This is a genomic window from Streptococcus parasanguinis, from assembly GCF_001073155.1.
Lineage (GTDB): Bacteria > Bacillota > Bacilli > Lactobacillales > Streptococcaceae > Streptococcus > Streptococcus parasanguinis_D.
This window is the reverse complement of the sequence record NZ_JVEE01000025.1, coordinates 1-113,226: the sequence shown is the minus strand read 5'-3', so window position 1 is coordinate 113,226 and position 113,226 is coordinate 1. Positions and strand designations below refer to the sequence as shown.

At 42.8% G+C, this 113,226-nt stretch carries 90 protein-coding genes, 2 tRNA genes, 3 pseudogenes and 1 riboswitch; of the genes and pseudogenes, 29 read left to right on the top strand and 66 right to left on the bottom strand.

The genetic code is table 11. The features are described 5' to 3' along the window. Positions 1-109: 109 nt before the first annotated feature. From ADH92_RS03625 to ADH92_RS03605, 5 genes are all read right to left on the bottom strand, one after another. Positions 110-1,441 (bottom strand): alanine/glycine:cation symporter family protein, encoded by a 1,332-nt coding sequence (locus tag ADH92_RS03625; protein WP_049497167.1) that lies wholly within the window; start codon positions 1,439-1,441, stop codon positions 110-112. A gap of 102 nt (positions 1,442-1,543) precedes the next feature. Beyond that, a riboswitch (glycine riboswitch) is annotated at positions 1,544-1,638 on the bottom strand. Positions 1,639-1,767: 129 nt separating this feature from the next. Continuing rightward, a complete protein-coding gene (locus ADH92_RS03620) occupies positions 1,768-3,186 on the bottom strand; it encodes a C69 family dipeptidase (protein ID WP_049497166.1) in 1,419 nt (472 codons plus the stop codon). Positions 3,187-3,345: 159 nt separating this feature from the next. Next, positions 3,346-5,685: an endonuclease MutS2 gene (locus tag ADH92_RS03615; protein WP_049497164.1), complete on the bottom strand. Its 2,340-nt coding sequence runs from the start codon at positions 5,683-5,685 to the stop codon at positions 3,346-3,348. A gap of 73 nt (positions 5,686-5,758) precedes the next feature. Beyond that, the gene (locus ADH92_RS03610) at positions 5,759-6,313 is read right to left on the bottom strand and encodes a CvpA family protein (RefSeq protein ID WP_021153876.1); all 555 of its coding nucleotides are present in this window, start codon (positions 6,311-6,313) and stop codon (positions 5,759-5,761) included. A gap of 10 nt (positions 6,314-6,323) precedes the next feature. Next, on the bottom strand, positions 6,324-6,614 hold the full coding sequence (locus tag ADH92_RS03605) for a hypothetical protein (protein WP_003005477.1): 291 nt from the start codon (positions 6,612-6,614) through the stop codon (positions 6,324-6,326). Positions 6,615-6,750: 136 nt separating this feature from the next. Between ADH92_RS03605 and rnhC the strand changes: the two genes are divergently transcribed. From rnhC to recD2, 3 genes are all read left to right on the top strand, one after another. Next, a complete protein-coding gene (rnhC, locus tag ADH92_RS03600) occupies positions 6,751-7,650 on the top strand; it encodes a ribonuclease HIII (RefSeq protein ID WP_021153878.1) in 900 nt (299 codons plus the stop codon). A gap of 3 nt (positions 7,651-7,653) precedes the next feature. Further along, positions 7,654-8,304, top strand: a complete 651-nt coding sequence (gene lepB / locus ADH92_RS03595) for a signal peptidase I (protein WP_021153879.1) — start codon at positions 7,654-7,656, stop codon at positions 8,302-8,304. 67 nt (positions 8,305-8,371) lie between these two features. Continuing rightward, positions 8,372-10,804: an SF1B family DNA helicase RecD2 gene (recD2, locus tag ADH92_RS03590; RefSeq protein WP_021153880.1), complete on the top strand. Its 2,433-nt coding sequence runs from the start codon at positions 8,372-8,374 to the stop codon at positions 10,802-10,804. A gap of 231 nt (positions 10,805-11,035) precedes the next feature. Here recD2 and dinB read toward each other — a convergent pair whose 3' ends face one another. Further along, on the bottom strand, positions 11,036-12,142 hold the full coding sequence (gene dinB / locus ADH92_RS03585; protein WP_049497160.1) for a DNA polymerase IV: 1,107 nt from the start codon (positions 12,140-12,142) through the stop codon (positions 11,036-11,038). Between the two features lie 260 nt (positions 12,143-12,402). On the opposite strand from dinB, the gene pflB reads away from it, so the two are divergent. The 4 genes from pflB (at position 12,403) to ADH92_RS11365 (ending at position 17,362) form a co-directional block, all read left to right on the top strand. Beyond that, entirely contained in the window at positions 12,403-14,718 is a 2,316-nt protein-coding gene (gene pflB / locus ADH92_RS03580) for a formate C-acetyltransferase (protein WP_049497157.1), read from the top strand. A 420-nt stretch (positions 14,719-15,138) separates the two neighbouring features. Continuing rightward, on the top strand, positions 15,139-15,897 hold the full coding sequence (locus tag ADH92_RS03575; RefSeq protein ID WP_049497155.1) for a threonine/serine exporter family protein: 759 nt from the start codon (positions 15,139-15,141) through the stop codon (positions 15,895-15,897). A gap of 4 nt (positions 15,898-15,901) precedes the next feature. Next, complete coding sequence (locus ADH92_RS03570; RefSeq protein WP_003005049.1) at positions 15,902-16,369, top strand: threonine/serine exporter family protein; 468 nt, start codon at positions 15,902-15,904, stop codon at positions 16,367-16,369. Positions 16,370-17,044: 675 nt separating this feature from the next. After that, positions 17,045-17,362 (top strand): hypothetical protein, encoded by a 318-nt coding sequence (locus ADH92_RS11365; protein WP_239681844.1) that lies wholly within the window; start codon positions 17,045-17,047, stop codon positions 17,360-17,362. A gap of 182 nt (positions 17,363-17,544) precedes the next feature. Here the strand turns inward: ADH92_RS11365 and ADH92_RS11360 are convergent, their stop codons facing one another. Continuing rightward, on the bottom strand, positions 17,545-17,751 hold the full coding sequence (locus tag ADH92_RS11360; RefSeq protein ID WP_037608378.1) for a hypothetical protein: 207 nt from the start codon (positions 17,749-17,751) through the stop codon (positions 17,545-17,547). A gap of 80 nt (positions 17,752-17,831) precedes the next feature. Between ADH92_RS11360 and ADH92_RS11260 the strand changes: the two genes are divergently transcribed. Then, a complete protein-coding gene (locus tag ADH92_RS11260; protein WP_173018706.1) occupies positions 17,832-18,005 on the top strand; it encodes a hypothetical protein in 174 nt (57 codons plus the stop codon). Positions 18,006-18,075: 70 nt separating this feature from the next. Here the strand turns inward: ADH92_RS11260 and ADH92_RS03555 are convergent, their stop codons facing one another. After that, positions 18,076-19,389, bottom strand: a complete 1,314-nt coding sequence (locus ADH92_RS03555; protein ID WP_049497152.1) for an MFS transporter — start codon at positions 19,387-19,389, stop codon at positions 18,076-18,078. 659 nt (positions 19,390-20,048) lie between these two features. Between ADH92_RS03555 and ADH92_RS03550 the strand changes: the two genes are divergently transcribed. From ADH92_RS03550 to ADH92_RS03535, 4 genes are all read left to right on the top strand, one after another. Beyond that, the gene (locus tag ADH92_RS03550; RefSeq protein ID WP_031576295.1) at positions 20,049-20,669 is read left to right on the top strand and encodes a tetratricopeptide repeat protein; all 621 of its coding nucleotides are present in this window, start codon (positions 20,049-20,051) and stop codon (positions 20,667-20,669) included. A 248-nt stretch (positions 20,670-20,917) separates the two neighbouring features. Next, on the top strand, positions 20,918-21,154 hold the full coding sequence (locus ADH92_RS03545; protein WP_021153888.1) for a hypothetical protein: 237 nt from the start codon (positions 20,918-20,920) through the stop codon (positions 21,152-21,154). Positions 21,155-21,333: 179 nt separating this feature from the next. Further along, on the top strand, positions 21,334-22,506 hold the full coding sequence (locus ADH92_RS03540; RefSeq protein WP_049497149.1) for a hydroxymethylglutaryl-CoA synthase: 1,173 nt from the start codon (positions 21,334-21,336) through the stop codon (positions 22,504-22,506). Further along, the gene (locus ADH92_RS03535; RefSeq protein ID WP_049497148.1) at positions 22,506-23,768 is read left to right on the top strand and encodes a hydroxymethylglutaryl-CoA reductase, degradative; all 1,263 of its coding nucleotides are present in this window, start codon (positions 22,506-22,508) and stop codon (positions 23,766-23,768) included. The genes ADH92_RS03540 and ADH92_RS03535 overlap by 1 nt, the downstream gene beginning before the upstream one ends. Before the next feature lie 305 nt (positions 23,769-24,073). Here ADH92_RS03535 and ADH92_RS03530 read toward each other — a convergent pair whose 3' ends face one another. From ADH92_RS03530 to ADH92_RS03490, 9 genes are all read right to left on the bottom strand, one after another. Beyond that, the gene (locus ADH92_RS03530; RefSeq protein WP_049497145.1) at positions 24,074-24,901 is read right to left on the bottom strand and encodes a PrsW family glutamic-type intramembrane protease; all 828 of its coding nucleotides are present in this window, start codon (positions 24,899-24,901) and stop codon (positions 24,074-24,076) included. Beyond that, positions 24,894-26,555, bottom strand: coding sequence for a C69 family dipeptidase (locus ADH92_RS03525; RefSeq protein ID WP_049497142.1), 1,662 nt, complete (start codon positions 26,553-26,555; stop codon positions 24,894-24,896). The genes ADH92_RS03530 and ADH92_RS03525 overlap by 8 nt, the downstream gene beginning before the upstream one ends. Positions 26,556-26,967: 412 nt before the next feature. Continuing rightward, positions 26,968-27,972 (bottom strand): type 2 isopentenyl-diphosphate Delta-isomerase, encoded by a 1,005-nt coding sequence (fni, locus tag ADH92_RS03520; RefSeq protein ID WP_049497140.1) that lies wholly within the window; start codon positions 27,970-27,972, stop codon positions 26,968-26,970. Beyond that, entirely contained in the window at positions 27,969-28,976 is a 1,008-nt protein-coding gene (locus ADH92_RS03515) for a phosphomevalonate kinase (protein WP_049497138.1), read from the bottom strand. The genes fni and ADH92_RS03515 overlap by 4 nt, the downstream gene beginning before the upstream one ends. Then, positions 28,966-29,916 carry a diphosphomevalonate decarboxylase gene (gene mvaD, locus ADH92_RS03510; RefSeq protein WP_049497135.1) on the bottom strand — a complete coding sequence of 317 codons (951 nt, stop codon included), beginning with the start codon at positions 29,914-29,916 and terminating at the stop codon, positions 28,966-28,968. The genes ADH92_RS03515 and mvaD overlap by 11 nt, the downstream gene beginning before the upstream one ends. After that, positions 29,898-30,776, bottom strand: coding sequence for a mevalonate kinase (gene mvk / locus ADH92_RS03505; RefSeq protein WP_009731693.1), 879 nt, complete (start codon positions 30,774-30,776; stop codon positions 29,898-29,900). Before mvk ends, mvaD begins: the two co-directional genes overlap by 19 nt. 172 nt (positions 30,777-30,948) lie before the next feature. Continuing rightward, positions 30,949-31,890 carry a serine hydrolase domain-containing protein gene (locus ADH92_RS03500; RefSeq protein WP_049497134.1) on the bottom strand — a complete coding sequence of 314 codons (942 nt, stop codon included), beginning with the start codon at positions 31,888-31,890 and terminating at the stop codon, positions 30,949-30,951. A 10-nt stretch (positions 31,891-31,900) separates the two neighbouring features. Continuing rightward, the gene (locus ADH92_RS03495; protein ID WP_049497132.1) at positions 31,901-32,668 is read right to left on the bottom strand and encodes a CppA N-terminal domain-containing protein; all 768 of its coding nucleotides are present in this window, start codon (positions 32,666-32,668) and stop codon (positions 31,901-31,903) included. Positions 32,669-32,774: 106 nt separating this feature from the next. Beyond that, the gene (locus ADH92_RS03490) at positions 32,775-34,052 is read right to left on the bottom strand and encodes an HdeD family acid-resistance protein (RefSeq protein WP_023919173.1); all 1,278 of its coding nucleotides are present in this window, start codon (positions 34,050-34,052) and stop codon (positions 32,775-32,777) included. 101 nt (positions 34,053-34,153) lie between these two features. On the opposite strand from ADH92_RS03490, the gene ADH92_RS03485 reads away from it, so the two are divergent. From ADH92_RS03485 to ADH92_RS03475, 3 genes are all read left to right on the top strand, one after another. Beyond that, positions 34,154-36,442, top strand: a complete 2,289-nt coding sequence (locus ADH92_RS03485) for a Xaa-Pro dipeptidyl-peptidase (protein ID WP_049488257.1) — start codon at positions 34,154-34,156, stop codon at positions 36,440-36,442. Between the two features lie 104 nt (positions 36,443-36,546). After that, complete coding sequence (locus ADH92_RS03480) at positions 36,547-37,041, top strand: DUF536 domain-containing protein (protein WP_003008835.1); 495 nt, start codon at positions 36,547-36,549, stop codon at positions 37,039-37,041. A gap of 53 nt (positions 37,042-37,094) precedes the next feature. Further along, a complete protein-coding gene (locus ADH92_RS03475) occupies positions 37,095-37,688 on the top strand; it encodes a 3'-5' exonuclease (protein ID WP_049497129.1) in 594 nt (197 codons plus the stop codon). A gap of 207 nt (positions 37,689-37,895) precedes the next feature. On the opposite strand, the gene ADH92_RS03470 is transcribed toward ADH92_RS03475, so the two are convergent. The 4 genes from ADH92_RS03470 to ADH92_RS03455 form a co-directional block, all read right to left on the bottom strand. Beyond that, positions 37,896-38,195: a YbaB/EbfC family nucleoid-associated protein gene (locus ADH92_RS03470; RefSeq protein ID WP_003005613.1), complete on the bottom strand. Its 300-nt coding sequence runs from the start codon at positions 38,193-38,195 to the stop codon at positions 37,896-37,898. A gap of 162 nt (positions 38,196-38,357) precedes the next feature. After that, positions 38,358-38,882 carry a DUF924 family protein gene (locus ADH92_RS03465; RefSeq protein WP_049471959.1) on the bottom strand — a complete coding sequence of 175 codons (525 nt, stop codon included), beginning with the start codon at positions 38,880-38,882 and terminating at the stop codon, positions 38,358-38,360. Positions 38,883-38,885: 3 nt separating this feature from the next. Next, on the bottom strand, positions 38,886-39,734 hold the full coding sequence (larE, locus tag ADH92_RS03460; RefSeq protein ID WP_023919180.1) for an ATP-dependent sacrificial sulfur transferase LarE: 849 nt from the start codon (positions 39,732-39,734) through the stop codon (positions 38,886-38,888). Between the two features lies 1 nt (position 39,735). Further along, positions 39,736-40,401 (bottom strand): Crp/Fnr family transcriptional regulator, encoded by a 666-nt coding sequence (locus ADH92_RS03455; protein WP_021153951.1) that lies wholly within the window; start codon positions 40,399-40,401, stop codon positions 39,736-39,738. 160 nt (positions 40,402-40,561) lie between these two features. On the opposite strand from ADH92_RS03455, the gene larA reads away from it, so the two are divergent. The 5 genes from larA to aao all read left to right on the top strand — a co-directional run bounded on the left by larA (position 40,562) and on the right by aao (position 46,000). Then, positions 40,562-41,836, top strand: coding sequence for a nickel-dependent lactate racemase (gene larA, locus ADH92_RS03450; RefSeq protein WP_049497126.1), 1,275 nt, complete (start codon positions 40,562-40,564; stop codon positions 41,834-41,836). 8 nt (positions 41,837-41,844) lie between these two features. Continuing rightward, positions 41,845-42,612, top strand: coding sequence for a nickel pincer cofactor biosynthesis protein LarB (larB, locus tag ADH92_RS03445; RefSeq protein WP_049497124.1), 768 nt, complete (start codon positions 41,845-41,847; stop codon positions 42,610-42,612). Further along, entirely contained in the window at positions 42,612-43,955 is a 1,344-nt protein-coding gene (gene larC, locus ADH92_RS03440) for a nickel pincer cofactor biosynthesis protein LarC (protein WP_049497122.1), read from the top strand. The genes larB and larC overlap by 1 nt, the downstream gene beginning before the upstream one ends. 20 nt (positions 43,956-43,975) lie before the next feature. Next, a complete protein-coding gene (gene larD, locus ADH92_RS03435) occupies positions 43,976-44,689 on the top strand; it encodes a D/L-lactic acid transporter LarD (protein WP_024056458.1) in 714 nt (237 codons plus the stop codon). A gap of 138 nt (positions 44,690-44,827) precedes the next feature. Continuing rightward, positions 44,828-46,000, top strand: a complete 1,173-nt coding sequence (gene aao, locus ADH92_RS03430) for an aminoacetone oxidase (protein WP_049497119.1) — start codon at positions 44,828-44,830, stop codon at positions 45,998-46,000. A 321-nt stretch (positions 46,001-46,321) separates the two neighbouring features. Here the strand turns inward: aao and ADH92_RS03425 are convergent, their stop codons facing one another. The 6 genes from ADH92_RS03425 to tsaB all read right to left on the bottom strand — a co-directional run bounded on the left by ADH92_RS03425 (position 46,322) and on the right by tsaB (position 50,431). Further along, positions 46,322-46,984 (bottom strand): hypothetical protein, encoded by a 663-nt coding sequence (locus ADH92_RS03425; protein ID WP_049497117.1) that lies wholly within the window; start codon positions 46,982-46,984, stop codon positions 46,322-46,324. Between the two features lie 102 nt (positions 46,985-47,086). After that, a complete protein-coding gene (locus ADH92_RS03420; protein ID WP_235287923.1) occupies positions 47,087-47,413 on the bottom strand; it encodes an AzlD domain-containing protein in 327 nt (108 codons plus the stop codon). Further along, complete coding sequence (locus ADH92_RS03415; protein WP_049497115.1) at positions 47,400-48,095, bottom strand: AzlC family ABC transporter permease; 696 nt, start codon at positions 48,093-48,095, stop codon at positions 47,400-47,402. The genes ADH92_RS03420 and ADH92_RS03415 overlap by 14 nt, the downstream gene beginning before the upstream one ends. Positions 48,096-48,313: 218 nt before the next feature. Beyond that, entirely contained in the window at positions 48,314-49,324 is a 1,011-nt protein-coding gene (gene tsaD / locus ADH92_RS03410; protein WP_049497113.1) for a tRNA (adenosine(37)-N6)-threonylcarbamoyltransferase complex transferase subunit TsaD, read from the bottom strand. Further along, positions 49,314-49,751, bottom strand: coding sequence for a ribosomal protein S18-alanine N-acetyltransferase (gene rimI, locus ADH92_RS03405; protein WP_049497112.1), 438 nt, complete (start codon positions 49,749-49,751; stop codon positions 49,314-49,316). Before rimI ends, tsaD begins: the two co-directional genes overlap by 11 nt. Further along, the gene (tsaB, locus tag ADH92_RS03400) at positions 49,748-50,431 is read right to left on the bottom strand and encodes a tRNA (adenosine(37)-N6)-threonylcarbamoyltransferase complex dimerization subunit type 1 TsaB (protein ID WP_049497109.1); all 684 of its coding nucleotides are present in this window, start codon (positions 50,429-50,431) and stop codon (positions 49,748-49,750) included. The genes rimI and tsaB overlap by 4 nt, the downstream gene beginning before the upstream one ends. 292 nt (positions 50,432-50,723) lie before the next feature. Between tsaB and ADH92_RS03395 the strand changes: the two genes are divergently transcribed. Beyond that, complete coding sequence (locus tag ADH92_RS03395; protein WP_003008866.1) at positions 50,724-50,954, top strand: DNA-directed RNA polymerase subunit epsilon; 231 nt, start codon at positions 50,724-50,726, stop codon at positions 50,952-50,954. Between the two features lie 3 nt (positions 50,955-50,957). Further along, on the top strand, positions 50,958-52,640 hold the full coding sequence (gene rnjA / locus ADH92_RS03390) for a ribonuclease J1 (protein ID WP_003003107.1): 1,683 nt from the start codon (positions 50,958-50,960) through the stop codon (positions 52,638-52,640). 252 nt (positions 52,641-52,892) lie between these two features. Here the strand turns inward: rnjA and glnA are convergent, their stop codons facing one another. From glnA to rsgA, 15 genes are all read right to left on the bottom strand, one after another. Further along, positions 52,893-54,239, bottom strand: a complete 1,347-nt coding sequence (gene glnA / locus ADH92_RS03385) for a type I glutamate--ammonia ligase (protein WP_003016943.1) — start codon at positions 54,237-54,239, stop codon at positions 52,893-52,895. A gap of 39 nt (positions 54,240-54,278) precedes the next feature. Further along, positions 54,279-54,638 carry a MerR family transcriptional regulator gene (locus tag ADH92_RS03380; protein ID WP_003012408.1) on the bottom strand — a complete coding sequence of 120 codons (360 nt, stop codon included), beginning with the start codon at positions 54,636-54,638 and terminating at the stop codon, positions 54,279-54,281. A 67-nt stretch (positions 54,639-54,705) separates the two neighbouring features. Continuing rightward, positions 54,706-55,239, bottom strand: a complete 534-nt coding sequence (locus tag ADH92_RS03375; RefSeq protein ID WP_003008874.1) for an FUSC family protein — start codon at positions 55,237-55,239, stop codon at positions 54,706-54,708. A 268-nt stretch (positions 55,240-55,507) separates the two neighbouring features. Further along, positions 55,508-56,707 carry a phosphoglycerate kinase gene (locus tag ADH92_RS03370; protein ID WP_003002974.1) on the bottom strand — a complete coding sequence of 400 codons (1,200 nt, stop codon included), beginning with the start codon at positions 56,705-56,707 and terminating at the stop codon, positions 55,508-55,510. Positions 56,708-56,885: 178 nt separating this feature from the next. Continuing rightward, the gene (gene gap / locus ADH92_RS03365) at positions 56,886-57,896 is read right to left on the bottom strand and encodes a type I glyceraldehyde-3-phosphate dehydrogenase (protein WP_023919220.1); all 1,011 of its coding nucleotides are present in this window, start codon (positions 57,894-57,896) and stop codon (positions 56,886-56,888) included. A gap of 271 nt (positions 57,897-58,167) precedes the next feature. After that, the gene (fusA, locus tag ADH92_RS03360) at positions 58,168-60,249 is read right to left on the bottom strand and encodes an elongation factor G (RefSeq protein WP_003003071.1); all 2,082 of its coding nucleotides are present in this window, start codon (positions 60,247-60,249) and stop codon (positions 58,168-58,170) included. A gap of 387 nt (positions 60,250-60,636) precedes the next feature. Continuing rightward, positions 60,637-61,107: a 30S ribosomal protein S7 gene (gene rpsG / locus ADH92_RS03355; RefSeq protein ID WP_003003105.1), complete on the bottom strand. Its 471-nt coding sequence runs from the start codon at positions 61,105-61,107 to the stop codon at positions 60,637-60,639. Positions 61,108-61,126: 19 nt separating this feature from the next. Continuing rightward, positions 61,127-61,540 carry a 30S ribosomal protein S12 gene (gene rpsL, locus ADH92_RS03350; protein ID WP_003003125.1) on the bottom strand — a complete coding sequence of 138 codons (414 nt, stop codon included), beginning with the start codon at positions 61,538-61,540 and terminating at the stop codon, positions 61,127-61,129. A gap of 205 nt (positions 61,541-61,745) precedes the next feature. Next, on the bottom strand, positions 61,746-62,282 hold the full coding sequence (locus ADH92_RS03345) for a hypothetical protein (RefSeq protein ID WP_049497105.1): 537 nt from the start codon (positions 62,280-62,282) through the stop codon (positions 61,746-61,748). Positions 62,283-62,305: 23 nt separating this feature from the next. Further along, positions 62,306-63,121 (bottom strand): pur operon repressor, encoded by an 816-nt coding sequence (gene purR / locus ADH92_RS03340; protein ID WP_037599408.1) that lies wholly within the window; start codon positions 63,119-63,121, stop codon positions 62,306-62,308. Between the two features lie 135 nt (positions 63,122-63,256). After that, positions 63,257-64,201, bottom strand: coding sequence for a 3'-5' exoribonuclease YhaM family protein (locus ADH92_RS03335; RefSeq protein ID WP_049497103.1), 945 nt, complete (start codon positions 64,199-64,201; stop codon positions 63,257-63,259). Next, a complete protein-coding gene (locus ADH92_RS03330) occupies positions 64,188-65,438 on the bottom strand; it encodes a DNA recombination protein RmuC (protein ID WP_049497101.1) in 1,251 nt (416 codons plus the stop codon). The genes ADH92_RS03335 and ADH92_RS03330 overlap by 14 nt, the downstream gene beginning before the upstream one ends. A gap of 1 nt (position 65,439) precedes the next feature. After that, the gene (locus ADH92_RS03325; RefSeq protein ID WP_049497099.1) at positions 65,440-66,072 is read right to left on the bottom strand and encodes a thiamine diphosphokinase; all 633 of its coding nucleotides are present in this window, start codon (positions 66,070-66,072) and stop codon (positions 65,440-65,442) included. Further along, complete coding sequence (rpe, locus tag ADH92_RS03320; protein WP_049497097.1) at positions 66,065-66,724, bottom strand: ribulose-phosphate 3-epimerase; 660 nt, start codon at positions 66,722-66,724, stop codon at positions 66,065-66,067. The genes ADH92_RS03325 and rpe overlap by 8 nt, the downstream gene beginning before the upstream one ends. Before the next feature lie 14 nt (positions 66,725-66,738). Then, a complete protein-coding gene (gene rsgA, locus ADH92_RS03315) occupies positions 66,739-67,617 on the bottom strand; it encodes a ribosome small subunit-dependent GTPase A (RefSeq protein WP_049497095.1) in 879 nt (292 codons plus the stop codon). A 247-nt stretch (positions 67,618-67,864) separates the two neighbouring features. Between rsgA and ADH92_RS03310 the strand changes: the two genes are divergently transcribed. Continuing rightward, positions 67,865-67,947, top strand: a tRNA-Leu gene (locus tag ADH92_RS03310). Between the two features lie 4 nt (positions 67,948-67,951). After that, positions 67,952-68,041 (top strand) — tRNA-Ser (locus ADH92_RS03305). A gap of 45 nt (positions 68,042-68,086) precedes the next feature. Here ADH92_RS03305 and rsmA read toward each other — a convergent pair. The 10 genes from rsmA to ADH92_RS03255 all read right to left on the bottom strand — a co-directional run bounded on the left by rsmA (position 68,087) and on the right by ADH92_RS03255 (position 75,311). After that, on the bottom strand, positions 68,087-68,962 hold the full coding sequence (gene rsmA / locus ADH92_RS03300; RefSeq protein WP_049497093.1) for a 16S rRNA (adenine(1518)-N(6)/adenine(1519)-N(6))-dimethyltransferase RsmA: 876 nt from the start codon (positions 68,960-68,962) through the stop codon (positions 68,087-68,089). Positions 68,963-69,015: 53 nt separating this feature from the next. Beyond that, positions 69,016-69,600: a ribonuclease M5 gene (gene rnmV, locus ADH92_RS03295; RefSeq protein ID WP_173018726.1), complete on the bottom strand. Its 585-nt coding sequence runs from the start codon at positions 69,598-69,600 to the stop codon at positions 69,016-69,018. Then, the gene (locus tag ADH92_RS03290; protein ID WP_049497090.1) at positions 69,572-70,342 is read right to left on the bottom strand and encodes a TatD family hydrolase; all 771 of its coding nucleotides are present in this window, start codon (positions 70,340-70,342) and stop codon (positions 69,572-69,574) included. Before ADH92_RS03290 ends, rnmV begins: the two co-directional genes overlap by 29 nt. 125 nt (positions 70,343-70,467) lie before the next feature. Beyond that, complete coding sequence (rpmH, locus tag ADH92_RS03285) at positions 70,468-70,602, bottom strand: 50S ribosomal protein L34 (RefSeq protein ID WP_003003086.1); 135 nt, start codon at positions 70,600-70,602, stop codon at positions 70,468-70,470. Between the two features lie 147 nt (positions 70,603-70,749). Continuing rightward, positions 70,750-71,379, bottom strand: a complete 630-nt coding sequence (locus ADH92_RS03280; RefSeq protein ID WP_049497088.1) for a hypothetical protein — start codon at positions 71,377-71,379, stop codon at positions 70,750-70,752. A gap of 75 nt (positions 71,380-71,454) precedes the next feature. Next, a complete protein-coding gene (gene jag, locus ADH92_RS03275; RefSeq protein ID WP_021153989.1) occupies positions 71,455-72,402 on the bottom strand; it encodes an RNA-binding cell elongation regulator Jag/EloR in 948 nt (315 codons plus the stop codon). Between the two features lie 15 nt (positions 72,403-72,417). Continuing rightward, positions 72,418-73,233 carry a YidC/Oxa1 family membrane protein insertase gene (locus ADH92_RS03270; protein ID WP_003015944.1) on the bottom strand — a complete coding sequence of 272 codons (816 nt, stop codon included), beginning with the start codon at positions 73,231-73,233 and terminating at the stop codon, positions 72,418-72,420. A 1-nt stretch (position 73,234) separates the two neighbouring features. Then, a complete protein-coding gene (gene rnpA, locus ADH92_RS03265; protein WP_003002960.1) occupies positions 73,235-73,576 on the bottom strand; it encodes a ribonuclease P protein component in 342 nt (113 codons plus the stop codon). 78 nt (positions 73,577-73,654) lie between these two features. Beyond that, on the bottom strand, positions 73,655-74,332 hold the full coding sequence (locus ADH92_RS03260; RefSeq protein WP_049497084.1) for a CPBP family intramembrane glutamic endopeptidase: 678 nt from the start codon (positions 74,330-74,332) through the stop codon (positions 73,655-73,657). Between the two features lie 85 nt (positions 74,333-74,417). Next, positions 74,418-75,311: a TDT family transporter gene (locus tag ADH92_RS03255; protein ID WP_049497083.1), complete on the bottom strand. Its 894-nt coding sequence runs from the start codon at positions 75,309-75,311 to the stop codon at positions 74,418-74,420. Positions 75,312-75,549: 238 nt separating this feature from the next. Between ADH92_RS03255 and ADH92_RS03250 the strand changes: the two are divergent. Beyond that, positions 75,550-76,752, top strand: a pseudogene (locus ADH92_RS03250) (IS110 family RNA-guided transposase). Between the two features lie 267 nt (positions 76,753-77,019). Here ADH92_RS03250 and gltX read toward each other — a convergent pair. From gltX to ADH92_RS11500, 7 genes and pseudogenes are all read right to left on the bottom strand, one after another. Then, positions 77,020-78,477 (bottom strand): glutamate--tRNA ligase, encoded by a 1,458-nt coding sequence (gltX, locus tag ADH92_RS03245; protein WP_049497081.1) that lies wholly within the window; start codon positions 78,475-78,477, stop codon positions 77,020-77,022. Positions 78,478-78,862: 385 nt separating this feature from the next. Further along, positions 78,863-79,644 (bottom strand): annotated as a pseudogene (locus ADH92_RS03240) (alpha/beta hydrolase). Between the two features lie 70 nt (positions 79,645-79,714). Beyond that, a complete protein-coding gene (locus ADH92_RS03235; RefSeq protein ID WP_049497079.1) occupies positions 79,715-81,376 on the bottom strand; it encodes a ribonuclease J in 1,662 nt (553 codons plus the stop codon). A 203-nt stretch (positions 81,377-81,579) separates the two neighbouring features. Next, the gene (locus ADH92_RS03230; protein WP_049497077.1) at positions 81,580-82,122 is read right to left on the bottom strand and encodes a hypothetical protein; all 543 of its coding nucleotides are present in this window, start codon (positions 82,120-82,122) and stop codon (positions 81,580-81,582) included. Between the two features lie 798 nt (positions 82,123-82,920). After that, positions 82,921-83,685: an ABC transporter ATP-binding protein gene (locus ADH92_RS03225; RefSeq protein WP_049497074.1), complete on the bottom strand. Its 765-nt coding sequence runs from the start codon at positions 83,683-83,685 to the stop codon at positions 82,921-82,923. Beyond that, complete coding sequence (locus ADH92_RS03220) at positions 83,682-84,548, bottom strand: ABC transporter permease (protein WP_049497072.1); 867 nt, start codon at positions 84,546-84,548, stop codon at positions 83,682-83,684. The genes ADH92_RS03225 and ADH92_RS03220 overlap by 4 nt, the downstream gene beginning before the upstream one ends. Positions 84,549-84,708: 160 nt before the next feature. Beyond that, positions 84,709-87,548: pseudogene (locus ADH92_RS11500) on the bottom strand (LPXTG cell wall anchor domain-containing protein). 239 nt (positions 87,549-87,787) lie between these two features. Between ADH92_RS11500 and ADH92_RS03210 the strand changes: the two are divergent. Further along, positions 87,788-91,702, top strand: a complete 3,915-nt coding sequence (locus ADH92_RS03210) for a glycoside hydrolase family 66 protein (RefSeq protein WP_049497071.1) — start codon at positions 87,788-87,790, stop codon at positions 91,700-91,702. A 434-nt stretch (positions 91,703-92,136) separates the two neighbouring features. On the opposite strand, the gene ADH92_RS03205 is transcribed toward ADH92_RS03210, so the two are convergent. The 5 genes from ADH92_RS03205 to ADH92_RS03185 all read right to left on the bottom strand — a co-directional run bounded on the left by ADH92_RS03205 (position 92,137) and on the right by ADH92_RS03185 (position 103,883). Then, complete coding sequence (locus tag ADH92_RS03205) at positions 92,137-100,638, bottom strand: Spy0128 family protein (protein ID WP_049497068.1); 8,502 nt, start codon at positions 100,636-100,638, stop codon at positions 92,137-92,139. A gap of 253 nt (positions 100,639-100,891) precedes the next feature. Beyond that, positions 100,892-101,386: a beta-class carbonic anhydrase gene (locus ADH92_RS03200; RefSeq protein WP_049497066.1), complete on the bottom strand. Its 495-nt coding sequence runs from the start codon at positions 101,384-101,386 to the stop codon at positions 100,892-100,894. A gap of 134 nt (positions 101,387-101,520) precedes the next feature. Further along, on the bottom strand, positions 101,521-102,882 hold the full coding sequence (gene radA, locus ADH92_RS03195) for a DNA repair protein RadA (RefSeq protein ID WP_080978958.1): 1,362 nt from the start codon (positions 102,880-102,882) through the stop codon (positions 101,521-101,523). A gap of 13 nt (positions 102,883-102,895) precedes the next feature. After that, a complete protein-coding gene (locus tag ADH92_RS03190; RefSeq protein ID WP_049497061.1) occupies positions 102,896-103,435 on the bottom strand; it encodes a histidine phosphatase family protein in 540 nt (179 codons plus the stop codon). A gap of 1 nt (position 103,436) precedes the next feature. Further along, a complete protein-coding gene (locus ADH92_RS03185; RefSeq protein ID WP_023919767.1) occupies positions 103,437-103,883 on the bottom strand; it encodes a dUTP diphosphatase in 447 nt (148 codons plus the stop codon). Between the two features lie 419 nt (positions 103,884-104,302). Here ADH92_RS03185 and ADH92_RS11525 point away from each other — a divergent pair, with 419 nt between their 5' ends. After that, the gene (locus ADH92_RS11525; RefSeq protein ID WP_049497058.1) at positions 104,303-107,179 is read left to right on the top strand and encodes a SpaA isopeptide-forming pilin-related protein; all 2,877 of its coding nucleotides are present in this window, start codon (positions 104,303-104,305) and stop codon (positions 107,177-107,179) included. Between the two features lie 145 nt (positions 107,180-107,324). Here ADH92_RS11525 and ADH92_RS03175 read toward each other — a convergent pair whose 3' ends face one another. Continuing rightward, positions 107,325-108,014: a gamma-glutamyl-gamma-aminobutyrate hydrolase family protein gene (locus ADH92_RS03175; protein ID WP_003002057.1), complete on the bottom strand. Its 690-nt coding sequence runs from the start codon at positions 108,012-108,014 to the stop codon at positions 107,325-107,327. Positions 108,015-108,287: 273 nt separating this feature from the next. Between ADH92_RS03175 and ADH92_RS03170 the strand changes: the two genes are divergently transcribed. After that, a complete protein-coding gene (locus ADH92_RS03170) occupies positions 108,288-109,304 on the top strand; it encodes an NAD(P)H-dependent glycerol-3-phosphate dehydrogenase (RefSeq protein ID WP_049497055.1) in 1,017 nt (338 codons plus the stop codon). Between the two features lie 45 nt (positions 109,305-109,349). Beyond that, the gene (galU, locus tag ADH92_RS03165; protein WP_049497053.1) at positions 109,350-110,258 is read left to right on the top strand and encodes a UTP--glucose-1-phosphate uridylyltransferase GalU; all 909 of its coding nucleotides are present in this window, start codon (positions 109,350-109,352) and stop codon (positions 110,256-110,258) included. 64 nt (positions 110,259-110,322) lie between these two features. Here galU and ADH92_RS11495 read toward each other — a convergent pair whose 3' ends face one another. Next, on the bottom strand, positions 110,323-112,869 hold the full coding sequence (locus tag ADH92_RS11495; RefSeq protein WP_049497051.1) for a C69 family dipeptidase: 2,547 nt from the start codon (positions 112,867-112,869) through the stop codon (positions 110,323-110,325). Positions 112,870-113,226: the final 357 nt, after the last annotated feature.

Below are 113,226 nucleotides of genomic sequence, written 5' to 3'. Positions count from 1 at the left end.
AATTAGTCATGGAACTTCTTCGAAGTTCGCTGACGTCCGTACTCACCTAAGGAAAGTTTCTAAAATGATTTTTCTCAATCTGAACCCAGACCTCGCGATCTGGGTTTTCTTATTTCTTAAAGTATTGTTTGCTTTCTTTGATGATGACAGGGGAGAGAGCTAAAAGGGCGATCAGGTTGGGCAAAGCCATCAGCCCATTAACAATATCCGCAATCACCCAGACCAGATCCAGCTTAAGGAAGCCTCCTAGTCCAACCATAAAGACAAAGAAGGTCCGATAGAGGTTGATATATTTAACACCAAATAGGAATTCAAAACACCGCTCTCCGTAATAAGACCATCCAAGAATAGTCGTAGTCGCAAACAGCACCAAACATAGGGTCAGAATGATACCTCCGACTGGGCCAAAGACGCCTGTAAACGTATCCTGAGTCAGGGTACTCGTGCTGCCCTTCGCCATCCACTCACCTGAAACTAAGAGCGAAAGTCCTGTCAAACTACAGATGATAATGGTATCAATAAAGGTTCCCGTCATGGAGATCAACCCTTGCTCGACGGGCTCATTGGTCTTCGCTGCGGCTGCTGCAATGGGTGCAGAGCCGAGACCAGATTCATTGGAGAAAACTCCACGCGCCACCCCTTTTTGGATAGCCATTTTAACCGTTGCTCCTGCAAAACCTCCCGTGGCTGCAGTCCCTGTAAAAGCACCCGAAAAGACTGCTTTTAAGGCTGGGAGCAATTGGTCCAGATGCAAGGCAATGATCGTGACAGTCGCAAAGATATAGGCAGCAGCCATAAAAGGAACCACTTTTTCAGAGACTTTGGAAATCCAGTGAATCCCTCCAAAGATGATGGTCGAAACCACCAGAGCAATTACTACACTAGCCACTTCTGGAGCTGTTCCAAAACTTGCTTGAAGGGATCCCGTAATGGAATTAACCTGGGTCATGGTTCCGATCCCAAAGAGGGCTACCAACACTCCTGCAACCGCAAAGAAAATAGCCAGTGGTCGCCACTTCTCTCCCATCCCGTGAAGAATGTAGTACATCGGACCACCTGAGATATGACCATTGTCATCCTTGGTCCGATAACGAATGGCTAAGAGCCCTTCTGCATACTTGGTCGCCATTCCAAAGAAGGCTACCATCCACATCCAAAAGAGGGCACCTGGGCCACCTGTCTGAATCGCTGTAGCCACCCCTACAATATTCCCCGTCCCTACAGTAGCTGCTAGGGCTGTCGCAAGGGCTCCGAAACTCGAGATATCCCCGTGTCCCTCATCTTCTGTAAAGATCAAGCGAAAAGCTTTTGGAAGGTAGCGTATCTGAAGCAAACCCAAGCGAAGGGTCAGGTAGATCCCTGTTCCTACCAAGAGCACCAACAGCGGGGCGCCCCACACTAGATTATCGAGTTGTTGAAAAAACTGCAATACATGATCCATTTTCTGTCTCCTTTTTCATCGACCGCTCGACAGAAAAGAGAAAAAGAAAGAGCACATGTCAAACATGTACTCTGGTCCTGCTTAAAATAGGGGACTTCCCCTATCTTTCGCTCTGTCCTTTTACCTGAGAGTTTGAGTAGATGCATCCTCTACCTTGCCCCTTCGGTGCCATTTCTGGTCTCTCCAGAGTTCCGTCCATTCACAGTCACTCACGCTCCTGCAAACTTCATTCGGTCGTATGTAATTTTCTCTATTTTAATCGATTTTCAAAAGTTTGTCAATCGTTTCTGAAAACATCTTGTAAACTGCCTGAAAATATGCGGTTTTTAATCACTCAAGGAGAAGTGATTGGTCATGAGGTTGCTAGCATCGAGCAAAATCTTGTCCAAGAGTTGATCTGTTGCTTCCTGGATTTGATCACTCATAGCTTGGTTTTCCGCCTCAAAATCAACAGTGTCACCTGCTGTAAGTGCACGATCGACTTTATTGATGCGCGCATGTCCCCAGGCCATTGTCGTTTCTTGGTAATCGTCCAAATCACCAACATGGTGAGCATAGTGAGGATCTGCTAGTCCTGCAATAATCCGGTTGGCCCAGTAGAAGGAATCCGTTGTTACCTTAGCCGTCGTATTGGCAAAGTAGTCTGGCGTTGTATCCACTTGGGTAAAGAAAGGAACAGCTGTATTGTAAGGCATGGAGCCATAAGAAATCCATTGGATGCCTGTCGTTTCTTGTGGTTTATTGGGGCGCAATTGCAGAATCGCTGTCTGGCTGGTCCGGTTGATCCCGATCGTCCGGAAGGTCCGCTGACTCACGTGATCTCCTTCAGGACCATAAGGATCGTAGATAGTGTCTTGGTAGTGGTTGCTCAAGACATATTTGACATCTTCAATCGTCACCTTGCGATAAGGTTTTTGACACCAAGGAATCTCAAAACTCCGTGGATCCTGCTCGATTTCAGGATTGAGGAAACGCTGGATGGCCCAAGCCCGCGGTGTATTGTAGTGACGGTCCTTGTCTTTTTGGCTACCAAAGGCATAGCGTGGATTAAAACCTTTCCCTTCTTGATCCAGAATCAAATGGTGCTCTGTGACAAAACGTTCAAGATCCGGGTCACAGAGAAACTCATCGGGATTGCCAAATTCAAAATAATCACTTCCCAGTTGGTTCGGGTTGGTCACATAGGCATCATCAGGTACACGGCGCGCCATCCAGTGGTGACCTCCGATGGTCTCCAACCACCAGATTTCATTCACATCTGAAATGGCGATCCCGTTAGACTCATAAGTTCCGTACTCTTCCAAGATCTTTCCGAGACGCAAGACCCCTTCGCGGGCGGTCTTAACATAAGGCAAGACCAAGGTCAGCATATCTTCCTCACCGATGCCACTCTCTACAAGAGGATCTGCCCCTAGCACACGGCTATTGGTCGTAATGGTCTCTGTCTCACTCATAGCTACATTATAGACATTGATCCCAGCTTCTCCCCAGATCCCGTCTTTAGGAATGGCATCTGGAACCGCTGTATAGCGAACTGGATTATCTGGCAAGTCGATTTCAAAAGTTGATAAAACAGACTTATAATGACGTGGTTGATCTTCCGGTTTGACCACGATCAATTTCTTGGGCGTAAAAACGCCATTTTGAGAATCCTCTGTTCGTGCTACAATGGTCGACCCATCATAGCTAGCATTTTTTCCGACTAGAATCGTTGTACACGAATCTGCACTTTCACGTTTACGCATGCGTATCCTCCCAAATCATTCATTGCCTCTATTATAGCACTTTTAAAAGGGAGGACCTACTGAAAATCAGATTTAAAAGCGAATCCTTTTCAACAACTTTCAAATATTTTCATTTTATAAAATTTTAAAAAACCTAGCTGATAAACAGCTAGGTTTCAATTATCCTTTAAACGTAACAATGGTTGCGCCACTTCCGCCTGCATTTTGGGGGGCATATTCAAAACTTTTGACATGTTTGTTGCGGCGGAGGTACTTGGTTACCCCTTCACGGATAACTCCCGTTCCGATCCCGTGGATGATATCGACTTGGGCCATGTTGTTGAGCAGAGCCTGATCGATAAAGCCATCTAGCTCTTGCATGGCCTCTTCATAGCGTTTTCCACGGAGGTCTAGACGCGCTCTCGGCCCACTCGTGTTTGAACGTTTGACGACATTCACCTGGCGTTTCTTAGGTTGAGCTGCTTCTTTTTCAGCCTTGATGAGGTTGAATTCTTTTTCTTCCAAGGTCATCTTGATCAAGCCGACTTGCGCCTCCCAGCGGCCATCTTTGAGTTGTTTGACCAGGGTTCCACGTTGGCCATAGCTGATAACCAAGATTTCATCACCTACCTTAGGAGCACGCGCCTTTTTGGCTTTTTTCAAGACTTTATTTTTAGAAAGGTCGACGGTTTCAGGAGCGAGTTTTTTCAACTGAGCCTTGGCCTCAATGATCTCATGTGGTTTCAACTGGGATTTGGCGTGAAGCCCTTGAAGGATACGGTCACTCTCTGAGAGGGCCATGTCCACAATTTCCTTGGCCTCTTCTCTTGCCTTATTGAGCTCTGTTTCTCTCTCTCTGGTCAATTCGTTATAGAGCTTTCGAAGAGCGCGATTGAATTTAAGATTTTCTTGCTCGACCTCTTGAATGGTATCCAAGCGCTTGCGACTTTCTAAGGTCTGCGCCTCCAATTTTTCAATAATTTGATTGACATCATTATCCGTATTGGTCATCTTCATGGCATCCTGGATAATAGTCTCAGACAAGCCCAAACGGCGGGCAATTTCAAAGGCATTGGAGCGGCCAGGAACTCCTTGCATGAAGCGATAGGTCGGACGCAGACTCGCTGTGTCAAATTCCATACTGGCATTTTGCACTCCTGCAGTCTCAATTCCGTAGGCCTTGAGCTCTGGATAGTGGGTTGTCGCCATGGTCTTAATCCCGCGTAAACGCAGGTCTTCTAGGATAGCAATAGCAAGGCCAGCCCCCTCTTGAGGATCGGTTCCAGCTCCTAACTCATCCAGAAGGATCAAGGAGGCGGTATCCACTTGATTCAAGATAGATACGATATTGGTCATATGACTGGAGAAGGTCGACAAGCTCTGCTCGATCGATTGTTCATCTCCAATATCTGCAAAGACCTGTGAGAAGATGCCCACACGACTACCTGGATCCGCTAGGATGGGAAGACCAGACTGGGCCATAATTTGCGCTAGTCCCAGCGTTTTGAGCATGATGGTTTTCCCCCCTGTATTGGGACCGGTAATCACGATTTCTGTCAAGTCCTCGGTAAAATGCAGATCATTCGCGACAGCATTTTCAATCAAAGGATGACGTAGTTGCAAGAGCTGAATAGAGCGATTGCTGCTAACCTCTGGTACCACTGCCTTACAATCGCGCATAAACCGATACTTGGCCTTGATCAAGTCCAAGTGACCGATAATCCAAGCGTTATTTGCAATCTCTGCTGCATGAGGGCGCAAGGTGTCAGACAATTCCTCCAGAATCTGAATAATTTCATAGCGTTCATCGGCTCGATGGTTGGCAATTTCTTCATTAAGATTGACGACTGCTCGAGGCTCGATATAAACGGTATTCCCGCTGGCTGAGATATCGTGGACCACCCCTGCAATGCGGTTACGATAGGTGTTTTTTACTGGTAGAACATTGCGACCATTCCGACTAGCAATCACAGCATCCGCCAACATATCGGCCTTGCTTTTCAGCAGGTCTTGGAGAATCTCTCTGACCTGGTGTTCATTTTCCTGGATTCGACGACGGATTTTGGCCAATTTTTCACTGGCAAAAGACTCGACAAAGCCACCTTCGTTGATAGCTTGAAGCCCACCTTGTAGGCGAGGAAGATCCACCAAGTTGTCAAAGAGGCGATTGAGCCTTTCCAGACGGACATTTTCCAAGTTGTCGTAGAAATCCTTGAGCTCATGTGTCACCCGAAGGACAGCTTTTAGCGCTAGTAATTCATCGATATTGAGGGATGCCTCCATCTCCAAACGTTTGGCGACTGGACGGACATCTTGAATGGTCGATACGGCAAAGCGAGGCTCTTCCAAGAGGATCTGCTCCATATCTTCTAGCTCCATAAAGGCCGTTTCGATGCTTTCTTTTTTATCAGTTGGAGTAAGGGCTGCTAGCTCCATCTCCCCTTGTTCTGTCTGTAGATAGGGTTCAAAGAGTTGCTTGACCTTGTCAAACTCCAGAATATCTAAGATTTTTTTATTCATGTTTCTCCTACAAAAAAAGTGAGCGTCCTTCCTTGAATCGGACTTGTCTCACTCCTTTCTTCATTTTTGCTCCTTAAGCTCCGATAATCGCAGTCACCCACAAGTTGTGGAACAGACTGGAACTGATCGGGGTATGAAGGATGATAAAGCGGATCAATCCACTTGCATTGAGTCTATTTTGGATGGAAGCCATGGGAACCGTTGAGAGGACAGTCAAGCCCATCTGGATGACCAAGAGAGTTATCACGACGGCGATCACGCCCGCTCCAATTTGATACTTGCGATCCTCCAGTTTTTCTGGCTGAGGTACCAAGTGCATAAAGATCCCAATCACACGACCAATCAGATAGATCATCGCAAAAATCAATACATATGCTAAACCTGCATAAAAGATGTCATCTAATTGAAATAGGTAGCGGTTGGCATAAAAATAATTCACCGATTGCTGGGTGGGACTCGAAAAAGGCACCCATAGAGACAACACCTTGGCCAGTCCCTTGTAGCTACCACCTGCAATCAAGAGGGCCACTAAGGTCACTAGAAAGTAATAGGACTGGAGGATAATCCCTCTTGCATAGCCAATATAAAAGCTCCATGCCAAAATCAATAAGATTAAGAAAGTTAACATGTATCTCCTCTTATTTGGATGATTTATCCTTTAAGTCGTCTAAAGCCTTGCGACGAAAATCATCTAATTCTTTTTCTTTGTCATCAAACTCAATCTCGCGATTCAGCTGCATGGACAAACTGTTTACTGCCAATAAGATCGCGATGGTTTCATCATCTGCCTCTGGCATTTGTTCCTTAATTGCTTGGTATTTTTCTTTCGCAACACGTTCGACTTCTTCCATAAACAAATTATCATGGTTGGTTGTTAAAGTGAGCGCTTTGTTTCCAAATGTAAATTTATATCTATTTAAGCTCGCCATAAAAATCACCTCACGGTATTATACCAAAAATGGCTAGCTTTGTCAGTAGCAAAGCCCCTCTTCACAGGGATTTTCCAGTGGATTCTTTCTTTCTTTTTGCTCCCTCTCTCCCTGAATTTGTGGTACAATAGTGGTTATGGAAAGTATGACACTCACTCCAACACAGGAGCAAATCCTTGATTTTGTCCATACCTATCGCCGTTCTCTCTCTCAAAGCAAGAATCCTCATATGGATTATTTCTTTCGACTAGAGGGAGCGACCGTTTCGATCTACAAGTCTGGAAAAGTCTTGCTTCAGGGCAATGACCTTACTCCTTACCTGACCTTTTTCGGGCAAGATGCTGGGAACCCTAAAGGTTCTACTACTTCATCTGCAGGACAAGATCTAGCCATGATCGGAACCGATGAGGTCGGAAACGGCTCTTATTTTGGTGGACTCACCGTCGTTGCATCCTTTGTCACACCTGACCAGCACGACTGGCTTAAAAAGCTTGGTGTTGGGGATTCAAAGACCTTGGATGATCGAAAAATTCAGCAATTGGCTCCTCTCCTTGAGGAAAACATCCAGCACCAAGCACTCTTATTGTCTCCAAAGAAGTACAATGAAGTCATTGCTTCTGGCTACAATGCTGTTTCGGTCAAAGTGGCCCTGCACAATCAGGCTATCTATCTTCTATTGAATAAAGGAGTCCAAGCAGAGCGAATCGTGATTGATGCCTTTACGACGGCTAAAAACTACCAAAAATACGTGAAAGCTGAAAAAAATCAGGTCTCCCAAGACATTGAGTTGGAAGAAAAAGCAGAAGGTAAGTATTTAGCTGTTGCGGTTAGTTCCATCATCGCCCGCAATCTCTTCCTTCAAAATCTGGAAGATCTGGGCAAGGAACTGGGCTTTAATCTTCCTAGTGGAGCAGGGGAGAAGTCAGACCAAGTCGCTGCTAAATTGCTTCAGACCTACGGGATGAAGGCTCTGGATTATTGTGCCAAACTCCATTTTAAAAACACAGAAAAAGCAAAGAAATTACTAGAAAGATAAGTTATGTCAAAAAGAAGTTCAAAACATACATCTAGCTCACCAGTGGTGAGATTCCTTAAAGAATGGGGCCTCTTCAGCATCATCGTTGGTCTCATCATCGCCTCTCGCATTTACCTCTGGGCTCCTGTCAAGGTGGATGGCCATTCGATGGATCCGACCTTGGCTGATAGCGAGTACCTCCTTGTGGTCAACCACCTCTCGATTGATCGTTTCGACATTGTCGTTGCTAGTGAAAAAGACGATGACGGTAAAACCAAGGACATCGTCAAGCGGGTCATCGGTCTTCCTGGAGATACCATTCAGTACGACAACGATACCCTTTACATCAATGGGAAAAAGACCAATGAGCCTTATTTGAAGGACTACATCGCTCGTTTCAAAAAAGATAAATTGCAATCGACCTACACTGGAAAAGGGTTCGAAGAAAACGGAGAACTCTTCCGCCAATTGGCCAATACAGCTCAAGCTTTTACTGTAGACAAGGATGGCAATCCTAAATTTACCTTGAAGTTGCTCGACGATGAATACCTCCTACTTGGAGATGACCGGATCGTTTCAAAAGATAGCCGTCAGGTCGGAGCTTTCAAGAAAGAACAAATCAAAGGGCAAGCCGTCTTTAGACTATGGCCTATCTACCCTTTCAAAACTTATTAGTATAGATTAACAGACTGAGGCTGAGACAAGTATGTCCCAGCCTCGCTTTATAAAAAGGAAAGAAATGATGGAATATTATTTTTCTGGTACTATTGAGCGTATTATTTTTGAAAATCCTAGCAGTTTTTTTCGAATCCTCTTGCTCGACATTAGCGATACCGATGCCGAAGACTTTGATGATTTTGAGATTATTGTGACGGGCACCATGGCAGATATCATGGAAGGCGAAGACTACACCTTCTGGGGGGAGTTGGTCCATCATCCTAAATACGGAGAGCAACTCAAAATCAGTCGCTATGAACGTGCCAAACCATCTAGCAAGGGCTTGGTGAAATATTTTTCCAGCGATCACTTTAAGGGAATTGGTCTCAAAACAGCCCAAAAAATCGTGGACCTCTATGGGGACGATACCATTGACAAAATTCTGGAAGCCCCTGAAAAATTAGAAGAAATCACAGGTCTCTCCAAGAAAAACCGCCTGGCTTTTGTAGAAAAACTCCGTCAGAATTACGGAACGGAGCGCATTCTCGCCCAACTAGCCAACTATGGCATTCCCAATAAATTGGCCTTTCAGATCCAAGATTTTTATAAAGAAGAAACCCTCCAGATCGTGGAGCAACAGCCCTATCGATTGGTGGAAGATATCCAAGGCATGGGCTTTAAAATCGCGGACCAACTAGCCGAAGAATTGGGGATTGCAAGTGATGCCCCTGAGCGATTCCGCGCGGGTCTGATCCACAGCCTTTTTAGCTACTCTATCGAGACTGGAAATACCTATATCGAAGCCAAGGACCTCCTGCGCTATACCATTGACCTTTTAGAATCAGCTCGGCCAGTAGAATTGGATCCTTCTACTGTCGCCCAAGAATTAGGACGCCTCATCGAGGAAGACAAGGTCCAAAACGTGGACACCAAGATCTTTGACAACAGCCTCTTCTTTGCGGAGGAAGGAATTCGCAGTCATATCGGTCGATTGTTGGAAAAAGGAAAGTCGACTTCATTTGACCCTGAGAAAATCAACCAGGCGATTGAGGAGGTTGAAAAAGATTTGGGGATTCGCTACGATGCGATTCAAAAAGAGGCGATTCACCAAGCTATCCAAAACAAGGTCTTTATCCTCACAGGGGGTCCTGGGACAGGAAAGACAACTGTTATCAATGGGATGATCAGCGTCTATGCCCAACTCCACCAGTTGGATCTTCGCAAGAAACAAGACCTCCCGATCCTCTTGGCTGCCCCAACAGGACGGGCAGCTAGACGCATGAATGAGCTGACAGGACTTCCGAGCGCCACCATTCACCGCCATTTGGGGATGACAGGAGATGATGACACCAGCCACTTAGAGGACTATTTAGACGCAGACTTTATCATTGTGGACGAGTTTTCTATGGTCGATACCTGGCTGGCTAATCAATTACTCAGCAATATTGCAACAGATACCAAACTCTTGATTGTGGGAGATGCCGACCAATTACCATCTGTCAGCCCTGGTCAGGTCTTGGCTGATCTCTTGCAGATCCCAAGCATCCCTCAGACCAAACTGGAGCATATTTTCCGTCAGAGTGAGGACTCGACCATTGTCTCACTAGCCGGAGACATTCGCCAAGGCAAGCTTCCTCAAGATTTCACAGAACGAAAAGCCGACCGCTCTTATTTCGAAGCAGGAAGCGAACACATCCCTAAGATGATCGAACAAATCACTTCTGCTGCCCTTCGTAGTCAGATCCCTGCTCGAGATATCCAAGTCTTGGCCCCCATGTACAAGGGCCAGGCCGGCATTGACAATATCAATACGCTCATGCAAGACCTTCTCAATCCAGCTGTCAAAGATCAGGTCGTTTTTGACACGCCAGACTGCCAATACCGCGATGGGGATAAGGTCATCCATCTGGTCAATGATGCAGAAAGCAATGTCTTTAACGGAGATATTGGCTACATTACCGATCTTCTCCCGGGAAAATATACGGAATCCAAGCAAGATGAATTGACCATCCAATTTGATGGCAATGAAATCGTCTACCCGCGCAATGAATGGTACAAGATTCGCTTAGCCTATGCGATGAGTATTCACAAATCGCAAGGAAGCGAGTTTCAGGTAGTGATTTTACCCATTACCAATCAAAGCCACCGGATGTTGCAGCGCAATTTGATCTATACTGCCATCACGCGCTCTAAGAGCAAACTGATCCTCTTAGGAGAATACAGCGCCTTTGATTACGCTACTAAAAATACCGGTACTGCGCGCAAGACCTACTTGGTGGAGCGCTTCAAGGACCTGGACGGAGGCGAGGCGACCAAATCCTCTTCTTCATCCGTTGCCACCGCTTCTGCTACAGTCGAATCCGCACGAAGCACGAAAGGGACTGTTGAAAGGAAGGCTGATCCTGATAAACCGACTGTCTATCGACTGACTGAAGACAATCTCCACACCATCTCTCCTATGATCGGACTGACTGAAGAAGAAATTGCAGCCTTTTTTGATGTCAAACAACCTAATTGATACCCCAAAAATTAAAATAATATATTTTTTAAGGCTCATTCAAATACAGCTGAAACTTTCCGCCGTGAGAAAAGTGCTAGAAACACTATGGTTTCTAGCACTCGGGAGTTTTGAAACTTTAGGTTCAAAACTAAGTCATGGAACTTCGTAGAAGTTCGCTGACGTCCGTACTCACCTAAGGAAAGTTTCTAAGATGACTTTGTCATCAATCTTAGGCGACTAGTGAACAAACTAGTCGTTTTCTTTTTCTTCCACCAAAGGCAACTCGGTATGATCGACGAAATTGGTCATGGTGACACCCAAGAGGCGGATTCCAGTATTTGTCGATTCAATTTCTTGAAAAATATGGCGAGCGGAACGATTGATCCGCTCAGCCTCTCGTGTTGGCTCCGTCAGTGTCATTCGCTTGGTCAGGGTGGTGAAGTCTCCATAGCGCACTTTTAAGACCAAGGTCTTTCCTTGCTTGCCGTGTTTTTCCAGCGATTGGGCCACCTTACTGGACAGATTGGCAATTTCTTCTAAAATATCATCTTCTGCATAAAGGAGCTTGCGGTAGGTCCGCTCTTTTCCGATCGACTTGCGGATGCGATGACTTTTGACAGGGCCATTGTGAATCCCTCGCGCCTTTCGAAAGAGATCATAGCCAAATCGCCCAAACCGATCAATCAAAGTCATCTCCGGGATGGCTAAAAGATCCGCGCCAGTATAGACACCCATCTCATGTAGTCGCTCTACTGTCTTCTTTCCTACCCCGTGAAATTTGGCAATGTCCATTTGGCTCAGGAAATCCTCAGCGTCCTCCGGTAAAACCACCGTTAGGCCACGGGGTTTTTGGTAGTCACTTGCCATCTTGGCCAAAAACTTATTATAAGAAACACCCGCTGAAGCTGTGAGATGCAGCTCTTCCCAGATAGCATGCTGAATCAAGCGGGCGATTTTGACAGCTGATTTGCTCTGGATTTTATTTTCCGTCACATCTAGATAGGCTTCATCAATACTCATCGGCTCGATTAGATCTGTATAACGCTTGAAAATCTCACGGACCTGCTCACCCACTTCTCGGTATTTCTCATAATTTCCAGAGATAAAAATGGCTTGAGGACAAAGCTCTAGTGCTTCTTTAGAGCTCATAGCTGAATGAATGCCATATTTCCTTGCTTCATAGTTACAAGTCGAGACAACACCTCTCCCTCCTGACTGACGAGGGTCCTGGCCAATCACGACAGGCTTGCCCTTCAAATTAGGGTTGTCTCTTTCTTCGACGGCAGCAAAAAATGCATCCATATCAATATGAATAATCTTGCGACTGGTATCATTCACTAATGGAAATATCAGCATTTTTCACCCTCCTTTCTTTCTATTATAGGAAGAAAATTTCAGAATTGCAAAAATCGGCTCTCCAGAAAACATGAAAATTGTTGAAAAACTGTGTTTGTTTTCAAAAATATAGTACAGTATCGCAGAGGATTTGAAACTGTATTACAAAAGAATCTGTTGTTTTTCGCAATTCGCCTTTGTGTAACCGATTTCTGTATGGTATACTACTATTGTAAGTGCAACAGATATAGTTGCTAGAAAGACAATAGAGGAAAATAAAAATGGTTGTTAAAACAGTCGTTGAAGCACAAGATATTTTTGACAAAGCCTGGGAAGGCTTCAAAGGTGAAGATTGGAAAGAAAAAGCAAGCGTTTCTCGCTTCGTTCAAGCTAACTACACACCATATGATGGAGATGAAAGCTTCTTAGCTGGTCCAACTGAACGTTCTCTTCATATCAAGAAAATTGTTGAAGAAACGAAAGCTCATTATGAAGAAACTCGTTTCCCATACGATACACGTCCAACTTCTATCGCTGATATTGATGCTGGATACATCGACAAAGAAAACGAAGTGATCTTCGGTATCCAAAATGATGAGTTGTTCAAATTGAACTTCATGCCTCGTGGTGGTATCCGTATGGCGGAAACTACTTTGAAAGAAAATGGCTATGAACCAGATCCAGCTGTTCATGAAATCTTCACTAAATATGTGACTACTGTAAACGATGGTATCTTCCGCGCTTACACTACAAATATCCGTCGTGCCCGCCACGCTCACACTGTAACTGGTCTTCCAGATGCATACTCTCGTGGACGTATCATTGGGGTTTACGCTCGTTTGGCTCTTTACGGTGCTGACTACTTGATGGCTGAAAAAGCAAGCGACTGGAACTCTATCACTGAAATCGATGAAGAATCAATCCGCCTTCGTGAAGAAGTAAACCTTCAATACCAAGCTTTGAAAGAAGTTGTTAAATTGGGTGACCTTTATGGTGTAGACGTTCGTCGTCCTGCCTTCGATACAAAAGAAGCAATCCAATGGACAAACATTGCCTTCATGGCTGTCTGCCGTGTCATCAACGGTGCTGCTACTTCTCTTGGACGTGTGCCAATCGTTTTGGATATCTACGCAGAACGTGACTTGGCTCGTGGTACTTACACTGAATCAGAAATCCAAGAATTCGTTGACGATTTCGTTATGAAATTGCGTACTGTTAAATTTGCTCGTACAAAAGCTTACGACCAATTGTACTCAGGTGACCCAACCTTCATCACAACTTCTATGGCTGGTATGGGTAACGACGGACGTCACCGTGTTACTAAGATGGACTACCGTTTCTTGAACACTTTGGACAACATCGGTAACTCTCCAGAACCAAACTTGACAGTTCTTTGGACTGACAAATTGCCATATAGCTTCCGTCGCTACTGTATGCACATGAGCCACAAACACTCTTCTATCCAATACGAAGGTGTTACAACAATGGCTAAAGACGGATACGGTGAAATGAGCTGTATCTCATGTTGTGTATCTCCACTTGACCCAGAAAACGAAGAACAACGCCACAACATCCAATACTTCGGTGCTCGTGTTAACGTGCTTAAAGCTCTTCTTACTGGTTTGAACGGTGGTTACGACGATGTTCATAAAGACTACAAAGTATTTGACATCGATCCTATCCGTGACGAAGTTCTTGAATTCGAATCTGTGAAAGCAAACTTCGAAAAATCTCTTGACTGGTTGACTGACACTTATGTAGATGCTTTGAACATCATCCACTACATGACTGATAAGTACAACTACGAAGCTGTTCAAATGGCCTTCTTGCCAACTCACCAACGCGCAAACATGGGATTCGGTATCTGTGGATTTGCCAACACTGTTGATACATTGTCAGCAATCAAATACGCTACTGTTAAACCAATCCGTGACGAAGATGGCTACATCTACGACTACGAAACAATCGGTGAATACCCACGTTGGGGTGAAGATGACCCACGTTCTAACGAATTGGCAGAATGGTTGATCGAAGCTTACACTACTCGTCTTCGCAGCCACAAACTTTACAAGAACGCTGAAGCAACTGTTTCACTTCTTACCATCACTTCTAACGTTGCTTACTCTAAACAAACTGGTAACTCACCAGTCCACAAAGGGGTATACCTCAACGAAGATGGTTCTGTGAACTTGTCTAAATTGGAATTCTTCTCACCAGGTGCTAACCCATCTAACAAAGCTAAAGGTGGATGGTTGCAAAACTTGAACTCACTTGCTAGCCTTGACTTTGGTTATGCAGCTGATGGTATCTCACTCACTACTCAAGTTTCACCACGTGCTCTTGGTAAAACTCGTGACGAACAAGTTGATAACTTGGTAACCATCCTTGATGGATACTTCGAAAACGGTGGACAACACGTTAACTTGAACGTTATGGACTTGAACGATGTTTACGAAAAGATCATGTCAGGTGAAGACGTAATCGTACGTATCTCTGGATACTGTGTAAACACTAAATACCTCACTCCAGAACAAAAAACTGAATTGACACAACGTGTCTTCCACGAAGTTCTTTCAATGGATGATGCCTTGAACTAAGATTCAAATAGATCTTAAAAAACCAGTCGGAAACGGCTGGTTTTTTTCATCCCCATCGCAAGAGTATTCTGAATTTTGAAAGAGTTTAAGAGCTTACTATATAGGGTTTGACAGCGCTTTCTCCAAGTGTTATAGTAGAGCTGTAAATAAGATAGAAGGGGTGATCCTATGTTTTTAACATTTATTTTCGCTATTATTTGGCTCTTTATCCTGATTGCACTGATCTTTTTAGCAACCCTTCTCGTCCAGGATAGCACCGTGCAGCACCACCACCCGAGTTAACGAATGATAAGCCTAAACAATAGCTATTCTAAACGAATTCAGAAAGGATAAGAAACAAACTAGAATTGTCAAATTTTAGTTCTGTCTCTCGTCCTTTTTTGCTATAATAGAAACAGATTATTTAGTAAGAAGGAAATTATGGAAGAGTCAAAACAGATCAACCAAGTGATCGACGTCCTGATGTTAGCTGGAACCCTCCTGATAGAGAGCGGTTCTGAGATTCACCGGGTCGAAGATACCATGATCCGGATCGCCCATTCACAGGGAATCGTCGATTGTAATGTTTTAGCGATGCCAGTCGCTATTTTCTTTTCAATTGAGAATGCCAATGTCACGCGCATGAAACGGATCTTGCGGACTAATTATAATATTGAAAAGGTCTGTGATGTCAATCAGATCTCTCGTCAACTCGTCTCTGGAGAGATCGATCTCGAGCAAGCCTACCAAGCCCTGAGCGAGTTGAAAATGAAGCACGTTCCTTATACCAATCTCCAGTTGACCATTGCGGCAACCCTCAGTGCGCCTTTCTTCTCCATCATGTTTGGAGGAAATTTCTATGATGCGATTGGAGCGGGTATTGCGACTGTCTTTGCCTTTGCTTTTTCTCTTGTCGTTGAGAAATACGTTCGCATTCCTTTTGTCACTGCCTTTGCGGCCGCCTTTGTCTTTGGTTTTTTGGCCCATATCTGGACGCGCTATAGTGGTTTTCCTTCCAATACCGATCTCATTATCGCAGGCTGTGTCATGCCCTTCGTTCCTGGAATCGCTATGACCAATGCCGTCCGCGATCTGATGAATTACCACCTCAACTCTGGGATGAGCAAACTCTTTGAGACTCTCCTCATTACTCTTGCACTTGGTGCCGGTACAACGGTCGCCCTCGTCCTTATGAAATAAAATGATGAACCTAACTGAATTTTTAATCCAAGCGGTGGCCAGTTTGATTGCCATCATCACCTTTTTAATTGTCCTAAATGTGCAACGCTCCATGTTGATTCCTGGAGGAATCCTCGGTATGGGCATCTGGCTACTCTACTATATCCTGAAAGGGCCTACCAATGTTATCGTTGCAACCTTTATCGCAGCCATTGTCGGCTCCTGTATCAGTCAGATTTTAAGTATCATTCTCAAGACGCCTGTCGTGGTCTTTATGTTGTCCATTCTCGCACCCTTGGTTCCTGGATATATTTCCTATCGAACCACTTCCTTCTTTGTCAGTGGCCAATATCGCCAGGCAGTAACCAGCGTGACCCTGGTGGTTATTCTGGCCTTGGTGATCTCCATCGGGATGGCTAGCGGCTCTGTTGTCTTGAAACTCTACCATTCTTACCAACGCCATCAAAAAAGAAAAATGACCAATGCCAACTAGCATTTGTCATGTTGGTGACAAAGTCTTCTTAAAACTTTCCTTAGGTGAGCACGGACGTCAGCGAACTTCGTAGAAGTTCCATGACTTAGTTTTGGACCTAAGGTTCCAAAACTCCCGAGTGCTAGAAACAATAGTGTTTCTAGCACTTTTCTCACGGCGGAAAGTTTTTGTATTTTCTTGATTCATTTTAACAATTGGAACTCATTTTTATTTTTTGAAGAAAACTAAAAGTTTATGTACAATTGACTAAACTAAAGCTAAACCATTGATACAACTGAATTAGAAGCATAAAGTACATTCTTTAAAAAGTGTACTTTATTTTTGTTTTGTAAATTATTCTGAAACTACTTTCACATATTAAAAATTGAATCTAAATTGCTGTAGGCCTATAATAAAGATAGGGATAAAATGAAATCTTCCTAGAAAGGAGTATACTGTATCATATGTGACAGTATTATTAATAAATCATGAAAAAAATAATTACTATAGTACAGTGCATTTTGTTCCCCGTGTCTCCTTACATTGCTAGAGAACTGTGCTTGATGAGTAAAAATCTAGTCGATAATATGTTCCTTACATTCTTTATCATGCTAACAATTTCTTTTTGGCTTTGTATTTGGAAGTTAGGAGATCTTGTGGGAAATCCAAAATAGAAAGTAAAAAGTTGTGCTAGAGATGAGATTTTTATTTATTTTAATTATTAATACACCTTATTTCTTTTATTTAAAATGGAAGGATAAGCCTAAACAAAAAAATAAGTCCTTTTGTTATCTTTATAAGTTTTACATGATTTACTTGTGGTTTATCCTCATAATTTGCATAATGGCTATCGGTATTTTATCCCTTGGAGTAGTAGCTGGTATGGGAAGAAAACTTCCGTTTGGTTTCTTTGTTTTATCTGTTTTATTTGTAGTTCTATTTAGTTTCTATATTTTTAGTATTCTAAAAGAGATAAAGGAATTAAAGCAAATAAAAGATAAAATAAATAGATAGACGTAATCTAATTTGAATTGTCTTTATCTGGACTATACATCAAAATAAAAAAGAATAGGGAAAAGTCTTTAGGATCAAAAAACGCATAATATTAGGTTTTGAAGAACCTTGATACTATGCGTTTTATTGTGGGGAGATTTGCTTTATTTTCTCCTGAAATTGAGTTTTTACCTAGTATCGTTTTACTTCCGATTAGAGATAACAAATTTATCAATGAATAGTAAGTGATATAATGCAAGTACAAATCCCCAGAAACTACCACGAAGAGAAAATTCTTGATGATTAAGAGGAAGCAAATCACGGTTTCCTATATAGATGCATGTCAAAATCACAAATAGAATCCAAAATAAATCAGTCCATTTATATTTTGAAAAATATTTTTTTAGCATAAGAACACCTTCTTCCTTTACTACATTAGTATTATATGATAAAATGTAAGCGAATACAAATAAAAAGGAGGATTTATCTTATGAATGAAAAAAATCGTACATATTTTATTTGTGCAAGTATTATTATTTCATCTATAATTTTAGGACTCTTTATTTATAACGGAATTTATAACGGATTTGACGTTTTGGGTCAATATATAAACGATGGCCTCAGGGTAATTAATAGTAATTTACCTAATGTTTTTAGGCAGTAATAGTAATAGAATTTTAAAAAAAGACAAGGTGTTTTATCCTTGTCTTTTACGTTTTAGTACTGCTTTTGTTTCAATGTAAATAAGTGTGTTCTTTTTGTAGTATTCTATAGATTCGAGGTAACATTATCATGGTATAGATCAGGAGAGAAACACCTCCAAATATGAATATCAGACCTCCGTTTATGTCCTTTTGAAATAGATAAGTAAATACAATGGTACCTATCGGCATGATAGACGTATTTAGTGTGAACAAAGTACTCATTACTCTTCCTAAATAATTTGTTTCAATACTACTTTGAAGATAGGTCATGACGACAATATTTAGAATAACAAGAGTGAATGCGATAATTCCCATAAATAAACCGCCAACGGACGAAATAATCACTTGGGTGTTACTAGTTGCAAATGTAATACCCAAACCAATGATAGCGATAGTTAGAAGAAAAAGCGGAATGCGAATTCTATTAGTGAGAAGTGTGTTGTTTTCTTTTTTGTCTGGCAGTAGCGACATAGACACACTGGCTAATAACATTCCAACTGCAGACATTGTTTCTAAGATACCTACTGTTGCATTATCTAATAAGAGTTGCTCTTTGACTACAAATGGTACTCCAATGCTAATGGAAGTATAGAAAAAATTCAGTACAACACTAACAAGAATAATATATTTGACAATCTGATTTTCTTTTAAGAATTGGATAATTTCTTTGACCCCGTGTTGATGCTTTTCATTCTGTTTAATCTTGACTTCTTGTTCTTCGTGTTCATAGAAGAATTTCATGGTAAGTAAGACACCTAAAGAAAGGATATTTGCAATGATTTCTATAAGAATAAAGCCTGAGAAGCCTAACCAATTATAAAGAATGACTCCAATAGCTGGGGAAAGCATGGTTGCGATAGCAATGGCAGTTTGTGTAACAGAGCTTAATCGTTGAATTTTTGTATCATTTACTAACTCGTGGATAGAGGCTGAATAACAAGTATCATTGATATTAACTGTAATAGAGTGGAATATGACAAACGGGATTACGAGGTATAAGATAGTAGATGAATTCGTTAAAAAATAAAAAGCATAAAACAGAAGAAAGATTATAAGCCTAAAGATAAAATTATAAATTAAGATCTTTTTATGACGGTATCGGTCTACTAAATTACCGATTGGAACCAAGAAAATCAAACTGACTAAAGGATAGATGATCATGTTGATTCCAAAACTCATTGCCGATTTTGTTTGGTCCAGTAACATTAATCCTAAAGCAAAATTAAAAGCTTTTCCACTTAAAGAACTAATAAAACTACTAATAAAGTCTTTGATGATTTGTCTATTAGACATTTTATCACTTATTAAATTCTTAATATTAATCCCCTCCATTCGTTTCAACATTGCTTCGGTTATCTAATCCTATTCAATCAACCTGTGTTGTAAGGTAATTGGAATATTAGATAAACCATAATTTTTGTTAATTAAGATTTTATCAATTTTACTAATAAAAGTATAATAAAAAATGTAAAAAAAATTGTATTTATGTTTACTCATTATATTTCTCTCTTGCTTTGATATTATCTAAATTGATAACTTCTTACGTACCTCTTCTAAAATAGGATATATTTTACAAGCGTTAAAGGATTTCAAAATGAAACAGATTGATTTATTTTGCTTTTTATAGGTTTTAAATTCACAATAGGTGCTAGTACTATTTATCATACCACTTGACACCGCTTTCAAACGGGAGTACAATAATATTGAGGAAAAGATGGCTTATCTCTTTTATTTAGGAGGTGGCAGATATGCAAATCTATTTTGTTTATTCTATTTTCTATCTATTATCACGCGTAGTAGCACTTGTAGTTCTAGCTTATCTTATTAAGTTACTCATTGCTCGTTTAAAAAGAAACTAAGTAACATTTTGCCCAAATAGTAGTTATTTGGGCTTTTTGCTATACTTTAGCCTAGTGGATTAAATTTATAAAGATAGGATTTAGCATATTCTTATTGAGTGATTTTATTTTATGAAGGTTGTTTATAGGTAAGGGGGAAAATAGATGGTTTCTAAAATTGATGTGGCTTGGGACTTGTTTCTGGAGGGAAAAACATCAGAAGCTAAAAAGTTGGTTGAACAAGATTTTTCCATTGATACCTGTACAGATTTTAGCCTTTTAAATCTGATGGGGTATTTATTATTGGCAGAAAAAGACTATGCCTCGTGTACCCGTATCTTTGAGAAATACATTTTATTAGCTCAACAAAATGAAGATAAAGAACATGAACACATTGGATTACATCAATTAGCGATGATCTACAGAGATCAGGGTGATTTTCATAAGGCTTTAAAGCTCATTGAAGATGAAGAGAAGATAATTGAAGAGCATTTTCCCAATGATAATCTAAAGAAAGCTATAAATAACTACGAACAAGGCTATTTGAGATTGAAATTAAACAATCTTGATGAAGCTCTTACATTCATGAATCTGTCACTGGAACAATCTTTAGAGACTGATGATGTGATTTCTCAGGCTTGTAGCTATAGAGGGTTAGGGGAAATTTATTTAGCCTTGGAAGATAAAGGATTAGCCAACACACATTTCAAACGAGCTATAGAACTTTTCGAAAGTGTTGGAGAGTTTGAAGGGATAAAGGAAATTGAGGAATTGATTAATCGATGATTTTGCATTTAGATTTTGTCATTAGTTTGCTTAAATAAAGTACATAATTGACATGATTAGCTCAAAAAATTTTTTTGTTACTAAAGTAATCGCTTCACTTATCTTAAAATAGTTTTTCTCCATTCAAACTAATGCAAAATAATATTCGTTTTTCAATTTCTCTAAGTGTTATCGCTTGCATTTTTACTTAAAAGGGATACAATGATAGTGAAAAAACAAATCCTTTAAAGTATGCGAGGTGCTGTATGATGATAAGCAAGTATATCAAGTATCTTCCTTGGATGATCCTAGGAACCCTCTCCTCCTATCTATTAGCAACTGATTATGCCCGCAATTCATTTGACTTGTTCTATCTGACCTTGAACTTTACGATTGTGTACATCGCTTTAATCGTCTTCTACGAAAAAGTTCTAAGAGACAAATGCAAAGAACTCTTCATACGAATCATGAGCAATCCTAAAAAAATAAGCAAGGATAAGAGTTGAAAAGCCATCTAAGGATGGCTTTTTTTATAGATTTTCTATTTTTTCTTTGAAACATTGCAAAATCGGTCCCGAGAATGATTTCCTTGCTGATCTAGCTTTTTCAAGGGAGTTTTACCCTTAAATATGGTAAAATAGTAACGAAATATACTAGTAGATATCAAATAAAAAAGAGGTTAAGAATGACAATTGGGATTGATAAGATTGGTTTTGCGACGAGCCATTATGTCTTGCGTTTAGAAGATTTGGCCGCTGCTCGTGATACTGATCCTGAAAAACTGAGCAAGGGTCTTCTCTTAAAAGAACAAAGTGTTGCACCGATCACAGAAGACATCGTCACATTGGCTGCGACTGCAGCAGATGATATTTTAACAGACGAAGATAAAGAAGCGATCGACATGGTGATTCTTGCGACAGAATCTGGAATTGACCAGAGTAAGGCTGCGGCTGTGTTTGTCCATGGCTTACTAGATATCCAGCCTTTCGCCCGCTCTTTTGAGATGAAAGAAGCCTGCTATGCTGCGACTGCTGCCTTGGATTATGCCAAACTCCATGTTGAAAAATTCCCACAGAGTAAGGTCTTGGTCATCGCCAGTGACATTGCTAAATACGGAATTGGAACTCCTGGAGAACCAACACAGGGAGCCGGAGCGGTTGCTATGCTGATCAGCCAAAATCCTCGTGTTCTATCTTTTAACGATGATAATGTTGCCCAAACACGCGATGTCATGGATTTTTGGCGTCCAAATTATGCGACAACTCCCTTCGTGAATGGGATTTATTCAACACAACAATATCTAGATTCTCTGAAAACAACCTGGGCGGAATACCAGAAACGGACTGGGCTTGCCTTGACAGACTTTGCGGCTGTCTGCTTCCACTTGCCTTATCCGAAATTAGCTCTCAAGGGCTTGAAAAAAATCCTGGATAAGTCAGTGTCAGAAGAGAAAAAAGATCAATTACAATACAACTTTGATCAATCGATTCTATACAGCCAACGCGTGGGAAATATCTACACTGGATCTCTTTTCCTAGGCTTGCTGTCACTACTGGAAAATGACCCCCAACTCAAAGCTGGAGACCGAATCGCCCTCTTTAGCTATGGAAGTGGAGCGGTTTCTGAGATCTTTAGTGCCAACCTTGTTCCTGGTTTTGAGCAACTCTTAGATCACAAACGCATGGAAAAACTGGACCAACGTACGGTTCTTAGTGTTGCTGACTACGAACGACTCTTTTATGAGGAAGTAGATCTAGACCCTAGTGGCAATCAAGTGTTTGAGCCTGCTACGCATCAAACTTTTGCTTTGACAGAGATCAAGGAACACCAACGCACTTACCAGAAAGTAGAAAAATAATGGCACGATTACCAGGTTTTGCAAAACTTTCGCCCACAGAACGCATAGAGGCCTTACTGAAGGAAGGCCTCTTAACTTGGGATGAAGCACAGATCTTAAAAGAACAAAAGGGACTTCCCCTTTCTATTGCAGATCAATTGACGGAAAATGTCTTGTCGACTTTTGACTTGCCTTTTAGCCTTGCTCCTTATTTCCTGATCAATGGTCGTGACTATGTCCTTCCCATGGTCACAGAAGAACCATCCGTGGTTGCGGCTGCCAGCTTTGCAGCCAAGCTCATCCAACGTTCAGGCGGCTTCACCACCCAGGTGCACCAGCGCCAAATGATCGGTGAGATTGCCCTGACGGATGTTGAAGACGTAGAAGTTGCTAGCAGACGCATCCTAGAAGACAAGGAAAGCCTTCTTCAGCTGGCTAATGAAGCCTATCCTTCGATCGTCAAGCGTGGAGGTGGAGCGAGAGATCTTTGGGTCGAAAACAAGGGGGACTTTCTTATTGTCTACTTGGCTGTCGATCCCAAAGAAGCCATGGGAGCCAATATGCTCAATACCATGTTAGAAGCTCTGACCGATCGCATCCAGGAACTCTCTGGTGGTCAGGCCTTGATGGCAATTTTATCCAACTTGGCCACTCGCTCTTTGGTGAGTGCACGGTGTGCCATCGATTTTAAAGCACTGAGTCGAAATCCTGAGGAAGCCATTGAGATTGCCCACCGGATGGAGTTAGCCAGCCAACTGGCTCAAGTGGATCCTTACCGTGCGGCTACTCATAACAAGGGAATTTTTAACGGGATTGATGCCCTAGTCCTTGCGACAGGCAATGACTGGCGGGCCATCGAAGCAGGAGCCCATGCCTATGCTGCACAAAATGGTTCTTACAAGGGTTTGAGTCACTGGACAAGTCATCCGGAAGAGAAAAAACTCTATGGAGAGATCACCCTACCAATGCCGGTTGCGACAAAAGGAGGCTCGATTGGCCTCAACCCAACGGTTCAAGTCAGCCACCGCTTGCTAGGAGAGCCTTCTGCTATTGAATTAGCAGGTATCATCGCTTCGCTCGGTTTGGCGCAGAATTTCGCAGCCCTCAAAGCCCTTGTCACCACAGGGATCCAAGCAGGACATATGAAACTCCAAGCACGCTCCCTAGCCCTTCTAGCAGGAGCTAAGGAAGAGGAAGTTCCCCGATTGGTCAGCCAACTCCTTGAAAACAAACCCTTTAACTTAGAGAAGGCACAAACACTCTTACAAGAATTGAGAAAATAAAGAACTAAGACAAGCTAATTCTTTAGTAAATTAAGTCAAGTGATCCTGCAAAGAAATAAAAATAAGTTCTAATTTTTTAAATGAATCGAGAATATAATGAAACTTTCCGCCGTGAGAAAAGTGCTAGAAACACTTTTGTTTCTAGCACTCGGAATTATTGAGACCTTAGGCTCAATAATTAGTCATGGGACTTCTTCGAAGTTCGCTGACGTCCGTACTCACCTAAGGAAAATTTCTAAGATGACTTTTCTTCACTTTGAGAACTAAGACACACGTCTTAGTTCTTTTGTGTTTGAAAAAATTTCTTATTGTTTTAAAAATGGCAACTCGGGATGTTTCTTGGTATAGAGCACCACTTCGATAAAGGTCCCTACTTGGACGGCAAAGAGCAGTCCGACGAGAAGATTAATCCGATGGTCTGTTTCATAAAACGGAGAGTTCCATAAGAAGTGATTGGCTACTGTCGAGACAACACACCAAAGTCCAAAGAGTTTCTCCTTTTGCTGGGTCACTTGAGACAACAAGAGGAAGACACCAACGGATACAACAGCTGTATAGAGGGCATGTGAAGCTAATCCACCAGAGATACGGTTAATGGCCTCAGTAACCGCGGCTAATTGGCTGGTTTTTGTTTGGCGGGCAACGTACCCTAAATCCTCAATGATCTGAAAACCAAAGCCAGAACCCAAGCCGGCAATTAGAATCGATTTCAGATCTTTTTTGCCAACCATCAAGACTACCCAAAAGGCAACCAGGGCCTTAAAGAATTCTTCTGAAAATGGAGCTGTCAAAGCATCCGTCCACTTGTTAAAGACAGTGGCATCCTTGATCACATGGCTATTCATAATATCAATCAAGCTATTGCCTGAAAAGCTCAACCAGCCTGCTACGAAGGCTCCTCCAAACATGGCAATCCATAGGATGTAGGTTGGTACGGACAACTGCTTGCCAAATCGTTTTGAAAAGAGATAGAGCGGGATAATAATAGCAGCTAAGACAGACAAGTTTAAGACCAAGTCTCTGCCTGCAGACTGGCTAAATTCTTGTTGAGAAAGATGACCGAGTTCAAACTCTAAGCCAATTCCTGCCAACAGTAGAAAAAGATAGATAGAGGCTCTTTGAATTTTAGTCATCTTGTTTTCCTCCCTTTTGTTTCTTTGAGCGAATCAGGTAGATCACAATCGCTAGAAGGGTTGCCCCGAACAAGCCTGCTGCTAGAATGTAATCATAGTCAAATTCAACGAGATCAATCTTCTCTTCATAAGTAGCATCTTCTTCGTCATCTAGATCTTGCAGAGCACTTTTTCCGTGTTCATCTGCTACCTTTTGTTCTGCTTCTTTTCTGATTTCTTGCAAGCGTTCAAAGGTTTTCTCAGCTCTCGCCAAGCTTTCCTCTGTTGCCTTCTTACTAGCTTCTTCAGGCTGAGAAGCAAGGGCGATTTGTTCCTGATCACTCAGATCTTGTTCAACCATCCACTGAGACTCCAATCGTTCCATTTCAGTACGAATCGCCCCATCTTCGAATAAATCTGGATACTTGGCCACAAGGTCATTGATTCTTGAAATGGTCCAATACCAAGAGCGATCATTGTAATGATCCCCTAATTCTTGGTAGGCTTGATAGGTGTTGAGAATATTGCCATAGTACGGTAAGTATGGAGCATTTCGTGGACTGCCCATCGACAGCCACATGGTGCCTCCACCCGCACTCGCTGGGACCTCATCTTTCAGTTGGAAAATATGGGCCTCCATGACATTTGGATTAGAAATAGGGTATTTATAAACCGCATCAAACTCTCCTTTTTTCGGAATGCCTTTTCCATCCAGCTCCATTTGATCCTGTGGTTTATATTTGGTTCCTTCCAAACGATTGCGTTGGAGATTCATGGCATCGCGGAGGGTTAATTTTCGATCGGTTGTATGAAGAAGGTCAAAGGACGCATCGTCATATTTAACAGCAGAGCTTGGGTCTAGCGATTTGATTCCCGACCAAACCCGAGAGCGATCTGCCTCTTGCAAAGGCGGATTATAGGATTGAGAAACGTGGAATTTTCCGTCCACTTCCTTATAGCTATTGGCTTCTTTGGCGACTTTTTCAAGATCTTTTGAAGCGATCGTGCGTTCGGTATCCGATAGATCGACATGTCCTAAGAAGAAAGTATTTGGAAAGACCGCAAATCGATCCTCTGGGAAGAGAATCGCTGCATATTGATGGCCAGATAGGATTTCCATATACCAGACGCCTTCTTTATCGGCAATGGTCACAATATTTCCTTCTGCAGCGCCTTTTTCTTCGACGATTTTAGCAATGAGTTCAACCCCTTCTCTTGCGGTTTTCACACTAGGGAGAACGATACTGGTCAAGCCCGATTCTGCGAGGCCATCCTTAACATAGGGATCCACTTTTTGGATCTTATCATTTGCTGAAGCAGATACAGTGGCAGAAATGGAAACCCCATATTCGTTGAATCCTGCTTCGTCAAAAATCCCCTGATCAGGGGTGACATCTGGAACCGCTGTATACTTATAGCTAATCTCTGGCAAGGGATATTGAAAACCGTTGGCAGCATCTTCAAAGATGGCTCCTTTTTTATTGTAGACACGCTCTCTGACCACAAAATTTTTATTATGGTTGGGCTCTAAATCTTCGGTACGCCCTACCAAGGTCGAACCGTCGGCAGTCAGTTTCTTCCCGATGATGAACCCTGTACAAGCCTCAACAGGTTGAGCAATCAACAAAAGCGGAAGCAAGGCTGCTACAGCTGATCGAAAATAGTGCTTCTTCATCCTAAACTCCTTTTTAAAAATGTTTTTCCTTATTTAGTATACTCTTTTACAAGCCTGTTTTGCAAGCGATTCCAGCAACCGTAAACGATTCGTAAACTATCAGAATTTTTGAGGGAAACACTTTTTCAAAAAAAAGAAAGAATTGGCATATTTTGCCAATCCTAAACGAATAGGAACTAATTTTTAAGTAAAATAAGTTAAGTGATTCTTCAAAGAACTATAAAAGAGTTCTAATTTTCAAAATGAATCATAATATACGAAAACTTTCCGCCGTGAGAAAAGTGCCTGAAACGTTTTTGTTTCAGGCACTCGGGAGTTTTGAAACCTTAGGTTCAAAACTAAGTCATGGAACTTCGTAGAAGTTCGCTGACGTCCGTACTCACCTAAGGAAAGTTTCTAAAATGATTTTTCTTCATTTTCTCTGTTGCTTCGCTTGCCACAATTTTCCATAGAGGAGATAGTCGACTTCACGGAGCTCTTTCAGGTTCTGACAACCGAGCGCACATAGGAGCAATCTGAGATCTTCTTTCCAGCCTTGGACAAGGACGATCACTTCTTCAATGCTCTTAGTCTCTACCATCTCAAGAAAAACGCGGGATAGTCCTACGCCACGTGCTCCAAGGACCAAGGCCTTGACCATATCAAGAGGATGACGGATGCCACCACTAGCAAGGACCTCAACCTGATCCATCTGATCCTGTAACTGTAAGAGACACTGCGCAGTTGATTGTCCCCAATCATCCAGATAAGCGCGATTGCCACCACGACGATTCTCAATATAGGCAAAACTAGTGCCACCACGGCCAGAAATATCGACGGTTTTAATTCCAGCATCTAGCGCTGCCTGAACTGTTTTGGGATCTATACCAAAGCCGACTTCTTTCAGGACTACAGGTACAGGAAAGCCCTGCCCATAGCTCTTGAGATGGTCTTTCCAAGTGTGGAAAATCCGCTCCCCTTCAGGCATGAGCAACTCTTGCATCAGATTCACATGGACTTGAAGAAAGAGAGGTTGTAGCTCTTCCACTGTTCGCAAGCCCAGATCTGGCTCTTTATCGATGCCAATGTTGGTTGCTAAAAGAAGATGAGGATGGTCTTTTTTGACTGCATACGATTGATCGCTCGGATCCTTCAGTGCTGCACTGTAAGAGCCGGTCACAAAGAGAATCCCACAAGCTTCGGCTACCGCTGCCAACTTTTGATTGATCTCTTTGGCCCGTTTACTCCCGCCTGTCATGGCATTGATATAAAAAGGGACCTCCCAATCACGCCCTGCGAAATGGGTTGTCAAATCAATCTCCGCTAGATCCACAAGGGGGAGGGATCGGTGAATCAGCTCGATCTCATCAAAGCTATTATAGGAGGAGCTTTGCTCCAAGGCATAGCGAATATGCTGGTCTTTTCGATTTTCGCTCACGAATCTCCCATCCTTTCTTGGTAAATGACTTCAATATTCTTATCCTTCCAGCGATCTATCAAGGTCTGAGTCTCAACTGGGTCAAAACTAAGGGCGATTCCACAGTCGCCTCCTCCAGCACCACTAGATTTGGCACAGGCAGAAAGACCCTCTGTCGCTTCTTGCAGGACTTTTAGAGCCGGGGTATAGATCAGATGGTTTAAGGATTTAAGGTTCTGATCTGCACGTTGGATACTGGCCTCGATCTCCCTTTGGTTTCCTTCACGGAGGCCTTTTTCAAGATTTTTCACTGCAGTCTGACTCTCCTTGAGAAAGCCTTCATTGATCGCCCCCTTGACCTGGCGGATCAAATCACTTGAAATCGCTGGTTCCTTAGTCCAACCAACCAGAAAATCATAAGAGACGGCTGGCTGGATCACTCGGATCTGATAGTTCCAATCCAGGTCTAAAACTTGTGAGAGGGGCTGGGAAGTCAAGACTTCATGCAACCAAGCCCGATCAAAGGATTGGTAATAAATCAAGTCCTCGTAGGCAATACAAGCCAAATCACCCATGGAACCATTGTCCCCTCTTTGCACCAAGACCACTGCTGCTAGTCGAAAGAGCAGGTCCGGATGTAGGTCTAGTTCATACAGAGCGGCCACGGCCTTGATCACGAGCAAGACCACACTTCCGCTGGAACCAATCCCATACTTTTTCCTCTCTTCGCCCAACGTCCCTCTTAGGTGAAGATCAAACGGTTTAGGGGCTATCCCCTGATCTTTCAGCCACTTTTCCATGAGCTGAATGGTCTCTTGAATCAAGGCGTAGTCCTTATTTGGGGTCAAATCCACCTGGTAACCAAAGAGATCTGAGACTAGCTGATAGCTTCTAGATTCTTGGATAGTAGCTGACAGATAAATGGGAATAAACTGAATCACGGCTCCATAGCCAGGCGTTAGCACTGCGTATTCTCCAGCTAGATAGAGCTTGCCTCCAGTCTGTACCTGATACTTAGTCTTCATCTTGAGGGTCCTTTGTCTTAGATACGATGGTCCGATAGCGGGCATCAAATAAAGGTACCAGCTGATCCAAGTCTTCTTCTAAACAGAGAACCTTAACATTCGGCCCTGCATCCATAGTAAAGTAACAAGCATGGCCTGCAGCGCGAAGCTCACGGACAAAGTCCATAGCTTTATGGCTTTCTTCTGTCAAGTAGCTAAAAGCTGGAGTGGCTGTTCTAGTCGTCGCATGCATAGCAAGGGCATTGCGCTCTGTCAGATGACCGACCCGTTCAAAATCATTGGCAACTAGATAGCCCAGCATGTCCTTATAATCTTGTCGAGACTCTTCGATCCATTCTTTGAAATTAGTCGAAGTCTCCATGCAGCGTTTCATCCCTTCGCGGCTGGAAACAGGCTTTTGCTTGTCATTGAGGACCAGCATGATCATCGCGAGTTTTAGGTCTGTTTGGACCTTATAAATTTCTCCACTTTCTTTGTCCCAGGCTGCTAAAGGGCCAAAGAAAGACCGCGAAGAAGAGCCCGAAGCAAACTTGGCTTTTTGAGCTAATTCCTCCTGGGTCAAGCCCAAATCATAGTACCGATTACAAGCCTTGACGAGAGCAGAGAGCCCGCTCGAGCTAGAGGACAAGCCTGCGGCGGTTGGCATGTTGTTGCTGGTATCCACCCGAACAAATCCTGCTTCATCTGCTGGCTTCAAGCCATCAATCACAGCTCCAATTTTGGCTTGCTCAGCTGGATTTTGGAATTCCCCATCGATGTAAAATTCATGCGCAGTCGCATCTGCTGGCAAGGGAGAGAGACTGGTCTCTGTATACATATTCTCTAAGGTCAACGAAATTGAACTGGTCGAAGGGACCATCTGTTTGGCATCTTCTTTTCCCCAGTATTTGATAATCGCGATATTGGCATAGGACTTAGCATTTACAGGTTTTCGATCCATGTATGGTGCGCTCCTTCTTTTTCTAATGCATGGGCAATGGTTTCTGCTTCACGAGAATCCTTGACGAGGGCAATCACACAGCCTCCAAGACCGCCCCCACTCATTTTAGCCCCTAAGGCCCCATTTTCAAGGGCAACGGCGACCAGGTGATCTGCTTCTTTACAGCTGACACCAACGGCTCTCAAGTGGTCATGACAAGCTGTAAGAGCCTGCCCAAGGCCAATGAGATCTTTTTCTTTCAGAGCCGCTTCTACCTGCTGGGTCAACTGACCAATCTCATGGAAATGGGACAAAACTTCCTGCCCTTTAGCTTCAACCTTTTGAATCGCCTCACGGGTATTGCCGTGAATCCCCGTATCCGCAATCACCAAACTCGCTTTTATACCCAGCTCCAGCGGGTAAAAGCCGACATTCCGGATGAATTTAATGGCTTGATCGCTCAGACAAGTCTTGGCATCCAGACCGCTTGGATTCATATGGGCAATGGTTTCTGCTCGATTGACCAGGATTTCTAAGGTCTCATCGTCCAGCTCCTCTTGATAATAGTCAAAAACTGCACGAATAGCTGCGATACTGACCGCCGCAGAGGACCCCATCCCCCGTTTTTCCGGTACCATAGACTGAATCCGACAGCGAATCCGGGCCTCACGAATCCCGAGGTGCTCAAGAGACGCAAAAACCGCCATGGACAATGTGTCATCTTCAAACAAAATCCATGGACTGTCTGCCGGGATGATCTGGCAGATCACTTCGATATGATGGAGTGGCAGGGCAATAGCCGGATAACCATAAACCACCGCATGCTCTCCAATTAAGATAATTTTACTATGCGCCTTTCCGACGCCTATCTCTTTATGCATATTCATCTCGCTCTACTAAGGTCATTACTATTTTAATATAAATCAGCCAAAAAAGCGATGCTTTTGAAGGAAATCCAACCTAAGACGGAGTCCAAAAATGAATCACCCAGAAGAGCTCCTTCTTATGGACAGACAAGAAAAGGCCGGGATCCGTCATCCCAGCCATCCATTTCTATTTTTCACATTCTTGTTTGATCAAGTCCATCAAAGAGTTGCGGTCTAAGATCCATTGGGCCCGTTCGTCCTTCTCATAGGTCCGGTTAGACAAAAAGATCACAGCTTCCTGCCTCTTTCGATTGTACATGATGAAGGTTCCAGTATAGCCCGTATGATCCAACCAGTCACCCTCTAGATTCCATCCGAGAGCGCGGGTCTTGCCCTCTTCACGCGCAAAATTCTGAGACAAGTCACGCGCAAAATCATCCTTCAGATAATGCTCTAAGAAGCGCTCTAGATCAGCAACAGTTGAAAAAAGTCCAGCACTTCCCGCATGACAGCCCAATACTCTCGCTTTGGGATCATGAACACTTCCAGAAGCAAGGCCACGGACCGTTGGCACCGCCTTTTCGACCGGTCCAAACCGTGTCTCTGTCATCTTCCAAGGTGTAAAGATCAGCTCTTCAAATAAACGATCCAAGGGCTGGTGAAACCTGTCTTCTAACCAAAAGCCCAACAGAAGAAAATTGACGTCAGTGTAATGAAAACTCTTGTCTTCTTTTAACTGCAAATTTTCAAGGGCTGTTTTCAACTGTCTCGCATCCAAATGATCCCGGTTGGGGATAAAAGGATCGAGCCCAGAAGTATGGGTCAAGAGTTCCCGGATGGTCGTCTTCTCATGAGCAAAACGTGGGTAAAGCTCTTTAAAGGGGCGATCGAGTGGAAGCTCCCCTTTCGCATACAAAAAGGCACAGATGGTAGCGACTCCGACGACCTTGCTGACACTGGCCAAATCATAGACCAGATCAGCCTCTACTGGCTCACCTTTTTCAGGGTCCGCAAGTCCTAGATAGTGCTCACTCCACTGACCATTGCGGTAAAGCGCAAGAGAGGCACCTGGATAGATGCCTTCTTGGATTTGTTCGGTAATTTTTTCGATGATTGCCTTCACGCTCATCACTCCATTCTTATTCTTCATAAGAAATATGGACCTGATCTTGATTGGCTTCAAACCAGAGTTCGATCTGGCTTGGATCCTTGGCAATCAAGAAAGTTCCCTTACGGTGCATAAAATCGACAGCGTCTCCCAAGCGTTCTTTCAAGTCTTCCACATCAAAAGGTGCCAATTCGACCTTGATCATGCTCAAATCCCAAGTTACCTTGTTCTCAACTTGGAGATCTTCTCCTTGAGCTTCCTGCAAATGGATAAAGTGGGCAAGAGCTGACAAGCTGCTATAGAACTTCTCAGCCTCAGCAAGATCGGCCACATTGACCTCAAGAAAGTCCACATCAAAACTCGTCAAACCTTTGAAATCTTCGGGAGCTTCTACAAGAGGCGCTTTCTCCAAAGGTTCTAGGCTTTCAAGATTTTCTTCAGCATGCACGAAAATGGTATCTCCTTGAGGAGACACAACTTCAAAGGCGCGACCATTTGCTCCTTGGTAAAGAGCGCTTGTTTCTGGCTGGCGGGCCAACAAGTAATCAATTTCTTGAGCTTGTGCCACTTTCACCACGATGCGACCCAATTTCTTTGGACCTTCGACCTTACGCGAACGCATACTCGGTGACTCTTCTAAGACAATTTTCTCTACTTTTGAGGCATCTCCTAAAGATAGGAGAGCTCCTTCTTCCACTAATACTTTCATTCCCAATGTCTCTTCATAAAAGCGTTGATTGACATTTCGGTTATTCACTTTCAAGACTGGGATCACTCTTACGATCTGATTTGCTGTCATACTTTCCTCCAAGCACTTTTTATTGTAAAAGATTTTCTGGCTTTTTACAAGAAATCTTGTGCAAAAAAGACAGATTTTTCAAAAATAAAAATCTGTCTTTCTTTTTTTAGTATACTGTTCGTGTATGGACCCGCCCGTTTGGAGCTTCAAATTCGTATTCTAAGTAATCCTGATAGGTCCCTGGTGCAATCACTCCACGCACATCTAATACAGCCGTTCCTGCCTGTCCCACAATGGAATCTGCTAACAGGCAGCAATTAGTAGACAGAACAAAGTAAGATTTAAAACGCGAAGAAGTAAATTTATATAGCTCAGCCCCTAAATCATATTTCAATTTGTAAGCGTAGGTCGGCTGACCGTCTTCCAGTAACCTCCTAGGTGGATCCCAAGGTTCTAACAACTGATCAATTTCAGCTAGACGCTTCTCTACTGCCTGATTCTCTTCTTCGGTAAGGGATAGGCTGTAGCCAAACAGCGTCTTTTGACTCTCTTTTTTACATAGTTCGATGTATGGTTCCTTATCCACTTTAAACAGTACGCCATCCCCAATCGTCCCAAATAGACGCTCTGAAAAGGGATCGTAACTTCCGTAAGAAATGACCTTCCCCTGATAACAAATATCTACATGCCCAATCGCTCCAAATAAGTTGCTGTCAGAAGTATGAACCAAAATTTCTAATTCCCTTGCCTCTTCTTCTTTTTTCACCAATCGATAAGGGCCTGTGTGTCCCGCCGAGCTCCCTTTTTGAAGAAACTGGTTAAACCGTTTTAACTCCTTAGCAGGGATAAAGGCTGCAAAGATAACCGGTAGGCTAATACGAAAGCGACGTTTTAACTCTTGGCCTTGTTGGTCTTTGTCAAATAAAATACCATCTCGAATATTAGAAATCCCCAACAAGACCAGATAAGCCCCCAAGAGGATAAATTGGAAGTGCCCATCTGAACCAGGTTCCAAGACAGTTGCTAGACCAAGCCCACCGTTTAAAAGCGCATCCCATAAATAGAGCCAGCCTCCTTTTACCCGATTGGCCTTATAAAGCCAAAATGTGATCCCATAGACAATGGCACTCCCCAACTGATATGCCCCTAAACAAATCACAACTAAGTTTACGGGCAGACTACTCAGTCGATTCAACCAGATCAACGCAAGTGAAAGAAAAATAAACCAAATAGAGTGGCTATAGGAAATAGACTTGCTACGTAACAAAAAGCGAAGAAGAAAGCTTCCTAGTCCATCAACTAAAAAGTAAATGGCTAATAGATCCAAGGAAAATTTGGTGAAACCAACGCCGTTTCGAAAAATGAGAATCCCAAAAATGACGGCAAGAACCCCAAACAATAAGGTCCGTCTTCTTGCAACTTGTTCAAAAGATATTTTTTTCAATATTCCTTCTCCTTATAGACGAAAAGTCTTTAGACAAATACTATTTTATCAAGTATAATATAAGAAGTAAAGAAAAAAGAAACTGATAAAAGGAGCAGTCTATGAAATACAATCAATATAGCTATCTATCTGTTGACCAAAAAGACATTCTTAAGGAACTAAAAGAAATTGGGTTTGACCTTCCCACCCACCTCCCAGAAAAAGAACTGTTTGAATGGTTTGTCCGCAAGGTTTACTTCACCTATAAAGATACAGATTATCCCCTCTCTAACCTAGTGGTGGATTCTAAAACAGACTTTTTAACGTATATCCAATCTGACTGCGAATGGTCTCCGAACATTTTTTACACAGTAGCCCTCCAATTACTCGGTTTCCGCTATTTTATTGATTTTGAAGATACGGATAGCTTCTTGAAAGAAGTCCAATTTCCGATTGAGTATGGAAACTTGGTAGAAAACCTCTATCACCTTCTCAATACTCGAACAGTAAAAGGAAATTTACTCATCGATCAGTTGGTCAGCGATGGCTTGATTCCTGAAGATAACCAGTATCACTATTTTAACGGCAAGAGCCTCGCAACCTTTACGAGCCATGATGCCATCCGCGAGGTCGTCTATGTGGAAAGTCGGGTCGATACCGACAAAGATGGTCTGCCAGACTTGGTCAAGGTCAGCATTATCCGTCCTCGCTATGAAGGCAAGATTCCAGCTGTTATGACCGCAAGTCCTTATCACCAAGGGACCAACGATAAGGCCAGCGACAAGGCCCTCTACAATATGAATGTCGACCTCGAGGTCAAAGAACCTCATACCATTCAAGTAGAAGTACCTCAATTAGAATTGGTGGATCCTGTCGGTTCAGCTGAGCTAGTCGATGAAGCTGAAGAAACTCTCACCCATATCAATTCCAGCTATACCCTCAACGACTACCTCCTTCCACGCGGCTACGCTAATCTCTACGTATCTGGAGTGGGGACAAAAGATTCGCAAGGCTTGATGACCAATGGAAATTACCAACAAATCGAAGCCTACAAGAACGTTATCGACTGGCTCAATGGCCGTTGCCGGGCCTTTACAGATCACACACGCAAACGCCAAGTCAAAGCTGATTGGTCTAATGGAAAGGTCGCAACCACCGGGATCTCTTACCTTGGAACCATGTCTAACGGCCTTGCGACCACAGGTGTGGACGGTCTTGAAGTCATCATTGCAGAGGCTGGGATCTCTTCTTGGTACAACTACTACCGCGAAAACGGCCTCGTGACAAGTCCTGGTGGCTATCCAGGTGAAGATTTCGATTCCCTTGCCGAATTGACCTACTCGCGCAACCTTCTAGGTGGAGACTATTTGCACCATAATGCAGCCCACCAAGCCGATCTAGACATCGTGAAAAAAGAGCTGGACCGCGCTTCTGGAGACTACAATCAATTCTGGCACGACCGCAATTATCTCTTACATGCTGATCAGGTGAAGGCTGAGGTGGTCTTCACTCATGGTTCGCAAGACTGGAACGTGAAACCTCTTCACGTCTTTAATATGTTCCAGGCTCTTCCAACAAGCATCAAGAAACACCTCTTCTATCACAATGGTGCCCATGTCTATCTCAACAACTGGCAATCCATTGACTTCCGCGAAAGCATGAACGCCCTCCTCTCTAAAAAATTGCTGGGCTACGATTCAAGCTATGAATTGCCTACTGTCATCTGGCAGGACAATACAGGAGAACAAAGTTGGACTTCCTTGGATGATTTTGGCAACCAAACAAATCAGCGGACCTTCTCCCTGGGAGACGACGAAAAAGTCATCCAAAACCGCTACGAGACAAAAGATTACGAGCGCTATGGCAAGGCTTATCCGACCTTCTTAACGGACCTCTACCAGGATAAGGCGCAACAGGTGACCATTGATCTTCCAATCGAAGAAGACCTACACCTCAATGGGAAAGCTCGCCTTCACCTGCGACTTTACTCCAGCACCAATAAAGGCCTGCTTTCAGCCCAACTCTTAGAGCTTGGAAGCAAGAAATACCTCCAACCCTATCCTGCTGTCTTGTCGGTCCGTACGCTGGATAACGGTCGCTACCATATGCTAGACAATTTGACTGAGTTGCCTTTCAAAGAAGCTGGCCAACGAGTCATTTCTAAAGGTTATCTCAACCTCCAAAATCGTCATGACCTCTTAGAGGTTGAGGCTGTGACGCCAGGCGAGTGGATGGAATTTGACTTTGATCTTCAACCAACCATCTACAAGCTCGAAAAAGGAGCGACCCTTCGCCTGGTCCTTTACACAACGGACTTTGAAATCACTGTGCGCGATCAAACCGATTACCAACTGACCATTGATTTAGCACAATCCAGCCTCCATCTTCCTGAAATGACAGAGACCCGCTAATCGTGGTCTCAAGGCTTGCCCTTACTCGGCTTCATTTGACAGCTTAGCCTACTTATGTTACTATCTAATAGAGTATTTCATAGAAAAAGATATTAGAGGAAGTTATGGCGATTGAAAAAACTGTCAGCGAAATTGCTGAAATTTTAGGAGTCAGCCGCCAGGCGGTCAATAACCGTGTCAAAGCGCTGGCTCCAGAAGATACACAAAAGAACGAAAAAGGGGTTACCGTTGTAACCCGTAGTGGCTTGATCAAGCTCGAAGAAATCTACAAAAAAACTATTTTTGAAGATGAGCCCGTCAGCGATGATGTGAAACAACGCGAATTGATGGAAATTTTGGTGGATGAAAAAAATGCTGAAATCGTCCGTCTCTACGAGCAACTCAAAGCCAAAGACGAGCAACTCGCTAAGAAAGATGAACAGTTGCGCGTGAAAGACGTTCAAATTGCTGAAAAAGACAAGCAATTGGACCAACAACAACAATTGACTTTACAGGCAATGAACGACCGCGATACCTTGAAACTTGAACTCGAACAAGCCAATGAAAAAGTTCAAGAGCAAGAAAGCAAAGGTTTCTGGGCACGCGTTTTCCGTCGATAATCTGGGGCTGGATCCTACCAGTCCCTTTTCTTTTCTAGCACAGGAGATTTCCCATGAAAATATTAGAAGATTATATCGCCTTCGATCTCGAATTTAACCAATACGAAGGTGCCTATCAGATCATCCAGGTATCTGCCGTGCGTTTTACGGACGGTAAAGAAGTCGACCACTACGACTCCTACGTATACACCGATAAGCCTCTAAAAAGCTTTATTAACGGCCTCACTGGCATAACCCAGGACAAGATCCAAAATGCTCCACAACTAGAGCAGGTCCTCGGCGAATTCAAGGCCTTCGTTGGAGACCGCCCCTTGATTGGATACAATGCCAAAAAGAGCGACCTTCCCATCCTACTTGAAAATGGCTTGGATTTAGAAGACCAGTACGCTGTCGATGTCTTTGACGAGGCTTTCGAACGTCGTCCATCTGACCTCCACGGCATTAAAAATCTCCAACTCCACACCGTTGCAGAATTTTTGGGAGTCGCAGGAAAATCACACGATAGCTTAGAAGACGCTCGCATGACAGCTCTTGTCTACCAACAATTCCTCGAATTTGATCAAGGCCGCACCCTCCTTGAAGAGCAAGAGAACTTCTCCACCAACCCCTTCGGAGGCTTGGACTTATCCGGATTTTTTGATGAATAAAAAGAGAGAGTGGGACAGAAATCGGTAATTCGTTATAATTCGATTTCGTCGTCCCACCTCCGCACAGTTGAGTAGGGCTGTAAAATCTGATGAAATCAGCGTAGTAGAGCCCACTCAACCACTGCGTCTTGCTCGACAATCCAAAAACAATTAAGAGGCTAGGACTTTTGTCCCAGCCTCTTTTGAGTTAATGAAAACTTCCTTAGCTTAAAATGGTAATTTCCCTGCGAAAGCACCGAGTTTTTTCTTAGTTGCCGCATCAATTTCTTCAATGGCAGCATTGATGGCTTGAACCGTCATATCAGAAAGCGTTTCTGTATCTTCTGGGTCGACCACTGCGGCGTTGAAATCGATGGAGACAACCTTCTTATCACCTGTAAGAGTTGCAACAACCAAGTCTTGAGCAGATTTCCCTACAAATTGAGTTGCGGCTAATTCCGCTTGGCTTTGCTCCATTTGCTTTTGCAATTTTTGAGCTTGCTTCATCATATTTTGCATATTCATCATAGCAATTACATTCCTTCCAACTTCTGAAATTTACAGTTCATTATACCATTTTTTAGACGCTTGGAAAAGCCTAGGTGAGGGAACTCTGACATCATGCCTGCTGTTTCAGGCAATTTCATGAAGAGAGAAAAGAGTTTTGAAATCTGTGGGCCTCATCTTCCCTTAAAAGCCAGAATGTTCTTTCAAATACTCCTCTTCTTCCTTGGTCGAAGGCCGTCCTAAGATGGCATTCCGATGTGGATAACGCCCAAATTGTTGAAGAATGTCCATGTGCATCTTCTCATACTTCAAACGCTTTTCTAAGCCCGGTTGATCAAATAGGCGCAGAGCTTCTTCATGAATGGTTAAAGATTCCGAATGCATAAAGGGCATGTAGAAAAAGCCTCTTTGTACAACTGGTAATTCTTGAGCTTGTGTTAGGCCTTCTTGGGCCAAGACCAAGGCCAGGGAATCTGTCGCAAAAGCTTGGGCAGTCCCTCGAAAAATATTGCGAGGAATTTGGTCCAAGAGCAAAATCTCTGCTAAACGCCCTTCTGCCGTAGCCCGCCAGTGAAACAATTCCCCACGACTGGCCTTCCAATAAAGTTCCTCAAAGCGCTCCCGCATTTCTTGATCCAGTGCTTCTGATTTTTTGAACCAATCCTCTGGCTTCAACTCTTCGAACCAGAACCTTATCACTTCCTTCATTGCTTAACCTGCCATAATTTTTTCTTTTGTTTTTTCATCCAATGCATCATTCATCCGGCCGTACTTATATCCAGCCAAATCCAAGGCTACATAGGTAAATCCGATTTTTTTCATGTAGTCATTGATCTTGTCATGCAGTTGGATGGCTTTAAGCAGATGGTCTTCTTCCACTTCGATGCGCGCCAAGTCTCCATGCACACGCACACGGACTTGCTCAAAGCCAAGTCCTACAAGGAACTCTTCCCCTTCAAAAACCCGTTGTACATTTTCTGAAGTGATTTTCACTCCGTATGGGAAGCGTGAGGCAACGCTACAAGATGGCACCTTATTCCAATTGGAGACCCCTCTTTCCTTGGCCAATTGACGAATTTCTGTCTTATAGAGGCCGGCTTCTTGCAAGACACTGCGGACACCCGCTTCGTCCCGAGCCTTGATACCAGGGCGAAAATCGTCGATATCATCCATAATATTGCCGTCTACCAATTGCTTAAAGCCCAGTTCTGTAACTGAATCCTTAATAGTTTGGTACATCAATTGTTTGGTGTAATACCAAATATTGGGCGTATTGGCAGCAATCCGTGGATCACTCAATTCTCTCATTTCCAGTCCAAGCACAGGTGCTCCTAGCTGATCGGCCAAGTCGAGCGCTAGATCGAATTCTTCATTTGAAAACATCTCAGAGTTCACGACGGCCGCAATAACATTGTCAGGTCCCAAGGTATCCAAGGCCACCTTCAAGAGATAAGAGCTGTCAATCCCACCTGAATAGGTAACTGCTACCTTTCCGATTTTTCGTAAAATATCTTGTAATTTTTCTTCTTTTTCTTTTCTGATTTGTGCTTCTGTTGCCATCTTAGAATAGCTCCCTTCCGATAAATTCTTCAATCCGTTCATTATCCAAAATCACGATCTTTTGCTGTCGAATATCCAAAACACCTTCTCGTTTTAATTCATTGAGAATGCGATTGACACTGTTTCGCGTCGAAATCCCACAAAAACCGGCAATATCTTCATTGGTAATGTTGAAATCAATCAAGAAGCCGTCTTCTTGCTCCACACCAAACAAACTGCTTAGTTTTTGCAAATGAAAACAAACCGCCCCTTTTTTACCATTCATCATCATATACTGCTGAGACTCCATACTTTCAGACAGTTTATTACGATAATAGTCCCTCACATAGTCCTGCAGCTCTTTATGCTCTTTGACAAAATTCCAAAACTTGACCCGAGGAATACGATAAAAACTTGCTTCTTCTGTCTCCACTCGCACATTGAAAGGTGAGTCTGTATAGTTGGACACCTCATCACGAATCAAAGAGACAATGTCAATGGCTTTTAGATAGGAAAAGTTAAACTCACGCCCATCACGCATGATGACACTTGTCTTGACCACACCTTCTTTCAAGATGTAGATGTAATCCTCTTTGATCCCACGATAGGAGAGGTAACTATGGTATTTTTTCTTGACGATCGGCGTTCGCCTCTCTTCCAAAAATTTCACTAAAAATTCTGAATTCACGACGGTTTTTCCTCCCCATCTGCTCTTTCTTGAAATCACACTAATGATACACCTGTTCTTGTTTTTTTATGTCATCATTTGTTGACAACAAATGGCACACACCTCTTTTAAAAAAGAATTATACTATAAGTATCAGTATTAATAAAGGAGATCGCAAATAATGGTAGAAATTAAATTACCGTACGACAAAAAGACGATTGTTGCAAAGATTCCAGATGAAAACTTTGCTGGTTTGTTAGAGTCAAAAGCGGAAAACTTCCATAACCCACTGTCTGAAGAAGAAACTGTTGAACGTTCAATGGATAACCCTATCGGCAGCCCTACTTTGGAAGAACTTGCTAAAGGCAAAAAAGACATCGTGTTGATCAGTTCTGACCACACTCGTCCTGTTCCTTCTCACATCATCACTCCAATCATTTTGCGTCGTATTCGCTCAGTTAACCCTGATGCACGCGTGCGTATCTTGGTTGCTACTGGTTTCCACCGTCCTTCAACTCGTGAAGAATTGATCAACAAATACGGCCAAGAAATCGTTGACAATGAAGAAATCGTTATGCACATTTCAACAAACGACGACGACATGGTTAAAATCGGTCAACTTCCTTCAGGTGGTGATTGTATCATCAACAAAATCGCTGCTGAAGCTGACTTGTTGATAGCAGAAGGATTCATCGAATCTCACTTCTTCGCTGGATTCTCAGGTGGACGTAAATCAGTCCTTCCAGGTATCGCATCATACAAAACTATCATGGCGAACCACTCAGGTGACTTCATCAATTCTGATAAGGCACGTACTGGTAACCTTGACCACAACCCAATCCACGAAGATATGCTTTACGCTGCTCGTACTGCAAACTTGGCCTTCATCGTCAACGTTGTATTGGACGGCGAAAAACACATCATCGGATCTTTCGCTGGGGACATGGTTGAAGCCCACAAAGTTGGTTGTGACTTCGTTGCAGACTTGGCACATGTGTCTAAGATCGAAAGCGACATCACAATTTCAACAAACGGTGGTTTCCCACTTGACCAAAATATCTACCAAGCTGTTAAAGGGATGACTGCAGCCGAAGCTTCTAACAAAGAAGGCGGAACAATCATCATGGTGGCTGGATGTGCAGATGGTCACGGTGGAGAAGGTTTCTATCGCAACCTTGCTGACGTAGAAGATCCAAAAGAATTCTTGGAACAAGCCATCAATACACCTCGTTTAGAGACTGTCCCAGACCAATGGACTTCTCAAATCTTGGCACGTATTTTGGTGCACCACCATGTTATCTTTGTATCTGACCTTGTAGATCCTGAATTGATCACAGGTATGCATATGGAACTTGCAACTTCATTTGACGAAGCGCTTGAAAAAGCCTTTGCTCGTGAAGGAAAAGATGCTAAAGTAGCAGTTATCCGCGACGGACTTTCTGTCGTTGTTGAATAGAATCAAACATGGATTTTCAACCCAATCTAGAACAGACACTCCGTTCTTTGCAAGCAGGCCATCTCTCAGTTGAGGATGCGCTGGAGCAAATCAACGGGGTTAAAGAACTAGGGTATGCAGCAATTGATACTGACCGGCAACGTCGCAACGGCTTCCCTGAAGTCGTATACGGCGAAGGAAAGACAGTTGAGCAAATGGAAGGAATCCTGCAATTTCTTTCACAAAAAGAATTGCCGATCCTCACAACAAGAGTCTCTCTCCAAAAGGGAGAGGCTCTTTCTCAGCGCTTTCCGACTGGCCACTATTATCCAGAAGCCCGCTGCTTCGTTCTCAACTCTAAAAAGGAAGAAGCCGATCCTGAACACTACATTGCGGTCGTCACAGCAGGGACAAGTGATGTTCCTGTTGCAGAAGAAGCTGCAGTCACTGCAGAAACCTTTGGCCATTCGGTTCGCCGAATCTATGATGTGGGAGTCGCCGGCATCCATCGCCTCTTCAATCGCTTAGAAGAGATCCAAAAAGCCAGTGTGATCATCGTGATTGCCGGTATGGAAGGAGCTCTTGTCAGTGTCGTAGGAGGCCTTGTGGATGTCCCCGTTATTGCCGTTCCGACCAGCATTGGATACGGAAGCAACCTTCAAGGGCTAACAACCTTGATGAGTATGTTGACCTCTTGCGCTTCTGGTGTAACGGTCGTCAACATTGATAACGGATTTGGTGCAGCTTATTCAGCATGTATGATCAATCGACTCAACCACAATCGAAAGGAAAACTGATGACCAGTCTATTTTTAGAACCTTTTTCTGGAATAAGTGGCGATATGCTCAATGGTCTTCTTGTGGACCTTGGGGCAGATGTCGACCTTCTTCACACAAAACTCGAGAAACTGGGAGTGGATGGTTTCCACCTCCACGTTCATCGCGTCGCAAAAAGCGCAATTTGGGGAACTGATTTCGATGTTCACCTTCACCACGGGGAGAAAGATACGGGGATTGAAGGTGATTTTGATCACGATCATGAACATCATCATGATAACGAACATCATCATGATCACGAACATCATCATGATCACGAACACCATCATGATCACGAACATCATCACGATCATGAACACCATCATCACCATTCCCACGCGGATGCTCGCAGTTATGCGGATATCCACGATTTGATTGCCGCTTCACAGTTGAGTCCTTTTGTGAAAGAAAAAAGTCTTGAAGTCTTTCTTGATATCGCAAAGGCCGAAGCAGCTGTGCATAACATGCCTGTCGAACAGATTCATTTCCATGAAATTGGTGCAATTGACTCCATTGTCGACATCGTTAGCTTTTTCATCCTAGTGGAATCGCTCGGTATCGATACAGTTTACTCTACTCCTCTCACTGAGGGAAGTGGGACCATTTCAGTTGCCCATGGAGAAATGCCTGTTCCGGTTCCCGCTGTGATGCAGTTGAGAAAAGGAACGACTATTCCGATTACTCAAGACTTCACAGTTAAAACGGAGTTGATTACTCCGACAGGGTTAGCCCTCCTTAAAGCATTGTCACCAATCTTTGAACCAATCCCTTCTCACCTTTCCATCGAAAGTGTGGGATATGGATTTGGTAAAAGAGAGACTGGAAAATTCAATGCTTTACGTGGTTCGCTATTGAAAGAAGACACCTCTCACAGCACCACTGTTGTTCATCGCACGGAAGATCAAATTATTGAGATCACCACTACGATCGATGATCAAACACCAGAGCAACTTGGTTATATTATCCACCGTTTCCTGGACGCTGGAGCTTTAGATGTCTACTATCGTAGCGTCGTTATGAAAAAGAATCGCCCTGGCTTTGAATTGATTCTCTTGATTCAAGGAAGTCAGTTGGAAGATTTTTCAGCCCTCTTGTTCAAAGAAACCAGTACCATTGGTTTTCGATACCAACAAGTCGACCGAAAGGTCATGCAACGTCGATTTGAACAAATCGATACGGAATTTGGACCCGTTACGGTAAAAATTAACCAGTACGGATCTACCACTAAAAAAACACTTGAATACGAAGACTGTCAGCGTATTGCTACGGAGATGCAGTTGCCGATTCAAGAAGTTTATCACCAATTACAAAAATACATTTATTAATTTAGGAGACATTAATTAACATGACACATCAATTACTTGCAGAAGTTATGAGTACAGCTTTGATGATTATCTTCGGGGTTGGCGTACACTGTGACGACGTTTTGAAGAAAACAAAATATGCTGGAACTGGACACTTATTCGCGATCACTACATGGGCATTCGGTATCACTGTCTGCTTGTTCGTCTTTGGCGGCGTTTCAATGAACCCTGCTATGGCTTTGTTGAAAGTCCTTCTTGGTAAATTGACAATCGCTCAATTCTTCCCAATTGCAATCGCTGAAATGATCGGTGCTTTCCTTGGAGCTTTGATTGCTTACTTTATGTATGCTGACCACTTCAAGATTTCTGAAGGTCAAATTGATGGTGTTGCTATCCGTAACATCTTCTCTACAAACCCTAACTGCCGTAACCTTCCACGTAACTACTTCGTCGAAGCGTTCGCAACATTTATCTTCTTGACATCTATCATGGCTGCTGAACACGCCAACGAAGCAATGCTTCCATTCACTGTTGGTTTGATCGTTTGGGCTATCGGTATGGGTCTTGGTGGTACTACAGGTTTCGCAATGAACCAAGCGCGTGACCTTGGACCTCGTTTCGCTTACCAAATCTTGCCAATCAAAGATAAAGTAAACAACGACTGGCAATATGGTCTTCTTGTACCAGGTACTGCTCCATTTGTTGGTGCTGTCCTTGCCTTCTTCTTCATCCGTTACTTCCTTGGAATCATGTAATGAGTTGATCGAAGAATCATTCGAAAGCAAGCATCGAAGGGTGCTTGTTTTTTTGATTCCTTCGTTTTCCGAAGCCGTCCATAAAATGATATAATGGACAAAGCAAATCATGAAAGAAACAAAAGAAGGAAGAACGACATGACTCATTTTCACACCATTGTCATCGGCGGTGGCCCAGCAGGTATGATGGCGACCATTGCCAGCGCCTCTTATGGCCAACCTACGCTACTGATCGAAAAAAATAAAAAGCTGGGTAAGAAACTTGCAGGTACCGGAGGGGGGCGCTGTAATGTCACAAACAACGGGACCTTAGACGATTTGATGGCCGGTATCCCTGGAAATGGCCGTTTCCTTTACAGTGTGTTTTCCCAATTTGATAATCATGATATCATCCAATTTTTTACCGATAATGGCGTCAAGTTAAAAGTCGAAGACCATGGCCGGGTCTTTCCTGTTAGTGATCAATCTCGCACCATTATTCAAGCCTTAGAAAATAAGATTCTTGAGCTTAGTGCTAGCATTGCCACCAACTGTGAAGTGGTCTCTGTCACCAAGCCAGAAGACGTCTTCATCGTCAAATCAGCTGAAAACACTTGGACAGCTGATAAGCTGATCGTTACGACTGGAGGCAAATCCTACCCTTCTACCGGCTCTACTGGCTACGGACACGAAATCGCCCGCCACTTTAAACACACCATCACAGATCTCGAAGCGGCAGAAAGTCCTCTTTTGACAGATTTTCCACACAAGGCCCTCCAAGGCATCTCTCTGACAGATGTGACCCTCAGCTACGGCAAACACATCATCACACACGACCTTCTCTTTACCCATTTTGGACTTTCTGGCCCTGCAGCCCTTCGGATGTCCAGCTTTGTTAAAGGCGGGGAAATCTTATCTCTGGACCTCCTTCCGACCACTTCTTCCCAAGAGTTAAAAGACTTTCTAGAAGAGCATCGAGAAAAGGCGATTAAAAATAGCCTCAAGGCCCTACTTCCTGAACGATTAGCTGATTTCTTGGCGCAAGGATTCCCTGAAAAAGCCAAGCAACTCACTCCTAATCAGACAGAAGAGCTCATCCAAAAGATCAAAGAGATGCCTATCCCCGTCACTGGGAAGATGTCTCTAGCCAAATCCTTTGTGACCAAGGGTGGCGTCAGCCTCAAAGAAATCAATCCGAAAACTCTGGAGAGTAAGCTAGTTCCTGGACTCCACTTTGCAGGAGAAGTCCTCGATATCAATGCCCATACAGGCGGTTTTAATATCACATCCGCCCTCTGCACCGGTTGGGTAGCAGGGAGCCCTCATTACTAAAAAACGAACTCGATTTTCGAGCTAGTTTTAGAATGATGACCAACTATTTTAAAGTAAAATAAGTTAAGTAATTCTACAAAGAAATATAAATGTGGTCCAATTCTTAGGATGAATTAAGAAAATACCAAAACTTTCCGCTGTGAGAAAAGTGCCTGAAATGTTATTGTTTCAGGCACTCGGAATTATTGAGACCCTAGGCTCAATAATTAGTCATGGAACTTCGAAGAAGTTCGCTGACGTCCGTACTCACCTAAGGAAAGTTTTTAAAATGACTTTGTCTTCAATCTGAAACGAACTCGATTTTCCATCGAGTTCGTCTTTTTATTGTTCTTTGGTTAATGAAAAACGGAAATCATTGTATTTGGTGTAGTCAAATTCTGTATTGACAGGCGCTGTGAAAACAATCGGGGTATAATGGCCTTCTTCTAAGACAAAACCTGGCTCCAGTCGGAAGTTGGCTACACCTAGCCCTGTGATCCCAGGAAGCAAGGCATCAGCTCCATCCAATCCTTCTGACTCCCAATAGTATATATTGCCTGTTGCTTTTACTGCTCTTGCTGTATAGGTCGCTGTCCGAGTCGGTTCGCTATCATTTTTGAAGCTAACAACTGTTGTCACATCTCCATTGGCGTCCACTGTCATTTTAATCGCATCTGCTTGTGGGCTAGATCCTACCCAAGTTCCCACCAATTCTGCAGGGACAGTAGCTTGCGTCGTAGTAGACGCATTCTCAGTCTTACCAGAGTCTTTTGAAGCTGTCGCGCTACTTGCTTGAGTCGAAGAGCTAGCTGTATTGTTTGCCTGAGAGGAAGATGCTGCACTCTTTTTACTATTACTTTTAGCTTTTTTCTCTACCTTGCTGGTAGAAGCTTTTGCGGATGAGGAAGCTGTCTTTTTATCCTTTGCACCACAACCACCGAGAGCTAGACCAAGTGACGCAGCCACCAGAACAGCGGCACTCCAACGGAAGATTGATTTTTTCATAAGATCACCTCTTTATCTTTCTGACTCCCATTATACTCCAATTGTTACAAAAATCAAGTTTTTTTGTAACAATTGTAATTTTTTTGTAACATATTTTTACATTTAAAACACCAATCGTAATAGGGCGATCAAGACAATTCCAAACAAAACGGTTCCCATAAGGTTTTTGTAACGAAAGGCTACAAAGAGACTGGGAATGGTCACTACTAGATCCAACCAGTGAAACTGCGGGAGGCTTCCAATTTTTCCATCTACTAAGCTTGATAAAACCAAGGCAAAGATAATGGAAATGGGCAGGTATTTGAGAAAGCGGGTCACAGGAGCCGGCAGTCCCTTGTATTTGACCAAGAGGAAGGGCAAGATCCGAGGAATCCAGGTAACGAGTGCTGAGGCCAGAATGGCCATGAAGATAGAACTATTCACGCGCATCACAGACCACCCCCACAAAACAGCCGATCAAGGTCGCAGCTAGCACTGCTAGTGGTTGCGAAACAAAAAAGAGTAAGAGAAAGAAACTCACTGCTACTGCTAACAGCACCATGAGCATGGTCTTGGTCTTTTCTGTCAGTTGCATTCCTTGAAACTGGGCTGCAAAAATCCCAATAAACATAGCCACTAAAGCAAAATCAAGCCCAAAAGCCTTTGGATCAGGTAGGAGAGATCCTAGAGCTGTTCCGATAACTGTCGCACTGACCCAGGCCACATAGCCTACTAGATTGTTCCCATGCATCCAAGGAACTGTAATGGTGTCCGTTTTTAACTTCTCACTCAAGTAGACCCCATAACTCTCATCGGTCAGGAGACTTCCAATCCCGATGGTATGAGCAAGGCTAGCATCCTTAAAGTCAGACGACGTATGCAGACTCATCAACATATTACGGAGATTGATCAAACACACCGTCAAAGCCATATTCAATATTGAAGAATGAGCCGCAATCAGAGAGATCATCGCAAACTGGGCCGCCCCAGCATAGACCAAGATACTCATCAAGGCCATCTCCAAAGGAGAAAGATAGGGAGACGCCACCACACCGCAAGCCAGGCCAATACTGATATAGCCCAAAGCCGTCGGAAGTGCGTCCCTCACCCCCTGCCAAAAATCTTTTTCCACTCTCTCACTCCTTTCTGAATCATTGACCTCTATTATAACACAAGAAAAAAGGTTGAAAAAGGACAACTGAGAGAGAAAGCTTTATAATCCCAGCCCTCCTCAATCTTTTATTCCTTCTATCATACCGAATTTTCTTTCGACTCGCAAATTCGCTACTAGTTGGTGAGACCCCAGCAAAAAAGCCATTGGACCTTGCACATCCAATTGGCTCCTTTTTCTTATTCAATTCCTTCAAAGGCTAGGCTTGGTTTGGCATTAAGATCCCAGCCTGCGAAGTTTTCTTTGTTCCATTCACTGACACTGGCATAGGCGATCATCCCTGCATTGTCCCCGCAGAGGCGCAGAGGCGGAATGATGACCTTAACATCTGTGATGTCAGAAGCCAGGCGTTCACGAAGACCTTGGTTGGCTGCGACCCCACCAGCAACGACTAGAGTCTTGACTGGATATTTCTCCAAAGCCTTCTTGGTCTTGGCCATGAGAATGTCTAAGACAGCTGCTTGGAAACTCGCTGACAGGTCCGCATTGGAGAGGCTTTCTCCTTTTTGCTCGGCATTATGGTGCAGATTGATAAAGGCCGATTTGAGTCCTGAAAAGGAGAATTCCAGATTGTCTTCCTTGATCATGGCTCGTGGGAAATCGTAGATATCAGATCCTTGGTGGGCTAGTTGATCAATCTCACGTCCTGCTGGATAGGTCAAGCCCATGACGCGCCCGACCTTGTCATAAGCTTCTCCGACAGCATCATCACGGGTCTCTCCGACGATCTTATAATCCCCCGCTTCACTGACGTAGACTAGCTCAGTATGTCCTCCACTCACCAACAAGGCCAAAAGTGGAAACTCTAAGGGCTCTACGCTTTGAGCGGCCATCAAGTGCCCTGCCATATGATTGACAGGAATCAAAGGGAGTCCATGCGCCCAGGCAAAGGCCTTGGCTGCAGCTAGGCCGACCAAGAGAGCCCCAACCAGGCCTGGACCGTAGGTAACAGCCACAGCTGTGACATCGGCTTCAGTGATGCCAGCTTCTTCCAGGGCTTCTTCAATACAAGCGGTGATGACTTCCACATGGTGGCGAGAGGCTACCTCCGGCACCACCCCACCAAAACGCTTGTGACTTTCGATTTGACTGGCAATGACATTGGACAAGAGTTGGTCGTCATTTTTCAAGACAGCCACGCTGGTCTCATCACAAGATGTCTCAAAAGCCAAAATATATCTATCTTTCATTCGGGTTCCTCTTCATGATCACAGCATCCTCTATGGGATCGTGATAGTAGTTTTTCCTCCGTGCAATTTCTTCAAAATGCATTTTTTTGTATAGGCCTTGGGCCGGTTGATTGGACACGCGCACTTCTAAGAAAATTTCTTTTTGGCCCGGCAACTGCGCGAGTAACTGCTGAGCTAAGCCTTGGCCTTGAAAGGCGCGCTTGACCGCAATCTGTAGTACCTCTGCTTCATAGAGAGTCTCTTGAATGGCGACAAATCCAAGGACTTGCCCCTCATCCACAGCTAGGAAATAGGAGGTCGATTCCTGCTCTAAATCAGCTTCAATCTGCTCCAACTTCCAGGGACTAGCTTCATAGACATCTTCCATCACAGCGAGAATGGCGGCCGCATCCTGGATGCTCCCTTTCCTGATTGTTCCTTTCATCATAGACGCTTGATGTAAGAGGTCGTTGTTTCCGTGTGGTCTTTGAGCCAATTCTCCTCTGCCTCGACCCGTTTGAGATAATGAGGAACAAAATCATGGAGGTTAGCAGGCGCTTGTTTGAGACCGAGACGTCCGATTTTCACTGCATCTGGCAAGGTTTCATAGTAAGTAGCCCTTGGCAGGCTAGAGGCAATCTGTTCCTTAAAGGCAGTGACTTCTCCGACAAAGGTGACCTGCTCACTCGTCGCTGCACGCTCTAGGACTTCCTCAAATGGAAAATGTCCTTCTGGTGCGACCAGCTGATCATCTTGGTAAAAACCTGCATAAACGTTGTTCCGACGGGCATCCATGATAGGCACTACCAAACCTTCTAGATCATCTGGCACTAGGGCTAAGAGGCTCGAAACCCCGACCAATTCAATCCCTAAAGTATGAGCCAAGGTCTTTGCGGTTGCGACCGCAATGCGCAGTCCAGTGTAGCTCCCAGGACCTTCTGCCACCACGATACGATCCAAATCCTTGGGTGTCAAGTCGATTTGTTGCATCAAAAAATCGATGACCGGCATCAAGGTAATACTATGATTCTTTTTAATGGTTAATGTTGTTTCTGCAAGTAGAGTCTCATCTTCTAAAATCGCTACAGAAAGAGCCTTACTCGAGGTATCAAATGCTAATAATTTCATTTCCTACTCCTCTTGAACTGGATTATATTATACTACAAATTCCCTTCAAATCCCAGCGAAACTCTCCTCTAGAGCGCAGGATTTTCCTATGCAAAACCGCTCAAAAGCTTCTCTATTATAGCCCTTTGCCTCTCTGACTTTTCCAGTCTATCTTTTACTTACAGGCAAATTTATGATATAATGATAATTAATTGTATCGAATCAGGTCCACTAGCTGCGAGTAGGAAACTCTAGTGATTGCACTCCTTCGTAGCTAACAAATAGACCGAAATAATGAAAGGAAAATTACTTCATGATTTACAAAGTTTTTTATCAGGAAACAAAAGACCGCAACCCTCGTCGTGAAACCACGCATGCACTTTATCTCGATATTGATGCACCAAATGAACGCGAAGGACGCATCCAAGCTCGTCAATTGGTTGAAGCAAACACAGATTTCAACATTGAATTTATCACACCACTTTCTGAGCAACACCTTGCTTACGAGAAAGAGTCAGGTGCTTTTGAACTAACGGAGTACTAATCCATGGCTTATACCTTAAAACCTGAAGAAGTTGGTGTATTTGCCATTGGTGGACTTGGAGAAATCGGAAAAAATACCTACGGGATCGAATACCAAGATGAAATCATCATTGTCGATGCCGGGATCAAATTTCCAGAAGATGACCTCCTTGGGATCGACTATGTCATTCCGGATTACTCTTATATCGTTGATAATATCGATCGTGTCAAAGCGGTCCTCATTACCCACGGACACGAAGACCACATCGGTGGGATTCCTTTCCTTTTGAAGCAAGCCAATGTCCCTATCTACGCTGGACCTTTGGCGCTTGCCTTGATCCGTGGAAAATTAGAAGAGCACGGTCTTCTTCGTGATGCCAAACTCTACGAAATCAACCAAAACACTGAGCTTCAATTTAAAAATCTTAAAGCAACCTTCTTCCGTACGACTCACTCGATTCCAGAACCTTTAGGGATTGTGATTCACACCCCTCAAGGAAAGATTGTCTGTACCGGAGACTTCAAATTTGACTTCACACCTGTTGGAGAACCGGCTGACCTCCATCGTATGGCGGCCCTTGGGGAAGAAGGCGTTCTCTGCCTGCTCTCAGACTCAACCAACGCGGAAATCCCAACCTTTACCAACTCTGAAAAAGTGGTTGGCCAATCCATCATGAAGATCATCGAAGGCATCCATGGGCGCATCATCTTTGCTTCCTTTGCTTCGAATATCTTCCGTCTCCAACAAGCTGCTGAGGCCGCTGTTAAGACCGGTCGTAAGATCGTCGTCTTTGGACGCTCGATGGAAAAAGCCATCGTCAACGGAATTGAGCTTGGCTACATCAAGGTCCCTGCTGGAACCATTATCGAGCCAAATGAGATCAAAGACTATGCGGCCAATGAAATCCTAATCATGTGTACAGGAAGCCAAGGAGAGCCAATGGCAGCCCTCTCTCGGATCGCCAACGGAACGCACCGCCAAGTGCAACTCCAACCAGGAGATACTGTGATCTTCTCTTCTAGTCCAATTCCTGGAAATACAACCAGTGTGAATAAATTGATCAATACGATTTCTGAAGCGGGTGTAGAGGTCATTCACGGGAAGATCAACAATATCCATACTTCTGGACACGGGGGGCAACAAGAACAAAAACTCATGCTCCGCTTGATCAAACCAAAATACTTCATGCCTGTCCATGGTGAATACCGGATGCAGAAGATCCACGCAGGACTCGCGCGTGATTGTGGAGTAGAAAAAGACAATATCTTCATCATGAGTAATGGTGATGTCCTCGCTCTTACAGCTAACTCTGCTCGGATCGCAGGAAGCTTCAATGCTCAAGATATCTATGTCGATGGAAACCGTATCGGTGAAATCGGGGCTGCTGTCCTTCGTGACCGGAGAGACCTTTCCGAAGACGGTGTCGTGCTTGCTGTTGCGACTGTTGACTTCAAATCGAAGATGATCCTGGCTGGACCAGACATCTTGAGCCGTGGTTTTATCTACATGCGTGAATCAGGAGATCTGATCCGTGAAAGCCAACGCATCCTCTTCAATGCAATTCGCATCGCCTTGAAGAACAAAGATGCCAATATCCAAACCGTCAATGGTGCGATTGTTAATGCCCTCCGCCCATTCTTATACGAGAGCACGGAACGTGAACCTATCATTATCCCAATGATTCTCACACCAGATGACGAAAATTAAAAAAACAACCAGTTGAAACCTCTGTTTCAACTGGTTTTATAGTGACTTTTTGAGGATCAAAAAGAGAGTGGGACAGAAATCGGTAATTCGTTAGAATTCGATTTCGTCGTCCCACCTCCGCACAGTTGAGTAGGGCTGTAAAAGCTGATGAAATCAGCGTAGTAGAGCCCACTCAACCACTGCGTCTTGCTCGACAAGCCAAAAATAATTGAGAGGCTAGGACTTGTGTCCTAGCCTCTTTACTCTTGTTTCTTAATAAAGATCTAAATAGTTGTCTACTTCCCATTGGGATACGAAGGTCGCATAGCTTGCCCATTCGATTCGTTTGGCTTCAAGGAAGCTGGTGTAAATATGTTCACCCAAAGCAGCTTTCACCACTTCGTCTTCTGTCAAGGCTTTCAAAGCATTGTGAAGGGTAGAAGGGAGATCTGTGATTCCAGCTGCTCTACGTTCTTCCGGTGTCATCACATAGATATTTTCTTCGATCGGAGCAGGTGCTTCGATTTTATTTTCAATCCCGTGAAGGCCAACTTCAAGCAAGACTGCCAAGGCTACATAAGGATTAGCCATTGGGTCTACGGAACGCAATTCTAAACGAGTTCCCATACCACGTGATGCTGGCACACGTACCAATGGGGAACGGTTGCGACCTGCCCAAGCGATATAAACAGGTGCTTCATATCCAGGAACCAAACGTTTATAAGAGTTGACGGTTGGGTTTGTCACCGCTGTAAAGTTATATGCATGCTTGATCAAGCCACCCAAGAAGTGATAAGCTGTTTCTGACAATTGCATGCCCTTTGGATCTTCTGGATCAAAGAAGGCATTGTTGCCATCTTGGTCAAAGAGAGACATATTACAGTGCATACCTGATCCGGCAATTCCAAATTTTGGTTTGGCCATAAAGGTTGCATACAAGCCGTGTTTACGAGCGATAGTCTTCACAACGAGTTTAAAGATTTGGATCTTGTCACAAGCGCGGAGCACTTCGTCATACTTAAAGTCGATTTCATGCTGACCAACGGCTACTTCGTGGTGACTGGCTTCTACTTCAAAACCCATCTTGGTCAAGACATTTACGATTTCACGACGAGTATTATCTGCAAGATCTGTTGGAGCCAAGTCAAAATAGCCACCTTTGTCGTTTACTTCCAGAGTTGGATCTCCATTTTCGTCCAACTTAAAGAGGAAGAATTCTGGTTCTGGTCCAAGGTTAAAGGATTTGAAGCCAAGTTCTTCCATATGACGAAGGGCCCGTTTCAAGTTGCCACGTGGGTCTCCTGCAAATGGTTCTCCTTCTGTCGTATAGACATCACAGATCAAGCCAGCTACGCTACCATTTTCATCTCCCCAAGGGAAGACTGTCCATGTATCCAAATCTGGGTAAAGATACATATCTGACTCGTTGATACGGACAAATCCTTCGATAGAAGAACCATCAAACATGGCTTTGTTTGAAAGAACCTTGTCCAGTTGCTCATCGGTAGCTGGAATTTCGACGTTCTTCATGGTTCCCAAAATATCAGAGAACATCAAGCGAATAAAAGTAACATTTTTTTCTTTTACTTCACGGCGAATATCTGCAGCAGTAATTGACATTTTTGTCTCCTTAAAATAGATTACAAGCTTATGAAATGATCAACGAAATTGACCATATGGCGATGGGGAAGATGTGAAGCGACTTTGCTGAATAATGTCACGATGAAGAGCCTTACGGATCTCTTCTTGACTGACAACCTTGGTTTGCTCTTGCTCTTTTTCCGCATATTTCTTCTTAATATCCGCAATATTGAAGCCATCTGAGATATAATCTTTGATCTCAAGCAGGCGGTCCATATCGTCCAACGAATACATGCGGCGATTGCCTTCTGTCCGATCAGGAGAAATCAATCCCTGATCTTCATAATAACGAATCTGGCGAGCTGTCAAGTCGGTCAGCTTCATAACACTTCCAATCGGAAAGACTGCCAGCGAGCGTCGTAATTCCTTTTCCTTCATACCATTCCTCTTTCTATTCTATTATATCGAAAAAAAAATCTATGTCAAGATTAAATGTTACATAATCTTACATAGGTTTTTTGTGTTTCTTGAGAAAATCGCGAATGCGATCCACATCCGAATTGACCAAAATCGCAACGAAAACGCCAATAAAGGTCTCAAATATTCGGGCAAAAACATACAAGAAGGTTTCACCGTTAGGAATCGAGAGGGTAATGATCAGCATTGCCGAAACTCCTCCGATAATTCCTGCTTTGTTATTCATAGCGACATTTGTCATAATGGTTAACATGGTCGCAATGGGTACAAAAATAAGAGTCACCCAATACGCCCCATGAAAGAGCGTTTTTAAAAGGAAGAACAATACGGCATAAAAACCTCCGATACTGTTGCCCATGACACGCGAAGCCCCAAAGTGGACACTCTTATCAAAGTCTTCCCTCAAACTAAAAACAGCTGTCAAGGTCCCGATCTGAAGACCGCGCCAGCCAAATATTCCAAAAATAAGTAGCACAATAAAAACGGCAATCCCTGTTTTAAAGGTTCTCATCCCCAAACGGAATTTGGACCAATCAAATTTGTGTCGTTTAAAGTAATCCATGGTCACCTATCTTTCTATTTCTATTATTCTACCATATTTTCAGAAAGGAGAGAACAGATATCAATAGAAAGAAAAAAGAGAGTGGGACAGAAATCGGTAATTCGTTAGAATTCAATTTCGTCGTCCCACCTCCGCACAGTTGAGTAGGGCTATAAAAGCTGATGAAATCAGCGTAGTAGAGCCCACTCAACCACTGCGTCTTGCTCAACAATCCAAAAATAATTGAGAGGCTAGGACTTTTGTCCCAGCCTCTTTCATTCTATTTAGATTATTTGTCTGTAAGAGCAGCCAATCCTGGAAGTTCTTTACCTTCAAGGAGTTCCATAGAAGCACCACCACCAGTAGAGATCCATGAGAATTTGTCTGCACGTCCAAGGTTGATCGCAGCAGCTGCTGAGTCACCACCACCGATGATTGATTTAACGCCTGGTTGTTTCACGATAGCGTCCATCACACCGATTGTACCAGCTTGGAAGTCAGGGTTTTCAAATACACCCATAGGTCCGTTCCATACAACTGTTTTCGCACCAGTCAATTCTTGGTCGAATTTAGCGATTGATTTAGGACCGATATCCAAACCAAGGAATCCTGGGTCAACTGCTTCACCTTCAGTGTCTTTCACTTCAGTGTAGTCAGCAAATGCGTTCGCTTCTTTTGAGTCAACTGGCAAGATCAATTTACCGTTTGATTTTTCAAGAAGAGCTTTCGCCACATCCAATTTGTCTTCTTCTACAAGTGAGTTACCGATTTCGATACCTTGTGCTTTGTAGAATGTGTAAGTCATCCCACCACCGATAAGAACTTTATCAGCTTTTTCAAGCAAGTTTTCGATAACACCGATCTTGTCTGAAACTTTTGAACCACCAAGGATGGCTACGAATGGACGTTCTGGAGCTTCAACTGCTTCTTTGATGTAAGCAATTTCGTTTTCAAGAAGGAAACCAGCAACAGCTTTTTCAACGTTTGCTGAGATACCAACGTTAGATGCGTGTGCACGGTGAGCAGTACCAAATGCATCGTTTACGAAGATACCATCTCCAAGTGATGCCCAGTATTTACCAAGTTCAGGATCGTTTTTAGATTCTTTCTTGCCGTCAACATCTTCGAAACGAGTGTTTTCAACCAAGAGAACTTGTCCATCTTCAAGAGCGTTAACAGCTGCTTCCAATTCAGCACCACGTGTAACACCTGGGATAAATTTAACTTCTTGACCCAATTTAGCAGCCAAGTCAGCAGCTACAGGAGCAAGTGATTTACCTTCTTTATCTGCTTCTTCTTTTACACGTCCAAGGTGAGAGAAGAGGATTGCACGTCCACCTTGTTCAAGGATGTACTTGATAGTTGGAAGAGCTGCAGTGATACGGTTATCGTTAGTGATCACGCCGTCTTTTACAGGAACGTTGAAGTCAACACGAACGAGAACTTTTTTCCCTTTCAAGTCAACGTCTTTAACAGTCAATTTTGCCATTAGATATGACTCCTTCTTTTTTTAATACATGATAATTATATCACAAAAGCTGTAAAAGAGGTAGAAAAATTCGATGATTTCACCTCTTATTGAGCTGGATTCCCTATACTTTGCATGATTTGTATCTCCATAAGTACAAAAAAAGAGGAGGTTTCCCTCCTCTCATCATACGCATGAATTATTTAGCAATTTTTGCGAAGTATTCAAGAGTACGAACAAGTTGTGCAGTGTAAGACATTTCGTTGTCATACCATGAAACAACTTTAACCAATTGTTTACCGTCAACGTCAATAACTTTAGTTTGAGTTGCGTCAAACAATGATCCGTAAGACATACCTACAACGTCTGAAGAAACGATTGGATCTTCAGTGTAACCGTATGATTCGTTTGAAGCTGCTTTCATAGCTGCGTTCACTTCATCAACAGTAACGTTCTTGTCAAGAACAACTACCAATTCAGTAACTGATCCAGTTGGAACAGGAACACGTTGTGCAGCTCCGTCCAATTTACCGTTCAATTCAGGGATAACCAAACCGATTGCTTTAGCAGCACCAGTTGAGTTAGGAACGATGTTAGCAGCACCAGCGCGTGCACGACGAAGGTCACCTTTACGGTGTGGACCGTCAAGGATCATTTGGTCACCAGTGTAAGCGTGGATAGTAGTCATCAATCCTTCAACAACACCGAAGTTATCTTGAAGAGCTTTAGCCATTGGAGCCAAGCAGTTTGTGGTACATGAAGCACCTGAGATAACTGTTTCAGTACCATCAAGAATATCGTGGTTAGTGTTAAATACGACTGTTTTAACATCTGATCCACCAGGAGCAGTGATAACAACTTTCTTAGCACCACCAGCATGCAAGTGTTTTTCAGCAGCTGCTTTAGTAGCAAAGAAACCAGTTGCTTCAAGAACGATTTCTACACCGTCGTTAGCCCAGTCGATTTGTTCTGGATCGCGTTCAGCGGAAACTTTAATGAATTTACCGTTAACTTCGAATCCACCTTCTTTAACTTCCACAGTACCGTCGAAACGACCTTGAGTTGTATCGTATTTCAACAAGTGTGCAAGCATAACTGGATCTGTAAGGTCGTTGATGCGTGTAACTTCAACACCTTCTACGTTTTGGATACGACGGAAAGCAAGACGTCCGATACGACCGAAACCGTTAATACCAACTTTAACTACCATTCGTGATTTCCTCCTTATGAAAATCAAAAAATTTTTTTGTGAAAAGAGTAACTTGACACAGCGCCAAACATCTTTTAACAGTCTCTATTATATACTTTATTGCATTAAAAAGCAACTATTTCCCCACGAAAAGCAAGATTTATCATAGATCACTACCTCTTTTATTAAAGTTTTTCACAAAGTCCTGATCAGCACTTTTTTTTACTTGTACTCACTTTTGGAACAAAGAAAAACTCTTCCCGAATGGGAAGAGTTTTTCAGCTTTGGTAAATTAAGCTTCACCTTTAGCTTTTTTAATGATTTCTTCTTGTACTGATTTTGGTACATCTTCGTAGTGGTCAAATACCATCATGAAGGTACCACGTCCTTGAGTTGCAGAACGAAGGACAGTAGCGTAACCGAACATTTCAGCAAGTGGCACATAAGCACGAACGATTTGGCTTGCACCGTGTGCTTCCATACCATCTACACGTCCACGACGAGCAGTTACGTGACCCATAACATCCCCAAGGTTTTCTTCAGGAACTGTGATGGTTACAAGCATCATTGGTTCAAGGATAGCTGGTTGTGCAGTCTTAGCAGCTTCTTTAAGTGCAAGAGATGCAGCGATCTTGAAGGCAGTTTCAGATGAGTCGACATCGTGGTATGAACCATCGTAAAGCTTAGCTTTCACGTCAACCATCGGGTAACCAGCAAGAACACCGTTCGCCATAGATTCTTGAAGTCCTTTTTCTACTGCAGGGATGAATTCACGTGGAACCACACCACCGACGATCGCATTTTCGAACTCGAATCCTTTACCTTCTTCGTTTGGAGTAAATTCGATCCAAACATCACCAAACTGACCTTTACCACCAGATTGACGTTTGAAGAATCCACGTGCTTGTGTAGAAGCGCGGAATGTTTCACGGTAAGATACTTGAGGGGCACCAACGTTAGCTTCAACCTTGAATTCACGTTTCATACGGTCAACAAGGACATCCAAGTGCAACTCACCCATACCAGAGATAACTGTTTCACCAGTTTCAGGGTTTGTTTCAACGCGGAATGTTGGATCTTCTTCAGCCAATTTTTGAAGGGCGATACCCATCTTGTCTTGGTCTGCTTTAGATTTAGGCTCAACCATCAATTGGATAACTGGTTCTGGAACTTCGATTGATTCAAGGATGATTTTTGCTTTTTCATCTGTCAATGAGTCACCAGTTGTTGTATCTTTCAAACCAACGGCAGCAGCGATATCTCCAGAGTAAACTGTTTCGATTTCTTTACGAGTGTTGGCGTGCATTTGAAGGATACGTCCGATACGTTCACGTTTACCTTTAGAAGTGTTCAATACGTATGAACCTGAGTTCAAGACACCTGAATAAACACGGAAGAATGTCAAACGACCTACAAATGGGTCAGTCATGATCTTGAAGGCAAGAGCTGCAAATGGCTCTTCATCAGATGCTGGACGTTCTTCTTCTTCATCTGTATCTGGGTTTACACCCTTGATTGCAGGGATATCAAGTGGGCTTGGAAGGTAGTCAAGGACTGCATCCAACATCAATTGAACCCCTTTGTTCTTGAAGGCAGAACCACAAAGTACTGGGTAGAATTCAACGTTGATTGTTGCTTTACGGATACCAGCTTTCAATTCTTCGTTTGTGATTTCTTCCCCTTCAAGGTATTTCATCATCAAGTCTTCATCAGTTTCAGCAACTGCTTCAACCAATTTTTCACGGTATTCTTGAGCTTGTTCAAGGTATTCAGCTGGAATATCTTCTTCAAGGATATCTGTACCAAGGTCGTTCGTATAGATTTCAGCTTTCATCTTGATCAAGTCAATGATTCCGCGGAAGTCATCTTCAGCACCGATTGGCAATTGAATTGGGTGAGCGTTTGCTTGAAGACGGTCATGAAGTGTGCTTACTGAGTAAAGGAAGTCAGCACCGATTTTATCCATCTTGTTTGCGAATACGATACGTGGAACTCCGTATTCAGTTGCTTGACGCCAAACTGTTTCAGTTTGAGGCTCAACACCTGATTGTGAGTCAAGAACGGTTACAGCACCGTCCAAAACGCGGAGTGAACGTTGAACTTCGATAGTGAAGTCCACGTGTCCTGGTGTGTCGATGATGTTTACACGAGTGTCTTTCCATTGAGCTGTTGTAGCGGCAGATGTGATAGTGATACCACGTTCTTGCTCTTGCTCCATCCAGTCCATTTGTGACGCACCTTCGTGAGTTTCACCAATTTTGTGAATCTTACCAGTGTAGTAAAGGATACGCTCAGTTGTAGTTGTTTTACCAGCATCGACGTGAGCCATGATACCGATATTACGAGTTTTTTCAAGTGAAAATTCGCGTGCCATGAGGTTTGTTTCTCCTATATTTTTTATTTCTATATTCTATTATAACATGATTTAATAAAAACGGATAGGCAGGACCTACCCGTTCTCAGTGTTTTCATGCTATGTTTTGGTTCCAACTTATAAGAAGAGTTGAATTGAACCCGGGCTAAAGTTAGTTAGCCGATTTGAGCTCAATTGAACCTGGGGTAAAAGCTCAAGTTAACTGACTTGTGTTCATCGAACACTGCATCAGTTTCCTATTTTTGCCTTGGGCCTTTGCCGCTCTTAGTATCATAATTGAACCTGGGCTAAAAGCTCGGAAAATAGATAAGCCTTCCTAGAATCTTTGATTCTTCGTCAAGCTTCCTAATTTTCAGTCGCTTTTTTAACGCCCTTAATATCTTGATCTTACCAGCGGAAGTGTGCGAATGCACGGTTAGCTTCAGCCATACGGTGAGTATCTTCACGTTTCTTAACAGCTGCACCAGTGTTGTTCGCTGCATCCAAGATTTCTTTTGCAAGACGATCAACCATTGTGTGTTCACCACGTTGACGAGCGATTGTTACCAACCAACGAAGTCCAAGTGTTGTACGACGTTCTGGACGAACTTCAACTGGGACTTGGTAGTTAGAACCACCAACACGGCGAGCACGTACTTCAAGTACAGGCATGATGTTTTCCATAGCTGTTTCGAATACTTCAAGAGCATCGTTTCCAGTAGCTTCTTTAATTTGTTCGAAAGCTCCGTAAACGATTGAAGCAGCTGTACCACGTTTACCATCAAGCATAACGCGGTTGATAAGACGAGTAACTAATTGTGAATTGTAAAGCGGATCTGGCAATACATCGCGTTTAGGCGCACGGTTTTTACGACTCATTTTTCTTTATCCCCTTTCCTTATGCTTTTGGTTTTTTAGTACCGTATTTAGAACGGCCTTGTTTACGATCGTTTACACCTGCAGTATCAAGTGCTCCACGGACGATATGGTAACGTACCCCTGGAAGGTCTTTTACACGTCCACCACGAAGAAGAACCACGCTGTGTTCTTGCAAGTTGTGTCCGATACCTGGGATATAAGCAGTTACTTCGATCAAGTTGCTCAAACGTACACGAGCAAATTTACGAAGGGCTGAGTTAGGTTTTTTAGGTGTCATTGTTCCAACACGAGTTGCAACACCACGTTTTTGTGGTGAAGAAACGTTTGTTTGAACTTTTTTATGACTGTTGTAACCAACGTTCAAAGCTGGTGATTTAGATTTTTCTACTTTTGATTTACGCGGTTTGCGAACCAATTGGTTAATTGTAGGCATCTACATTCTCCTGTGAAATTTTTTATTTTTGGTGATGGTACACTTGGTGACAGCTACCATCTGTGTGTACTTTTGCAACATTTGTCAGCACGTCCCTGTACACTCTTGAGAGACCAAAAGTAAAAAGTACCGTCTATTATTATAACATGACGGCACTTTGATTGCAAGATGTTTTTTTATTTTTTAAAGAAGTCGAAAAAGTTCATTATTGACCAGCTTCAGCAGGTACTTCTGCCCCTGCATCTGCAGCCGGAGCATACTGTTGTTGCTGTTGTGGTTGAACTGTCGCATTGGCTCCAGCTACTCCAGCGTTGGCATTAGCGTCTGTTTGAGTCTGCTGTGTTGCCGTTGTGTCGCTCTCATAGGTCAGTCCATAATAGTTAGCGATGTATTGGATACGGGCCTCAAGCGATTGCTTTTGAGTCGCATCTTTGACTTTCTTCACAGCAGCCTGGGCAGCGTTCACAGAATCTTGACTTGGAGTTGTTTCCATTTGAACGACTGCTTTTTCAGCAGCTTCTGTATTTTTCTTTTCTTCCTTCTTTTCTTTTTCTTCCTTTGTTTCCTTTTTCACTGGAAGGGAACCTGTTTTTTTAGCAGGTTGAACTTCTGTCGTTACCTGGGCAGCCGTATTCTTTTTAACGGTATACAAGCCAGCTACCAAAATAAAGGATAGAGACAGAACTGTCACCAAGCGAATCCACAAAGGACTATTATCAAATCGATCTAAAATTCTTTTCACTTTTTGATCCTCCTTTGTTGCTCTTAATCAAAGATATTCCCAACTTCGACACTCAATTTATTTTCTTTTACATCGATGTTGGTCACGCGCAATAAGGATTTGTGTTCAAAGAATTCACGGTCGGTTGCAGCATTATCCGCAAAGACAGCTACTCCTGCTAATTCAGAATCAAATTCAGACAAGAGGCTGACCATCCCGTTAATCGTTCCGCCACCTTTAAGGAAGTCATCGACAATCAAGACCCGGCTTCCTGCTTTTAGGCTCCGTTTTGAAAGGAACATTTTCTCAATGCGATCCCCACTTGAGCCTGAAACATAGTTGACACTAACGGTTGACCCTTCTGTGATTTTCAAATCACGACGGACAATGACGAATGGAACATTCAAGACATTGGCCACTGCATTCGCTAAAGGAACTCCCTTGGTCGCTACGGTCATGACAGCATCAATCTTCTTATCTCGGAAGGCTTTGGCAATGATGCGTCCGATGCGATTCAAAATCTTCGGATTGCTCAAAAGATCAGACAGGTAAATGTAGCCACCAGGAAGGATACGATCACTTTCAGACAGTTGCTTGCAAAGATCCTCGACGATTTCTTTGGATTCTTGATCTGAAATAGACGGTGTAAAGATAACGCCTCCTCCAGCTCCTGTAATGGTCTCAATATTTCCGATTTCCATCTCTTCAAACGCACGCTTAATGATCACGATATCTTCTGAGATGGAAGACTTGGCAGACTCATACTTTTCCGCAAACGTATTGAGGCTAGTCAATTCATAGGGATGGTTGATCAAGTAATTAGAAATCACGACCATCCGTTCACTTCTTCTTAATTTCATTTTCTCACCATGTAGTTTTTTCTATCATTATACCATAAGAACAGAAAAAAACGAACATTCTGATTTACAGAAGGCCGTTTTTTCCTGATTATTTCATTTTTGGCAGAATCATTCCCGTATTTCTCACTGTTTTTACTAGTCGAGATTCGGTTTATAGAAGGAACGATTTTCCATAGCAAAGATTTTATTGGTCATTTCGCCAGGACCAATTAAGCCAAGTGCTGTTGTCATCATCATCATTTCCGCATCCAAATTATCGATCATATGAATAATCTCTGCTTCCATGATCTTTGGACGAACAGGACTACCGTATTCCAGCAAGCCATGATGACTCAAGATCACATGGCGAAGGACGATCACTTCTTCTTTTTGGTCATCAATCTTCAAGTCTTGCAAGACCTTGGTGATTTCTTCATCGATCAGTGCAATGTGGCCGATAAGGTTGCCCCGAACAGTGTATTCTGTATTTTCAGGTCCCGTCAACTCGATCACTTTGGCCAAATCGTGTAACATAATCCCTGCAAAGAGCAAGCTCTTATTCAACTGAGGATAGATATCGCCGATACTATCTGCCAAGCGGACCATGGTTGCCGTATGATAAGCAAGGCCTGCTTCAAAGGCATGGTGGTTGGTCTTAGCAGCTGGATAGCTATAAAACTCTTTCTCATATTTCCCATAGAGGGCACGGACAATCCGTTGCCAGACTGGATTTTCAATTTTGAAAATCATGTTTGACAGGTATTCATGCAATTCCTTGGGATCTACTGGTGGTTTTTCCTTAAAGTCTGCTGGATTGTTGGGCTCTCCTGCTTGGGGCAAGCGCATGTTTAATTGGTTGACTTGCGGAGTATTATTGTAAACTTCTCGACGTCCAGCCATATGGACCACGCGCCCAGCCATAAAACTCTCTACATTGTGAGGTTGGGCATCCCATAGTTTACCTTCGATTGTACCGGTCTCATCCTGGAAGACAAAGGCGAGGTAGTTTTTCCCGGCCCGTGTTTGACGCACTTCTGCTGACTTGATCAAATAGAATCCTTCGAACAATTCATCTTTTTTCATTTGGTTAATTTTGACCATCATCTTCTCCATCTTCTATATATACATCTAGTCCCAGCAGGTCCTCATCGCTTTCGATTTGGCGGAGTGTCCGCTCGATGGCACTGGTCCGTCTGGTTAGCAAATCATCAATATTATTGGAAGCATTCTTTAAATGGCGCTGAGTCTTGGCCAGAATCCCTCCAAACTTATGGAATTCTGATTTGACCGATCCCAACACCTTGCTAATGTCATCTGCACTCTTTTGGATGTTAAGCGTTTTAAAGCCAACAGACAAGGAGTTCAAGAGGGCTGATAAGGTACTTGGACCAGCTACTAAAATTTGTTCGTCCCGACGCAAGCGATCGAAGAATTCTGGATTGCGAACCACTTCGGAATAGAGGCCTTCAGTTGGCAAAAAGAGAATTCCGAAATTCGTCGTCGCTGGCGGAAAAAGATATTTTTGTTGGATATCCTTAGCAAAACGCTTGATACTAGCAAGAAGAGCCTTGCGGTAACGCTCAATTTCCTCTTTCTCTCCTGATTCATAAGCTTCTTCCAGACGATAGTAGTCTTCCAGTGGGAATTTAGAGTCAATCGGCAGATAGACTGGCTCCTCTCCTTGTCCTGGAAGCTTAATGGCATACTCCACGCGCTCACTGGATTGGGGAACGGTGACAAACTCCCGCTCATACTGGGCCGGGGTCAAGATATCTTCAATGATTTGGCCCAGTTGCAATTCGCCCATAATCCCACGCGTCTTGGTATTGGAGAGAACTTTATTAAGAGTTCCGACATCCCGCGCCACCGTCTGCATTTCTCCCAGCCCTTTGTTGACCGACTCCAATTGTTTTGAAACGGTCTCAAAGGAGGTCTGCAAACGGTGTTGCAAGGTTTTCTCCAATTTTTCTTCTACCGTTTGGCGCATCTGTTCTAGCCGCACTTCATTGGACTCTTGGATCTGGCGCATGCGCTCATCTGTTTTGTCCCGATTTTTAGTAAAGTGCTCATTCATCTCAGCGCGCAGAGCCGTCGTCTGCTGGTGGATCTCCACTCGCATCTCGGTTAAGCGATCTGTCAGGGCGATCTCTAACTGCTGATTGGCAATCTGGCTTGCTTGTCTTTCTTTTTCAAAACGATAGTCCAACTGGTCTGTCAAATGATCCTCGTGGTCTTCCAGCATCTCTCGTAAAGCCGGTCTTGTGTCATCTGACCGTTGCAAGAAATAGATGAGGAGGCCTAGATTGAGCAGGCCAATCAGAAGCAGAATGATATTCATATTAACCTCTGTCTTTACTATAAACAATGACAAGATAGCCACGGTCAAGACTCACTTGAATCGGTTGATCCAAAAATTCATTGGAGCCATACATGGCCTTCAAAAAATAATTATCCTGATGGAGCGGATACTTGGCCCCTGTGATCTCTAAGTGGCCTTGTCCGACAGGCATAAAACCAACATAGGACATGGCTGGATCTGGCTGAATCTCATGGCAGCCAGCTGGTCTGTAGATTAAGCGGTTTTGACCATCGACTAATTGGATCTGATCCATGTAGGGAGCTAGGTCTGGATCGGTCGGTAAAAAGATATTAGACAAGAAGTGATCCAAGCGACCGCCAAAGGCACCATAAACGGTGATAATAGCCTCTGGATAGGCTTCAAAGACTGCTTTCAAGGCCAATTCCAAATCCGTATCGTTCTTTTCAGGGATGGATTGAATAACCTGCTTGGCTTGGATACGGATCTTATTCAAATCAGTCTCAGAGACGGAATCGAAATCCCCCACAGCTATATCTAATGGCAGGCCTTGTTCCAGTAACTTCAAACAGCCACCATCAACGCCTACATAAGCGTCATGATTTCTTGGCAAGAGCGTGCTGTCACCTCCTGCCAGTATTGCGATGTTACCCATTTACAGCATCTCGGAGCGTTTGAACACGCTCATTAACATCTCCATTAAAGACATAAGAGCCTGCTACAAAGACATTGGCCCCGGCTTCTTTTGCTTGGGAAATAGTTTGGCCATCAATTCCTCCATCGACTTCGATATCAAAGCCTAAGCCTTTTTCTTCACGAAGCGCGGCTAATTCGCGCACCTTGTCCATGGTTTCAGGCAAGAAGGCCTGGCCACCAAATCCTGGATTAACGGTCATGACCAAGACTTGATCTACCAAGTTCAAGACATGTTTGATACTGTCTACAGGAGTTCCTGGATTGATCACGACACTAGCCTTCACACCTGCTTGACGAATTTTTTGAAGAGCTCCGTGGATATGGTGAGTTGCTTCTACGTGGATGCTGATGATATCCGCACCTGCACGGGCGAATTCTTCGATATGGTGTTCGGGATTGGTGACCATCAAGTGGCAATCAAAGACCAACTTGCTATGTGGACGCATGCTCTCTACGACACCAGCTCCAAAGCTGATATTGGGCACAAAATGGCCATCCATGACATCGATATGGGCATAGTCAGCTCCAGCTGCTTCTAAGCGTTTTAATTCACTTTCAAAATTGGCATAATCGGCACTCAAAATTGAGGGTGCAATTTTCATTGTTTTCATCGTTTTAGTGTCTCCTATTTTGGTATTTTTTTCGAAACTTTTTTATAGGTTTCGCGACGGTTTTCAATCTCACTTAGAAATTGCAAGTAATCCTCATAACGGAAAGGCGCAATTTCCTCTCTTTCAACGGCTGGTTTCACCGCACAAGCGGGCTCATGCGTGTGGGTACAGGTACGAAATTTACAAGAGTGGCTCACGTCGGCGATTTCTGGGAAGGCATGATTTAAGTCTTCACTGGTCGTCACTTCATAATCGAGGGAGGAGAAGCCAGGCGTATCTGCGATCTTTCCTCCATTTAAATGGTAAAAGCTGACAGCTCGGGTCGTGTGTCGACCGCGCCCCAGACTATCTGAAATCTCACCCGTTTCAAGCTCCAGATCCGGAGCGATTTTATTGAGCAAGGTCGATTTTCCTACACCGGTCTGTCCCATAAAGACCGTAGTTTGATTGGTCAAAAGGGGCAATAGTTCCTCAATTGACAAGACAAAATCATAGCCAATAGCCTGATAGATTCCTTGGTAGTAGTGGATATCTTCCATATCTTCTAACAAGTCCAGTTTTGAAATATAGACAATGGGATGAATCCCCTTATGCTCCAAAAGAACCAGAAAACGATCTAAAAGATTGGCATTGAAATCCGGCTCCTTAGCTGACATGATCACTACTGCCTGATCAATATTGACAATAGGAGGGCGTACGAGGCTATTTTTACGAGGCGCAATGCTCAAAATGTAGCCTTCTGAATTCTCTTCAGCAGAGAACTCCACCTGATCCCCCACATAAGGAGTCTGTCCTTTTTTTCTAAAATTTCCACGAGCCCGTGTCTGGTAAATGTGACCATCTGACTCCACGTAGTAGAAGCCAGCCAAGGCCTTGACGATTGTTCCTTGCAAATCGCACTCCTTTGAGATTAATACTCCTATTATACCAAAAAATGAGAAATAAGGCTGGATTGCTTGATAAGAAAAAACGAAAAGTGAACCTCTCCGGACGCTTTTAGAAACGAATAGGTTCGTTGTTTAAACGGATAGAAACAGAAGACGGAGTATCCGTTATGACTTGTCTTTTAGCAGAATTCGGGAAAGGGCACCTTCCTTTTTTTCCTTGGCATTTTTCCTAAAAAGTGTATAATAGAACTATGCGGAGGTGGTGGAACGGCAGACACGCATGCTTCAGGCGCATGTGCCCCTTCGGGCGTGAGGGTTCAAATCCCTTTCTCCGCATCTTGGAAAGGTGGCCCAGCTCGGTACGGCACCGGACTCGAAATCCGGCAAGTGGATTTTTATTCACGCGCGGGTTCAAATCCCGTCCTTTCCTTCTACAACAAACAAGACATGAGCTACGAAGCTCATGTCTTTTCTGTTATTTTATTCCTGCTTCTAGAAGGCCATCTGCTAGGCGAGCGAAGTCTTCTAGGCTAAGAGCTTCTCCTCGTACAGAAGGTTGCAGGCCTGCAGCTTGGATTCCTGCTTCCAGTTTTGCTTTGATTTCTTCGGTCTTGCCAAAGCGACTGGTCAAGTTGTTCCAAAGTGTCTTCCGGCGGTGGACAAAGCTAGCCTTGCTGACAGAGAAGAAGAAATCTTCGTCCTTGACGGCTACTGCTGGTTCTTCGCGACGGACCATCTTGAGGATGGCAGAGTCGACGTTTGGTGCTGGCACAAAGACGGTGCGGGGCACGATAAAGGCTACCTTAGCAGTCATATAGTATTGGACTGCAATGGATAAAGAACCATAAGCCTTGGTGTTGGGCTCAGCCGAGATGCGGTCTGCCACCTCTTTTTGCATCATGACCACAAATTCTTGGAAAGGAATCTTGGATTCGATCAAGTGCATGAGGATGGGAGTTGTGATGTAATACGGAAGGTTAGCCACCACCTTGATCGGAAGGTCTGGATTTTTAAACTCTGCGATGTACTGGTTGAGGTCTACCTTGAGGATGTCTTGGTTGACAACCGTGACATTGTCAAAATCACGCAAGGTATCCGCCAAAATGGGAACCAAGCGGTCATCGATCTCAAAAGCCATGACTTCTGCCGCATTTTCCGCCAAGAACTCAGTGAGGGCTCCAATTCCAGGACCGATTTCGATGACATTGACCTGTTTATCAATCTCAGCCGTATCCACAATTTTTTGAAGGATGTTGGTATCGGTCAAGAAGTTCTGGCCGAAGGATTTTTTAAAGGTAAAACCGTGACGCTCCAGCACTGCCTTGGTCACGCTATAATCTGCAATTCTCATTTTTTCTCTTTTCTAATCAGTTTAGGGGTAAAGGATCCCCCTCTACTTCCGTCTTAATAACTGGCCATCGCCTCTTCGACTTGTGCTAAACAAATTCCAAACAATTCCAAGCGTTTGATCAATTGCTTGCCATTGCAGTAGCCGATGCGCAAGGCTTCTCCTAGATATTCCCGTCGTTTGCGACTATCGTTGCCCATCAACAGGCCAAGCCGCATCAAGTCGGTCTTTGTGATATCAAAGAAATTTTCATCTTCGTAGGAGCCCACGAGTCCAGCTAGGGCTTTTTCTAAATCTTCAAAACTGGCATGCTCCACTCCCAAGGAACGCCCCTTGGTCTTGGATTTGGGGACTGCTTCACCACGATTTAAAAAGGCATGTTTAGCTTGGGGTACCTCTTGCATAATGATCTTGCGAATTCGCTCGCCATTATAGTCTGGATCGGTAAAGACAATGACCCCACGCAACTCTTGCAAGGTAGCAATTCGTTCCAGGTCATCTTGATCAATCGCAGAACCTCGGGTTTCATAGGTATCCACCTCATAAAAACGACGGAGATTGGCTGTGTCGTCCTTGCCCTCCACGACAATCACTTCTGGTATTTTTCTTTTCTCAGTCAAGGCCAAATACCTTTCTTGCATTGTCATAGGTTGCCTGAGCCACTTCTTCTGTTGTTAAGCCACGTAGTCCTGCAATAAAATCTACCACATAACGAGTGTAGGCTGTTTTATTTTCCCGACCTCGTTTGGGAACTGGTGCCAGGTAAGGGGCATCTGTTTCAACCAAGATCTTGTCTAACGGAAGGCCAGCTGCCGCTTCTTGGACATCTGTGGCTTTCTTAAAGGTCACCACTCCAGAAAAGGAGATCATCATTCCCAGATCCATGAAGCGTTTGGCTTCTTCTAAACTTCCTGAGAAAGAATGCATGATCCCACCGCGAGGACCGACTCCTACACTCTTGATGATGGCATAAGTATCTTCTAAAGCATCACGTGTATGCACCACAAAAGGCAAGTCCAAGTCTTTAGACAATTGAATCTGACGACGAAAAACCTTTTCTTGGACATCTTTCGGCGCTGTCATCCAGTGGTAATCCAGACCGATTTCTCCGAGTGCGACAACTTTAGGATGTTTTAGCTGTTCAAGTAAATAGGCCTCCACTTCAGGACTATAATCGCCTGCCTCAGTGGGGTGCCAACCAAGCGTGAGATAGAGTTCTGGATATTGATCTGCCAACTCCATGGCACGCTCAATCGTCGGTTTGTCAAAACCAACGATATTGTGGGCTACAACACCCATTTCCTTGGCCAAGTCGAGCTCTTCTTGTTCTTTTCCTGCGAATTCTTCCACATTGAGATGGGTGTGGGTATCAAAAATCTGCATGATCTTCCTTTTCTTCCGAGTTTTTCTTGTTTCTATTATAGCAGAAAGCGCCTCTAAATTCACTTTCGGACAAAACAAAAACCAGTAGTCTCGAGTTTCTACTGGTTTTTAGGTTTTTATCTGAATTAGGCAGCCAAAACTTTGCGTCCTTTACGACGACGAGCTGCCAATACGCGACGACCATTTTTAGTTGCCATACGGTGACGGAAACCATGTTTGCGCGCACGACGAAGTTTACTTGGTTGATAAGTACGTTTCACGATGAATACCTCCTCATAGATTTTGTATTCGTTTAGCCGGCTAGTTGTGATCAGTTACTAAACATACTTTACTATTCTATCGGATTCGACTCTATTTGTCAATAGCTATGGCAAAATTGTTGCAAATACAGGTTGGAGAACACCTTTCTACACCTGACGGGTTGCCAAGTAATAGGGTTCCAGAGCCACCAGCGCCTCTTGCAACTGATCCAGGATATCCTCAAGAGAATCATCCTCGACTAGAGAAACATCGTATTTGACGAGGACCTTACGAACCGCCCCTTCTGCTACTGCTTGCAACAGATCATGGCGATTCTTTTCTGTTCCTTCTACCCTTTGACTCTCTCCATTTTTCTGGACGAAATAATAAACTGGCTGAGAAATGGGAAGGGTGAGAACTTTGTGTTGTTTTTGAAGACTCTCCTCATCTTTTTTTCGCTCGATAAAGCTCACCTCTAAGGACACACCAAAATCAGCTGCATCCCCATAAAGTCTCAGTGCAAACATGGGCTCTGCCATCGTCCCTTCTCCTCTTAGATAGGCCCAAAAATGAGGCCGCAAGACCTGGGCCTGGTTCATCCATTGACTGGTCCGATCTTGCTCCAAGTAAGGGTGACGCTGCTGAAAGGCTGAGACTAAATCGGTGAATTCCTTACGAGCTGCTTGAGCTAGGGCACGATATTGCTCCATCTCCGAGGCTAGCACCCCAGCCTTTGCTGGGGCCTGGTAGTGGATACCTTGAAGCTTTAAAAACTCTCGAATCGCTGCAAATGCCATTTGCTTCCTTTCTAAACCTAAAAAAGGAGAGATCGGCTAAATCCCGTCTCTCCCTTATGGGAAATAATAGCTAGATTATCCTTCGATGTCTACCACCACGTAACGGTTTGGTTCTTCCCCTTCAGAGTAGCTAGTGACTCCTTCCATCTTAGAGACGATCCGGTGAATGATTTTCCGTTCACTGTTTGACATCGGATCTGTCTGTTGGGCTTGCCCATCTTCGAGGGCACGTGTTGCCAACTTCTGAGCATAGCTTTGAAGAACTTCCGCCCGGTGTTCTACATAGTCATTAACATTAATAGTAATGTAAAAATTCTTTGAGTAGCGGTTATAGAGGTAATTTTGTGCCAAAAGTTGAAGAGCCTTCAAGACTTTTCCGTGGTAACCAATGACACGTCCCGGTTCATTGGTATCAATTTGCATATTGACCGTACGGCGGTTGTGACTGCTTGAGATGGTTGCATCCACATCCATTTCATCGACCACTGTTTGAACATAGGCTGTCACATCATCTACGACTTCTTCGATGTTGTAGTTTTCCTCTACCTCGATACCAAGGTTTGAGAAATCAGATTCGCTTGATTCTTTTGTCGCTGGTTCTTTAACTTTTTCAAGGATATGTTCATGTCCTTTTTCTTCAAGAACGGTATCTGCTTCTTTGTCATGTTTCAGGATTTCGGTCTTGATTTCTTCAGAGACAACTTCTCCTTCTTCTTCGACCTTTTTGATCGCTGCAACGACGCGTCCGAGATCGACCGTAGCTTCGCTCACAGTTTTAACCGGTTCGTTTTGTGCATTGATCTCATCTGGGACACCTTTGACAGCTTTTTGATTGGCTTTCACAACAGTTGTTTCTGCAATGGGTTCAATCTCAACTTGGGCTGGTTTTTTCCCAAACAAGCCAAGAAAACCTTTCTTTTCACGCGCTACAACCGTAATATGTGCCTTCATACGAGGAATATCTAAATCGTTCAGACCTTTTTGAATCGCTTCTTCAACAGTTGCTCCAGTATATAGGACCATATGTCCACCTCTTTCTTATTTTTTCTTTTTCTGTGCCTTGTTTAGGGCACGACGTTTTTGTTTTTCCATGTCGCGCGAAGCTTGCTCTTTTGCTTCACGCTCTGCGATAATCTTGAAGGGGTTGTTCAAGAGATAGGTTTGCCCAACTTGGTAAGCATTGGAAGTCACCCAGTATAGTGCGACCCCGCTGGCTGAGAACAAGGCAAAGAAGAAGATCATCACAGGCATCACATACATCATGGTTGTCGCACTACCATTGCGCTCTGGCATGGCTTTATTGGTCAACCAACTGCTGAAAAATGTGAAGAGTGCGGCAAGAACCGGCAAGATATAAGTCGGGTCGATTGCGCCAAGGTCCAACCAAAGGAAGTGACCGACTTTAAGGAATTCGACACGGCTCAGCGCTTGGAACAAGGCCATCAAGACCGGCATCTGGATCAAGAGAGGAAGGAAGGCTGAAGACGTTTTGACGCCTTTTTCTTTGTAAAGGGCCCGCATCTCTTCAGAAAGCTTGGTCCGACTATCAAGATCCTTCCCAGGATACTTAGCTTGCAATTCCTTGAGGAGGGGTTGAATTTCCTGCATTTTGCGGGTTGAATTCATTTGATATTGGAAGAGGGGCAAGAGGACCGTCCGGATGACAATGGTAAAGACGATAATCCCTACACCGATACTTCCGCCAAAGGACAAGAAGCGGATAGCTTCTGCAAAGAAGTAGACGAAGCGTTCCCAACCGCCTGTCGACTGAGCTGTCACCTGAGAGGTACCACAAGCTGTCAAGACCAATAAGGCCGCTCCTAATAATCCAGTTAACTTCAGTTTCTTTTTCACATTATTCCCTTTCTTGGTAGACATGCGCTAATTTTAAGACATGTACAAGATTTTTCTCAACTTGATGGAAGTCGAGTTCCTCCACTCCTTTACGAGCAATGACAACAAAATCATCGGTCGTAAGGAAGGCTTGGTGTTTGATCAAAACATGGCGAATCAAACGTTTGATGCGATTTCTGGTCACAGCATTTCCCAGTTTCTTACTAACAGACAGGCCGACTCGAAAATGAGGTTGGTCTTTGCGCAAGCGGTAAACAACGAATTTCCGATTGGCAACATTTTGACCACTTTTAAAAATAGCATTAAAATCTTTGTCACGTTTGACGCGGTAGCTTTTTTTCAAACCTCAACTCCCTCTATTAAATTTATTCTATTATACCATATTTTCAAAAAAAACCAATCTCACTCAGGAAATCGGTTGCTACTTAAATACAGATAAAAGTAAAGGCAAGGTGTAGTAGAGATTGAGCAAGATATGAGCCAAAATAGGTGAAAGGAGCGTCTTGCTCCGATAATACAGGATCCCAAAAATCACACTCGGCAGGAGATAGATGATAGAAGCTCCCAGCGAAAAGGGAGTGTGGAGAAAATGCAGGCCACTGTAGATGAGGGCTGGAAGCCAAATCTCTGCATAGAGTTTCCAGCCTTTGAAGTAGGCATTCACCAAGGCTCCACGAAAGATCAGTTCTTCTGTCACTGGCCGGATGACGACCATTGCGATCACCAGGATAAGCATCCCTGTGGGGCTAATTTCCCGTGGAAACAAACTCAAAACGGCTGCCCGTCCTTGAACAAAACCACTGATGAAGTAGTCCAGCCAGTAGACCAAACAGGCCGCAAAAACAGCTTCTATCAGAGCTTGAAGGGGGTTCTTCCCCAGTTTAAACTGCGCTTTTTTAGAAAAACGGTAGACCAAAAATCCTGTAAAGACTGCATAGAGGCCTTCTAGGCCAAATAAGGTCCAATAATAGCTATTGGCGCTTGCTACGCTATTGGAGACATACTGGGCCAAGGGGCGAAATTGAGGCCGAACATAAAAATAAAACAAGAGCAGAAAAAGGGGATAAAGTAGTGAGAGCTTTCCTTTGATGAATTTCATAGATACCTTTCCTATAGAGTATGACAAATCGTATAGTGCATCTTACCATAATCGTGACAAGGTTTCAATGAAAAAGGATGACTTCCTACTCCCTGAGATAGGCCACATAACCTCCTAAAACAGCGACTAAAATCAAGAGACAAAGAAGAGTTTCCATCCATACGAGAGCTGTCAAGAAAGGCCACTGCAACAAGCCTTGGGCCATTTTCAAAGAGGTCGCTGTGATGACTGTTGGAAAGGTCAGGGCTGAAAAAGCAGGTTGAAAACCTTCTTTGATCATTCTCGGTAGACGCGTCAAAACAAAGAAATAAAAACCTTGTGAGGCAACTACCATGATCAGTAAGAACCAGACAGGAAGGCTTGCTCCACCCACACGAACCAGAGCTGCTAAAAGAAGGGAAAATGGAGCGCAATAGATGCCTTCTTGGCCCAACAGATGACTGGGCAAGGGGGACTGCTTCAAATCATGATAGATAAGGGGATAAAGAAGAAAGGTCAAACCAAAACCAATCACTAAAGCGAGATAAGCAATCTCTCTTATTCCTACAACTGGATAAGTCAAGGCTGCTACTGCAATGCCCACATAGAGAACGGTCCAACTTGGAGTGGCATTGGCTCTTGGTCGCGCTAGGACATGGGTCTTGGTAAAATAGAGAATTAAGCTCAGATCCAAGAGAAAGGCAGACCACCAGACCAACTGTGATAGACCTCCAAAGGCGGGAAAGAGGCGCAAAAGATAGGTGGATAGAATCATCCCTGCCATGGGAAAAGTCGCCATCCCAGATAAAAGGGCTGGTTGTTGGAATTCTATCTTGGCTTCTTGCCAGCGAATCGCATGGTAAACTACAAAGAAAAACCAGAAGAACAAACCTGTCAGACTAAAGGCGTGGGCAAAGAAAGGTAGCGAGTCTGCAAGAAGGTTTCCAGCGCCAACCAGTCCTAACAGACAGCCTGAAAATACTAAGGGGATCTTTTTCATCGGGAGCTCCAATCATGTTGTCGCTTTCAGTATACCATAAAAGAGAAGGAAGCAGGATAAAAAACATACTAAGATTAGTAGTGAAGAAATCTCCGACGGGAGAGAGTACTCACTACTTTTTCTTTATATTAAAGCAGAAGTATCTTGTTATGTCGTAGCTTCTTTTGGCGCTAGACGCCGAGTATTGAAAATGGAATCACCAAAATAAGGAATCATTCAAGACAAAGAGGAAAACATAATGCGGACAGTTTTTGGAATTGATGTGAGTAAAGCAAGCTCAGAAGTCGCTATTCTTGTGAATGGTGAAAGGGTTCATGGCTATACTATGCCTAATGACATTATCGGATTTTCTCGTCTACTGGAGGATCTAAAGACCGTGAGCAATCCCGAAATTATTTTCGAAGCTACTGGTGTATACTCTCGCCGACTTCAGGCCTTTCTAGAAGAAAACAGCTATGACTATACACGTCTTAATCCTTTGGAAGCTAAGAAGCAACTTGATGGATTACGAGTCCGAAAAACCGATAAGATTGATGCAGAGAAACTTGCTTCGTCACAATTTGTTCTAAACCGTAAGCCAACTTATGTTCAAGAAGAAGTCTATCAAAACTTGCATGATCTTAGCCGATTCTACCAAAATCTGACAGAGGATATCGTAAGGACGAAGAATAGGCTGCACAAAGTTCTTCAAGTCGCCTTCCCAGAAATCGAGAATCTACTATCTACTCCTACAGGTGAGCAATATTGGAATCTCGTGTCCATCTTCCCAACCAAGCATTGGGTGCTGGAACTATCAGAAGTTGAGTTGAAAGAAGCTATTCGCAACTCAACCTCTAAACGCATTTCAGAGAACAGAGTAGGTAACTTGACTGAGAAATTAGTTGGATTGGCGAGGCAATCTTATGCTGGCATTTCAAAAGCCTCTCCTATGATAAAAGAGGTTAAGTATGATGCACAGGAGAGTATAAGGTTGACAAACAGTCGGGAACAAGTTTTACAACAGTTGATAGCGTTAGCTGAACCTCTACCTGAATATGAGATTCTTCTCTCTATTCCTGGTATCGCAGAAACAACGGCTACAAGCATTATTGGCGAATTAGGAGATATTCGTCATTTTAAGTCTGTTAATCAACTCAACGCTTTTATCGGTATTGATCTCAAACACTATGAATAGGGAGATTTTCTAGGTCAAGAGCATATCACTAAGCGTGGGGATCCTTATGCAAGAAAAATTCTGTACAAATGTATTCACGATATCGCTTCAGCTAGCCATACTAATCCTTGCCATATCGCAGATTTCAATGAGAAACGAAAAAGACAATCGCAGATAACTTCAACTAAGCCACATACGATTGCCTCTATACATCGTCTCATTAGGATAATGTATTATCTTATAATGCATAATAAACTTTACAACTATACTTTATTTCAAAGTCATTAAAGTCGTCTAAGCCTTATAATTCCAACACCTTGTTTCAAAAAATGCCAGATAAGGTGTCATTTTTCTATGCTCAAATATCAGAAAAATGGCTCGAACTATCCCTCAAAAAATTCTCTTCATACATTTTCAAGAATAATGGTGAGTCGGAAACCGTATTATACTTGACAAATGGTAGAAAAAGAAGTAAAAAAATGAACTGAACCCCAAAAGTTGGATCTTTTCTGTCTAACTTTTGGGGTTCAATTCATTTACAGGCTTTCCTGATAATTATCTGATTTTTTCCAACATACTTTCAATGTGTTGGATTGATTTTTCGCGTCCAAGCAAGTAGATGGTATCTGGCAATTCTGGCCCATGCATCTCCCCTGAAACAGCGATACGAATCGGCATAAAGAGATTTTTCCCTTTGATACCAGTCTCTTTTTGAACCGCTTTGATTTGTGGGAAGATATTTTCTACTACAAATTCATCATCTGACATCGCTTCAAGTTTTGCCTTAAAGGCTTCTAGTACAATTGGCACGGTTTCACCAGCCATGACTTCTCGTTCAGCTTCTGTCAATTCTGGGAAGTCTGAGAAGAAGAGGTCTGTCAATGGAACGATTTCATCCACTGACTTCATTTGTGGTTTGTAAAGTTCCACTAATTTCTCAGCCTTGTCTGTCAAACGTCCTGCTTCTTCGAGGAATGGTTTAGCCATTTCAAAGATGGTCGCAAGATCCGCATTCTTGATGTACTCATTGCTCATCCAGTCCATTTTCTTTTGGTCGAAAGCAGCTGGAGACTTGCTGAGACGATTTTCATCAAAGAGCTTGATAAGTTCTTCGCGAGAGAAGATTTCGTCTTCCCCACCAGGGTTCCAACCAAGAAGTGCGATAAAGTTAAAGACTGCTTCTGGAAGGTAACCTTTCTTCCGGTAATCTTCGATGAACTGAAGGGTATTGGTGTCCCGTTTAGACAACTTCTTACCAGTTTCAGAGTTGATGATCAAGGTCATGTGACCAAACTCTGGCGCTTCCCATCCAAGCGCTTCATAGACCATGAGTTGTTTTGGAGTGTTGGCGATGTGGTCATCTCCACGGATCACGTGAGAGATTTGCATATCGTGGTCATCGATCACAACGGCAAAGTTATAAGTTGGATAGCCATCTTTCTTTTGGATGACCCAGTCACCACCGATATTGCCACCTTCAAACTCGATATCGCCTTTGACCATATCATGCCATTTGTAGATACCTGACTCATTGACTGCCAAACGAACCGTTGGAATCACACCAGCTGCTTCACGTTCTGCGATATAAGCTGCTTTTTCTTCTTCGCTCATACCAAGGTATTCATTGATATAGCGAGGTGTTTCACCTGCTGCTTCTTGGCGTTCACGTTCCGCTGCCAACTCTTCTTCTGTAACGTAAGATTTATAGGCTTTACCTTCAGCCAAGAGTTGGTCAATGTATTTTTGATAGAGTTCCAAACGTTCAGACTGGCGGTAGTTTTCATGCGTCTCTGGGCTTTCATCCCAGTCCATGCCCAACCAACGAAGGTTTTCAAGCTGTGAACGTTCTCCGTCTTCGACGTGACGTTTGCGGTCCGTATCCTCGATACGGATGATAAAGGTTCCACCATGGTGGCGTGCATACAAGTAGTTAAACAATGCTGTACGAGCATTTCCGATGTGTAATAGCCCTGTTGGACTTGGTGCATAACGCACACGAATATCTTTTGCCATATTTCTCTCCTCTTATCTTGTTCGCTATTTCTAGCTCATTTTTCAATCGTTCCTATTATACCACAAAGAAAGCAGGACTGAAATGAATAAGTGACCTTTCTAGCCTTTCTTCCTATATATATGAAAAAAGCCAGAACAAATGCTCTGACTTATATCCAATCTATTTGTATCTTATTAAACGAACACGGGCTACGGATTGTGTCAAAAACGAAAGCTGAATAGCAATTAATTCAAGACACAGTAGCTGATTGGATTCTTCTGTCGCTTTCTAAGCTCAGAAGAATACCTAATCAGCCTTGTGGGGGTAGGACGACGAAGCGTTTATAAATGATATCGCTTCTGTCCTACTCCCTATTTTCACTGTGCATTTTACGGGCTTTGTATCTTATTTTAACCGTTCTTCTAATTCAAAATCGATTGGCAGGGTTTGTAAAAAGTGCTCCAACTCACGTTCCCAGTAGAACCATTCGTGCTTGCCTGAGCTGTGGGTATAGGTGACATCCAAACCTAACTTTTCTAGTTCCTTGACTTCAAAATTATTGGCCTCATAGAGGAAATCCTGCTCCCCACACCAGATCCATAGTTTGGTCTTCTTATCTGAAAACTTCTTGGCAGCAGTCTCTAGCGAATAGGGACTGGTTGTCCAATCCTCAATCTCTCCAAAGATCCCTTCCAAAAAGCTGGTTGTTCCAAGTCATTGTTTTCAAAGTCCCGATCGTGGAAACTCAGAGCACCGGAAAAACTAGCCGCATGGGAGAAACGATTTGTCTTGAGAGCCAAGAGCATGGATCCATAGCCGCCCATGGATAGACCAGCAATAAAGGTCTTCTCCCGTTTCTTGGTCATATTAGGGAAGAAGCGAGAAAGAGTCTCTGGCAATTCCTCCGCAATGGCCGTGTAGTAGTTGTAGCCATACTGGGTATCTGTGTAAAAGCCATTATTGGTATTGGGTAGGACCACGATTAGATTGGTATTTCGCAAAATGCGCTCCACATTAGTCCGCTTCAACCAGGAATGGTGGTTTCCATTCATCCCGTGCAAGAGATAAAGGACTGGAATATCTGTATCCGCTGGATCTTCCACGCGCGATGCATCGGGATAAAGGACGGACACACCCCACTCCATCTTCAAGGCTTCTGAATAATACTCAATCTGCATAACTGCCATTTGATTTCCTCTTTCTACTGTTAAAAACACTCGGCAAGCCTCTGGCTGCCAAGCGTTTCGTTTTCTACTATTATTTCACTTCCATCACGACTGGTAGGATGGCTGGACGGCGTTTGGTTTGTTCAAACAAGAACTTAGACAAGTTGTCGCGTACCAAGCCTTTTAACTCACCCCAGTCAAAGCTGTCTTGTGCCAAATAGTCTTCAACGCTTTGGTTGACCAATTCGCAACTTTCACGAAGAATATCCCGACTCTTCTTAACATAGACAAAACCACGGGTGTGCACACGCGCTTTGGAAATAATCTTCTTCTCTTTGCGATTCACTGTGATCGCCACGATAAAGATCCCGTCTTCTGACAAGACCTTGCGGTCACGAAGGACAATATTGCCCACATCACCAATGGCATTCCCATCGATCATAACATCTCCAGCTGAGACGCTACCGGCAGGGACAAAGTCCCCCTTTTCGTACTCCATCACAGTTCCGCGTTTTGGAATAAAGATATTCTCAGGCAAGATACCGACTTCCATCGCTACTCGTGCATGGGCATCCAATTCGCGGTATTCCCCTTGGATCGGGAAGAGATATTTAGGACGAAGAAGGTTGATCATCAACTGCAAGTCCCGTGCGTTTCCGTGACCAGACACGCGCAAGCTTGACGTGATCAATTTGACAATGCCACCCGCTTGGTAGACCATGTTTTCCACACGAGCCACCACAGCTTCTTTAGCAATAGATGGTGTTGTAACGACGTAGACCAAGTCCCCATCTTTGATTTCCACATAACGGTGACGGCCAATAGACATCTTGCGCAAACCGTTGATCGGCTCACCCATCCGGCCTGTTTCCAAAATGATCAATTCATGATCCTCGAAACGGCTCATTTCTTTTGGCTTGATCAAGAGTTTTTCGTTGGCAAGAGACAATTTGTTCAAGCGAATAGCTGTACGGACGATGTTTTCCACATCAAACCCTGTCAAGACCACTCGACGGCCAGTCTCAGCCGCAGCATCAAAGACCTGCTGGATCCGAGAAAGGTTGCTGGCTACCGCAGCTACGATGACACGACCATCCCAGTCTGCAATCGTATCTAAGATGGCATCGCCTACTTCTTGCTCACTGGCAACTTGAATATTACTATCCGCATTGGCCGAATCACTCAAGAGAGCGAGTACGCCTTCGCGTCCAATCTCAGCTAGGCGAGCAAAGTCTGTCGCATATGACTCGCTGGCAGTTTGGTCAAATTTAAAGTCTCCTGTGTAGACGATATTGCCCTCAGGAGTGCCAATCACAATCCCGATACTTTCAGGGATGGAGTGGGTTGTTTGGAAGAAAGAGACGACGGCATCGCCAAAATCAATCTCAGAATTCTGATCGATGACATGGAAATCGTTGAATTTCTTCACACTGTCATTGCTTTTTACAAAGAGTTTAGCCAACTCAATGGTCAACTCTGTCCCGAATACAGGAACTTTTGCTTCCGCCAAAAGATAAGGCAAGGCCCCAATGGCATCTGCGTGACCATGGGTCAAGAAAACACCCGCAATGCGGTCCTTGTTTTCAAATAGATAATCCATGTTGGGGATAACGACATCCACCCCAAGTTGCTCATTTTCTGGATACTTCAAACCTGCATCCAAGACAAAAATTGAATCGTTCACTTCGGCAACGTAGAGATTTTTCCCATTTTCTCGAACACCGCCAAGAGTGACTAATTTAATACTACTCACTGTTGTCTCCTTTAGTGTGATTATTTTAATACTTACGGTCCTTGGTCGCCCAAGTCGAATTACAGCTTTGCAAATACTTGCATATCCACTTTATTATACAATTTTTTTCTCTTTTTTTCAAAAAGCTTTCCACAGCAAAAAAGTCCTCTCATCTGAAGTAGATGAGAGGGCTTCTAGGCGCCTATTTTTAGGGGGAAAAGACCCTAAAGATGGTAATCTCCCCGTTTATTTTCAATGATCCGCATGGCTGCCTTGATCACATGAAACTTGCCTAACAATTCCTCTAGGCGCTTACTATTTCGTTCGCTCAATTGGCCGTTCTTGACTGCTTGGGACAGGCGATAAAAGTCATCCAAGTCCTCCCCAATGTTTTCAAACAGCTCTTTGGCTTCCTTGAGTCGGTAGCGATTGACCAGGTGATTCACATCTTTTTTGAAGGAAGCGACATTGCTTTCGTGAATGTCCGTATAAGCTTCCTCTTCTTCCTTAGATTCTTGGTAATTGACTGCCTTAAAACAGGTGATAAACTCCCGACTTTTGATATTGCAGACAAAGATGACACCATCACTAGCTACATAGGCTTCTGTATTGGCGGGTTGAACCACATTACTATCATAAGGAGAGAGGGAAGGGAGGTGTTGGTTGATCCACCTGTTCAGGTGCTGATCATCTACGCCAAAGCGCTCAAAAGCTCTTTGCCGAAAATGGTCACGGCAACTATATTCTTGCGCATACGACAATCCCATACTCTCACCTCCTCCTGGGTATTTTATAAAAATGGCCTCCAGTCTTACGGGACTAGAGGCCTGGTCTGCTTCACTGACTTGGTGCAATTAACCTTTTGGCTAACAAAACAATGTTTATGATGTTGATTTCATTTAATAGTATTTGTGTAAAATACCAGAGGTTTTCTTTGCTATCCCAAATCCAAATGATTAGTTTTCGACTGGACGCATTGAAGTTTGAAAACCTTTACAAAAAGCTTCTACCTACTATTCCCACGTTTTCTTATGTCTCCGGACAAACTAAGCAGGTTTGCCCGACCGTCCAACCGATCCGACACACACGACATGACTGCTCTTTTACGATAAGAGCATGAACAGATATCAGCAAAACAGGCCTAAAACGAAGTAACCTAAATTTTAACTCGATAAGGCATTGGTATCAATCCCTTCTTCATCTTTCTACCTTTATTATACTCAGCTTCCTAGGCAATTGCAAGCGATTCCAGCTGAAACTAGTTCCTATTTTTATGCGGTTTTATAGATGATTTAAGGAAAAGAAAAGAGGATGGGACAAAAGTCCTAGCCTCTCAATTATTTTTGGATTGTCGAGCAAGACACAGTGGTTGAGTGGGCTATACTACGCTGATTTCATCAGCTTTTACAGCCCTACTCAACTGTGCGGAGGTGGGACGACGAAATCGAATTCTAACGAATTACCGATTTCTGTCCCACTCTCTAGCATGCAGACAAACTACTTCTACATCAGACCACCTAAGTAATGTCGCTTCTGTCCTACTCCCATTTTACGGGCTTTGTATCTTATTCTTTCTCAAATAATTGATAGTAGTCTGCGATGGTCATTTGGGCTTTTTCTTCTTGATTGAGGTCTTGGACGATGTGTCCGTCTTTCATCACAATCAAGCGATTTCCATATTTCAAAGCATCTTCCATATGGTGGGTGATCATAAGAGCTGTGAGGGCATCTTGTTTCACAAACTCATCGGTCAAGGTCATTAGGGCCTGACTGGTTTTTGGATCCAAGGCTGCAGTGTGTTCGTCTAAAAGCAAGAGTTCTGGGCGTTTCAGTGTCGCCATCAACAGACTCAAGGCTTGTCGTTGCCCCCCTGATAGAAACTCAACGGCTGTGTCGATATGATTTTCCAAGCCATTGCCGATCTTAGCAAGGACCATTTGAAACTCTTCTTTATAGCTGGCCAAGTGACGCGGAATCAAGCCACGTTTTTCTCCACGAAACTTCGCTACCAAGAGGTTTTCCGCTACTGTCATGCGAGGCGCTGTGCCCATTTTAGGATCTTGAAAGACCCGCGATAGGTACTTGGCTCTCTTTTCAGGAGAATAGTTGGTTACATCTTCCCCCAAAATATAAATCTTCCCACTGCTCACCGGAAGCGTCCCAGCAATGGTATTAAAGAGGGTTGATTTTCCAGCTCCATTGCCCCCCAAAATCGTGATAAAATCATGCTCTCGAATTTCCAAGGAAACATCATCCAGAATGACTTTTTCTTCGTTCATCCCATTGCTCACGGCTTTGGTTACATTTTTTAATTCTACAATTGCTGTCATTTACTGAGTTTTGCTCCTTTCATGATTTTTCCCTTAAAGGTTGGAATCATCAAGCAGATAGCTAAGATCAAGGCACTGAAGATTCGAATATAGCTGGTATTGATGCCAAGCGCAATCACGGCCCAAATCAAAAATTGGTAGGCGATCGATCCGATCGCAATACTGAGCAAGCGCTCTGTCAAGGTGACATTTGAAAAGAGCACCTCTCCAATAATGAGACTGGCAAGCCCAATAACGATGACACCAATCCCACGTGAAGCATCCGCATAGCCTTCTTGTTGGGCCATCAGTGCACCAGATAGAGCAATAATCCCATTTGAAATGACCAAGCCCATCAATTCCATCCGGTCAGTGTTGATCCCAAAGCTCTTGGCCATATCTGGATTGTCCCCTGTCGCAATATAGGCTTGACCCAAGCGTGTATCCAAGAAGAAGATCAAACCAAGGATCACAAGCGTTACGAAAATCAAGCCAATCAGGATCTCATTGAACCCACTGGCAAAAGGAAGAAATTCCTGAATTTTTTTATAGCCCAGAAGTCCTAAATTAGCCCGCTGCATGACAAAGAGAATAACCGAGTTACAAGATGTCATTACAAGGATCCCTGACAAGAGTGTGGGGATTTTCCCTTTTGTATAGAGAAGACCCGTCGCAAGTCCTGCCAAGCACCCTGCACCAATAGCAGCCAGCGTCGCAAGGAGTGGATTGACCCCTTTGGTAATCAAGGTTACCGCCACCGCTCCTCCAAGCGGGAAGGACCCTTCTGTCGTCATATCTGGAAAATCTAGAATTCGGAAGGTCATAAAGATTCCTAACCCTAAAATTGCCCAAATCAAGCCTTGTGAAACAATTGAATTAATCATAGTTTCTCCCTTCGATAATAGTAGTTTAATTGTATCACAAATATGGAAGAGAACCTATAGGAAATTGTCATCAATTCCCTTTTCATGCTTTATAAAAAACCAAAAGGTTGTGCCTTCTGGTTTTTAATCGTGAGATTTTTTAAAGGATTAAAAGAAAATCTTAGTCTTCTTTTTTCTTTCTTGACAAAGCATAACCGGCAGTAGCTAAACCAATAAGTGCTGAATAAGTCATGAATGATTGTTCAACTGAACCAGTATTTGGCAATGATTTCTTAGATGATTCTGGTTTTGGCTCTGGTTTTGGCTCTGGCTTAGGCTCTGGTTTTGGTTCTGGCTTAGGCTCTGGTTTTGGTTCTGGCTTAGGCTCTGGCTTAGGCTCTGGTTTTGGCTCTGGCTTAGGCTCTGGTTTTGGTTCTGGCTTAGGCTCTGGTTTTGGTTCTGGCTTAGGCTCTGGTTTTGGCTCTGGTTTTGGCTCTGGCTTAGGCTCTGGCTTAGGCTCTGGTTTTGGCTCTGGCTTAGGCTCTGGCTTAGGCTCTGGTTTTGGCTCTGGTTTTGGCTCTGGCTTAGGCTCTGGTTTTGGTTCTGGCTTAGGCTCTGGTTTTGGTTCTGGCTTAGGTTGTGGTTTTTCATTTTCCTTGATAAGCACAACATTTTTATTCCATTCAACAACTGGTTTTTCTGTTTCTTTCTTAACAGGATCCTTCACCAACTCAGGTGCTTCTGGTTTAACCGGTTCACTTGGTAAGACAGGTACAGTTTTATATTCTGGTTCTGTCGGTGGAACTGGTTTTTCTTTAACAGTTGGTACTTCTGTCAATTCTGGTTTTTCAGGTTTAACTGGAGGTGTTGGTTCTGTTGGTTTAACTGGCTCTTCACCTGGATCTTGAGGGAAGCCAACGTTTGAGTTGATAGAGAACCAATAGATAGTTGCTTCGCCTGTTGCGTTAGCACCTTTTGCTGTAAATTCAAGATGACCATCTTTCAAAATAACAGCAGCACCACCATAGTAAAGGTAAGGGCTCGTAGGATCATCCCAACCCTTAGTTTGACTTGAAGAGTCTGCATTAAATGTAGCACCTTGATCCATGTATTGGTTTTGTTCTTTAGCAGATACTTCTTTTGTAGATGAATCTTGGTCTACACTTGAATTTGGAAGTTTAATAAACTCTTTGTCACCAATGTTTACAGACTCAACGTGAGGAGTATCTTGGTGTTTCATTTTTGGTGTGTATCTCAAAACACCTGATGTAGCGTCTACAGTGTAAGAACCGATAACATCTGATTTATCACCAAATGTGTAATCTTCAGTACCAACTGAGTGACCATTTCCGCCACCAGATGCGTTCACTGTTGTAGCATCAACTGTTGTTTCTTCAGTTACTTTGAAGGCATCATCAACCCATGTTGCTTTTTGAGCAACAATTTTCAAAGGATTATCAGCATTGATATCAACTTCTGCACTACCGAAGTCAGCTTTACCGCTTTTCACAACAACGTTTGCACCATCGAGTTTTGGTTCACTTCCATCTGAATATGGATCCCAAGTTCCACGAACTGTATTGCCTTCGCTATCTTTAGCTTCAACAACTAGAGGACGAGGTTTGTCATTTTCAACATAAGATGCACCATTCCAGTGGTTAAGTGAGTTAAGGGCAAGGATTGCATTGTGTTGTGACAAATCAATTAATTGGTCATTTTCATCGTAAAACTCAATGTCAACACCAACAGTTACTGGGTTTTCAGTATCTGTTGAGCTACCAATTGTCATTGTAACTGCTGGATCGTTATAAATTTGAACGATTCCTTTTCCATCTGATGATGGAAGGCTCTTCACTTCGTATTTATAAACAACTTTTGCAATACGTTTTTCTTCGCTACCTTTTACAATTTTAGCTTGAGTAAGTCCTGTGTATGTCACATCAAATTTGTCTCCGACTTTTACAACTCCCCACTCAATTTCATTGTTGGCATATGGATTTGTAGTTGTCAAATCAGAATCTTGAAGATTCTTTGTTTCATACATTTTTGTAGCTTTCCCATCGCCGTACATACGAGAATGACCTTCTTTTGTCAAGTAAGTTGTTAATCCAGTTGTTTGGTGTGTGATTTTAGTTGTTTCGCCATCAGCAAGTTCTTCAGAGAGGAATGTCAAATCTTGTTTGTATTTCTCAGGATTTCCACCACGCTCTGCAACCATCTTATTGAAGGCATCTTTAGCATCATCGTATTGTGCTTTTTTCTTGTTGTAAATTTCAAGTTCAATCAAGTAAGCAGCTTGCGCTTCATCATAAACAGCTTTTTTAGTCTTGTATTCAGCTAATTTAGCTTCATAATCTGCTTGAGCTAATTTATTACTTTCAGTAGCTTCTTGATTTGCTGTTACAGATGCATTATATGCTGCAAGAGCTGTGTTATATTCTTCAAGCGCTTTTTCATAAGCAACACGTGCTCTTCATTACTTTTTTCTACTGCTGTTTTTTCTGCTGTTTTTTCAGTCAATTCTTTTTCGTAAGCAGTAAGTTTTTCGTTGTAAGCTGCAAGCTCTTTATCGTAGTTTGCTTGTGTAGCAGCATTTTTAGCATCAACTTCAGCTTTTTCTTTTTCGTAAGCTTCTTGATTTGCTGCCACTTCAGTTTTATAATCAGCTACAGTTTTATTAATATCAGTAACTTGTTTTTCGTAATCTTTAGCAGCAGCTTCCTCAGAATCTTGCTTTTTAGTCTCAGTTTCTTTAACTTCAAGACCTTCATTTGTGGCAGCAGTTTTAGCTTCTTCCAACTTCTCTGGAACCGCAACTTCTTTTGTTTCTTCTCCAGCTACTGTTGTAGTTGAAGTAACAGGTGTAGTTGCTGATGAAGTTTCATCGGCAGATACTGTAGCAATACCTGCAACAGCAATACCTGCAACAGCAATAACTGTTGCGACTGCAACAGAACCAAAAGCAACTGAGGTTTTTCTCAAGGCATACTTAATCGTTTTATTATTCTTTAACGATGACATGATAAACTCCTTTTTAATTGTTTTTTATTTATGCTTCTCAAGCAAAAAGAATTTTTGTTCTTCGATGTCAGAAAAATCGTAACAAAAATTATTTTAAAAGTCAAGTATTTTTATTTGTTTTTTTACTTTATTTTCAGGAGTTTTTTATTTTGATTTCAAAAAGTTTACGTTATTGTTGACATTTTCCTATGATATGTCGTATAATTTCAACTAACAAAATTTAATGATTGGGGGATATAATGAAATTTTCAAATAACTTTTCTCAAGAAAAAGGTCATGGCTATTTCCGTAAGCGAAATAAAGTACTTGTATCTATGATTACGGTCTTTGGTTCCTTGATGTTAGGTTCTGTTGCTATGGCAGATGAAGTTGCTTCTACTACAACTTCAACAACAAACGTAACAACATCAAGTCAACCAGCCACTAGTACTGAAACCACTAGTGAGCAACCTACTACAACAACTAGTGAGGAAAACCCAAAGACTTCCTCAAGTGAAGAGACATCATCTTTGCCTCAAACTGCAAGTGCCACTGAACCAACAACTCGTAGTACTTCAGCGGCAACAAGTACTTATAACACACCAAAAATCCAAAACGATGTAACATTTAATAAGGCCACATATAAAAGTGGTGAGGATGTTAGCATCTCAATCAATAATCCTGACGTAACTTCGTCTGATTTGACAGTGTCTCATTTAGACAAAGTTATTTATGAGTTGAAAAATGCTCCAGGAAATTCACTTGTCATTCCAAGCTCTGTTTTCTCTCCAAACTCTGGCTATCTCATTGACGTCATCGGAAAGAATGCTGATGGAAAACAAGAATTTCACAAGGTGGCTGGTCTATCAGTTGAAGATGATTGGACTGTATATCCACGTTATGGTGTTGTAGCAGGTTCAAAAGACAATCACAATTCGATCACTAAAGAGCAAGTGGAAGGATATAAAAATAGTATTGACCAATTGGCCAATATGCACATCAATAACTACTTCTTCTACGACGTTTATAATACACCTGCCAACCCATTCCCAGCTAATGTTGAACGATTCACACAAGATTGGGCTACTTTCTTGATTCCGAAAGGTGAGACTGACCCCGAAAAACGTAAAACATACTTACCAGTTATTGACACAGATGCCGTTAAAGAGTTGGTTTCTCATGTCCATTCGACTGGTGCTAAAGCTATGCTTTATAACATGATTTACGCTGTGTCTCTTGATGAAAAAATCCCAGACCAAGTAAAAAGTGCTATCGTACGTAACTTACAAGATCACTTCAACTTTGGAAAGACTGGTGATATTACTGCAACAGACATCCAACAATTTCTTGATCCAGGAGATCCTAACTGGCAAAACTTTATCATCAATGTGATGTTAAAAGCCATGAAAGAAGGTGGCTTCGATGGTTGGCAAGGGGACACTATGGGGACTAACTTGGTTGAAAAAGTTAACGAACCTGGAAAAGCTTTCTCTTTAAGTGAAAACTATCCAAAACTAGCCGCAGCTGCAACAGAGGCCCTCAAAAAAGAAGGCTATGACTTCATGATCAACGATATCTCTACTGGAGATGCTGATCGATTAGGAAAAACCAATGTCTCTGCACCTTACGCGGAAGTTTGGGGAGATAGCATCGCCTATGATTCTACCTATCAAGCCTTAACACGCTTGACTGAGCGTATGCGAGATTTATACAACGGAAAATCTCCAATTATCGCTGCTTATACTCACCGTGAAAAAAATGCAGCAAAACTCAGCAAAGACAATGAATTACTAACAGATGCAATTATTGCAGCAAGTGGAGGTTATCATATGACCACTGCTGCTCTCAATACATCTCAAGATGAAAAAGGTTTTGGTGTTATTCAGGCTGAATGGTACCTCAATCAAAACTTACCAGTCAATGCTGATTTTGCTAATGCAGAATTTAACTACCAAGAATTTATCGTTGCCTACCAAGAACTCCTTCGTGGACGCGACACCTTGGCGCATGATACTCGTCGGATTGTAGACAATACAAATGTACTGGTCAACGGCAACTTCATCGGATCCAACCTGGATAATGCTGACGGGGTTCAACCTGGAACTGTTTATACCATTACAAAAGAAACCAAGACAGGTGATCGGATTGCTCACTTGATCAATTTGGTCGGCATTACCGAAAATAAATGGAACAGCGCTGTTAACTCCACTACCAAACTGACTAACATCCAAGCTTTTGTACCACTTGGTAAAATTTCAAAAGATCAGGCCGAACATGCGAATATCTACTGGGCTACCCCAGATGCAGTAGATGGAAAGTATAATATTAAACTTCGCGAAACTACTGCTAATGTATATTATGATAGCGGGGCTGGTCAATGGATGGCTGCAATTGATGTTCCTAGCCTGGATGTATGGGATATGCTCTATGTCAAACTTAATGAAGTTGCCCGTGTTATTTATCAAGATGAAAATGGTAAAGAACTGGAACGTTCAAGCGACTTTGTTGGCCATACTGGTGAAAAGATTGACTACTCAACAAAAGATACGATTGCTAAATACCTGAAACAAGGTTATAAACTAGTTGAGAACGAATTTGATAAAAATGGACCAGTAAAATTTGACCGAGATGCTTCAAACATTAATGGTGATGGCGTACAGGAATTCATTGTTCGCTTTACACCAAAAATTGTAGATTTTTCTGAAACACAACCAATTCGAGTTGGCCAAGTTGTTCCAGGAGATACCGATGGTAGCATCTATCCAACTCCTAAAGCTCCAAATGGAAAATCTATTAGTGATCTCAATCATTTATCAGAAAAAGTAACTCGTACTATCACTTATGTTACTGAAGATAAGAATGGTAACAATCGTCAAGAAGCTGACATCGTTTCAAAAACAGATAGTTTAAACTTTAGCCGAAAAGGAACTATCAATTTGGTAACTGGAGAAACAACACTTGAAGATTGGGTGACTAAAGACGGTACTACTTTCGCAGATTATGAAAATCCAGTCAAAAATGGATATGTTGTCGTATCTAAAGAATCAAATGCAACAATCTCTCCTGATCTTAATAAATCTGGAGGTCATACTGGAATCCTAGCTGAATCTGATGACATTTCTGATATTGTTGTCTACCGACCAGTCGGTGTTTATACAATTAGTTATGCATCAGGAAAAGAACCATCAAATGCTATTAAAGAGATTCCATATTTAAATGATTCTTCTAATCCAACTGCTATTTCAGCGCCAACTGCAACTTTACCATATATTGAAGGGTTAGAACCAAAAGATGCTCGTGGACAAGTCTTAAACCTTGTGGATCCTCTTGACGAGACCAAAGGCTATCTTCTTCCAAGCCCTGATTCTCCAACAGCTGATACTACTATTACCTATGCCATCACCAAAGGATCTGTCAGAGTACGATTCCTCACTGAGGGAAGTGACACTGATCTGCAAGAGGCGCAAGACCTTGTGACAGAGGTAGATTCCGGCACCAAGTACACCAGTGAGGCCCCAACAGAAATCACAAAAGATGGTCGTATCTACCATCTAGTTGGCCACCGTGCTGATTCTGCTGATCCAAGTGGCACAGTCACTAAGGGAATGAAAACGGTCATCTATGATTACAAGTTAGCTACGGGGACGGTCATCGCGCGATTTGTCATCCAAGATACGAGCACTGAATTGCAACCAGAACTTGCGGTTGCAACGAATGTGGACAATGGAACCCATTACGTCGCTAGCGCACCAGATGAGATCTCCTACGACGGCCACATTTACGAACGGATCGGTGCAGCTGATCAAACTGGGAAGGTAGAAGTGGGGACAACCATCTTGATCTTTGCCTACAAGGTCAAAGAAATTCCTACTCCACAACCATCCCCAGAAACAGAAAAAGAAGAAACAGTTAGCCCTCTTCCTTCCGTGACAAAAGTAAACACGACTGATGCTCATGAAGAAAAGGGATCACCACTTCTTACTAATAAAGAAGAGGAGAAACCTCTTGAAACTACAAGCCAAACAGAGGAACTCCCTGAAGTTGTTCCTAACACCACTCAAGAAGGAACTCACCTACCTGCAACAGGTGAAGAAACCTCTCAGCTAGCCCTACTTGGACTTGGCATCTTGGCAGGTTTGGCCAGTCTTATCTCTTACAAAAAGAAACAAGAGTAGCTCTAAAACAAAAAGAAACTTCCTATGGAATTCTGTTCCAAGGAAGTTTTTTTATATTTATACAACTCATTCAGAGTCTAGATCCCATTTATGAGGGCGACTGACGACAATAAGGGTGTGAAGTACTACCACTCCAAACCCTACTGTATTCCAATTCAAAGTGGCTTCATTTCCCTTGTTGCCGGCAGTTTGAAAGATCAAATTGCTTTACTAGTATACTGTTTTCTCTACTTCAAGTCAATGGATATTCGCTGAAACTAGTAACAGAATGAAATGACTAATCGAATAATTTCTGAAACATTTCATAATATATACGCAATTTTTTCTAAGCTTTTAACACCAAACAAAGAGGCCTTGCTCTTTCGAGCAAAGCCTCTTCCTGTTGGATCTAAAATTGTCACCTCATCAACAAGTTTGCTGATGTCACCTCAATTTTAGTCTTCGCGTTTTTTACGTTTTGCAAGTCCCGCAAGGCCAACCAAACCAAGTGCAGCACCTAACAATGCAGCAGATGCTGATTGTTCTTCACCAGTTTCAGGAAGTGCTGGAGCTGGAGGAGTTGTAGGTGTTGGCGGTGTTGGCGGTGTTGGCGGTGTTGGTGGTGTTGGTGGTGTTGGTGGTGTTGGTGGTGTTGGTGGTGTTGGTGGTGTTGGTGGTGTTGGCGGAATAACAGTGTTATTAAACTCTGTATCTTCTGGCAACTTAGTAGTAGCTACTATTACCTTACCTGCTTTATTCACCACGATACTAACAGTTGCAACCATCTTATCGTATACAACGCTAGAATCTGTGCCACGGATTTCTTCTACATGATAGAGATGAGTTCCTTCTTCACCACGTTTGAATTCAAGAGCAGTTACTTCTTTTCCTTCTTTATTAGTATATTTAACTGGAGTGAATTTAATGTTTCCATTAGCATCATTTGTTACTGTTGTAATCACAACACCATCTTTGTCTTTAAGCACAAAGCTGAATTCGTTGGCTTTAAGTACACGGCCTTCCAAACGTTTCGTGAAGTTGAATTCTACTGAAACAGGGATGTTCACAACACGTTTTTCAGTTGGTTTGTTTGGTTTCTTCACTGTCTTGCTTGTTGGATCGTATTGATGTACGATTTGAGCCGCAGTGTTTTCAATGTCCACACCATCTTTAACAGTATCTTTCACTGTTGCTGGGATATCGAACTTGTAGTAACGTCCAAACGCAAACTTAGTTGTGTCGATCACTGGAGTATTTTCTGCGTCTCCAAGTGACTTAGTCAAGTCCGCTTTAGAAGTTGCAGAGATCACACCGTTTTCAACTTTGATATCAAATTTAGCAGTCACATCTTCGCCTGTTACAGAGTCGTAAGCTTTGATGTTTGCAACATTGATGTCAAGTTTGTCTTCTTCGTAGTCATCAGTAACACCAACAGATTGGATGTTGTGCGCTTCAGTGAACTTAGTTGTATCCAACCACACTTGGTAAACAACCTTATCGCCACGTTTCACAGTCTTAGTATTGATGTTTGCTGCTTCATTATTATCAGCCTTATCAGCGTAAGGATTTGCGTTTGTTTCCGCAACCTTGTCTGCCAATTCTTTATCATCATCAAGAAGTGATTTACCAGTAAGGTCGAATTTCTCAGCGTTCAAGATGTATTTCTCTGGGTTGAACTCTGGGGTTTCTGGAGGAGTCACCTTGTTGTTAAATTCTTTATCCGCAATGTCGCCAACTTTCGCGATCAGAACTTTAGCTGTTCCGTCGTGTGAAACTGTGACTGTCACATTCGCTTTCATTGTGTCGTATGTAACGGTTGCGTCTGTTCCTTTAACTTCTTCTACTGTGTAGTTGTGAACGCCTTCTTGACCTTTTTTGAACTCAAGTTTAGAGAACTTAACGTTACCATCTTTATCGTTCTTCACAGTTTCAAGAGTCTTACCTGTTGAATCTTTAAGAACGAAGCTGAATTCGTTGGCTTTAAGCTCACGGCCTTCCATACGTTTAGTAAAGTTGAATTCCACTTCAACTGGCACGCTGTTGACACGTTTTTCAGTTGGTTTGCTTGGTTTTTCAACTTTCTTAGTAGTTGGGTTGTAGTAGTTGACTACTTGAGCCGCAGTGTTTTCAATATCTACACCACCAGGAACATCAGCTTTCACTGTTGTTGGGATGTCGAACTTGTAGTAACGTCCGAATTCGAACTTAGTAGTGTCAATAACTTGTGTGTTTTCCGCATCGCCAAGTGACTTAGTGAAGCCATCTTTAAGGGTTGCAGTGATCACACCGTTGTTCACAGTAATATCGAATTTATCTGTTACTTCTGCGCCTGTTACTGAATCGTAAGCTTTGATCTTAGTAGAATCAAGTTCCAATTTAGCTTCATCGTAGTCATCTGAGATTCCTACTGATTGGATGTTATCCTTGTTAGCTGCGTCGAATTTAGTTGTATCAAGCCATACTTGGTAAACCAACTTGTCGCCACGTTTAACAGTCTTGGTATTGATGTTTTCTGCTTCGTTGTTGCCTGTTTTGTCTACATATGGATCTGTATTTGTTTCACCATATTTATCAGTCAACTCGTCATCATCATCAACGAGCTTGTCGCCTGTGATATCGTATTTCTCTTCAGAAACAACATATTTCTCTGGTTGGAACTTAGGTTCTTCTGGAGGACGAACTGTGTTATTGAATTCTTTATCAGCTGGTTCTGTCACGTTTGTGATCAAGGCTTTGGCTGTACCATCATGAGAAACAGTAACAGTTACAACAGCATCCATTGTGTCGTACTCAACAGTTGCGTCTGTACCCTTAACCTCTGTTACAGTATACTTGTAAGTACCTTCTTGACCCTTCTTGTATTTAAGGGCAGTAACAGTTTCACCAGCTTTATTAGTGTAATCTACTGGGGCAAACTTGATCTTACCAGCTGCATCGTTGGTTGCAGTCGCAATCACAACATTGTCGCTGTCTTTCAACTCGAATGTGAATTCGCCAGCTTTCAAATCACGGCCTTCCAATTTCTTAGTGAAGTTGAATTCTACTGAGATCGGAACACTGTTAACACGTTTTTCAGTTGGTTTGTTTGGTTTTTCAACCGTCTTGCTTACTGGGTTGTAGTAGTTAACAACTTGTGCTGCCTTGTTTTCGATATCTGCACCAGCTACAACATCGTCTTTCACTGTTGCTGGAATATCGAACTTGTAGTAACGTCCAAATTCGAACTTAGTTGTATCAATGATTTGAGTATTTTCAGCGTCTCCGAGTGACTTCGTGAAGCCATCTTTGAGGTTCGCTGTCAGAACACCATTGTTATCAGAGATATCGAATTTCGTCGTAACGTCTGCACCAGTAACTGAATCGTAAACCTTGATATCTGAAGCATTAACAGTCAATTTATCCTTGTCGTAGTTATCTGTGATTCCTACTGTTTGGATATTGTCTTTGTTAGCTGCATCAAATTTAGTTGTATCCAACCATACTTGGTAGTAAAGTTTTTGACCACGTTCAACTGGTTTCGTATTCAAGTTTTCATCTTCGTTGTTGGCAGTTGTATCGACATATGGATTTGTATTTGTTTCACCATATTTATCTGTCAATTCAGAATCGTCATCAACGAGCTTAGTACCTGTAATATCGAATTTCGCTTTAGAAACAACGTATTTCTCTGGTTGGAACTTAGGTTCTTCTGGTGGAGTTACTGTATTATTGAACTCTTTATCAGCAGCGTCTGTTACGTTGGCAACAATTGCTTTAGCTGTACCATCATGTGAAACAACCACTTTAACAGTAGCAACCATTGTGTCGTATTTGACAGTTGCATCTGTACCAGGAGTTTCTTCTACTGTGTAGTTGTAAGTCTTACCAAGATCATCACGACCGAATTCGAGAGTCTTGAAGACGATCTTACCAGCAGCGTCATTCTTCACGCGCTCAACTTCAACGCCGTCTTTCTTCAATACGAATTCGAATTCGTTGGCTTGAAGTTCACGACCTTCCAAACGTTTCGTGAAGTTCATTTCCACTGGAACTGGAACGCTGTTGACACGTTTTTGTGTTGGTTTTTCAGGTTTTTCAACTGTCTTGCTTACTGGGTTGTAAACGTGAACTGTTTGGTTGGCTGTATTTTCAATATCAGCACCAGCTTTAACAGATTCTTTCACAGTTGCTGGAATATCAAATTTATAGTAACGTCCAAATTCGAACTTAGTTGTGTCGATAACAGGAGCATTGACTTTATCTTTGATAAATTCACCTTTAGAAGTTGCAGTGATCGTACCATTTTCAACTTTGATGTCGAATTTATTGGTTACTTCTGCACCAGTTACTGCATCATATGCTTTGATGTCCGCTGCATTGACATCCAATTTATCAGCATCGTATGTATCAGATACACCAACGTATTGGATGTTATTCGCTTCAGTGAATTTAGTTGTATCAAGCCATACTTGGTAAACCAATTTAGAACCACGTTTAACTGTCTTAGTATTCAAGTTTTCTGGTTCGTTGTTGTTTGTCTTGTCTACATATGGATCTGCATTTGTTTCAGTGTATTCATTTGTCAACTCATCGTCGTCATTCATCAACTTGTTACCAGTGATGTCGTATTTCTCTTTAGAAACGACAAATTTTTCTGGTTGGAATTCTGGAGTTTCTGGAGGAGTGACTTTGTTGTTGAATTCTTTATCTGCAGTACCATCAGTAGCGTTACCGTTGGCATCTTTACCACCAGTTGATGTAACGTTTGTAACAGTTGTCAATGAGTGACCGTTCTTGGCAACTTCAACTGTAACAGTTGCTTTCATTTGGTCGTAAGTCATTCCAAATTCTTTATCTGCAGGAATCACTTCTTCTACTGTATACGTATGAGTACCAACTTTCGTATTGTCGAATGACAATTCTGAGAAGGTTACGTTACCAGCAACATCATTTTTCACTGTTTCAACTTCGTTACCAGTAGCATCTTTCAATACGAAGCTGAATTCACCGGCTTTCAATTCACGGCCAGCCAACTTCTTAGTGAAGTCAAATTTTGTTACAACTGGAGAAACCACATAGTTGTTAAACTCAGTGTCTTCTGGCATTGTAACAGCTGCGCTCAAGAGACCTGTAGCTGCATTTTTGGTTACATTAACGGTTACGACTGCGTTCATTGGATCGTAGTCGATGTTTGTATCTGTTCCAGCTTTTTCGCGCACAGTGTAAGTGTGTTCACCTACAGCGTTGTATTCAATCGCATCAAATGTAATAGATCCATCAGCTTTATTTTTCTTAGTTTGGATCACATTGCCATTTTCAAGCAATTCGAATGTGAAGGCATCTGCTTCAAGTGCTTTACCTTCAAGACGTTTAGTGAACTTGAATTGAGCTTGCGTAGCAGCAGGTGTGAAGGTATTGTTGAACTCTGTATCTGTTGGAAGAGTTGCAACAGCAGTAAGCGCATGGCCTGACTTCGTAACAGTTACTGTTACGTTCGCTTTCATTGGGTCATACGTCATACCTGCTTCAGAACCTTGAACTTCTTCTACAGTGTACTTGTGATCACCCACTTGAGCGTTTGTAAATGTCAAGGCATCGAAACGAACACGTCCGCTAGCATCGTTTTGTTTTGTTTGAAGGACTTTACCATCTTTGTCTTTCAATACAAAGCTAAATTCGCCGTCTTTCAAGTCACGACCTGCAAGAGCCTTGCTGAAGTCGAATTGAGCAGTCACAGGAGCCACAACGTGGTTGTTGAATGTCTTGTCATCCGCACCAGTTGCTTCACCGCCTGTTGAAGTCATTTCAGTCTTGGCACTCAAAAGACCTGTTGCAGCATCTTTCGTAACAGTTACTTTCACGCCGATTGTCATTTCATCGTAGTCTACATCGGCATTGTTGCCTTTCACTTCTTTAACAGTGTAGTTGTAGACACCTTCTTTATCAAATGACAATTCGCTAAAGTTAATCTTACCGTTAGCTTTATTGGTAACAGTTTCATTAACATTGTTATCACCAGTCAAGGTAAAGCTGAAATCACCAGCATTCAAGTTACCGTTTGAAAGTGATTTATCAAAGTCAAGATTTACTTTCACCGCACCTGGAGTGAAGGTATTGTTGAACTCTGTGTCCTCTGGAAGCATATTAAATGCTTTAAGTACATGACCTTCCTTCGTAACAGTAATGGTCACTTCAGCCTTCATTGTATCGTAAGTCATACCAGCTTCTTTATCTGCTGGAATCACTTCTTCAACTGTGTAATTGTGAGTACCAACTTGAGCTTTTGTAAATGTCAAGTCGTCAAAAGCGATCACACCATTTGCTTTGTTCTTTTTCGTTTGAATAACATTTCCAGATTCATCTTTAAGAACGAAAGTAAACTCATCATCTTGTAACTTACGACCTGCAAGAGCCTTACTGAAGTCAAACTTAGTCTTAACTGGAGCTACTACGAAGTTGTTGAACTCTTTATCTTCTGAAGGAGGTAAAGAAGGATTTTTAGGCTGACCATTTTCATCCTCGCCTTTAACTGAACTATAAGAAACGCTTGCATTCAAACTGCCATTTTCTTCCTTAACTGTGACTGTCATGGTAACTTCCATGTCATCATAGTCAACATCAGCATCTGAACCCGCAACCTCTGTAACTTTGTATGTATATGTCCCAGCTTTAGTGAATGAAAGCTCTCCAAATGTAACTTTTCCGCCTTGGTTAGTTACCGTCTCTGTGTGTGAGGCAGTATCACCCGTTGAAGTAATCTTAAAGCTGAAATCGCCATCATTAAGCGAACGTTTGTTTTCTGCATTTAAATCACTAAGAACTTTAGTAAATTCAGGCTTAACCTTGATGGTTTCTGTCTTGTCGTAGTAGTAGATTGGTTGTTTGTATGGTGTCAAGGAGTTGAGCAAGTCAACGTTGGTACCAATACCTCCTACTCCACGTTCCAATTGTGAATTTGGTGAAAGGTGACCGATATTGTCTCCCAAGAAAGGAACAAAGACTGTCTTATACGGAGTGTAGTTAGCAGCCCATTGGAAATCGAACGGAACTGTCTTACCATTTGGATGATTAACGCCGTCAGTACCAGTGAAAGCTATTGTATTAAGAGGTGATTTCTTAACAACTAGTTCTCTAGTATTCGCTTCTCCCGGCTTGATTGGTTTGGTTTCTGCTAAAAGCATATAACCATCCGTGTTTAAAGTACCATCTGAACGTTTATTTTGTTGCTTTGGATCTAGAAGGTAAACACGAACCACTACAGATCCATCTTCACCAACGATTTCCTTGATACGTTTAATCCCAGCACGCTCAGCATCCATGAATTTGGTACCAACGGTGTAAGGACGGCTTACATAACCAGAAGTTGTATCTGGATCAGCTGTTTGATATAGGGTATAAGCTGTTTCTCTAGTAATTTTATCCGTGAGTTTTTCAGTCTTTGTAAATTGACGTTCTCCAGAAGCTGTGAAGTTTTGACCTTCCTTCGCTTTCAGAGTATATTTGGCTAACTCAGTTTCACTTCCATTTTCTTTATAGTCCTGAGTTGTAACAGACTTACCAGTTTCCTTGTAGGTAGGGTTTTTCTTGTCAACAAGTTTATAGTAAGTAGTCTTTTCAACAGTAACAGGAATCTTAAAGTTTGTATCCGTAACTTCACGACCATTATAAGCAGGTTCAACTGCATTCAAAATATCGTTTGAGTTACGTGCAGAATATACAGCCATATAATGAGCTTGTTCAGCTTCAGTAAGATTATGACCAGGAGCTACCAAAGCTTGAATCGCTGGACCAACTTCAAATCCCATTTGAATAAATGGTTGGTCTGTCTTACCAGGACCTTGACCAGCACCTGCTTGATAGTCTACTTGTAGGGTCAACTCATTATTAGATTTTGGAGTGGTCGTAGTGAATTTTTGAATACCACTAGTTGCAGTGACAGTATGTGTTTCAACTACATTACCCGTATTCTTATCAATCAATTCAACCGTAGTATCGGTGGAAGTACCAAACGTCTTATAAGCACGCGCATAATAGTTTGTATTATAACGGGCATTGAATTTTGTCAGATTCCAGATACCAAAAGTATAGAAGTCACCTTCTTTAGCTTGGTAACCAGCAGGAATTGTTTGAGAGTGCACAGATGCTCCGTTAGGATCTGTCATGTCTGGATCAGCAGCGACTTTATCAGCTATAGCCGTTATAACATCAATCGGTGCTACATTATGGTCTGTCAATGCACGACGTCCACGACGACGGCTACTTGTTGCCAAAGCTCCACCATTAGTCATATCAGTTGCTGCTCGATCGAGTACTACACTGCGATCTTCTGTTGCAGAATCTGGTTTAGGAGCTTCAGTACCACGAAGTAATGCTGGCTGCGCTGTAGGTTTGAGGGCTACTGGTGTTGCTGGTTCTTCACTTGCAGCTGCTCTTTCTGAGCTTTCATCTGCTGCAACACGAGTTACAGTAGGTTTTTCTGTAGTAGCTGTTGTTGTAGAGGCTGGTTTAGAGCTTGACTCTTTTTTCTTCTCTACAGGTTTGCTGGTTTCTGATGACGCTGTCGTTTTTGGAGCTTCTTCAGATTTTTTAGTTTCAGCCTTTTCTTCTTTTTTAGCTTCTGCTTTTGCTTCCTTGTTTTCTGTAGCAACTGGTTTCTCAGTTCCTTCAGATTTTTCAGTCGCTGAAGCTGGTGCTTCCGAAGTTGCAGCAGAATTAGAAAGGTCTACTTTCGGTGCTGGTGCTCCCACACCATAGACTGGGGAAGCAGCTGGTGCTTCTGCTTGACTTGACTCTGGTGTAACAGGTTGTGCTGCTTCTGAAGCTGCTGTTCCCGCAGATTCAGAGGCTGTTGTTGCTTCATCCGCTGATGCAAATTGAGCTCCTGCAGCAAAGAGTGCTGTTCCTAAAAGAACTGAACAAACCCCAATGCTATATTTTCGCAATGAAAAGCGCTGGCGCTTATTAAATACATCCTTCATTTATAGGATCTCCTTTTCCATATTTCATGATTCCATGATACAAATGAAATTGTAACATTCTTGATAACAAGAGTCAATCTGGTGAAATTAAAATGTAATGTTTTTGTAAAAATGTCATATTATACCACATATTTTTTAAAAATTTGTGTCAAATTGTCACATTTCTTCCTATTTGGTTCACTTTTTTTACACCAAAAAAAGAAAAGTACAGGAAAACTAAGATCGTTCTGTCTTCCTATACTCTTCTATATCATTATTTCACTTCTGAGATCAATCCGGTGTCCACATCATACACAGCTCCCGAAATAACGACGTCCTCTGGAATCAAAGGAGAAGCCTTTAAAAGCTCCATATCCTCGCGGACACTCTCCTCAATATCTTGAAAAGGAAGGAAATCGCGATCTCCTACATCCACACCCAGTTCTTTCTTGAGATGCTGACGGAAGCCTTCGTTTTCAAAGGTCTGTGCACCACAGTCTGTATGGTGCAAGACCACAATTTCACGGGTTCCCATTTGCTGCTGGGAAATGACCAAGGAGCGGATCATATCATCGGTCACGCGCCCTCCAGCATTCCGCAAAATATGGGCATCTCCAAGAGCCAGACCTAGTGCAGGCGCCACGTGAAGACGGGAATCCATACAGGTCACAATGGCTACCTGTGTTTTGGGCTTAATCGGAAGACGGAGCTCTCCATGTAGCACCACATAAGCTTGGTTGGCTGTTAAAAAATTATCAAAATAAGACATGGTCTCTCCTTCATTCCTTTGAAATTCAAATTATCTATTATTTTACCATATCCGATCCTTTCTGTCAGGAGATACCTCCTGTCATCTGTCACATCTGAAAAAAAGCCTTAAACTTCCCGTTTAAGACTTTTCTACTATTTAAATACTTTCTTCAAGACTTCAGCTAGTGTACTCACACCGACCACTTGGATCCCCGATGGCGTCGTGATCCCCGTCAGAGAATTTTTCGGAACATAAATCTTGGTAAAACCGAGCTTGGCAGCTTCATTGATCCGTTGTTCAATCCGGTTGACCCGGCGAACTTCTCCTGTCAAGCCCAACTCTCCGACGAAACATTCCTGCGGGTTGGTTGGTTTGTCCTTGTAGCTCGAGGCAATGGCAACTGCAACCGCTAGGTCGATAGCCGGCTCATCCAACTTAACTCCTCCAGCAGACTTAAGATAGGCATCCTGATTTTGAAGCAAGAGGCCTGCGCGTTTTTCCAACACCGCCATGATGAGACTGGCCCGATTGAAATCAAGCCCCGTTGTCGTCCGCTTGGCATTTCCAAACATGGTTGGTGTCACCAAGGCCTGCACTTCAGCTAGAATCGGACGAGTCCCCTCCATGGTCACAACGATGGACGATCCAGTCGCGCCATCCAGGCGTTCTTCTAGAAAGACCTGACTGGGATTGAGGACCTCAACCAGTCCACCTGATTGCATCTCAAAGATCCCAATCTCATTGGTGGAGCCAAAGCGGTTCTTGACCGCTCTCAGGATCCGGAAGGTGTGGTGGCGTTCGCCCTCAAAGTAGAGCACCGTATCCACCATGTGTTCCAGCATCCGAGGACCCGCCAAGGTTCCTTCCTTGGTTACATGCCCCACGATAAAGATAGCAATGTTATTGGTCTTAGCCAGCTGCATGAGCTCAGCCGTCACCTCGCGTACCTGAGAGACCGACCCCTGCACCCCTGAAATCTCAGGAGACATGATCGTCTGAATAGAGTCAATGATCAGAAAATCAGGCTGGATGCGCTCTACTTCTGCCCGGACACTCTGCATATTGGTCTCGGCATAGAGGTAAAACTCGCTATCGATATCTCCCAATCGCTCTGCACGGAGTTTGATCTGCTGGGCCGACTCCTCTCCACTGACATAGAGAACCGTTCCTACTTGAGACAACTGGGTCGACACTTGGAGAAGCAGGGTCGATTTCCCAATCCCTGGATCTCCCCCGATGAGAACGAGACTCCCTGGGACCACTCCTCCACCGAGTACACGGTTGAATTCCTCCATCTCCGTCTTGGTCCGGTGAACATTGATAGAGGTCACGTCCGCCAATTTCATGGGTTTGGTCTTTTCACCCGTCAAGGATACCCGTGCATTCTTGACCTCTGCGACCTCGACCTCCTCGACAAAAGAAGACCAAGAACCACAGTTGGGACACCGTCCTAGATACTTGGGTGAATTATAGGCACAATTTTGACAAATAAATGTCGTTTTTTTCTTTGCGATGATAAACCTCTTTCTAAATCTCTATCTCACACTCAATCACTTGGCAAAAATCAATCTTCTCATTTGGCACAAACTGGCGCATAAGCATTCCGTGAGTTACAATGATAATAGTTTTATAATTTTTATATTTTTCCAAAGCTCTTAAAAAACGATGACGCATCTCTAGATCAGTTTCATAGCGATAAGGAGAATCTTCAGATAAAGCTCCTTGATGTTTTAGATAATATTCATGAGCTACCAATACACTAGTTAAATCAGAGTTAGTGCCATCTAAGTCTGGACGCCACTCATGAAAAAACGGCTCCACAAACAAGTCCAATCCTGTTTCAACTGCTATATAATGTGCTGTTTCTAAAGCCCTCGTCACAGACGATGAAATAATAATCTCTGCCTTTCCAAAACATACAGTTTTAGCAACTTCTTTTGCCAGACTGCGACCTTTTCCTGTCAATGGTGCTAAATCACGACCAAAACCACTATAGAGTTGGGGATTTTCAAGTTTATCAAGCATACTATAATCTGGCTCCCCATGACGGACAAAGATAATCTTCATCTTATTTCCCTGTACTTCCAAAGCCACCAGTCCGCACGCCATCAGCCTCATCTCCATCTGCAATTAAGAAAGGAGCAAAGACAGCTTGAACCACACGTTCACCGACTTCAAGGACTACTTCCTGGTCGGTAATATTTTTCATCTGAGCAAAGATATGGCCTTCATTTCCTGGATTTCCGTAGTAGTCTCCATCGATAACCCCCACAGAGTTGATTAAGACCAGGCCTTTTTTGCGAGGGTTAGAGGAACGGTCATAAAGATAGAGCACCTCACCCGCTTGCATATAGGCCTTGACCCCAGTTGGCACGAGGACGATTTCTCCTGGTGCAATGACCGTGCGTTCTGCCACCTTTAAGTCGTAACCAGCTGCGTGTGCTGTCTCCCGTTTTGGTAACAAGTCCTGATTGGTATAGCTTGATACAAGTTCAAATCCACGAATTTTTGTCATCTTCATTCCTCTTTCATTCTATATAGTTTCCATCTCTTCTATTATACCATCACTTTGCCCTAGCGTCTCCCCTCTACTACTATTCGTATTTTTAAAAAGAATTCTCTTCAATCTGGAAGTTACATATTGTTTTCATGTTTTTTTCTGAAAACAAAACGCTATCATGACTGATATGACATATAATTTGTGCTAAAAAATGCTATTTAAAGCTTGAAAATAAGCTTTATTTTTAAAATTATTCCCTGTGTAGGGAATAATTTTAAAAGCAAAATATTTTACCCTATAAAATTATTTTGTGGAGGTCGTGTCTCAGCATTCAATTCTTATTACCAACAGATAGGGTTTGAAATATCCAGATCTTTAAGAGTAATCAGGCATTGATGATTAGGCACTATTTTTTTATGAAAAGGGAAGATAAAATGAAAAAGAATAGGAATATTAAAATTTTCTCATTTGTCCTTTGTTTAGTGGCCATGCTTTTCGCTTTAGGTCTGAATCGCACTTCAGCTGAAACTCCTGAAGTTTCAGTAACTGGAAAATTCGTAGATACAATCAAAAATGTTAAGGTATCAAATAATGAAGGCGGAGTTCTCGACTGGGAATTAAAACAATGGGCTACATTCCGTCTTAATGCAGATTTTGATTTATCTGGAAAAAATGTTAAGGCAGGAGATCAAACGATAATTACGGTGCCTGATGCTATAATCATTAACTCTGATAATATTGAAATCAAGGATATCAATACAAATGAGGTGATTGCACATGCAAAACTAAGTGCTGATAACAAGTCCATTACTTTAACTTATACGGATTATGTTGAAAAACACTCAGATACTCACGGATCTTTCTTCTTCTATGCTCGAGTCGATTTCAAAAAACACCCTCAACAAGGAGAAATTCCAGTTGAGATTACGATTAATAAAGAAACAATACCTGCTGGTAAGGTATCATTTACTGGTATTGGCGATGGTGATCCGTCTCTTTTATCAAAGACTAGTTGGGTTAACGAGGGAGACAAAAGAGAGGTTCAATACACTATTTCAGTCAATCGTACAAAACAAAACGTCAAGAGTGTAACAATTGAAGATCACTTGAAATTTACAAATGCTAGCTATGTAAAAGATAGCATTAAGGTTATCAAAGGTAAATTCTCTTATGAAACCGGTGAATGGGTATTCTCAAACCGTGTTGATGTAACAGACCAACACAAGATTACAGTTAGTGAAGATGGACAATCTTTCGTTGTCAAATTAGGGGACATGACAGAAGAAGACCAATATCGTATTTCTTATAACGTACGTTTAAATTATGAACCCGTTGATGGCGAATTATTGAATAATGACGCTACATTAAAAGGTGAAGGTGTCGTTGTTAAAGAAGTGACAAATGGTGCTTTAGTTCAAATTGCTGGTGGTGCTGGTGTTGGTTATGTTTACTCAATCAACATCCATAAAGTAGATGAGGCGAATCAACCACTTAAGGGTGCTAAATTTAAAGTAGTTCGTCAAGCTAATAACCAAGTTATTGGTGAGTATGTATCAGATGATAATGGTAATATTGCTGTTAACAAACTGTTGAAAGATAAATATATCATCACCGAGGTTGAAGCACCATCAGGCTATGTCATCAAGGATGCAGATACAGAAGTTAATATTGAAGATTTTGGAACTGATCGTTCAGTAACTAAAACAATTGTGAATCCGAAAGATAAGCCAAAAGAAACACAAGCTACCATCGAACTAGAGAAAGCTCTTACCGGTCGTGCTCTAACAGATGGCGAATTCAGCTTTGAATTGTACGAGGGTGCAACTAAGCTTCAAACTGTTACCAACAAAAACGGAAAAGTAACATTTGCACCAATTGAGTACACCGAAGAAGGTGAACACACCTACACTGTTAAGGAAGTAGCTGGAAATACCCCAGGTATTACCTATGACAAGACTGATAAACAAGTAACTGTTAAGGTGAAAAAAGATGGCGACAACCTGAAAGCAGATGTGGCTTATCCAGATAATAAAACCTTCTCAAATACTTATACGGCTCCCCAACCAGCAAAAGCTAAAATTTCAGCTAGCAAGATTTTAGAAGGTGCTGAATTGAAGAATGGCGAATTCAATTTCCAATTGTTGGATGAAACCGGAAAAGTTCTTCAAACAAAACAAAATGCTGCAGATGGTACGGTAACCTTTGATGACATTTCATATTCATCAGAGGACGCAGGAAAAACCTTCCACTACACGATCAAAGAAGTTATTCCTGAAAGCAAAGCAAAAGGAATGACCTACGATGAAGGAAGTATTGATGCTACTGTAACTGTCACAAAAGATGATGCAAGCAATACACTCAAAGCTTCTGTGGCATATGGTGATAAAACATCCTTCACCAACAAATTAGTAACAACCTCAATTCCACCAACTCCTCCAACTGTTGACAAACCTGAATTGAAACTCTACAGCATCCAATTGCACAAAGTGAACCAAGAAGGGAAAGCTCTTGTTGGTGCCGTATTCGGTCTCTTTGAAGCCGATGGTACGACTCCTGTAGCAAATCCTTATGGTGCAGGTCAAGCAACTGCTACCTCTGATGCAAACGGTCTTGTAACCTTTACAGGATTAGAAGCAAAAGATTATGTAGTAAGAGAGCTTACAGCTCCAGACGGTTACCAATTATCAGATGAAGTCATCAAGATCACAGCTAGTGATTTGGTTGCTTCAAACAGTGTAGTGGATAAAGGAAATGTCGTTAACAAACCGTTCACTTCAATTCCACCAACTCCTCCGACTGTTGACAAACCTGAATTGAAACTCTACAACATTCAATTGCACAAGGTGAATGCGGAAGGAGCCGCACTTGCTGGTGCAGTATTTGGTCTCTTTGAAGCTGATGGTACGACTCCTGTAGCGAACCCTTACGGACAAGGTCAAGCGACTGCAACTTCTGATAAGGATGGTCTTGTAACCTTCATTGGATTTGAAGCGAAAGATTATATCATCAAGGAATTGACAGCTCCAGCTGGCTATCAATTATTGAGCGATCCAATCACTGTTACAGTGGAAGACTATGTGAAATCTACAAACTTTGTAGTGGACAAAGGAAATGTCGTTAACAAGAAGACACCTCCAACACCTTCAACTGATAAACCTAAAGGAAATCATCCTTCTGGTAAACAATCAAAAGAAGGTAAGAAACAAGGCCTTCCTTCTACTGGTGAAACAGTAAGTACTGGACTTATTGCAGCAGGGCTTGCCCTTGCAGGTGCTGGAAGCATGCTCGTTGCTAAAAAACGCCACGAATAATTCTAAAACAGGTTTTCATCTAGCATTGCTAGATGGACCTGTTTTTTATTGATGACAGTCCTGTTTTCTGATCTTATTCCCGGTGTTTTTGCGCCCTTTCTAAGGCACAAAAAAGAGATCAGCTCAAGTCCAATCTCTAGCTTCATTATAATTCCTGTAATAAATAACGGAAGAGTTCTAAATTCCCTTTTTCTTCATTGACCAAGTATTCTGGATGCCACTGCAAGCCCATAATCCGATGGCCGTCTACTGCTTCAATCGCTTCGATGGTGTGATCGCGCGGATCAAAGGCGGTCGCACGGAAATTTGGTGCAAGATCCTTGATACTTTGACGGTGAACGGAATTGATCCGACTGGCCTGACCAAAGAGTTGCTCCACCACACTACCTTTTTTAGTCTCGATAGAATGGGAAGTCCCAAACGGAAGTCCTTGCCAATGTCCTTCAATCTCTTGGTTGAGTGTTCCTCCAAAAGCTACATTGATCAACTGAACCCCACGGCAGATTCCTAGAACCGGTTTGTTTTGGCGTACTGCTTCCTTCAGCAGGGCAAGCTCAAATTGATCGCGTTCGATATTGTAATCATCACTTTCGATGGTTTTTTCTTCGCCATAGAGACTAGGATCGACATTTTGGCCTCCACTTAAGATCAATTTGTCAATCGTTTCAACATAATCCTTAACCAAGGAAGGATCTCCCATCGGGATGACCATTGGAAGTCCACCTGCTTGACGGATCCCTTCCGCAAATTGACTAGACACGGAGGAATGAAGGTTTTTCCCTTCCGGGTCCACCGGACAGAGATTAGCGGATACTCCAACAATTGTTCTGCACATATTCATTCCTCCTTCATTTTAACTACTACTTATCTTACCACCCATTAGTGATAGTGTCTAATATGTATTTTTTAAAGCCGTGATAGATTTTATTTATCACCCTCACTTTCCTCACAAAACAATTGATGATTATACAAGTTTTTTTACCTATATTATGTTAAAATAGAGAGGAAAATAGAATCGTCCTTCAAGGCGCACATTAGGCTGTTTCGAAGGCGCAAGCGCTAGATTCCTAGCCTTGTTGAAAAAATAGACATAGAAATGGAAGATACAATGGAAAAACAAACCGTTGCAGTATTGGGTCCTGGTTCATGGGGAACAGCCCTTTCACAAGTCCTCAATGATAACGGCCATGAAGTCCGTCTCTGGGGAAATATCCAAGAACAAATCGATGAAATCAATACCGCTCATACCAATCAACGCTATTTCAAAGACATCGTTATTAGCGATCAAATTACCGCTACGACCGATCTGACAGCTGCTTTGGACGGTGTGGATGCTGTCCTTTTTGTCGTTCCTACAAAGGTGACCCGCTTGGTCGCTAAACAAGTTGCTGAAACACTGGATCACCCTGTCACAGTCATGCACGCTTCTAAAGGATTAGAACCTGGTACACACGATCGGATTTCTCAAATCCTCGAAGAAGAAATCCCTGCCTCTCTTCGCAGTGAGGTAGTGGTCGTTTCTGGACCGAGTCATGCAGAGGAGACCATCGTACGGGACATCACCCTCATTACAGCTGCCTCAAAAGATTTAGAAGTTGCACGTTATGTTCAAGAACTCTTTAGCAATCACTACTTCCGCCTGTATACCAATACCGATGTTATCGGAGTGGAAACTGCTGGAGCCTTGAAGAATATCATCGCTGTCGGAGCTGGGGCCCTGCACGGTCTTGGTTATGGTGACAATGCCAAAGCAGCTATCATCACGCGCGGTCTCGCTGAAATCACGCGCCTTGGCGTTAAGCTAGGAGCTAGCCCATTGACTTATAGCGGTTTGTCTGGGGTTGGTGACTTGATCGTTACCGGTACTTCTGTTCATTCCCGCAACTGGCGAGCTGGGGATGCTCTCGGACGTGGTGAAAAATTGGAAGACATCGAAGCCAACATGGGCATGATCATTGAAGGGATCTCTACGACCAAAGTCGCCCACGAGCTGGCCCAAGAATTGGATGTCTACATGCCGATTACACAAGCCATTTACCAAGTCATTTATGAAGGGAAAGATATCCGCGAAGCAATCCACCACATGATGAGCAATGAATTTAAAGAAGAAAACGAGTGGAAATAAGCCAACCACCCTAACATCAATCCTACCTTTTAGAAAGGAAACTATATGACTAAAGTTAGAAAAGCAGTCATTCCTGCGGCTGGTTTAGGGACACGCTTCCTCCCAGCTACCAAAGCTTTGGCAAAGGAAATGTTGCCAATCGTTGACAAACCTACTATCCAATTCATCGTAGAAGAGGCTCTGAAATCTGGAATTGAGGAAATCCTTGTCGTAACAGGGAAGGCCAAACGTTCGATCGAAGACCATTTCGACTCTAACTTCGAATTGGAATACAATCTCGAGCAAAAAGGCAAGACTGACTTACTCAAGTTGGTCAATGATACAACAGCGATCAATCTTCATTTCATCCGCCAAAGTCACCCTCGAGGTTTAGGGGACGCTGTTCTTCAAGCCAAGGCCTTTGTTGGGAACGAGCCTTTTGTCGTTATGTTGGGAGATGATCTGATGGACATCACTAATGATGATGCCTTGCCATTGACCAAACAATTGATGAACGACTACGATGAAACCCATGCATCAACCATCGCTGTGATGGAAGTCCCTCATGAAGAGGTTTCTTCTTACGGTGTGATCGCGCCTCAAGGCGAAGGTATTAATGGTCTTTATAGCGTTGAAACTTTTGTAGAAAAACCAAAGCCAGAGGACGCTCCAAGCAATCTCGCTATCATCGGGCGCTACCTCTTGACTCCTGAAATCTTTGATATTCTTGCAAATCAAGAACCAGGTGCTGGCAATGAAATTCAATTGACGGATGCAATCGACACCCTTAATAAGACCCAACGAGTCTTTGCCCGTGAATTTAAAGGCCAACGCTACGATGTAGGTGATAAATTCGGCTTCATGAAAACTTCGATCGACTATGCCTTGAAACACCCTCAAGTCAAAGACGATCTCAAACAATATATTATCGACCTTGGAAAAAAATTAGAAGCATCTGAACAAACTGCAGACTAAAAAAGAAGGAAGAGAGATTTCATTCTCACTTCCTTTTTTTGTTGTATCTTATAAACTGTATCGTTTAATGGGTTCTACGTTTTTCGATGTAGTAGCCAAATCCAAAAACTATCAAAAGAACTCCGCCTACCATTGTCGCAATGGAAATACTTTGACCGGTTGATGGTAATTTTTTCTCACCTTTCTTCTCTTCAATTTTTGCTGCAGATTTATAAACTACACCATAAGTTGAGAAATGAGAGGTTGTAAATGTTATGGCTGACTTATCTTCATTTAGTTGGAATTGGAAGGATTCCAATTGACCATTTTCACCGATACCATAAACTGCTTCTACTTCTTTTTGGCTATTTACTGGAATGGTCACAACAGTTGGACTAATTTGATGTACAGGATTATTTTGGTTCGATAATTGAATATTATATGCCTTGTACTCTTTACCAGCTAGTTCTTTGACATCTTTCAAAACTTCAACAAGAAGACTATAGCCACCTTGAGCAAAATCAGGGTTTTGCAAGACGATACCTGTTGCCTGGTCTACTAAAATATATGAATTTGTTGGTAAAACTGGGCGACCAACGGTACTAACACTGTTGCTATTTGTAGGAACAACAGTAGTTGTACGACTTGGTGTTGTTTCTTCCTTGCTTGGCTCTGTACTTGTTTCAGTGCTTGGTTTCGTTTCTGACTTGCTTGGTTCTGTACTTGCTTCGGTGCTTGGTTTCGTTTCTTCCTTGCTTGGTTCTGTACTTGACTCAGTGCTTGGTTTCGTTTCTTCCTTGCTTGGCTCTGTACTTGCTTCGGTGCTTGGTTTCGTTTCTTCCTTGCTTGGTTCTGTACTTGCTTCGGTGCTTGGTTTTGTTTCTTCCTTGCTTGGTTCTGTACTTGACTCAGTGCTTGGTTTCGTTTCTTCCTTGCTTGGTTCTGTACTTGACTCAGTGCTTGGTTTCGTTTCTTCTTTGCTTGGTTCTGTACTTGCTTCGGTGCTTGGCTTCGTTTCTTCCTTACTTGGCTCGGTGCTTGACTCTGTTGGATCCTTGTAGTCATCTGGTAAAGATGCACGGTATGGATCATCTGTACGACCTGCTTCTTTTAGAGTTGCAGACAATTCAGACTCATATTGCTTGAATTGTTTGAAGAGACGTTCAGACCGAGCTAAAGCATCTTCAGTCACCTTATCTTCAACTGCTTTTGCTGCAGCTTCATCAGCTTTCAAGGCAGCGTATTTTGCATCGCTCACTTTTTGTTCAATAATGAGCTGTTTTTCTAGTGCTTTCCAGTGATTTTGGATAGATTTTCCAAAGAGATCTTGGTTATTGATGGCCATTTGGTCGATGTGCCAAACTGTCCAATACCATGAATTTGGATCATAAGTAGCCGTTTGAGGTTTAAAAGCTTCGTAAGTATCTTTTACATTTCCATAGAATGGAACATAAGGGGTATTCCGTGAAGGTCCCATGCCGAGCCATACAGTTCCACCAAATGATTTTGGAAGGTTTGGATTGATTTGATAGACATGGGCATCAATCACATTTTCATTTCCTAAAGCATACTTGTATTGGTCTTTCCGAACAGTATCGTTGCTACCATCATCACCTTGTTTCTTAACACCAATTTGATCATCTGGTACAAAACGTCCATTCAAGTGTTCAAACCGGTTCCGTTGCAAGGCAAACGCATCTTCTAAGGTGTATTTTTTGTTTGGATCGGTTGGTGAACGGAAGAGCTCATACTCATCATCCTCATAAGTGACTTTAGAGTCTGGATCTAGCAAGGTGATTCCTGCATAGGTCCGTGAGCGGTCTCCTTCAGCATATTTTTCTGGTCCATAAGATTTAGCGATATGGAAGTTGCCATCTTTGTCTGTCTTGTAGTTACCAGATTCCTTGGCTACTTTTTCGACATCTTTAGAGGCAATGACATTTTCAGTGTCATTCAAATCAACATGACCTAGGTAGTAGGTATTTGCAAAGACTGCATATTTATCTTCTGGCACCTTCACCGCTACATATTGGTGGCCAGAAAGAATTTCCATATACCAAGTTTCATTTTGGTCTGCAAAGACGACCACATTCCCTTCAGCTGAACCTTTTTCTTCGATGACTTTAGCCAGTAATTCAACTCCTTCACGAGCTGACTTAACGCGTGGTAACACTACGTCCAACATAGCAGCTTCTGGAATTCCGTTTTCTGTCAATGGGTCCGTCTTCAAGACTTTCTTATTCGGGATAGCTGTTACTGTCGCAGTCATGGATACACCGGCTTCATTAAATCCATGTTCACCAAAAGCACCGTTACTACCGTCACCACGAGCAGAGTCATAGGTCGCTGTGTATTTCATTTCATTGGCAGCATGCGGGTAGGTGAATCCGTTAGATTCATCCTCGATCTGATCTCCCTCGTTATAGGTCTTAGCATCGACCACAACATAGTTTTTGTTGTGTTTTCCACCATTTGGATAATAAGGGTAGTCCTCTGTCCGACCAAAGAGAGTGGTCCCATCCTTGGTCAACTGGCGACCAATGATAAATCCACAGCAGGCCTGAACGGCTTGAATTGGTAGGAGTAAGAACGTCATCGCTATCAAAGCTAGTTTAAACAACCATTTCTTCATGGCAAATCTCCTTTATGTTTGAATGTTCCTTTATAGAAAAAGGGAGCATCCCCTATTTTTTATACCTTAAGTCTATCTTTTTTTCACCTCTTTTGCAAGCGCTTTCTATTTTGTGTTTTTATACCTTTTTACCCATGATTACCTTCTCTATGGGCCTACCAATAGTGGGTTCACTCGGCTCCTGCAAGTATATTATAATAAATATATACAATTCTTTGCATTTCAAACAATTTTCTGTTAGTTTACGATTTCGCTACATTTTTTAGAAAAAAAGAGGCTGGGACAAAAGTCCTGGCCTCTCAATTGTTTTTGGATTGTCGAGCAAGACGCAGTGGTTGAGTGGGCTCTACTACGCTG

What these genes read in the sequence shown, in the direction of transcription:
- ADH92_RS03470 (WP_003005613.1), bottom strand. Translation starts at nt 38,195, where the DNA reads ATGATGAATATGCAAAATATGATGAAGCAAGCTCAAAAATTGCAAAAG.
- fusA (WP_003003071.1), bottom strand. Translation starts at nt 60,249, where the DNA reads ATGGCACGCGAATTTTCACTTGAAAAAACTCGTAATATCGGTATCATG.
- rnjA (WP_003003107.1), top strand. Translation starts at nt 50,958, where the DNA reads ATGGCTTATACCTTAAAACCTGAAGAAGTTGGTGTATTTGCCATTGGT.
- ADH92_RS03570 (WP_003005049.1), top strand. Translation starts at nt 15,902, where the DNA reads ATGAACCTAACTGAATTTTTAATCCAAGCGGTGGCCAGTTTGATTGCC.
- mvaD (WP_049497135.1), bottom strand. Translation starts at nt 29,916, where the DNA reads ATGGATCGAAAACCTGTAAATGCTAAGTCCTATGCCAATATCGCGATT.
- ADH92_RS03225 (WP_049497074.1), bottom strand. Translation starts at nt 83,685, where the DNA reads ATGACAGCAATTGTAGAATTAAAAAATGTAACCAAAGCCGTGAGCAAT.
- ADH92_RS03260 (WP_049497084.1), bottom strand. Translation starts at nt 74,332, where the DNA reads ATGAAATTCATCAAAGGAAAGCTCTCACTACTTTATCCCCTTTTTCTG.
- ADH92_RS03530 (WP_049497145.1), bottom strand. Translation starts at nt 24,901, where the DNA reads ATGACTAAAATTCAAAGAGCCTCTATCTATCTTTTTCTACTGTTGGCA.
- ADH92_RS11525 (WP_049497058.1), top strand. Translation starts at nt 104,303, where the DNA reads ATGAAAAAGAATAGGAATATTAAAATTTTCTCATTTGTCCTTTGTTTA.
- ADH92_RS03475 (WP_049497129.1), top strand. Translation starts at nt 37,095, where the DNA reads ATGAAAATATTAGAAGATTATATCGCCTTCGATCTCGAATTTAACCAA.
- larE (WP_023919180.1), bottom strand. Translation starts at nt 39,734, where the DNA reads ATGGCAACAGAAGCACAAATCAGAAAAGAAAAAGAAGAAAAATTACAA.
- ADH92_RS03465 (WP_049471959.1), bottom strand. Translation starts at nt 38,882, where the DNA reads ATGAAGGAAGTGATAAGGTTCTGGTTCGAAGAGTTGAAGCCAGAGGAT.
- ADH92_RS03375 (WP_003008874.1), bottom strand. Translation starts at nt 55,239, where the DNA reads ATGGATTACTTTAAACGACACAAATTTGATTGGTCCAAATTCCGTTTG.
- recD2 (WP_021153880.1), top strand. Translation starts at nt 8,372, where the DNA reads ATGGAATATTATTTTTCTGGTACTATTGAGCGTATTATTTTTGAAAAT.
- ADH92_RS03425 (WP_049497117.1), bottom strand. Translation starts at nt 46,984, where the DNA reads ATGAAAAAATCAATCTTCCGTTGGAGTGCCGCTGTTCTGGTGGCTGCG.
- ADH92_RS11260 (WP_173018706.1), top strand. Translation starts at nt 17,832, where the DNA reads ATGAATGAAAAAAATCGTACATATTTTATTTGTGCAAGTATTATTATT.
- ADH92_RS03575 (WP_049497155.1), top strand. Translation starts at nt 15,139, where the DNA reads ATGGAAGAGTCAAAACAGATCAACCAAGTGATCGACGTCCTGATGTTA.
- ADH92_RS03545 (WP_021153888.1), top strand. Translation starts at nt 20,918, where the DNA reads ATGATAAGCAAGTATATCAAGTATCTTCCTTGGATGATCCTAGGAACC.
- ADH92_RS03485 (WP_049488257.1), top strand. Translation starts at nt 34,154, where the DNA reads ATGAAATACAATCAATATAGCTATCTATCTGTTGACCAAAAAGACATT.
- ADH92_RS11495 (WP_049497051.1), bottom strand. Translation starts at nt 112,869, where the DNA reads ATGAAGAAATGGTTGTTTAAACTAGCTTTGATAGCGATGACGTTCTTA.
- jag (WP_021153989.1), bottom strand. Translation starts at nt 72,402, where the DNA reads ATGGTCCTATATACTGGAGCAACTGTTGAAGAAGCGATTCAAAAAGGT.
- ADH92_RS03280 (WP_049497088.1), bottom strand. Translation starts at nt 71,379, where the DNA reads ATGGCATTTGCAGCGATTCGAGAGTTTTTAAAGCTTCAAGGTATCCAC.
- ADH92_RS03420 (WP_235287923.1), bottom strand. Translation starts at nt 47,413, where the DNA reads ATGCGCGTGAATAGTTCTATCTTCATGGCCATTCTGGCCTCAGCACTC.
- ADH92_RS11360 (WP_037608378.1), bottom strand. Translation starts at nt 17,751, where the DNA reads ATGCTAAAAAAATATTTTTCAAAATATAAATGGACTGATTTATTTTGG.
- ADH92_RS03290 (WP_049497090.1), bottom strand. Translation starts at nt 70,342, where the DNA reads ATGCAGATTTTTGATACCCACACCCATCTCAATGTGGAAGAATTCGCA.
- ADH92_RS03175 (WP_003002057.1), bottom strand. Translation starts at nt 108,014, where the DNA reads ATGTGCAGAACAATTGTTGGAGTATCCGCTAATCTCTGTCCGGTGGAC.
- ADH92_RS03525 (WP_049497142.1), bottom strand. Translation starts at nt 26,555, where the DNA reads ATGAAGAAGCACTATTTTCGATCAGCTGTAGCAGCCTTGCTTCCGCTT.
- rpe (WP_049497097.1), bottom strand. Translation starts at nt 66,724, where the DNA reads ATGAAAACAATGAAAATTGCACCCTCAATTTTGAGTGCCGATTATGCC.
- larA (WP_049497126.1), top strand. Translation starts at nt 40,562, where the DNA reads ATGGTAGAAATTAAATTACCGTACGACAAAAAGACGATTGTTGCAAAG.
- ADH92_RS03230 (WP_049497077.1), bottom strand. Translation starts at nt 82,122, where the DNA reads ATGGGATTGTCGTATGCGCAAGAATATAGTTGCCGTGACCATTTTCGG.
- ADH92_RS03540 (WP_049497149.1), top strand. Translation starts at nt 21,334, where the DNA reads ATGACAATTGGGATTGATAAGATTGGTTTTGCGACGAGCCATTATGTC.
- ADH92_RS03550 (WP_031576295.1), top strand. Translation starts at nt 20,049, where the DNA reads ATGGTTTCTAAAATTGATGTGGCTTGGGACTTGTTTCTGGAGGGAAAA.
- tsaB (WP_049497109.1), bottom strand. Translation starts at nt 50,431, where the DNA reads ATGAAATTATTAGCATTTGATACCTCGAGTAAGGCTCTTTCTGTAGCG.
- rnmV (WP_173018726.1), bottom strand. Translation starts at nt 69,600, where the DNA reads ATGCAAGAAAGGTATTTGGCCTTGACTGAGAAAAGAAAAATACCAGAA.
- ADH92_RS03190 (WP_049497061.1), bottom strand. Translation starts at nt 103,435, where the DNA reads ATGAAGATTATCTTTGTCCGTCATGGGGAGCCAGATTATAGTATGCTT.
- ADH92_RS03495 (WP_049497132.1), bottom strand. Translation starts at nt 32,668, where the DNA reads ATGACAGCAAATCAGATCGTAAGAGTGATCCCAGTCTTGAAAGTGAAT.
- larD (WP_024056458.1), top strand. Translation starts at nt 43,976, where the DNA reads ATGACACATCAATTACTTGCAGAAGTTATGAGTACAGCTTTGATGATT.
- aao (WP_049497119.1), top strand. Translation starts at nt 44,828, where the DNA reads ATGACTCATTTTCACACCATTGTCATCGGCGGTGGCCCAGCAGGTATG.
- pflB (WP_049497157.1), top strand. Translation starts at nt 12,403, where the DNA reads ATGGTTGTTAAAACAGTCGTTGAAGCACAAGATATTTTTGACAAAGCC.
- ADH92_RS03615 (WP_049497164.1), bottom strand. Translation starts at nt 5,685, where the DNA reads ATGAATAAAAAAATCTTAGATATTCTGGAGTTTGACAAGGTCAAGCAA.
- ADH92_RS03200 (WP_049497066.1), bottom strand. Translation starts at nt 101,386, where the DNA reads ATGTCTTATTTTGATAATTTTTTAACAGCCAACCAAGCTTATGTGGTG.
- ADH92_RS03330 (WP_049497101.1), bottom strand. Translation starts at nt 65,438, where the DNA reads ATGAATATCATTCTGCTTCTGATTGGCCTGCTCAATCTAGGCCTCCTC.
- ADH92_RS03620 (WP_049497166.1), bottom strand. Translation starts at nt 3,186, where the DNA reads ATGCGTAAACGTGAAAGTGCAGATTCGTGTACAACGATTCTAGTCGGA.
- ADH92_RS03205 (WP_049497068.1), bottom strand. Translation starts at nt 100,638, where the DNA reads ATGAAGGATGTATTTAATAAGCGCCAGCGCTTTTCATTGCGAAAATAT.
- dinB (WP_049497160.1), bottom strand. Translation starts at nt 12,142, where the DNA reads ATGCTGATATTTCCATTAGTGAATGATACCAGTCGCAAGATTATTCAT.
- ADH92_RS03335 (WP_049497103.1), bottom strand. Translation starts at nt 64,201, where the DNA reads ATGGTCAAAATTAACCAAATGAAAAAAGATGAATTGTTCGAAGGATTC.
- rimI (WP_049497112.1), bottom strand. Translation starts at nt 49,751, where the DNA reads ATGATGAAAGGAACAATCAGGAAAGGGAGCATCCAGGATGCGGCCGCC.
- ADH92_RS03185 (WP_023919767.1), bottom strand. Translation starts at nt 103,883, where the DNA reads ATGACAAAAATTCGTGGATTTGAACTTGTATCAAGCTATACCAATCAG.
- larC (WP_049497122.1), top strand. Translation starts at nt 42,612, where the DNA reads ATGACCAGTCTATTTTTAGAACCTTTTTCTGGAATAAGTGGCGATATG.
- tsaD (WP_049497113.1), bottom strand. Translation starts at nt 49,324, where the DNA reads ATGAAAGATAGATATATTTTGGCTTTTGAGACATCTTGTGATGAGACC.
- ADH92_RS03605 (WP_003005477.1), bottom strand. Translation starts at nt 6,614, where the DNA reads ATGGCGAGCTTAAATAGATATAAATTTACATTTGGAAACAAAGCGCTC.
- ADH92_RS03255 (WP_049497083.1), bottom strand. Translation starts at nt 75,311, where the DNA reads ATGAAAAAGATCCCCTTAGTATTTTCAGGCTGTCTGTTAGGACTGGTT.
- mvk (WP_009731693.1), bottom strand. Translation starts at nt 30,776, where the DNA reads ATGCATAAAGAGATAGGCGTCGGAAAGGCGCATAGTAAAATTATCTTA.
- gltX (WP_049497081.1), bottom strand. Translation starts at nt 78,477, where the DNA reads ATGGCAAAAGATATTCGTGTGCGTTATGCACCAAGTCCAACAGGGCTA.
- ADH92_RS03610 (WP_021153876.1), bottom strand. Translation starts at nt 6,313, where the DNA reads ATGTTAACTTTCTTAATCTTATTGATTTTGGCATGGAGCTTTTATATT.
- ADH92_RS03625 (WP_049497167.1), bottom strand. Translation starts at nt 1,441, where the DNA reads ATGGATCATGTATTGCAGTTTTTTCAACAACTCGATAATCTAGTGTGG.
- rsmA (WP_049497093.1), bottom strand. Translation starts at nt 68,962, where the DNA reads ATGAGAATTGCAGATTATAGCGTGACCAAGGCAGTGCTGGAGCGTCAC.
- ADH92_RS03395 (WP_003008866.1), top strand. Translation starts at nt 50,724, where the DNA reads ATGATTTACAAAGTTTTTTATCAGGAAACAAAAGACCGCAACCCTCGT.
- galU (WP_049497053.1), top strand. Translation starts at nt 109,350, where the DNA reads ATGACTAAAGTTAGAAAAGCAGTCATTCCTGCGGCTGGTTTAGGGACA.
- ADH92_RS03325 (WP_049497099.1), bottom strand. Translation starts at nt 66,072, where the DNA reads ATGGGTAACATCGCAATACTGGCAGGAGGTGACAGCACGCTCTTGCCA.
- lepB (WP_021153879.1), top strand. Translation starts at nt 7,654, where the DNA reads ATGTCAAAAAGAAGTTCAAAACATACATCTAGCTCACCAGTGGTGAGA.
- ADH92_RS03170 (WP_049497055.1), top strand. Translation starts at nt 108,288, where the DNA reads ATGGAAAAACAAACCGTTGCAGTATTGGGTCCTGGTTCATGGGGAACA.
- rpsL (WP_003003125.1), bottom strand. Translation starts at nt 61,540, where the DNA reads ATGCCTACAATTAACCAATTGGTTCGCAAACCGCGTAAATCAAAAGTA.
- larB (WP_049497124.1), top strand. Translation starts at nt 41,845, where the DNA reads ATGGATTTTCAACCCAATCTAGAACAGACACTCCGTTCTTTGCAAGCA.
- gap (WP_023919220.1), bottom strand. Translation starts at nt 57,896, where the DNA reads ATGGTAGTTAAAGTTGGTATTAACGGTTTCGGTCGTATCGGACGTCTT.
- ADH92_RS03555 (WP_049497152.1), bottom strand. Translation starts at nt 19,389, where the DNA reads ATGTTGAAACGAATGGAGGGGATTAATATTAAGAATTTAATAAGTGAT.
- purR (WP_037599408.1), bottom strand. Translation starts at nt 63,121, where the DNA reads ATGAAATTAAGAAGAAGTGAACGGATGGTCGTGATTTCTAATTACTTG.
- ADH92_RS03380 (WP_003012408.1), bottom strand. Translation starts at nt 54,638, where the DNA reads ATGAAGGAAAAGGAATTACGACGCTCGCTGGCAGTCTTTCCGATTGGA.
- rpsG (WP_003003105.1), bottom strand. Translation starts at nt 61,107, where the DNA reads ATGAGTCGTAAAAACCGTGCGCCTAAACGCGATGTATTGCCAGATCCG.
- ADH92_RS03515 (WP_049497138.1), bottom strand. Translation starts at nt 28,976, where the DNA reads ATGAAGACTAAGTATCAGGTACAGACTGGAGGCAAGCTCTATCTAGCT.
- glnA (WP_003016943.1), bottom strand. Translation starts at nt 54,239, where the DNA reads ATGTCAATTACTGCTGCAGATATTCGCCGTGAAGTAAAAGAAAAAAAT.
- ADH92_RS11365 (WP_239681844.1), top strand. Translation starts at nt 17,045, where the DNA reads ATGAGATTTTTATTTATTTTAATTATTAATACACCTTATTTCTTTTAT.
- ADH92_RS03535 (WP_049497148.1), top strand. Translation starts at nt 22,506, where the DNA reads ATGGCACGATTACCAGGTTTTGCAAAACTTTCGCCCACAGAACGCATA.
- ADH92_RS03480 (WP_003008835.1), top strand. Translation starts at nt 36,547, where the DNA reads ATGGCGATTGAAAAAACTGTCAGCGAAATTGCTGAAATTTTAGGAGTC.
- rnhC (WP_021153878.1), top strand. Translation starts at nt 6,751, where the DNA reads ATGGAAAGTATGACACTCACTCCAACACAGGAGCAAATCCTTGATTTT.
- ADH92_RS03210 (WP_049497071.1), top strand. Translation starts at nt 87,788, where the DNA reads ATGAAATTTTCAAATAACTTTTCTCAAGAAAAAGGTCATGGCTATTTC.
- ADH92_RS03500 (WP_049497134.1), bottom strand. Translation starts at nt 31,890, where the DNA reads ATGAGCGTGAAGGCAATCATCGAAAAAATTACCGAACAAATCCAAGAA.
- ADH92_RS03370 (WP_003002974.1), bottom strand. Translation starts at nt 56,707, where the DNA reads ATGGCAAAATTGACTGTTAAAGACGTTGACTTGAAAGGGAAAAAAGTT.
- ADH92_RS03220 (WP_049497072.1), bottom strand. Translation starts at nt 84,548, where the DNA reads ATGATTAATTCAATTGTTTCACAAGGCTTGATTTGGGCAATTTTAGGG.